This is a genomic window from Bacillus sp. FSL L8-0099 (genome assembly GCF_038006385.1).
GTDB lineage: Bacteria > Bacillota > Bacilli > Bacillales > Bacillaceae_G > Bacillus_A > Bacillus_A toyonensis.
Genome location: NZ_JBBOVC010000001.1, coordinates 302,501 through 417,843, shown reverse-complemented (window position 1 = coordinate 417,843; position 115,343 = coordinate 302,501). Strand labels below are relative to the sequence as shown.

General features: G+C 36.3%; 100 protein-coding genes, 2 rRNA genes, 2 pseudogenes and 5 riboswitches (2 of these 109 running past the window's edge). Of the genes and pseudogenes, 32 read left to right on the top strand and 72 right to left on the bottom strand.

What is annotated here, in order from left to right:
* Window positions 1-579: the 3' portion of an anaerobic C4-dicarboxylate transporter family protein gene (locus MHH42_RS02180; protein WP_016107452.1), read on the top strand. 735 nt of this gene lie to the left of the window's left edge; the window shows 579 of its 1,314 coding nt (coding positions 736-1,314); its start codon lies off the left edge, out of view; its stop codon occupies window positions 577-579.
* A gap of 67 nt (window positions 580-646) precedes the next feature.
* On the opposite strand, the gene ilvA is transcribed toward MHH42_RS02180, so the two are convergent.
* The 3 genes from ilvA to thiM all read right to left on the bottom strand — a co-directional run bounded on the left by ilvA (window position 647) and on the right by thiM (window position 3,447).
* Complete coding sequence (gene ilvA / locus MHH42_RS02175; protein WP_016107451.1) at window positions 647-1,855, bottom strand: threonine ammonia-lyase; 1,209 nt, start codon at window positions 1,853-1,855, stop codon at window positions 647-649.
* Between the two features lie 108 nt (window positions 1,856-1,963).
* Window positions 1,964-2,623, bottom strand: a complete 660-nt coding sequence (thiE, locus tag MHH42_RS02170) for a thiamine phosphate synthase (protein ID WP_016107450.1) — start codon at window positions 2,621-2,623, stop codon at window positions 1,964-1,966.
* Between the two features lie 14 nt (window positions 2,624-2,637).
* Window positions 2,638-3,447 (bottom strand): hydroxyethylthiazole kinase, encoded by an 810-nt coding sequence (gene thiM / locus MHH42_RS02165; protein WP_097854199.1) that lies wholly within the window; start codon window positions 3,445-3,447, stop codon window positions 2,638-2,640.
* A gap of 72 nt (window positions 3,448-3,519) precedes the next feature.
* A riboswitch (TPP riboswitch) is annotated at window positions 3,520-3,629 on the bottom strand.
* Between the two features lie 190 nt (window positions 3,630-3,819).
* Between thiM and topB the strand changes: the two genes are divergently transcribed.
* The gene (topB, locus tag MHH42_RS02160) at window positions 3,820-6,009 is read left to right on the top strand and encodes a DNA topoisomerase III (protein ID WP_000047306.1); all 2,190 of its coding nucleotides are present in this window, start codon (window positions 3,820-3,822) and stop codon (window positions 6,007-6,009) included.
* Window positions 6,010-6,049: 40 nt separating this feature from the next.
* On the opposite strand, the gene MHH42_RS02155 is transcribed toward topB, so the two are convergent.
* The 4 genes from MHH42_RS02155 to MHH42_RS02140 form a co-directional block, all read right to left on the bottom strand.
* Window positions 6,050-8,965, bottom strand: a complete 2,916-nt coding sequence (locus MHH42_RS02155) for a YhgE/Pip domain-containing protein (RefSeq protein WP_340892842.1) — start codon at window positions 8,963-8,965, stop codon at window positions 6,050-6,052.
* 305 nt (window positions 8,966-9,270) lie between these two features.
* Window positions 9,271-10,062, bottom strand: a complete 792-nt coding sequence (locus MHH42_RS02150) for an endonuclease/exonuclease/phosphatase family protein (protein ID WP_340892840.1) — start codon at window positions 10,060-10,062, stop codon at window positions 9,271-9,273.
* A gap of 4 nt (window positions 10,063-10,066) precedes the next feature.
* A complete protein-coding gene (locus MHH42_RS02145; RefSeq protein ID WP_000705554.1) occupies window positions 10,067-11,704 on the bottom strand; it encodes a PTS transporter subunit IIBC in 1,638 nt (545 codons plus the stop codon).
* A gap of 205 nt (window positions 11,705-11,909) precedes the next feature.
* Window positions 11,910-13,574: a glycoside hydrolase family 13 protein gene (locus tag MHH42_RS02140; RefSeq protein WP_001044720.1), complete on the bottom strand. Its 1,665-nt coding sequence runs from the start codon at window positions 13,572-13,574 to the stop codon at window positions 11,910-11,912.
* Window positions 13,575-13,973: 399 nt separating this feature from the next.
* On the opposite strand from MHH42_RS02140, the gene MHH42_RS02135 reads away from it, so the two are divergent.
* Window positions 13,974-15,308, top strand: a complete 1,335-nt coding sequence (locus tag MHH42_RS02135; protein ID WP_340892836.1) for an FAD-binding oxidoreductase — start codon at window positions 13,974-13,976, stop codon at window positions 15,306-15,308.
* A 122-nt stretch (window positions 15,309-15,430) separates the two neighbouring features.
* Here MHH42_RS02135 and MHH42_RS02130 read toward each other — a convergent pair whose 3' ends face one another.
* The 9 genes and pseudogenes from MHH42_RS02130 to MHH42_RS32355 form a co-directional block, all read right to left on the bottom strand.
* The gene (locus MHH42_RS02130; protein WP_070174078.1) at window positions 15,431-16,111 is read right to left on the bottom strand and encodes an ABC transporter permease; all 681 of its coding nucleotides are present in this window, start codon (window positions 16,109-16,111) and stop codon (window positions 15,431-15,433) included.
* A gap of 157 nt (window positions 16,112-16,268) precedes the next feature.
* A complete protein-coding gene (locus tag MHH42_RS02125; protein ID WP_340892834.1) occupies window positions 16,269-16,958 on the bottom strand; it encodes a Crp/Fnr family transcriptional regulator in 690 nt (229 codons plus the stop codon).
* Between the two features lie 200 nt (window positions 16,959-17,158).
* A complete protein-coding gene (gene arcC, locus MHH42_RS02120; protein ID WP_340892831.1) occupies window positions 17,159-18,121 on the bottom strand; it encodes a carbamate kinase in 963 nt (320 codons plus the stop codon).
* Between the two features lie 37 nt (window positions 18,122-18,158).
* Complete coding sequence (arcD, locus tag MHH42_RS02115; protein WP_340892828.1) at window positions 18,159-19,574, bottom strand: arginine-ornithine antiporter; 1,416 nt, start codon at window positions 19,572-19,574, stop codon at window positions 18,159-18,161.
* 99 nt (window positions 19,575-19,673) lie between these two features.
* On the bottom strand, window positions 19,674-20,672 hold the full coding sequence (gene argF / locus MHH42_RS02110; protein ID WP_000930304.1) for an ornithine carbamoyltransferase: 999 nt from the start codon (window positions 20,670-20,672) through the stop codon (window positions 19,674-19,676).
* Window positions 20,673-20,702: 30 nt separating this feature from the next.
* The gene (arcA, locus tag MHH42_RS02105; RefSeq protein WP_000682324.1) at window positions 20,703-21,935 is read right to left on the bottom strand and encodes an arginine deiminase; all 1,233 of its coding nucleotides are present in this window, start codon (window positions 21,933-21,935) and stop codon (window positions 20,703-20,705) included.
* Between the two features lie 269 nt (window positions 21,936-22,204).
* On the bottom strand, window positions 22,205-22,654 hold the full coding sequence (gene argR, locus MHH42_RS02100; RefSeq protein WP_000711836.1) for an arginine repressor: 450 nt from the start codon (window positions 22,652-22,654) through the stop codon (window positions 22,205-22,207).
* Between the two features lie 146 nt (window positions 22,655-22,800).
* Window positions 22,801-23,727 carry a methyl-accepting chemotaxis protein gene (locus MHH42_RS02095; RefSeq protein WP_445286055.1) on the bottom strand — a complete coding sequence of 309 codons (927 nt, stop codon included), beginning with the start codon at window positions 23,725-23,727 and terminating at the stop codon, window positions 22,801-22,803.
* Window positions 23,728-23,742: 15 nt separating this feature from the next.
* Window positions 23,743-23,928: pseudogene (locus MHH42_RS32355) on the bottom strand (HAMP domain-containing protein); the annotation flags it as partial.
* Between the two features lie 375 nt (window positions 23,929-24,303).
* Between MHH42_RS32355 and MHH42_RS02090 the strand changes: the two are divergent.
* From MHH42_RS02090 to MHH42_RS02080, 3 genes are all read left to right on the top strand, one after another.
* Window positions 24,304-25,026, top strand: coding sequence for an amino acid ABC transporter ATP-binding protein (locus tag MHH42_RS02090; protein WP_000616929.1), 723 nt, complete (start codon window positions 24,304-24,306; stop codon window positions 25,024-25,026).
* 121 nt (window positions 25,027-25,147) lie between these two features.
* On the top strand, window positions 25,148-25,942 hold the full coding sequence (locus MHH42_RS02085) for an ABC transporter substrate-binding protein (protein ID WP_000823745.1): 795 nt from the start codon (window positions 25,148-25,150) through the stop codon (window positions 25,940-25,942).
* Window positions 25,943-26,035: 93 nt separating this feature from the next.
* A complete protein-coding gene (locus MHH42_RS02080; RefSeq protein ID WP_000461553.1) occupies window positions 26,036-26,728 on the top strand; it encodes an amino acid ABC transporter permease in 693 nt (230 codons plus the stop codon).
* A 52-nt stretch (window positions 26,729-26,780) separates the two neighbouring features.
* Here the strand turns inward: MHH42_RS02080 and MHH42_RS02075 are convergent, their stop codons facing one another.
* Window positions 26,781-27,866, bottom strand: a complete 1,086-nt coding sequence (locus MHH42_RS02075; protein WP_000661208.1) for a fatty acid desaturase family protein — start codon at window positions 27,864-27,866, stop codon at window positions 26,781-26,783.
* A gap of 581 nt (window positions 27,867-28,447) precedes the next feature.
* On the opposite strand from MHH42_RS02075, the gene MHH42_RS02070 reads away from it, so the two are divergent.
* Together MHH42_RS02070 and MHH42_RS02065 are read left to right on the top strand one after the other, a co-directional pair.
* Window positions 28,448-29,974 (top strand): FAD-dependent oxidoreductase, encoded by a 1,527-nt coding sequence (locus MHH42_RS02070; RefSeq protein WP_340892821.1) that lies wholly within the window; start codon window positions 28,448-28,450, stop codon window positions 29,972-29,974.
* 142 nt (window positions 29,975-30,116) lie between these two features.
* The gene (locus tag MHH42_RS02065) at window positions 30,117-31,418 is read left to right on the top strand and encodes an MFS transporter (protein WP_001183101.1); all 1,302 of its coding nucleotides are present in this window, start codon (window positions 30,117-30,119) and stop codon (window positions 31,416-31,418) included.
* A 116-nt stretch (window positions 31,419-31,534) separates the two neighbouring features.
* Here MHH42_RS02065 and MHH42_RS02060 read toward each other — a convergent pair whose 3' ends face one another.
* Both MHH42_RS02060 and MHH42_RS02055 read right to left on the bottom strand, forming a co-directional pair.
* Complete coding sequence (locus tag MHH42_RS02060) at window positions 31,535-32,317, bottom strand: nucleotidyltransferase domain-containing protein (protein WP_097872768.1); 783 nt, start codon at window positions 32,315-32,317, stop codon at window positions 31,535-31,537.
* A 111-nt stretch (window positions 32,318-32,428) separates the two neighbouring features.
* Window positions 32,429-33,538 carry a PRK06851 family protein gene (locus MHH42_RS02055; RefSeq protein WP_000147480.1) on the bottom strand — a complete coding sequence of 370 codons (1,110 nt, stop codon included), beginning with the start codon at window positions 33,536-33,538 and terminating at the stop codon, window positions 32,429-32,431.
* A 150-nt stretch (window positions 33,539-33,688) separates the two neighbouring features.
* A riboswitch (SAM riboswitch) is annotated at window positions 33,689-33,801 on the top strand.
* Window positions 33,802-33,886: 85 nt separating this feature from the next.
* Here MHH42_RS02055 and MHH42_RS02050 point away from each other — a divergent pair.
* Window positions 33,887-34,519 (top strand): cyclase family protein, encoded by a 633-nt coding sequence (locus MHH42_RS02050; RefSeq protein ID WP_000862992.1) that lies wholly within the window; start codon window positions 33,887-33,889, stop codon window positions 34,517-34,519.
* A 28-nt stretch (window positions 34,520-34,547) separates the two neighbouring features.
* On the opposite strand, the gene MHH42_RS02045 is transcribed toward MHH42_RS02050, so the two are convergent.
* The 7 genes from MHH42_RS02045 to MHH42_RS02015 form a co-directional block, all read right to left on the bottom strand.
* Window positions 34,548-34,928, bottom strand: coding sequence for a hypothetical protein (locus MHH42_RS02045; RefSeq protein WP_000424106.1), 381 nt, complete (start codon window positions 34,926-34,928; stop codon window positions 34,548-34,550).
* A 230-nt stretch (window positions 34,929-35,158) separates the two neighbouring features.
* Entirely contained in the window at window positions 35,159-36,385 is a 1,227-nt protein-coding gene (locus MHH42_RS02040) for an ATP-binding protein (RefSeq protein ID WP_098637757.1), read from the bottom strand.
* Window positions 36,386-36,527: 142 nt separating this feature from the next.
* Window positions 36,528-37,793 carry a hypothetical protein gene (locus MHH42_RS02035; RefSeq protein WP_000433167.1) on the bottom strand — a complete coding sequence of 422 codons (1,266 nt, stop codon included), beginning with the start codon at window positions 37,791-37,793 and terminating at the stop codon, window positions 36,528-36,530.
* Between the two features lie 238 nt (window positions 37,794-38,031).
* On the bottom strand, window positions 38,032-38,700 hold the full coding sequence (locus MHH42_RS02030; RefSeq protein ID WP_001003899.1) for a hypothetical protein: 669 nt from the start codon (window positions 38,698-38,700) through the stop codon (window positions 38,032-38,034).
* A 178-nt stretch (window positions 38,701-38,878) separates the two neighbouring features.
* Window positions 38,879-39,322: a hypothetical protein gene (locus MHH42_RS02025; protein ID WP_016107436.1), complete on the bottom strand. Its 444-nt coding sequence runs from the start codon at window positions 39,320-39,322 to the stop codon at window positions 38,879-38,881.
* Between the two features lie 21 nt (window positions 39,323-39,343).
* The gene (locus MHH42_RS02020; RefSeq protein WP_000051643.1) at window positions 39,344-39,877 is read right to left on the bottom strand and encodes a hypothetical protein; all 534 of its coding nucleotides are present in this window, start codon (window positions 39,875-39,877) and stop codon (window positions 39,344-39,346) included.
* 236 nt (window positions 39,878-40,113) lie between these two features.
* Window positions 40,114-40,353: a helix-turn-helix domain-containing protein gene (locus MHH42_RS02015; protein ID WP_002037874.1), complete on the bottom strand. Its 240-nt coding sequence runs from the start codon at window positions 40,351-40,353 to the stop codon at window positions 40,114-40,116.
* 180 nt (window positions 40,354-40,533) lie between these two features.
* Between MHH42_RS02015 and MHH42_RS02010 the strand changes: the two genes are divergently transcribed.
* On the top strand, window positions 40,534-40,902 hold the full coding sequence (locus MHH42_RS02010; protein WP_000235486.1) for a hypothetical protein: 369 nt from the start codon (window positions 40,534-40,536) through the stop codon (window positions 40,900-40,902).
* A 263-nt stretch (window positions 40,903-41,165) separates the two neighbouring features.
* On the opposite strand, the gene MHH42_RS02005 is transcribed toward MHH42_RS02010, so the two are convergent.
* On the bottom strand, window positions 41,166-42,215 hold the full coding sequence (locus MHH42_RS02005; RefSeq protein WP_340892810.1) for an NAD(P)/FAD-dependent oxidoreductase: 1,050 nt from the start codon (window positions 42,213-42,215) through the stop codon (window positions 41,166-41,168).
* Between the two features lie 331 nt (window positions 42,216-42,546).
* Here MHH42_RS02005 and MHH42_RS02000 point away from each other — a divergent pair, with 331 nt between their 5' ends.
* The 3 genes from MHH42_RS02000 to MHH42_RS01990 are packed head-to-tail and all read left to right on the top strand — an operon-like array spanning window position 42,547 to window position 45,557.
* Window positions 42,547-43,464, top strand: a complete 918-nt coding sequence (locus MHH42_RS02000; RefSeq protein WP_340892808.1) for an iron-hydroxamate ABC transporter substrate-binding protein — start codon at window positions 42,547-42,549, stop codon at window positions 43,462-43,464.
* Window positions 43,465-43,512: 48 nt separating this feature from the next.
* Complete coding sequence (locus tag MHH42_RS01995) at window positions 43,513-44,553, top strand: FecCD family ABC transporter permease (RefSeq protein WP_142331312.1); 1,041 nt, start codon at window positions 43,513-43,515, stop codon at window positions 44,551-44,553.
* Window positions 44,550-45,557 (top strand): FecCD family ABC transporter permease, encoded by a 1,008-nt coding sequence (locus tag MHH42_RS01990; protein ID WP_000982878.1) that lies wholly within the window; start codon window positions 44,550-44,552, stop codon window positions 45,555-45,557. Before MHH42_RS01995 ends, MHH42_RS01990 begins: the two co-directional genes overlap by 4 nt.
* A 45-nt stretch (window positions 45,558-45,602) precedes the next feature.
* Here the strand turns inward: MHH42_RS01990 and MHH42_RS01985 are convergent, their stop codons facing one another.
* Genes MHH42_RS01985 through mtnK form a run of 3 tightly spaced genes read right to left on the bottom strand, consistent with a single transcriptional unit; the run spans window position 45,603 to window position 48,578 of the window.
* The gene (locus MHH42_RS01985; RefSeq protein ID WP_000926573.1) at window positions 45,603-46,244 is read right to left on the bottom strand and encodes an L-fuculose-phosphate aldolase; all 642 of its coding nucleotides are present in this window, start codon (window positions 46,242-46,244) and stop codon (window positions 45,603-45,605) included.
* 51 nt (window positions 46,245-46,295) lie between these two features.
* Window positions 46,296-47,339 carry an S-methyl-5-thioribose-1-phosphate isomerase gene (gene mtnA, locus MHH42_RS01980; RefSeq protein ID WP_098624022.1) on the bottom strand — a complete coding sequence of 348 codons (1,044 nt, stop codon included), beginning with the start codon at window positions 47,337-47,339 and terminating at the stop codon, window positions 46,296-46,298.
* Between the two features lie 9 nt (window positions 47,340-47,348).
* Window positions 47,349-48,578 carry an S-methyl-5-thioribose kinase gene (gene mtnK, locus MHH42_RS01975; protein WP_016107434.1) on the bottom strand — a complete coding sequence of 410 codons (1,230 nt, stop codon included), beginning with the start codon at window positions 48,576-48,578 and terminating at the stop codon, window positions 47,349-47,351.
* 593 nt (window positions 48,579-49,171) lie between these two features.
* Between mtnK and ahpC the strand changes: the two genes are divergently transcribed.
* Together ahpC and ahpF are read left to right on the top strand one after the other, a co-directional pair.
* Entirely contained in the window at window positions 49,172-49,735 is a 564-nt protein-coding gene (gene ahpC / locus MHH42_RS01970) for an alkyl hydroperoxide reductase subunit C (protein WP_000924420.1), read from the top strand.
* 14 nt (window positions 49,736-49,749) lie between these two features.
* Window positions 49,750-51,276 carry an alkyl hydroperoxide reductase subunit F gene (ahpF, locus tag MHH42_RS01965; protein ID WP_340892800.1) on the top strand — a complete coding sequence of 509 codons (1,527 nt, stop codon included), beginning with the start codon at window positions 49,750-49,752 and terminating at the stop codon, window positions 51,274-51,276.
* 35 nt (window positions 51,277-51,311) lie between these two features.
* On the opposite strand, the gene MHH42_RS01960 is transcribed toward ahpF, so the two are convergent.
* Both MHH42_RS01960 and MHH42_RS01955 read right to left on the bottom strand, forming a co-directional pair.
* Window positions 51,312-51,917, bottom strand: a complete 606-nt coding sequence (locus tag MHH42_RS01960; protein WP_001005626.1) for an SAM-dependent methyltransferase — start codon at window positions 51,915-51,917, stop codon at window positions 51,312-51,314.
* Window positions 51,918-52,151: 234 nt separating this feature from the next.
* Entirely contained in the window at window positions 52,152-53,267 is a 1,116-nt protein-coding gene (locus tag MHH42_RS01955) for a M20 peptidase aminoacylase family protein (protein WP_000853539.1), read from the bottom strand.
* A 293-nt stretch (window positions 53,268-53,560) separates the two neighbouring features.
* Here MHH42_RS01955 and nhaC point away from each other — a divergent pair, with 293 nt between their 5' ends.
* Window positions 53,561-54,982 (top strand): Na+/H+ antiporter NhaC, encoded by a 1,422-nt coding sequence (nhaC, locus tag MHH42_RS01950; protein WP_000711508.1) that lies wholly within the window; start codon window positions 53,561-53,563, stop codon window positions 54,980-54,982.
* Here the strand turns inward: nhaC and MHH42_RS01945 are convergent.
* Window positions 54,971-56,242 carry a transcriptional regulator gene (locus MHH42_RS01945; RefSeq protein WP_340892797.1) on the bottom strand — a complete coding sequence of 424 codons (1,272 nt, stop codon included), beginning with the start codon at window positions 56,240-56,242 and terminating at the stop codon, window positions 54,971-54,973. The two genes, nhaC and MHH42_RS01945, sit on opposite strands and share 12 nt — an antisense overlap.
* A 93-nt stretch (window positions 56,243-56,335) precedes the next feature.
* Between MHH42_RS01945 and MHH42_RS01940 the strand changes: the two genes are divergently transcribed.
* Together MHH42_RS01940 and MHH42_RS01935 are read left to right on the top strand one after the other, a co-directional pair.
* Window positions 56,336-57,445, top strand: coding sequence for a mandelate racemase/muconate lactonizing enzyme family protein (locus MHH42_RS01940; RefSeq protein WP_340892795.1), 1,110 nt, complete (start codon window positions 56,336-56,338; stop codon window positions 57,443-57,445).
* 14 nt (window positions 57,446-57,459) lie between these two features.
* On the top strand, window positions 57,460-58,155 hold the full coding sequence (locus MHH42_RS01935; protein WP_016107430.1) for a hypothetical protein: 696 nt from the start codon (window positions 57,460-57,462) through the stop codon (window positions 58,153-58,155).
* Between the two features lie 280 nt (window positions 58,156-58,435).
* Here the strand turns inward: MHH42_RS01935 and MHH42_RS01930 are convergent, their stop codons facing one another.
* Window positions 58,436-59,143: a M48 family metallopeptidase gene (locus MHH42_RS01930; RefSeq protein WP_098637766.1), complete on the bottom strand. Its 708-nt coding sequence runs from the start codon at window positions 59,141-59,143 to the stop codon at window positions 58,436-58,438.
* Between the two features lie 95 nt (window positions 59,144-59,238).
* The gene (locus tag MHH42_RS01925; protein WP_340892788.1) at window positions 59,239-59,757 is read right to left on the bottom strand and encodes a YehS family protein; all 519 of its coding nucleotides are present in this window, start codon (window positions 59,755-59,757) and stop codon (window positions 59,239-59,241) included.
* Between the two features lie 114 nt (window positions 59,758-59,871).
* Between MHH42_RS01925 and MHH42_RS01920 the strand changes: the two genes are divergently transcribed.
* On the top strand, window positions 59,872-60,111 hold the full coding sequence (locus tag MHH42_RS01920) for a hypothetical protein (RefSeq protein ID WP_229181195.1): 240 nt from the start codon (window positions 59,872-59,874) through the stop codon (window positions 60,109-60,111).
* Between the two features lie 154 nt (window positions 60,112-60,265).
* Here MHH42_RS01920 and MHH42_RS01915 read toward each other — a convergent pair whose 3' ends face one another.
* The 3 genes from MHH42_RS01915 to rlmD form a co-directional block, all read right to left on the bottom strand.
* Complete coding sequence (locus tag MHH42_RS01915) at window positions 60,266-62,284, bottom strand: GAF domain-containing sensor histidine kinase (RefSeq protein WP_340892784.1); 2,019 nt, start codon at window positions 62,282-62,284, stop codon at window positions 60,266-60,268.
* A gap of 213 nt (window positions 62,285-62,497) precedes the next feature.
* Window positions 62,498-63,487, bottom strand: a complete 990-nt coding sequence (locus tag MHH42_RS01910) for a tRNA dihydrouridine synthase (protein WP_000566715.1) — start codon at window positions 63,485-63,487, stop codon at window positions 62,498-62,500.
* 161 nt (window positions 63,488-63,648) lie between these two features.
* Window positions 63,649-65,025, bottom strand: a complete 1,377-nt coding sequence (gene rlmD, locus MHH42_RS01905; protein WP_000105007.1) for a 23S rRNA (uracil(1939)-C(5))-methyltransferase RlmD — start codon at window positions 65,023-65,025, stop codon at window positions 63,649-63,651.
* Between the two features lie 121 nt (window positions 65,026-65,146).
* Window positions 65,147-65,248: riboswitch (purine riboswitch) on the top strand.
* A 203-nt stretch (window positions 65,249-65,451) separates the two neighbouring features.
* On the opposite strand from rlmD, the gene MHH42_RS01900 reads away from it, so the two are divergent.
* The 4 genes from MHH42_RS01900 (at window position 65,452) to MHH42_RS01885 (ending at window position 70,564) form a co-directional block, all read left to right on the top strand.
* Window positions 65,452-66,648 carry a NupC/NupG family nucleoside CNT transporter gene (locus MHH42_RS01900; protein WP_001200495.1) on the top strand — a complete coding sequence of 399 codons (1,197 nt, stop codon included), beginning with the start codon at window positions 65,452-65,454 and terminating at the stop codon, window positions 66,646-66,648.
* Between the two features lie 202 nt (window positions 66,649-66,850).
* Entirely contained in the window at window positions 66,851-67,960 is a 1,110-nt protein-coding gene (locus MHH42_RS01895; protein WP_000760985.1) for a polysaccharide deacetylase family protein, read from the top strand.
* Between the two features lie 175 nt (window positions 67,961-68,135).
* Window positions 68,136-69,218 carry a polysaccharide deacetylase family protein gene (locus MHH42_RS01890; RefSeq protein WP_001233762.1) on the top strand — a complete coding sequence of 361 codons (1,083 nt, stop codon included), beginning with the start codon at window positions 68,136-68,138 and terminating at the stop codon, window positions 69,216-69,218.
* A gap of 116 nt (window positions 69,219-69,334) precedes the next feature.
* Window positions 69,335-70,564: an aminopeptidase gene (locus MHH42_RS01885; RefSeq protein ID WP_000007354.1), complete on the top strand. Its 1,230-nt coding sequence runs from the start codon at window positions 69,335-69,337 to the stop codon at window positions 70,562-70,564.
* A 41-nt stretch (window positions 70,565-70,605) separates the two neighbouring features.
* On the opposite strand, the gene MHH42_RS01880 is transcribed toward MHH42_RS01885, so the two are convergent.
* The 11 genes and pseudogenes from MHH42_RS01880 to MHH42_RS01830 form a co-directional block, all read right to left on the bottom strand.
* Window positions 70,606-71,094, bottom strand: coding sequence for a DUF4352 domain-containing protein (locus MHH42_RS01880; RefSeq protein WP_000915101.1), 489 nt, complete (start codon window positions 71,092-71,094; stop codon window positions 70,606-70,608).
* 132 nt (window positions 71,095-71,226) lie between these two features.
* A pseudogene (locus MHH42_RS01875) lies at window positions 71,227-71,539 on the bottom strand (DMT family transporter).
* A 47-nt stretch (window positions 71,540-71,586) separates the two neighbouring features.
* On the bottom strand, window positions 71,587-73,038 hold the full coding sequence (gabD, locus tag MHH42_RS01870) for an NADP-dependent succinate-semialdehyde dehydrogenase (RefSeq protein WP_000358974.1): 1,452 nt from the start codon (window positions 73,036-73,038) through the stop codon (window positions 71,587-71,589).
* The gene (locus MHH42_RS01865) at window positions 73,031-74,398 is read right to left on the bottom strand and encodes a sigma-54 interaction domain-containing protein (protein ID WP_000225130.1); all 1,368 of its coding nucleotides are present in this window, start codon (window positions 74,396-74,398) and stop codon (window positions 73,031-73,033) included. The genes gabD and MHH42_RS01865 overlap by 8 nt, the downstream gene beginning before the upstream one ends.
* 115 nt (window positions 74,399-74,513) lie before the next feature.
* Entirely contained in the window at window positions 74,514-75,878 is a 1,365-nt protein-coding gene (gene gabT / locus MHH42_RS01860; protein WP_340892778.1) for a 4-aminobutyrate--2-oxoglutarate transaminase, read from the bottom strand.
* A gap of 145 nt (window positions 75,879-76,023) precedes the next feature.
* Complete coding sequence (locus MHH42_RS01855) at window positions 76,024-76,779, bottom strand: HAD family hydrolase (protein WP_000416652.1); 756 nt, start codon at window positions 76,777-76,779, stop codon at window positions 76,024-76,026.
* A gap of 131 nt (window positions 76,780-76,910) precedes the next feature.
* Complete coding sequence (locus MHH42_RS01850; protein WP_000977668.1) at window positions 76,911-77,816, bottom strand: diacylglycerol kinase; 906 nt, start codon at window positions 77,814-77,816, stop codon at window positions 76,911-76,913.
* A 507-nt stretch (window positions 77,817-78,323) separates the two neighbouring features.
* Window positions 78,324-79,751: an Asp-tRNA(Asn)/Glu-tRNA(Gln) amidotransferase subunit GatB gene (gene gatB / locus MHH42_RS01845; protein WP_001047676.1), complete on the bottom strand. Its 1,428-nt coding sequence runs from the start codon at window positions 79,749-79,751 to the stop codon at window positions 78,324-78,326.
* Window positions 79,752-79,765: 14 nt separating this feature from the next.
* Window positions 79,766-81,223, bottom strand: a complete 1,458-nt coding sequence (gatA, locus tag MHH42_RS01840; RefSeq protein WP_340892774.1) for an Asp-tRNA(Asn)/Glu-tRNA(Gln) amidotransferase subunit GatA — start codon at window positions 81,221-81,223, stop codon at window positions 79,766-79,768.
* Between the two features lie 15 nt (window positions 81,224-81,238).
* Complete coding sequence (gene gatC / locus MHH42_RS01835) at window positions 81,239-81,529, bottom strand: Asp-tRNA(Asn)/Glu-tRNA(Gln) amidotransferase subunit GatC (protein ID WP_000086999.1); 291 nt, start codon at window positions 81,527-81,529, stop codon at window positions 81,239-81,241.
* A 141-nt stretch (window positions 81,530-81,670) separates the two neighbouring features.
* On the bottom strand, window positions 81,671-81,907 hold the full coding sequence (locus tag MHH42_RS01830; RefSeq protein ID WP_001254393.1) for a YiaA/YiaB family inner membrane protein: 237 nt from the start codon (window positions 81,905-81,907) through the stop codon (window positions 81,671-81,673).
* Window positions 81,908-82,137: 230 nt separating this feature from the next.
* Here MHH42_RS01830 and MHH42_RS01825 point away from each other — a divergent pair, with 230 nt between their 5' ends.
* The 4 genes from MHH42_RS01825 (at window position 82,138) to MHH42_RS01810 (ending at window position 84,696) form a co-directional block, all read left to right on the top strand.
* The gene (locus MHH42_RS01825) at window positions 82,138-82,620 is read left to right on the top strand and encodes a MarR family winged helix-turn-helix transcriptional regulator (protein ID WP_000942483.1); all 483 of its coding nucleotides are present in this window, start codon (window positions 82,138-82,140) and stop codon (window positions 82,618-82,620) included.
* Between the two features lie 185 nt (window positions 82,621-82,805).
* Window positions 82,806-83,987: an ArsA family ATPase gene (locus tag MHH42_RS01820; protein WP_097872778.1), complete on the top strand. Its 1,182-nt coding sequence runs from the start codon at window positions 82,806-82,808 to the stop codon at window positions 83,985-83,987.
* Window positions 83,980-84,171, top strand: coding sequence for a DUF3926 domain-containing protein (locus tag MHH42_RS01815; RefSeq protein WP_000544097.1), 192 nt, complete (start codon window positions 83,980-83,982; stop codon window positions 84,169-84,171). Before MHH42_RS01820 ends, MHH42_RS01815 begins: the two co-directional genes overlap by 8 nt.
* A gap of 57 nt (window positions 84,172-84,228) precedes the next feature.
* Window positions 84,229-84,696, top strand: a complete 468-nt coding sequence (locus tag MHH42_RS01810; RefSeq protein ID WP_097872779.1) for an HXXEE domain-containing protein — start codon at window positions 84,229-84,231, stop codon at window positions 84,694-84,696.
* A gap of 171 nt (window positions 84,697-84,867) precedes the next feature.
* Here the strand turns inward: MHH42_RS01810 and MHH42_RS01805 are convergent, their stop codons facing one another.
* From MHH42_RS01805 to MHH42_RS01795, 3 genes are read right to left on the bottom strand one after another with little or no spacing between them, the layout of a single operon-like run.
* Window positions 84,868-85,722, bottom strand: coding sequence for a MetQ/NlpA family ABC transporter substrate-binding protein (locus tag MHH42_RS01805; protein WP_000721581.1), 855 nt, complete (start codon window positions 85,720-85,722; stop codon window positions 84,868-84,870).
* 21 nt (window positions 85,723-85,743) lie between these two features.
* Window positions 85,744-86,409, bottom strand: coding sequence for a methionine ABC transporter permease (locus tag MHH42_RS01800; protein ID WP_001261855.1), 666 nt, complete (start codon window positions 86,407-86,409; stop codon window positions 85,744-85,746).
* The gene (locus MHH42_RS01795) at window positions 86,399-87,418 is read right to left on the bottom strand and encodes a methionine ABC transporter ATP-binding protein (protein WP_000622985.1); all 1,020 of its coding nucleotides are present in this window, start codon (window positions 87,416-87,418) and stop codon (window positions 86,399-86,401) included. Before MHH42_RS01795 ends, MHH42_RS01800 begins: the two co-directional genes overlap by 11 nt.
* 124 nt (window positions 87,419-87,542) lie before the next feature.
* Window positions 87,543-87,647, bottom strand: a riboswitch (SAM riboswitch).
* 241 nt (window positions 87,648-87,888) lie between these two features.
* Here MHH42_RS01795 and MHH42_RS01790 point away from each other — a divergent pair.
* The gene (locus MHH42_RS01790; protein WP_340892762.1) at window positions 87,889-88,452 is read left to right on the top strand and encodes a cysteine hydrolase family protein; all 564 of its coding nucleotides are present in this window, start codon (window positions 87,889-87,891) and stop codon (window positions 88,450-88,452) included.
* A gap of 249 nt (window positions 88,453-88,701) precedes the next feature.
* Here the strand turns inward: MHH42_RS01790 and pruA are convergent, their stop codons facing one another.
* The 6 genes from pruA to MHH42_RS01760 all read right to left on the bottom strand — a co-directional run bounded on the left by pruA (window position 88,702) and on the right by MHH42_RS01760 (window position 97,447).
* The gene (gene pruA / locus MHH42_RS01785; RefSeq protein ID WP_000259542.1) at window positions 88,702-90,249 is read right to left on the bottom strand and encodes an L-glutamate gamma-semialdehyde dehydrogenase; all 1,548 of its coding nucleotides are present in this window, start codon (window positions 90,247-90,249) and stop codon (window positions 88,702-88,704) included.
* Between the two features lie 154 nt (window positions 90,250-90,403).
* Window positions 90,404-91,174, bottom strand: coding sequence for a TSUP family transporter (locus tag MHH42_RS01780; RefSeq protein ID WP_000343983.1), 771 nt, complete (start codon window positions 91,172-91,174; stop codon window positions 90,404-90,406).
* Window positions 91,175-91,269: 95 nt separating this feature from the next.
* Complete coding sequence (locus MHH42_RS01775; protein WP_000717024.1) at window positions 91,270-92,466, bottom strand: CamS family sex pheromone protein; 1,197 nt, start codon at window positions 92,464-92,466, stop codon at window positions 91,270-91,272.
* Window positions 92,467-92,482: 16 nt separating this feature from the next.
* The gene (gene ligA, locus MHH42_RS01770; protein ID WP_000031436.1) at window positions 92,483-94,492 is read right to left on the bottom strand and encodes an NAD-dependent DNA ligase LigA; all 2,010 of its coding nucleotides are present in this window, start codon (window positions 94,490-94,492) and stop codon (window positions 92,483-92,485) included.
* Between the two features lie 15 nt (window positions 94,493-94,507).
* Window positions 94,508-96,757: a DNA helicase PcrA gene (pcrA, locus tag MHH42_RS01765; RefSeq protein WP_001149617.1), complete on the bottom strand. Its 2,250-nt coding sequence runs from the start codon at window positions 96,755-96,757 to the stop codon at window positions 94,508-94,510.
* On the bottom strand, window positions 96,758-97,447 hold the full coding sequence (locus MHH42_RS01760) for a heptaprenylglyceryl phosphate synthase (protein ID WP_000272082.1): 690 nt from the start codon (window positions 97,445-97,447) through the stop codon (window positions 96,758-96,760).
* Window positions 97,448-97,741: 294 nt separating this feature from the next.
* Between MHH42_RS01760 and MHH42_RS01755 the strand changes: the two genes are divergently transcribed.
* The 3 genes from MHH42_RS01755 (at window position 97,742) to MHH42_RS01745 (ending at window position 99,363) form a co-directional block, all read left to right on the top strand.
* Window positions 97,742-98,119: a YgaP family membrane protein gene (locus MHH42_RS01755; RefSeq protein WP_000812355.1), complete on the top strand. Its 378-nt coding sequence runs from the start codon at window positions 97,742-97,744 to the stop codon at window positions 98,117-98,119.
* A 217-nt stretch (window positions 98,120-98,336) separates the two neighbouring features.
* Window positions 98,337-99,182, top strand: coding sequence for an SPFH domain-containing protein (locus MHH42_RS01750; protein WP_000660692.1), 846 nt, complete (start codon window positions 98,337-98,339; stop codon window positions 99,180-99,182).
* Window positions 99,183-99,198: 16 nt separating this feature from the next.
* Window positions 99,199-99,363: a toxin-antitoxin system HicB family antitoxin gene (locus MHH42_RS01745; protein WP_001085171.1), complete on the top strand. Its 165-nt coding sequence runs from the start codon at window positions 99,199-99,201 to the stop codon at window positions 99,361-99,363.
* A 36-nt stretch (window positions 99,364-99,399) separates the two neighbouring features.
* Here the strand turns inward: MHH42_RS01745 and purD are convergent, their stop codons facing one another.
* From purD to purE, 12 genes are all read right to left on the bottom strand, one after another.
* Window positions 99,400-100,671: a phosphoribosylamine--glycine ligase gene (purD, locus tag MHH42_RS01740; protein WP_001101935.1), complete on the bottom strand. Its 1,272-nt coding sequence runs from the start codon at window positions 100,669-100,671 to the stop codon at window positions 99,400-99,402.
* A 223-nt stretch (window positions 100,672-100,894) separates the two neighbouring features.
* Entirely contained in the window at window positions 100,895-102,430 is a 1,536-nt protein-coding gene (purH, locus tag MHH42_RS01735; RefSeq protein ID WP_000745414.1) for a bifunctional phosphoribosylaminoimidazolecarboxamide formyltransferase/IMP cyclohydrolase, read from the bottom strand.
* Window positions 102,431-102,454: 24 nt separating this feature from the next.
* Window positions 102,455-103,042, bottom strand: coding sequence for a phosphoribosylglycinamide formyltransferase (purN, locus tag MHH42_RS01730; RefSeq protein WP_000088570.1), 588 nt, complete (start codon window positions 103,040-103,042; stop codon window positions 102,455-102,457).
* Window positions 103,039-104,079, bottom strand: coding sequence for a phosphoribosylformylglycinamidine cyclo-ligase (gene purM, locus MHH42_RS01725; protein WP_001262428.1), 1,041 nt, complete (start codon window positions 104,077-104,079; stop codon window positions 103,039-103,041). Before purM ends, purN begins: the two co-directional genes overlap by 4 nt.
* A 104-nt stretch (window positions 104,080-104,183) precedes the next feature.
* A complete protein-coding gene (gene purF / locus MHH42_RS01720) occupies window positions 104,184-105,599 on the bottom strand; it encodes an amidophosphoribosyltransferase (protein ID WP_000879031.1) in 1,416 nt (471 codons plus the stop codon).
* Window positions 105,584-107,803, bottom strand: a complete 2,220-nt coding sequence (purL, locus tag MHH42_RS01715; protein WP_000055552.1) for a phosphoribosylformylglycinamidine synthase II — start codon at window positions 107,801-107,803, stop codon at window positions 105,584-105,586. The genes purF and purL overlap by 16 nt, the downstream gene beginning before the upstream one ends.
* Complete coding sequence (gene purQ, locus MHH42_RS01710) at window positions 107,787-108,470, bottom strand: phosphoribosylformylglycinamidine synthase subunit PurQ (RefSeq protein ID WP_000666769.1); 684 nt, start codon at window positions 108,468-108,470, stop codon at window positions 107,787-107,789. Before purQ ends, purL begins: the two co-directional genes overlap by 17 nt.
* Window positions 108,467-108,721, bottom strand: a complete 255-nt coding sequence (purS, locus tag MHH42_RS01705; RefSeq protein WP_000278820.1) for a phosphoribosylformylglycinamidine synthase subunit PurS — start codon at window positions 108,719-108,721, stop codon at window positions 108,467-108,469. Before purS ends, purQ begins: the two co-directional genes overlap by 4 nt.
* Window positions 108,714-109,433, bottom strand: a complete 720-nt coding sequence (gene purC, locus MHH42_RS01700; protein ID WP_001170546.1) for a phosphoribosylaminoimidazolesuccinocarboxamide synthase — start codon at window positions 109,431-109,433, stop codon at window positions 108,714-108,716. The genes purS and purC overlap by 8 nt, the downstream gene beginning before the upstream one ends.
* Window positions 109,434-109,521: 88 nt before the next feature.
* Window positions 109,522-110,829: an adenylosuccinate lyase gene (gene purB, locus MHH42_RS01695; RefSeq protein WP_000610752.1), complete on the bottom strand. Its 1,308-nt coding sequence runs from the start codon at window positions 110,827-110,829 to the stop codon at window positions 109,522-109,524.
* Window positions 110,826-111,977, bottom strand: coding sequence for a 5-(carboxyamino)imidazole ribonucleotide synthase (gene purK, locus MHH42_RS01690; RefSeq protein WP_000196786.1), 1,152 nt, complete (start codon window positions 111,975-111,977; stop codon window positions 110,826-110,828). The genes purB and purK overlap by 4 nt, the downstream gene beginning before the upstream one ends.
* Entirely contained in the window at window positions 111,974-112,459 is a 486-nt protein-coding gene (gene purE / locus MHH42_RS01685; protein WP_000839361.1) for a 5-(carboxyamino)imidazole ribonucleotide mutase, read from the bottom strand. Before purE ends, purK begins: the two co-directional genes overlap by 4 nt.
* A 110-nt stretch (window positions 112,460-112,569) precedes the next feature.
* Window positions 112,570-112,671: riboswitch (purine riboswitch) on the bottom strand.
* 299 nt (window positions 112,672-112,970) lie between these two features.
* Here purE and MHH42_RS01680 point away from each other — a divergent pair.
* Window positions 112,971-113,237, top strand: a complete 267-nt coding sequence (locus tag MHH42_RS01680) for a hypothetical protein (RefSeq protein WP_033668261.1) — start codon at window positions 112,971-112,973, stop codon at window positions 113,235-113,237.
* A 45-nt stretch (window positions 113,238-113,282) separates the two neighbouring features.
* Here the strand turns inward: MHH42_RS01680 and rrf are convergent.
* Together rrf and MHH42_RS01670 are read right to left on the bottom strand one after the other, a co-directional pair.
* Window positions 113,283-113,398: ribosomal RNA gene (gene rrf / locus MHH42_RS01675) — 5S ribosomal RNA — on the bottom strand.
* A 49-nt stretch (window positions 113,399-113,447) separates the two neighbouring features.
* Window positions 113,448-115,343 (bottom strand): 23S ribosomal RNA (locus tag MHH42_RS01670); it runs 1,026 nt beyond the window's last position.

Here is a 115,343-nt window from a genome sequence, read left to right as displayed (position 1 = left end):
GCACTTCGTCCGGGATGGATGGTTGACGGGAAGTTAATTCGTCTTTCCATGCCAAACACAATTGAAATGGTTATGTTAACCATCGCAGCTCTTATTATTATTTTCTGTAAACCAAATGTAGAAAGCATTGTGTCTGGTAACGTCTTTAAAGCTGGAGCAACAGCAGTTGTTGCTATTTTCGGTATCGCTTGGATGGGAGATACTTTCTTTAACGGAAACTTAAATATGATTCAAGGATCAATTCAGCACTTAGTTACAAGTGCACCATGGCTATTTGCTATCGCATTATTCATTCTATCTATTTTACTGTACAGCCAAGCAGCAACAGTTCGTGCTTTAATGCCACTTGGACTATCTCTTGGTATTCCGCCAGCATTACTGATTGCTATGTTCCCTGCAGTAAACGGATACTTCTTCATTCCAAACTATGGAACAATCGTTGCTGCCATTAACTTCGACCGCACTGGTACAACAGGTATCGGTAAATACGTTTTAAATCATAGCTTCATGATTCCCGGCCTAATCGCAACCTTTACTTCTATCGGAATTGGAATGCTCTTAATTTCAATTATGTTTTAAATAAAAAGCACAAACCTATAATTTTAAAAGGTTTGTGCTTTTTTATTTAAACGTTTGTTTAATTTTTTCAATCAATAACTTCTACAACATACCCTTTCTTTTTTAAACCACTCAATATTTCTTCAATATGATTTCTATCTTTCGTTTCTAATGACAAGTGCAATTGCGCATATCCTGGAAATACCTTTGTACCAATCCGTTCTAAATGTATATTTAATACATTTGCTTCAAAATTTGTTACAATCTCGAGCAAATGGTGCAAATAGCCTGGCTTATCTTTAATCATTGTCGCGATGTGAATGAAGCGTCCTGCTTCAACCATTCCATGCTCAATAATACGCGAAATAAAGTTTACATCGACATTTCCACCACTTAGTACGGATACGACTTTCTTTTCTCTTATTGGGATTTTGTGATAAAGCAAAGAAGCTAATGAGCTCGCACCAGACCCTTCAACCAACAATTTATTCCGTTCAAGAAGCATTAACATCGTTCGTGCAATTTCCATTTCATCTACACAAAACACATCGTCCACATAACGTTGTACAAGTTCAAATGTCAAATCACCTGGCCTCTTAACCGCGATTCCATCCGCCATAGTTGGCGTCGACTCTACTGTTATTACCTTCTTTTCCTCAAGTGACTGTTTCATTCCCGGACAAGCAAGTGTCTGCACCCCGTATATTTTTACTGATGGCTTTTGTTCTTTAATTGCCATCGCAACTCCTGCAATTAATCCTCCACCTCCAATAGGACAAATAACAGCCTCTACATCTTCCAACTGTTGTAATATTTCCAGACCGACTGTACCTTGACCAGCAATTACTGCTTCATCATCAAATGGATGTACAAATTTCGCTCCTGTCTTCTCTTTTAAATCTAGTGCATAAGCTAATGCATCATCAAATACAGCACCTTGTAATTCTACATGTGCACCGTACCTTTTTGTCGCAAGCACCTTACTTAACGGAGCACCTTTTGGCATCACAATCGTACAAGGAATACTAAGCATATTACTAGAATAAGCGACTCCTTGCGCATGATTTCCAGCAGATGCCGCAACAACACCATTTTCTAAATCACCTTTCTCAAGAGAAACCATTTTATTATAAGAACCACGTACTTTAAAAGAGCCTGTCTTTTGTAAATTCTCCAGCTTTAAATACACTTCATTCTGTGATAACTCACTAAATGTACTTGAATAATCTAATGGCGTCATATGTACAATGCCCTTCATTTTCTCATAAGCAGCTATAATATCCTGAAATACAATCATGCCTTCGCCTCCGAAACAATATATGTTTATACATACTAGTTTAGGCGGCATATTTTGTTTTATACGACAAAAGACCACGCAGTATTTTCATACTACATGGTCTTTTATCTACAAACACTTATTTACTTCCTCAGCTAATCGCTTCGTACTTTCATATGCAGAATCCGCTAAACTAATTGCAGAAATAACTGAAACACCATCCGCACCCGCTTCTATAACGGTAGCAGTATTTTCAATTGTAATCCCACCGATACCAACGATCGGCACTGTAATTCCTTGTTCTCTAAAATGAGCTAAACCTTTCGTTCCTTGAACAGCTTTCGTATCTTTTTTCGTACTCGTTGGGAAAATAGGACCAACGCCTAAATAATCAGCTCCGTTTTCAATCGCCCATTTTGCTTCTTCAATTGTATGTGTAGATACACCGATAATTTTATTTCCCATCTTTTCACGAACAGATGTAATCCCTTCATCATCTTGTCCCACATGAACACCATCTGCATCTAATTCAATGGCCAATTCTACATCATCATTTACAATGAAAGGAACACCATATTCCTTGCAAAGCGCCTGCAATTTCTTTGCAAAACGCACTCTATCCTCTCCAGTTAAAGCCCCTTCTCCCTTTTCACGAAATTGAAAAAGTGTTACTCCACCGTCTAATGCTTCTTTCAATATAGCTAACGGATCCTTCGTGCAATTATTGCTTCCCATAATAAAATACACTTGTAATAAGTTAGACATTTTCTTGGTTTCAATGCGCATCATGTGTTTCATCCCCCTTACTCTAACTCCTCAATCTTCCCATACTTCTCAATATCATCTGAAGTTGTATTTGCTAATTGATTTAAAAATTCAATTTGGAAACTACCAGGCCCTTTCTCTACCGTCTTAGCAGCTGCTAGTTCCGCAGCTACACCATAAAATGTTAATGCTGCTACTGCTGCCTTTACATAATCTTTTTCTACCGCAACAAATGCTCCTATTACAGAAGTTAGTAAACAACCCGTTCCAGTAACCTTTGTTAAAATAGAGTGACCGTTTCGAATAAGAATCGTTCGCTCTCCATCTGTAACGACATCTTCTTTTCCAGTAATGACCGCAACTGTATTCAATCCCTCTGCTGCCTGTTTTGCAATATTTACAACATTGCCATTGCCAGTACCAGCGTCTACCCCTTTAATTTCCCATCTCTCATTAATAACGTTAGCTACTTCAGCTGCATTCCCACGAATTATCGCTAGATCTATTTCAGCTGGAATATGTCTCGCAACTTCTGTTCGGTACGATGTTGCTCCTGCACCAACTGGATCAAACAGTACCGGTACATTGTTCACACTTGCTGATTTACCAGCAAGTAACATCGCTTCTACTTCTTCAGAACGAAGTGTACCCATATTTAATACTAACGCTCCCGCAATACTAGCCATTTCTGCTACTTCTTCTTTTGCATACGCCATTACAGGCGATGCCCCTAATGCTAACAAACCGTTCGCCGTAAAATTTGTCACAACAACATTTGTAATATTATGAACGAGGGGATTAGATTCCCTCACTAAATCCACTACTTTACTAATTTCTTTCCTATTCATCCTTTTCATCTCCTAACTATAATGATGGGAGATACACAAAAAGGCACTTTGCGCGTATGCAAAGTGCCTGAACATGTGCTTTTACACTCTCCCTACGCTGGCATTATCCAACAGGTTCAAATGGTCAATGACGGATTAGTCATACTCTCAGTTTGCATCCACAAACTCCCATGTGTTTGTTATTCATCTACTTCAAAGTCTACTCTTATTCTAGTAAAATAACAAGTTCTTTACTTTTCCGTATAAAGTGAAACATTAATCAGTGGGGGTTTTGTTCATTCCACTAAAACAGCTCAAACCTCGAGCGAAACTGAATCTCAAGAAAATGTATGCTATATTTAACTTATGGAAATTTGAAAGGATGTTTTTAATATGTCAAAAAGCGTTGTAATCGCTGAAAAACCTTCCGTTGCGCGAGATATTGCTCGTGTACTGAAGTGTGATAAAAAAGGAAACGGCTATCTTGAAGGTAGTAAATATATTGTAACTTGGGCTTTAGGTCACCTCGTTACATTAGCAGATCCAGAAAGCTATGATGTGAAATATAAAAAGTGGAATTTAGAAGATTTACCGATGCTACCTGAGCGTTTGAAATTAACGGTTATTAAACAAACTGGTAAACAGTTTAATGCTGTGAAAAGCCAGCTACTTAGAAAAGATGTAAATGAAATTATTGTCGCTACAGACGCAGGGCGTGAAGGCGAATTAGTCGCACGCTGGATTATCGATAAAGTTAAGCTAAATAAACCAATTAAACGTTTATGGATTTCATCTGTTACTGATAAAGCAATTAAAGATGGTTTTGCAAATTTAAAACCAGGTAAGGCATATGACAATTTATACGCTTCAGCAGTTGCGCGTTCAGAAGCTGACTGGTATATCGGTCTTAACGCGACTCGTGCTTTAACAACTCGCTTTAATGCTCAACTAAATTGTGGTCGTGTACAAACACCTACTGTCGCTATGATCGCTAGTCGTGAAGATGAAATAAAGAACTTTAAGGCTCAAACTTACTATGGTATCGAAGCTCAAACAACTGATAAGTTAAAACTAACTTGGCAAGATGCAAACGGTAATAGCCGTAGTTTTAATAAAGAAAAAATTGATGGTATTGTAAAAAATCTAGATAAACAAAATGCCACTGTTGTAGAAATTGATAAAAAACAGAAGAAGTCATTCTCTCCTGGCCTTTACGATTTAACTGAATTACAACGTGATGCAAATAAAAAGTTTGGTTACTCTGCTAAAGAAACATTAAACATTATGCAGAAATTATATGAACAACATAAAGTGTTAACGTATCCTCGTACAGATTCACGCTACATTTCATCTGATATCGTTGGAACACTTCCAGAACGTCTAAAAGCGTGCGGTGTCGGGGAATATCGTCCGTTAGCACATAAAGTACTACAAAAGCCAATTAAGCCTAATAAATCATTTGTTGATGATAGTAAAGTAAGCGATCATCACGCAATTATTCCAACAGAAGGATACGTTAACTTCTCATCCTTTACAGATAAAGAGCGTAAAATTTATGATTTAGTTGTGAAACGTTTCTTAGCTGTTTTATTCCCTGCATTCGAATACGAGCAACTAACGTTACGCACAAAAGTTGGTAATGAAACGTTCATTGCACGCGGAAAAACGGTTTTACACGCTGGTTGGAAAGAAGTATACGAAAATCGCTTTGAAGACGATGATGTAACTGATGACGTAAAAGAGCAGCTTCTACCTCACATTGAAAAAGGTGATACATTAGCTGTAAAGTTAATTATGCAAACATCAGGTCAAACAAAGCCTCCTGCACGATTTAATGAAGCGACTTTACTTTCAGCAATGGAGAATCCTACAAAATATATGGATACGCAAAATAAACAACTTGCTGATACGTTAAAATCGACTGGTGGATTAGGCACTGTAGCGACACGTGCAGATATTATCGACAAACTCTTCAATTCATTTTTACTTGAAAAGCGTGGTAAAGATATTCACATTACATCAAAAGGCCGTCAGTTACTTGATTTAGTACCAGAAGAGTTAAAATCTCCTACACTAACTGGTGAATGGGAACAAAAACTTGAGGCTATCGCAAAGGGTAAACTGAAAAAAGAAGTCTTCATTTCTGAAATGAAGAACTATACGAAAGAAATTGTTTCTGAAATTAAATCAAGTGATAAAAAATATAAACATGACAACATTTCAACGAAGTCTTGTCCAGACTGTGGTAAACCAATGCTAGAAGTAAACGGCAAAAAAGGAAAAATGCTCGTTTGCCAAGACCGTGAATGTGGTCATCGTAAAAATGTATCTCGTACAACAAACGCTCGTTGTCCACAATGTAAGAAGAAACTAGAACTACGTGGTGAAGGTGAAGGTCAAATCTTTGCATGTAAATGTGGCTATCGCGAAAAATTATCGACATTCCAGGAGAGACGTAAAAAAGAATCTGGAAACAAAGCTGATAAGCGTGACGTTCAAAAATATTTGAAACAACAGAACAAAGAAGAAGAACCATTAAATAACCCGTTCGCAGAAGCATTAAAAAAATTAAAATTTGATTAAACAAAAAGGTTCCTACCTCTATTGGTAGGAACCTTTTATTTTAGTGAATGATTTTACTTCCTTTTGCATTCTCAACGAATTTTTCACTTGATTTATTAATTGGTGTTTTCAGTAATAATGCAGCAACAATCATAACTACTACGAAAACACTTAGTACAAGTAAATCTCTTGTTACGATATCCCAAAGCATTCCACCCACTGTTTCACGAATTGCACTAATTGCGTATGTGAATGGTAAGAACGGATAAAGTGCTTGGAAGAACGCCGGTGTCATTTGAATTGGGAATGTTCCGCCCGATCCTGCTACTTGCAGTACAAGTAAAATGATCGCCATCGATTTCCCAACGTTTCCGAAAATAGAAACGAGTGAGTATACGATACAAACGAAGACTCCACCAATAAATAAACTAAATAACACAAACCAGAATTTATCGACTACGTACGTACCGAGTAAGAATATATCTCCCATTGATACGATAAACGCTTGTGAAAGACCTATCGTTAAGAATGTTAATAAACGTCCGAAGTAAACTTCATGGCTCTTATAATTTGCGCCCTCTTCATGTACTTCTACTGTTAATAATGAAACCATTAATAATGCGCCTACCCATAATGCAAGCACTGTATAGAATGGTGACATCGCTGAACCGTAGTTCGGCATCGCAAATAATTTATTCTCTTTTAAATTTACTGGATTCGCAAAGTAATCACTTTGCTTTTCAACATCGTTTTTCAATAAGCGTATGATGTCTTTTAAATCTTCTTCAGATTCAAAATCACGAATTTTATCTGCTAATTCTTTAATCTTTTTCTCAGTTTCCGGCATGTCAGCTTTAATGTCTGCTAATTTCTTTCTACCGTCTACTAAGCCTTTTGATGAATCTTCTAGTAATTTTTTAACATCTGGAAGCTTTTTGTCTGCTTCGCTTAAAATTTGAGTTGTGTTTTTAGACATCTCTTTTGTACGAGCAATTGCTGCATTGAAATTCGGAGTAATTTCTGAATCATATTTAGCCAAAATATCGCCTAATTGTGCTGAAACATTTTTAGACACTTCATTAATACTCTCAATAACATCTGCTGCTGGTTTTTGACCTTTATTAATAGCGTCAATTCCTTTATCAGTTAAATCCATTCCTTTTTGCAAACCATCTTTTGCTTTATTTAACTTAGAAATTGTACCATTAAGGTTTTTATCACTATTCACATCCGCTAAAACTTTATTTGTACTTTCCAGAACTGGAATCATGTCATTAGCTAAATTCCAACTTGCTTTAAACTGCCCATTTAATTCATTTAAGGCTACTTTTGTAGAATCTAATCCATTAACACCTTTGTTACTTAAGTCTTCTCTTGCTTTTTCAAGCTCTGTTTTTAATCTGCTGTAATTATTTACAGCCTGATCATAGCCTTCTCTACCATTGTCTAATATCTCGTTAACTTTTTTTATTTCTTGATTTAAATTCTGTTGCGCATTTCCAGCTTTATCTTTTAATTGTTCAGCCGTACTTACCGCTTTTTCAAAATCTGCTACAAACGTTGCATTATAATCTGCCTCCGCTTGGTTTACCAAATTATTTATTGAATCTAACTTCTTATTAGTAGCATCTCTTACATCTTGTTTCACTTCTTGCCCTGTACCAATAATATTAGCGACATCTTTAACGCCGCCGTTTGCATTTTCTATAGCTGATTTAAGATTCGTTAATTTATCTATTCGTTTTTGGAAGAAGTCTTTTCCAGAATCAGTTGGTGCAGATTCTTTAAATTTAGTAAAGACATCAATTAAATATGAAACACTATCCACACGACCTTGAAGATTCTCAGAAACCTTATTAAGATCTTGTTTCGCTTTTTCTGGGTCAAAATTACCATTTTGTAACCCATTTATAACTCCTTGTGCATAAGTTGTTCCAACACGTATTGAGCCGAATACATTATTTACAGTTTGATCAATATTTTTAGCAATATCTTTATACAATTGACCATTCACCTGCGGTAGTTCTGGTATCTGCGGAATAGTTATATTAGGTAACACTGGGAATTTAGATGGATCTGGAAGTGCCAGATTGAAATCCAATGATGGATTCTTTAAGAAATCTGTAATCGCCGCCGCACCATCTAAACCTTTTTGCATTACAATTAAATTATTCTTAATAGTTCCTGGAGCACGTTGTAATGTTTCATCATTTCTCGCAAAGAACTTATCTAAATTCCCTAACGCTTCTTGCCCATCATTAATAACACTTTCTACAACCGGTAACTCTTTTTGTGCTACTTTCACAACATCTTCTGCTCGAGTCGCATCATCTAACGCCTTATCCATAAGTGTATTCATTTCTGGGAACTGCGCTTCTAACTTAAATACAAGATCTTTTACTTTCTCGATGCTTGGTAAGTTTGTTTCTAAATCGATTCCAAGGTCATTGAAAATTTTAAAAATCTCACCGTTTGCTGTTTTAACAAAGTTTTTACTAATTTCTTCTGTAATACCTGATGCACCTTTTGCTGTAATTTTCGGTGCAATCGCATTTACTTTTTCATTCACATAGTAATCCAGTTCTGGTTTCTTTGGATTTTCATCCAGAACAGTTGCAATTTTTTCAGAGAAGTCTTTCGGAATCGTAATGCTCGCATAATAATCCCCACGCTCAACTCCGTAAATTGCTTGTTTTTCATCTACAAATTTCCAGCCAAGATTTTTGTTTTTCTTAAGAGAATCTACAATCTCGTCCCCGATATTGATATCTTTCCCTCTTAAATTAGAGCCTGCATCTTGGTTAGAAACTGCAATGGGAACTTCTTTTGTATTTCCATATGGATCCCAAGAAGCTTTAATGTTAAACCATGCATATAACGATGGTAAAATCATTAACCCTAAAACAATAACAATTGCAGCCCAATGTTTAGCTACATTCCGTAAATCTGTCTTATAAATACGCCAAATTTGTTTCATAGAAGTTATCACCTAATTATATATTTTTCCTTCTTTAGAAAATGATACATACATTTTGCAATTATATCACTTTCTACATCGTGGATTAAACGAAAACACACTATTTTTTCCATTAAATATTTCACTTACTTCATTATATAACGAAGTAAAAAAAGTATGCATACAAAATGACCAAATTAGTTTTACATTCAATAATAACAAATATATAGGAAATGTCATAAAAAATACAAGTATTTTCTCTTGGAAATACTTGTATTCCTAAAAAAAATCCTCACAGCTTTTATTACCTGTGAGGATTTCTTCTATTATATATCTAATTGAACCTCTACACCGAAATGATCTGAAATTACATTTCGGTTTGTACCATTAAAAATAACTTTTGAAGAACGAACTCTTTTACTTTGGTTACACAATATTAAATCGATTCGCAAATTATGTTTATTTTCATCCCAACCAGCAATTTCGCCTTGGACAGTTGTTCCTTCATCCTTCTCAATCGCTAGTTCGTATGTGTCGTACAAACCTTTTTGCATCAAATATTCATAACCCTCCCCTTGCAAACGGGCGTTATTATTAAAATCACCCATTAAGAAGGAAAGTTCATTGCTATCTACACGCTCCATCAAACAATCCACTTGATCTTTAAATGATTCTTCTTCGTCATTCCACCAACCGAGGTGGCAAGAGTAAAACGTGATGTTCTTACCATTATAAGCAATTGTTGCACTTACAATTTTGCGTGTTTTCCAATACGTTGTATCCTTATTTTCTGATACAAAAAACATATCTTCTTTTATAACATTATGTTTCGTTATAATCGCTAATCCTTCTTCATACACATCATAACCAATATGAGAGAAATCCCAAGTAATATTGTAATCTTTTACATGCAACGCTTTTAACTCGTCTAATAGTAAAAGTCCAAAATTATCTTCTTTCTTGTTACCGCATACATTTTCAGCTTGTATAGACTGACTTACTTCTTGCAATGCGATAACATCGTACTCTTCTTCTTGAATGACTTTAGCAAGATATTTTATCTTTTCCATTTGATTCTCTTCTTGCCAAGAGTGACAGTTTAAAGTTAGCAATTTCATATTATTACGCACCTAACATGTCTTGAATGTCTGACTTTAATACGTCAGCTTTCGGACCATATACTGCTTGTACACCTTTATCTTTTACGATCAGTCCTAAAGCACCATTTTGTTTCCACTGCGCTTCTGGTGCAACAACATCTAAATCTTTTACTGTTACACGTAAACGCGTCATACAAGCATCTACGTCAGCAATATTTTCTTTTCCACCTAATAAATCAATAACTTTTGTTGCTAATGAACCATCTTGTACATTTCCTGTTCCTTCTGATGACTCATCTTCATTATCAATATAGTTACCTGCACGTCCTGGTGTTGGTAAATTGAACTTTTTAATTAAGAAATTGAATAATGTAAAGTTAAGACCGAAGAATACTAATGAAACGATAACGAAATTGATTAAATCTCTTGTTAGTCCTGCATTAACCATCATCGGTGTACGAGTAATTAACTCAATAAATCCAAATGCGTGAACACGTAAGTTGATTAAATCTGCTAATGCAAATGCAAGTCCTGTTGTAATAGCATATACAACATATAGTACTGGTGCAATAAACATGAACATGAATTCAATTGGTTCTGTTACACCTGTTAAAAATACTGCTAATGCTGCTGATAAGAACATTGGTTTATATTTTGCACGTTTTTCTTTATCAACATTACGGAACATCGCAAAAGCAATCCCCATTAACGCTGCTGTTGAGCCGATAACTTGTCCAGCTTTGAAACGAGCTGGTACAACGTTATTTAATAAATCGTTATATGCTTTCGTATCTCCACTTGCTAATAAATTATTTAAGTCTGTAATCCATGCAAGCCATAATGGATCTTGTCCTGCTACAATTTGCCCAACTTTTGAGCCAGTTAACATCGTATATGTTCCGCCTAGCTCTGTGTAATTCATCGGAATCGTTAACATATGATGTAATCCGAATGGTAATAATAAACGTTCTAACGTTCCATATACAAATGGCGCAACAACTGGCGCACTATCTTTAGATGCTGCAATCCAGCGACCAAATTCATTTAATCCACTTTGGATAAATGGCCATAAAAGTGATAATACAATCGCAGTGACTGTAGACCAAACAATTACAACGAATGGTACGAATCGTTTTCCATTAAAGAATGCTAATGCCTGTGGCAGTTTATTATAGTTATAGTATTTGTTATATAAAGTAGCTCCTAAGAAACCTGTGATAATCCCTACGAAAACTCCCATGTTTAATGCTGGTGCACCAAGTACAGAAGTAAAGTAATCTTTTACAACTAAATCTCCTGCTAATACTGAAGAAACTGTCGCTTTTGAATCCGCTAACATTTGAGCGTTTACGCCAAATATTGCTCCTGTAATTCGATTTGTTAAGACGAATGCTAATAGTGCTGCAAATGCACCACCTGCGCGATCCTTCGCCCAAGATCCCCCAATTGCTACTGCAAATAAGATGTGTAAATTTGTAATAATTGCCCAACCGATGTCTTCCATTACACGAGCAATAGTATGAACTGCGTTAATATCCCCAGCAGACATTCCAATTAGCTTACCGATGGAAATCATTAAACCAGCTGCTGGCATTACAGCTACAACAACTAATAATGCTTTCCCGAACTTTTGCCAAAAATCAAAAGACGTAATTTTCATCTGTTCTTCCTCCCCTTTATTTATAACAACATAATGATTTAAATTATAATTTCTGTTTCTATTATGAAAACGATTCCTTATGTTACTTTATTTTTATCTTTACGCAACCGTTTTCATAAATCTATTTTAATAAAAGCGTTTTCACATTGCAATAGAAATTTATTTTTTTTCATAAAAAAAGATGCTCAAGGAGCATCCTTTTTTATTATGAAATGCGATAAACCCTTGTTTCATAAGGTTTTAACGTGATTGTAGTTAATTGTTCATGTTCCGCAACTTCATAGTTATTTAAAAGCAAACGTTTGCGTTCTAGTGCAAATAAAGGCTCATTATACACAGCTTCCTCTTTTGAGATATTACTAATTACAATGACTTTTTCATCCTGTAACGTACGTGTATATGCATAAATTTGTGGATCGTCCTCTAAAAGTAAATCGTACGTACCATAATTCAATACATCGTGCTCTTTTTTCAAGGCAATCATTGTCTTATAGAAATTGAAAATAGACTTTTCGTCATTTTTTTGCTTTTCAACATTAATTTCTTTGTAATTTGGATTCATGCCAAACCAAGGTGCACTTGTTGTGAAACCAGCATTCATCTCATCGTTCCACTGCATAGGTGTACGTGAATTATCACGGCAAGAAGCCCATATAATTTCCATCATATCTTGATGTGATACGCCTTCTGCAATTTTCTCTCGATATAAATTTTTAATTGCTACATCATCGTAATCTTCAATATTTGGTAACTGAACATTTGTCATACCAATTTCTTGTCCTTGATAAATAAACGGTGTACCGTGCATAAAGAAATACATCGCTCCTAGAGCTGTTGCACTTTCACGCCAATATTGTTTATCATCTCCCCACGTTGAAACGATACGTGGCTTATCGTGATTCTCGATATATAAAGCATTCCATCCTTTATTCTCTAATCCTTTTTGCCATTTCGTTAATACCTTTTTCAATCCTACAACATCAAGATCTTTCTTCTTTTCTGCATCCCATAAGCTTAAATGTTCAAACTGGAATACCATATTGAATTTACCTTGCTCTTCTCCAACCCAAAGCTCAGCATCTTCAATCTTAACGCCATTCGCTTCACCAACAGTCATAATATCGTACTTAGAAAATGTATTTTCTTTTAACTCTTCTAATAAAGGTTGAATACCATCCACATTCATATGTTTATCAAAAGATGGTACATACTTTAATTCTTTTGGATTTGGCATATCGTTGAAGCCATCTTCTTTTTTAATATGGCTAATTGCATCAACACGGAAACCATCAATTCCCTTATCAAGCCACCAATTAACTGTATTGTATAACACTTCACGAACTTCTTTATTCTCCCAGTTTAAATCTGGTTGTTTACGTGAGAATAAATGTAAATAATATTGTTCTGTTACTTCATCATATTCCCATGCCGAACCATTAAAAATACTTTCCCAGTTGTTTGGTTCCGCACCATCTTTACCATCATGCCAAATGTACCAATCACGCTTCGGATTGTCTTTAGATGAACGAGATTCAATAAACCATGGATGTTCATCACTCGTATGATTAATAACTAAATCAATAATAAGCTTCATGTCACGCTTATGAACTTCATCTAATAAAGCATCAAAATCCGCCATTGTACCAAACTCATCCATAATATCTTGATAATCACTAATATCATAACCATTATCATCATTGGGAGACTTATACATTGGACAAATCCAAATTACATCTATACCTAAATCTTTTAAATAATCCAGCTTTGCAATAATACCTTGTAAATCTCCAATACCATCACCATTTGAATCCATAAAGCTTCGTGGATAAATTTGATAAGCAACTGCTTCTTTCCACCATGTCTTATTCATAGTCATTCTCTCCTTTTGCATCCCATCGGAAATTTTATGCAAACGTTTTCGTAACACTATCATAACAAAATATGAATAGTTTGCAACTGTTTTCATTGAACTCTATGTAGATTCCTTATTCTTATGCTTTATCCCGCTATTGGCCAGGCAGTAAGAACCCCACCTCAAAATTTAGCGAAAGCAAAGAAGTTCGATGGGGATCGGGCTGCCCGTTAAATTCCGATTGGTGAAGGCTAATAATCAGTGGGGGAGGAACAAAATCCCCACTGATTAAAGTTTCACTTTATTTATTTCTCACAAAGGTAAATCTCATTCCTTACCTGCTCTTGTCCACGCACGTTACATACGCTTTTCATATATTAATAAAAAGCACTGCTTATTTTAGAAAGGAGTGATAAATTGAAACAAACAAAATTAACAGGTCGTATCGTTGTTCCCTCAGATCCTGACTATGACGTAGCCCGAATGAATTTAAATTTAAGTATTCCAAAACTCCCTTGTATTATTGTTTTTTGCCAAAATAAAAATGATGTGTGTAATGCCTTAAAATGGGCACGTGAACGTCATATACCATTTCGCTTAAGAAGCGGACGTCATAGCTATGAAAATTTTTCTCTTTTAAATAGAGGACTTATTATTGATGTGAGTGAAATGCATCGCATTACTGTTAATACAAATAAATTAACAGCAACAATTGAAGCTGGTGCAAATCTTGGCACGGTTTATAAAGAGCTTTGGGATTATGGTGTTACAATACCGGCTGGTACAAGTGCAAGTGTTGGAATTGTTGGATTAACACTTGGTGGTGGTATCGGTATGCTTTCACGCTTATTTGGATTAACATGTGATCAATTAGTAGAAGTTGAAATGGTACAAGCATGCGGTAAATTGGGCGCAAAAATCATTCGTGCAAACAAACAAGAAAACTCTAACTTGTTTTGGGCGTGCCGCGGCGGTGGTGGTGGAAACTTTGGAATTGTGACTTCTTTAACTTTTCGAGTACATCCTATAAAAAATGTATCAATCTTCTCAATTACATGGGGATGGGAAGATTTTATCGCTGCATTTCAAGCTTGGCAAAACTGGGCGCCTTATATAGACGAACGTCTCACTTCATCAATTGAATTATTCGCAAAGCAACAAAATAAAATTGAGGCACAAGGTGAGTTTGTCGGCTCTCCCTCTGAACTCCATTCCTTATTATCACCGCTTCTTGAAACTGGTACCCCCTCTCTCTTTATAGATGAAGTTCCTTATATAAAGGCTGTTGAATTTTTTAACAGTGGCAACATCCCTGAAAACTTCAAGCGGTCCGGTTCCTACGTATATAAACCTATCCCTCTTAAAGGCATTCAGATTATGCAATATTTTCTTTCTCATGCACCAAATAAAGATGCGAGTATTTGGCACCAATCGCTCGTAGGTGCTGTGGAAAATATTTCGCCTACTGAAACAGCTTATTTCCATCGCAAAGCAATTATTGCGCAAGAATACATTACTTCTTGGAAATGCGATGATGAAGAAAATCGAAATATACGCTGGGTTAAAGATTTAAGAGAAAACTTAGATCCTTATACGCTAGGTGATTATGTCAATTGGCCCGATATCGACATTAAAAATTGGCAAACTAGTTATTATGGCTCTAACTTTCAAAGATTACGTAAAGTGAAAACCATATATGATCCTTGCAATGTTTTTCATTTTCAACAAAGTATCCCACCCTTTCATACGTAAAAAAGGGGATAAAATAAAAAATCATCCAATATGCCGTTACCTCGCAGCATGTTGGATGATTCAAGTTGATTTTCTATATCGTTTCAAATTATTGCTCCTACTCATAACCTTTCAATTACGGATTAATTGTATTTCTCATCATTTTTATGCAATGAATGTAATTTTATATTTGGTACTTTATCTTTCTCAATACCGCTATTATAAGCAACAGGAATTTGAAATTCGAATTGCTTTGTCTCATGTTTTTGTAAATAGACTGGTTTCGGTACTGGATAACTTTTGGAAGTCTCTGTTGCATTATCATATAAAACAATTTTTAATGCTTGTGAATGATTACGATAATTTTTTAAAGTAACAATGCACTTTTGTTCAATATCCCCCCCATTTTTCTCCATTCTACATTGACTATCTTCTTTTTTATATTCTATCGCCTCTACCCCTGTTTTTCCTGCGTAGTACCATGTTTTATTCAATGTCTGGAGGATGTTATTTAGCATAAACGGCATCATTAAAATCAAAATACTAATGCCTACTACTTTTATCTTATTCATTGGTCTAAATGTACTTTTCTTTTTTACTAACCATTTTACAAATAATATAAATGCGATTACATGTAGTATGAAAGAAACGATTACTATATTTGAGACTTTATAATCCATATAAATATATGTATATGCCGGAACATTATAGAAATTGAATAGTTTTTCCCCAATTAATTCATTATCGTTTGGAATTTTTAATAGTAACAAAACCCCTATACTGTAACAAATAGCTACTAATCGATCATACTCAATTCGGACCATTCTTTCTCTCCTTCCCCTTACTTTTTTATTATCGATTTTAGCTATTATTACCATGCTATACAATCTTTTTATAGAGGATAACGTAAAAAAGCTCCTTATAAATATATAAAGAACTTTATTAATATACAGTATGAATTAGAAAATCCATATGCAATTTTCACATAGAGACTTCCTCAAAATATGTTGGATTATGTATTGTAATTTTCTTATCCAGAATCGTAACAATACTATCGTTTTTTAATTGTTTTAATACGCCGCTAACCGTCTCTCGAGACGTACCAGATATTTTCGATATTTCAATTGTTGTAAGTGGGCATGAAATTACAATCGTTTCGCCACTCTGTTCTCCTAAATCTTGCATTAAATAATTTAATGTTTGAATGACTCGATCTTGTGCATTAGGAATTGTAATGTTTTGCACTCGATTTTCGTTTAGTTTTAATATTGATGATAATTGCTGAACAACGTACATTAATTGCGTCCTACTAGATTTCACCATATCTTCAAAAATTACTGTCGGAATATAATATACCTCTACATCTGTCATCGCTTCTGCCGTATAGTTATATCCTTTGTCTGTAAACATACCACCATAAGGAAAAATAGAATACCGCTTTACATAGTCATCATATAATAAATTTCCACTTTGATTTACCCGCTCTAACTTTACAAAACCATCTAACATGAAGTAAATTCTTTCTCTTGAATCCCCTTCTAAAAATAAAAATTGACCCTTTTTATAAGTTCGCCAATAGACAAACTCCGTCAAACCTTTCAATTTCTTTTCTGTTAAATGAGCAAATAATTCAAATTGCTTTAAATCTTTAACTACGTTCCGTCTATTCATAAAATTCCCTCTCTCTTGCTGTATGTTGGAGCGAAAAATCAAGAAAGCGTATTCAAATTAAATTTTATCATAACTAACTTGTATATTCAGATTTCATCATGAAAACTTTATGAACAATGATTACAAAAAATATTAATACATAAAAAGAATGAAGTTACTAACTCCATTCTTTTTTACTAATAAATAGCGTACATAATTATTTAAACATACATGCATACATTCTGTTTAGAAATAATAGTACCAGCTTTTTCTTCTAGTGCTTCATATACTTTTTCTAAAGACGTAATAATTGTTTTTCTTTTTGGATTTGTATTAACAAAATTAATAGCAGCTTCAATTTTTGGAAGCATACTTCCCGCAGCAAATTGTTGTTCTTCCATGTATTCTTCTAATTGATTCACTGTGACATGCTCTAATTTCTTTTGATTCAGTTGATTATAATTTACATACACATGATCAACTGCAGTTAAAATTACGAGCGTATCGGCATCTACTAATTCAGCTAATTTCTGCGCAGCGAAATCTTTATCGATAACCGCTTCAGTTCCTTTTAACCCTTCTTCAGAATCAATTACTGGAATTCCACCACCACCAACAGCTATCACTATATTTCCATCCTCAACTAAAGAATTAATTACTTTATGTTCATGAATACTTACAGGCTTCGGTGATGGAACAACACGTCTCCACCCTCTGCCAGCATCTTCTTTAAACACTGCTTTTGTTTCTTCCATTAATCTTCTGGCCTCTTCTTCTGTATAAAAAGGACCAATTGGTTTAGTTGGATTTTTAAATGCCTCATCTTTTTCATCCACGACAACGCGTGTTATAACCGTTGCTACATCTTTTTTTATATTCCTTTTTTTCAATGCCTTTTCAATCGCATTTTCCATCCAATATCCAATCATCCCTTGGCTCATTGCACCACAAGTATCTAATGGCATTGCAGGTGTCTTTTCCGTTTCTGCAGCTTTTTGCTGTAATAAAATATTTCCCACTTGTGGACCATTTCCATGCGCAATTACTATATCTACATCATTTTCCATTATTTTCACAAGTCGTTCCGCTGTTTTTTCTAACGCTTCTTGCTGTGCTCCCGCAGTAGCTTTTCCAGACTGTATCGCATTTCCCCCTAATGCAACTACAATTTTTCTTCGTGCCATATTTCAGCCCTCCAGTTGATTTCGATTTCACAACGCTTTATAAAGTAATACTGCCTGTAATTAATCCATAAATCGCAAAGAATGCTAAAGCACCAATTGCTACCGATGATGCTAATTCCACTCGAGTAAATATTTGCTTCGAACTCTTTTGCCTTTGAACATTGTAAAAAATAAAAATACCTGGCGCATATAAAGTCATTGTTAATAATAAATACTCTAAACCAGCTGCATAAACTAACCACACACCGTACATACTTGCTATCAAACCAATTATTATATTTTTATTTCGATCCGCTTCTTCAGACTTTAAGCTATGCTTCAGTTGATAAAATGCTGAAAAAGCATATGGGATTAAAATAGCTGAAGATGCTAATGAGAATGCAAAGTTATACGCCTGATCGGAAACGACGAATGTTAATAAGAACATTTGAATTAAGCCATTTGTTATCCATAATGAATTTATTGGAGCTTTATTTTTATTTTCTTTTGCAAACCATTTTGGAAATACTCCATCTTTAGCCGCCAAATACGGAATTTCAGATGCGAGTAAAGTCCAACCTAACCAAGCACCTAATACAGAGATAACTAAACCTAAATTAATAAAGATAGCACCCCATTTTCCAACAACACTTTCAAATAAATAAGCCATAGACGGATTTTTTAAATTAGCAATATCTGCTTGCTGCATAAGTCCAAGAGACAGTAATGTAATTAAAATGTAAATGATGAGTGTACCAATTAAGCCAATAACCGTTGCTTTCCCTACATCACTTCTATTTTTTGCTCGACTTGATAAAACAACAGCCCCTTCTACCCCAATGAACACCCATAAAGTTACAAGCATTGTACTTTTAACTTGGCTGCCAACTGCTCCCCATGAAAAAGAACCAGTTTGTCCCCAAAATCCATCTAGGAACGTATCAATATGAAACGCGAAGATTCCTATAACAATAAATACAAATACAGGTACTAATTTTGCGATTGTAGTTACTAAATTCACAAGTGCTGCTGATTGAACTCCACGTAAAATTAACATGTGAACACACCATAATAATACGCTTGCACCAATAATGGATGCTACATTTTGACCGCCCTCAAAGATTGGGAAGAAATACCCTAATGAAGAAAACAATAATGTGCCGTAAGCTACATTACCAAGCCAGGCAGATAGCCAATATCCCCACGCACTATTAAATCCCATAAAATTCCCAAATCCTGCTTTTGCATAACTAAAAATACCACCATCTAAATCTGGCCGTTTTACAGTTAGATTTTGAAAAGATAATCCAAGCGCAATCATCCCAATTCCTGTTATAACCCAACCAATAATAATGGCTCCAGCACCAGCACCTTTTGCCATATCACTTGCTAAATTAAATGCTCCACCGCCAATCATAGACCCCACTACAAGCGCCGTTAATGTAAACAACCCTAATTTCTTATCTTCATCCATTCCACTCACCTCTCTTTAATTGCAATAACAATACGAAAGCAATAGTGAATGATAGTGTCTAAAGGAGGAGAAAGAAGAAAGGAAGACTCCCTTTCTTCTTTACTCCATGTTTCCTAAAGTAGCTGCCATAACCGCTTTAATTGTATGCATTCTATTTTCAGCCTGATCAAATACTTTTGAATGTTTACTGCGGAATACTTCGTCAGTTACCTCCATTTCTCTCAGCCCATATTTCTCATAAACTTCCTCACCATACATCGTTTCAACATCATGGAATGCGGGTAAACAATGTAAGAAAATCACGTTTTCATTCCCTGTTTCTTTAATCATTTTCATATTTACTTGATAAGGTTTCAATAACTCGACACGTTCAGCAAATTTTTCTTCTTCTCCCATAGACACCCATACATCTGTATAAATTACATCTGCATTTGCAACAGCTTCTTCCACATTACTTGTTATCATTACCTGTTCATTATATTTTTTTGCTAAATCAATTACTTCTTGCTCTGGCCATAAAGATTCCGGTGTACAAATACGTACATCCATTCCAACAATCGCTCCACCAACTAGTAAACTATTAGCAACATTATTTCGTCCATCTCCAACGTAAACAAGCTTCACATTTTTTAATTTCCCTACATGTTCTCTAATTGTTAATAAATCTGCAAGTGTTTGTGTTGGATGCCACATATCTGTTAATCCATTCCAAACCGGTACACCAGAATTTTGTGCTAAAGATTCTACAGTTTCATGATTAAATCCACGAAACTCAATTCCGTCAAACATACGTCCTAACACTTTTGCTGTATCCTCAACGGATTCTTTTTTTCCAAGCTGAATATCACCTTTCCCTAAATATTCAGGGTTCGCACCTAAATCTGTACATGCTACTGTAAATGCACATCGCGTACGAGTAGAGGTTTTTTCAAATAATAGCGCTACATTTTTACCTTCTAAATAATGATGTGGGACACCGTTTTTCTTTTTCTCTTTTAATTCTGCTGCTAAATCTAGAAAATATAGCAATTCTTCTTGTGTAAAATCTTTTTCAGCTAGAAAACTTCTTCCTTTTAAATTTGGTCTAGTCATTAACATACTTCATCCCTACTTTCTCCGTTATTTATACTAAATATCTTTACGAACAATTGGCATACTCATGCAACGTGGACCCCCACGCCCACGAGATAATTCCGAACTTAGCACCTCAATGACTTCTATACCATGTTCCCGCAATAACGTATTGGATACATAGTTGCGATCATATGTAACAACTACACCTGGCGCAATTGCTAATGTATTAGAACCATCATTCCATTGTTCACGAGCGGAAGCAATTGCATCTCCTCCTCCACAAGGAATAAGAACTAATTCACTTAAACCTAATACCTCTTTTAATGCTTCCATTAAAGAAGTGCGATGTGTAATTTTAAGAGTTTCCACATCTGGACCTTTTTCTAAAATATAAATATTCATATTTCCTTTTGGCCCTTGAATGGCTGGGTGAATTGTAAACTTGTCATAATCAACCATTGTAAACACTGTATCTAAATGCATAAATGCTCGGCATTTTGGAATTTCTATTGCTAACACTTTCTTAATTTTATTTTGTCGACTAAAAAGATTTTTAGCTAAACGTTCAATTGCTTTAGCTGACGTACGGGCAGATACTCCAATTGCAATTGTTTCTTCATTTAAAATTAGCTCATCGCCACCTTCAATTGGAAACTTATAATCACGATCTAGCCAAATTGGTACATTGTGATTTGCAAATCTTGGATGATATTTAATGATGTACTCCATGAATAATGATTCACGTCTACGCGCCGGTTCTCTCATCTTATTTATCGTTAAGCCATCGCCCACGCTAGCTGCTGGATCACGAGTAAAATATAAATTAGGCATTGGGTCTAAGTAAAACGGATAATGATCTTCCATTAATTCATATAAATGTGTCTTCTTACTTGTTTCAATCTCGTTTTTCCGTACACCACCCATAATTTTTTGAATTAATTCTTCATTTGAAAAGGAAAGTAAATATTCTTTTAAAGTTTGATGTGCAACATTTACGTCAGCCTGTCCTTCTTCTAAAATACGATCAACAAATTCTTCTCGAAGTTTTTTATCTACTAATGCCTCAGCAGCTAGTTTTTCTAAATAAAGAACTTCAACACCCCGATTGCGTAATGTTTGTGCAAAATAATCATGCTCTTTTTGAATAATTGGTAAGTATGGAATATCGTCAAATAATAATTGTTGCAAATAATCTGGCGTTAAGTTTTCCACTTCTTTACCAGGTCGTTTTAATAAAACTGTTTGTAATTCCCCAATCTCTGAAGTAACATGTATCGGATGCTTCATTTGTTGTACCTCCTTTTAAATATGTTTGATGTCTTACAAGTACATAATAAATGCTACGCGCCTTCATCTTTGTGAAAGCATCCACATTATCATTGTGAAATATTAAACAAGTTATTTTTTTAAAATCATATGAATTTGTATTTTTATAACACTTCATCCCGATTTTTCAATAAAAAAACACATATATTACGCATATATGTTGAATATTTAACTTCCGTATTTAAACAAAAATCCTGTTTTTAATTTTTATTAAAAACAGGATTTTGCATCTAAATAATTAAATTTAACCTTTCTTCTAAAATCTCCCTATCTGATTTTGACTGAGAAATGATAAGGCATGTATCATTTCCACATACACATCCTATTTTTTCTTTCCAATCTAGCTCATCAAACAAAACACCAATAACATGTGCATTACCGGGTAATGTTTTAATAACCATTAATTGATCTACACAATCAATTTTTACAACAACCTCTCGTAATTTTTTCTTTAACTTTATATCAGTTTGTAAATGCTCTTCTGAGAAAAATTTATATATCATTAATCCTTCTTGAGAAGGTACCTTCGTTAAATTTAACTCACGAATATCTCGAGAAACTGTAGCTTGTGTTACTAATACATCTTTTTTTGCTAACAATTCTACTAATCTTTCTTGCTTCTCTATTTCATACTCCTTTACAAATTGTTTAATTAATCGTTGTCTTTTTTCTTTTTTCATAAAAGACACCCCTTTTAATATTATAGCTCGCTATAATTTTCATCCGAAAGGGACAGAAAAGAATGTTGCGGAAACGTTCATAGTTTAACTGTAAATATTAAATCAAACTAAATAAAAAAGAGAAGAACAGCATTCTGTTCTTCCTTTTACATTGAAAACCGTTCAATTGTTTGTTTTAAATCCGCTGATTGCTTCTCTAAGTCTTTTAATAATTGATCGATTGCTACCATATTTTTAGACTGCTGCAACGTCACACGTGCCACTTCTTGTGAACCAGCTGACGTTTCTTCCGCAATTGCTGCTACAGCCTTTGTTTGTGCTCCTGTTTGATGAATGTGATTCACTTGTTCATTCATATAACTACTAATTTGCTTAGTTGCATCGGCTACTTCCATAACACTTGATGACATTTCTTTTAAAATTAATTCTGTAGCTTCTCCGCGTTTTGCCTCTTCTTTAGCTGTCTTCACCTGCTCTGTCATTTTCAATGCGACTTGCTGTACTTCATCTTGCATATTCCGTAATAACTGCGATATGTTTCTTGCGGAATGATCACTTTCATCAGCAAGTTTACGTACTTCTTCTGCTACAACCGCAAAGCCCCTTCCATGCTCCCCTGCACGAGCTGCCTCAATAGAAGCGTTGAGTGCTAATAAATTTGTTTGGCTAGCAATCTCACTCACAACAGAAACAATGTGTTCAACTTGTTTCATTCGCTCTTCTAATTTCTGTACATTTTCCATCGAATCTTCATTTTCTCTCGCCAATGTTTGAATACCTTGAATTAAAGAAGTAAAGACACGTGTACTTTGTCCTAAAGCTTGAACCATTTCTGAAGACAACTCGTCAGACTGTTTTGCTTTTCCTTCTACTTCATTTGCAATAGAAGTCGTTGTATCAACAGTAGAAACGATCGCTTGAATCGATGCTGCTGATTGCTCGGCACCGGAAGAAATCTCCGCAAGGGTTTCAGACACACCTTGTGCTTGCTTTGTCGCTTCACCTGTTTGTTTTCTAATTTGCTGAACTTGATTATTTGTATACGAAAATGTAGTATCGATATTTTTTACCATGCCCCTTAAGTTCCCTAGCATCATATTAAATGCAACACTTAAAGATTTTATCTCATCATCGGTCTTTGGCAATGGGACATCTTCACGAATATCACCTTCAGCCGCTTTCCTTGCTGCTTCTTCCAACTTTCGAAGTGGTTTAATTAAAAATATTGCTGCCCCATACGCTAAAATTCCAGACCATACTACACCTAATAACATAACGATAATATTATAAACAGTTTGACTTACATAACTTTGAAAATAATCATATATAACGTAAATGAAAATTAAACTTGTTGAATATGTAATGAAAGCTAGAATTGTAGTAAATAACATAAGCTGTATACGCAAGCCAAAGGAAAATGTTTTTCTTTCTTTTCCCATCTCTTCTTTCCCCCTTCTTATAAGCAATATAAGTACTACCTATATATTATTATCCATATTTTCGTTATAGAAAGATATAGTGATTTTAAAAATCATTATTTCTTTGAATATTAAATCCCCTGAAAAAAATAAAGGATTCTGACAATTTATGACTAATAACAGAAATAAGGGGCAACATTTGTAAAATATATTTTTGACTGGGGGTTTTGTATGATTCAAGTTCGAAATCTAGTAAAATCATTTGGCTCACTTGATGTTTTAAAAGGAATTGATTTAGAAGTAAAAGAAAAAGAAGTTGTTGTTTTAATCGGTGCCAGTGGTTCCGGCAAAAGTACATTACTTCGTTGTCTTAACTTTTTAGAAATGTACGATGAAGGTGAAATTCACTTACAAGGTGAACGAATTGATCCAAAGCATTCAAATTTAAACAAAGTCCGTGAAAATGTCGGTATGGTTTTTCAACACTTTAACCTCTTTCCTCATATGACCTCACTAGAAAACATCATAGAAGCACCTATTCACGTAAAAAAATTGGAAACAGCAGACGCGAAGGACGTTGGGAATCAACTCCTACAAAAAGTCGGCCTACAAGATAAGGCGGATGTAACTCCTCACCTACTTTCAGGTGGTCAAAAACAACGCGTTGCGATTGCACGAGCTCTTGCTATGAATCCTAAAATTATGCTATTTGATGAACCTACCTCAGCCTTAGACCCTGAACTCGTTGGAGAAGTATTGCAAGTTATGAAAGAACTTGCTGAAGAAGGAATGACAATGGTGATTGTTACTCATGAAATGAATTTCGCAAGAGATGTAGCTGATCGCGTCATCTTTATGGATGACGGAAAAATTGTAGAGGATGCTCCGCCAGCGCAATTCTTTTCAGCTCCATCACATGAACGAGCAAAACAGTTTTTACGTAACGTTTTATAATGTAACTTCTATTTCAAACGTAAAGAAATACATTCATACGGTGCACAACTAATTGTCCAAATAAAATATCTCGATAACATACTTAAAACCATCCGTATGATCAATATATAGGAGGGGTCTTATGAAAAGAAAACTATTAACCATTGTTGCGAGCATTACACTATGTACATCATTCATACTGGGAGCCTGTAGTAAGGAAAGCTCGACTACTTCATCAAATGGTGAAAAGGAATTTCGTTATGCGATGAGTGGATTATACAAACCTTTTAACTATAAAGAAAATGACGGAAAACTTGCCGGATTTGATGTAGAAATAGGTGAGGCGCTCGCGAAAAAGATGGGAATGAAACCCGCTCCTATTACAAATCCGTGGGAAACGCTAATTCAAGGTCTACAATCAAAAAAATATGATGCGATATTAGGAAGTATGGCCATTACAGAAGAACGATTAAAAGCTGTTAGTTTCTCAAACCCATATTATCGCTCTGGTGCCCAGATTTTCGTAGCTAAAAAGAATACGTCTATCTCTTCTCCAGAAGATTTGAAAGGAAAGAAAATTGGTGTTGTAAAAGCTAGTACCTTTAAAACTCTTGTTTCAAAACATACAGATCAAATTACAGAATACGATAGTGATATTACCGCTCTTATGGACTTAGAGCCTGGGCGTGTGGACGCAGTAATCACTGATCAAATGGTTGGTCTTCGAATGATTAAAGAAGGTAAATCAAATATAAAAGAAGCTGGAAAACCATTAAATCTTGATGAAATGGGAATTGCTATTCGCAAAGATGATAAAGAAATGGTTAAAAAAGTAAATAAAGCTTTAGATGAAATCATTAAAGATGGTACGTACGAAAAGATTAGTAAAAAATGGTTTGGTCGTAATATTCTTGGAGAAGAGGCAAAAACGAAGTAAGTTAACTATTCAAAGATTCCATAAATCATGCCCCACTTTTTATGTGGGGTATTTCATTCCCTACTAAAATCTATACACTATGAGGTGAAACGCATGTTTGAAATTTTTATCTCTACCTACCCCACACTCTTAAAAGCTACTATTGTCACATTACAATTAACATTAACTTCCCTAGTACTCGGCTCATTAATTGGATTACTATTCGCTTTCTTTCGAATCTCTAACAATAAAGTTCTAAATAGTATCGCTCATGTCTACATCGCCATTATTCGTGGTACACCTTTAATTGTTCAAATCGCAATTCTCTATTTTGGTATTACATCTGTTGTTGTGTTCACCCCTTTTTGGGCAGGAGCAATTGCTTTAGCAATTCATAACGGTGCATATATTACCGAAATTTTCCGTGGATCCATTCAATCCGTTGACCGTGGACAATTAGAAGCTGCTCGCTCTTTAGGCATGCCTTACCCTTTGGCGATGCGCCGAATTATATTACCACAAGCATTTCGTCTATCTCTTCCTCCTCTAGGTAATCAATTTATTATTGGATTGAAAGATTCCTCACTTGTTGCTTACGTAGGACTGTCCGAATTATGGGGATCGGGTTTATCAATTGCCGCAAGTAACTTCCAACAATTAGATACATATGTAATCGTTGGTTTATATTATCTCGTACTCGTTCTCCTATTTACTTATTTTGTTAACCTTTTAGAAAAACGATTACAGCGCAAAGAGACAAACTCTATCCAAGTCCATACAAAGAATAAAAAAGAAGTTTCTTTATAAAAAAAAGCAAGCCTGAGATGGCTTGCTTTTTCACTGCAAAATATATCAACTTTTACTGATTTACTTTTTTAATACTCTCTTTTTCTTCTATATGTTCCTCACGATATGAAATATTATGAGGGTCTAATCCATTTCCTAAAGAACCGTAGAAATGTTCTCTATGCGGATCAACTAATTCACTTCCGTGATAATACACACGTGGTGTATTCCAAAGTGCTGCCAATGCTTTTGTCATCGGCATTTCGTGATAGCGTTCCGGCCACATTTCTTTAATCTTCTCTTTTACTAACGGATAGTATTTAGAGCTCATAGCAGGGAACAGATGATGTTCTGTATGATACGAGAAATTGAAATGTAAAACGTCTACCCAGCGCGGCACTGTTACTGATAAACAGTTTGCTAACGGATCATTTACTGGAACAATTGGATTTAAGCGGTGATTTGTTGCGATATATGCCATTACAATAAAGTTAGCAATTAACAACGGAATCACATATGCAAATAACCATTTTCCAGGTCCCATAATAAATAATAAACTAATCCAAACTGTCCAAGGCAAAAGAAGTTGAAGCCATACAGATTTTTGATTCGATGACTTAAATTCTTTTATAAAATGAAAGAACATTCGAGTTGAATGCAATGTAAATTGAATTGTTAGTGACAGGAAACTAAAGAATGAACGTACATGAAGAGGCATACGATATACCCAACTTAAAAACTTACTTTTTTTAAGCTTCTCAAGTGTCGGCCATGCATCTGGATCATTCTCTTCATGCTGTGTATGAACATGATGAGTTGCATTATGCCACTTTCTCCAAAGTTTTGGTCCTGTTGATAATGGCATAAATGCAATCGCGCCTAAGAAATCACGAAGCCATGCCTTTCTTACAACTGTCCCATGTAAAATTTCATGCCCTAAAAACCCAAGTGAAGCAAAACATAGTCCGAGAACAATCGCAATTCCTAGATTTGCCCACACATTCAATTCAAATACACCAATCGCTATTAACCCCGCTAATGCCACAAGTAAATAAGCCAGTCCACCAAATAAACGAGTAGGAACTGGTTTAAATGCTTTTTTTGGCAAATGTGGTGATACACGTGCTGCATACCACCCAAACGTATGAAGCTCCTTCATCCTTTTGCCCCTTTCTTATGCCGCGCCCTGCGCAACTTGCATATATTAATTCTTGCTTCCAGATTGATTTTACTAGGTGATCCAAAAAGCATTTATTATAAGGAAAATATACTCACTCTATCGTCACTTATTTTTCGCTTTTATTATCAATGAAAAACATTTCTCTTTTTACTCTCTATCAACCTTTCCACATGATGAATCATAACAATAGAATTTCTATATTGTCAACAACTTTTATGACCTAGTAATAAAAGTTGGTTATATTTTTATAATCATACTTTATTTCACTAAAAAAAAAGTATAGATTTCATACGGATTTATCCACTATATATATACATATACTTAAATACCATGGACTCTATCTCATTCAAGAATCCTCTATGTAATCAATAAATGGAATCACTTAAATTTAGTTTTATATACATGCTACTTCTTCATAATGCCCTATCAAATTAATTATATTAAAATAATTTAATCCCTCTTTTAATAAAAATAGACTCCTTCTAAAATAACGCACATGAATTTCATATAATATGGAAATATTAAAAGGAAAATTGTTCTAAAATTAGGAGGTTTCCACAATGACAAGTGATACATTTCCACAACTGCCCTTATCTTATTGGATTGAATCTACTCCGTTCCCTACTTTTCCTCGTTTATCCGAAAATATAAAGACGAAAGTTGCTGTTATCGGTGCTGGTATTACGGGTATTACTACTGCCTATTTACTTGCAAAAGAAGGCATCGACGTTGTTTTAATTGATTCTGGTCTTATTTTAAATGGAACAACTGGGCATACAACAGCAAAAGTAACAGCACAACATGATCTTATTTACGACGAATTAATAAATCATTTCGGTGTGGAAAAAGCCAGGCTTTACTATGAATCAAATAATCATGCTCTACAATTCATAAATGACACTGTGCAAACATATAAAATCGACTGTAATTTTTCAAATGAAGATTCATACTTGTATACAACTACTGATAACGGTTTAAGAAATTTATCGAAAGAATATGAAGCTTATCAAAAATTAAATATACCTTGTGACTATGTTCAATCTCTATCGATTCCTATTCCAGTACAATCTGCACTTGTAATGAAAAATCAAGCGCAATTCCACCCCCTCCTTTATTTGAAAACACTTTTAGAAAAGTTTGTGGAGATGGGAGGAAAGGTCTATGAACAAACAACAGCTATGGATGTGGAAAAAGGAGATTATCCACAAGTAATTACAAAAGAGGGGCATCGCATCACTTGTGAATATGTCGTCTCTTGTTCTCACTTTCCTTTTTATGATGCGAATAGCTTTTTCTTTACGCGAATGTACGCAGAACGCTCCTATGCTCTTGCAATAAAAGCAAAAACAGATTATCCAGGTGGCATGTATTTAAGTATTGATGATCCAAAACGCTCCTTACGCTATATAACAAACAATGGAGAAAAGTTGATTTTGATTGGCGGAGAGAGCCATAAAACGGGACAGGGAATAAATACGATGCTTCATTATGAAGCACTCTATTCTTTTGCTGAAGCAACTTTTGGAGTAGATGAAATTCCCTATAGATGGTCAGCGCAAGATTTGATTACGCTAGACAAGCTCCCTTATATCGGACATATTAACGAAAGCAATCCAAATATATTTGTTGCAACTGGATATCGCAAATGGGGAATGACAACAGGAACTGCTGCAGCTCATTTACTGAAGGATTCCATTCTAAAAGTCCACAGCCCATATAAAGAGCTGTTTGCACCATCACGCTTTCATGCAAATCCAGATATAAAAACATTCCTTTCTCAAAACATTGATGTTGCTAAACATTTAATTGAAGGGAAACTTGAAACTGCATTACGTAAACCAGAGGATCTTGAAGTTGGCGAAGGATCCGTTGTACATGTCAACGGTAAACGAGCAGGTGCTTATAAAGATAAAGAAGGAAAACTACATATCGTCGATACGACTTGTACACACCTCGGCTGTGAAGTTGAATGGAATAACGGTGATTGTACTTGGGATTGTCCTTGCCACGGTTCTCGTTTTTCAATTGATGGCGATGTTATGGAAGGGCCAGCAGATCAACCATTAAAACGAGTTGATAACGAATAAAAAAACAAAGAAGTTCAACAAGAATCCTGTTGAACTTCTTTGTTTTTCATGACACCTTTTCATATAAATTTCGACATAAGAAGGGGAATATTAACAGTAAATAAAATAATATATTCATCTACAAATAAAAGGGGTGAATACTATGCAACCTTCTGCTCCACCTCATCTAGAATCTACAGAAACTATCTTTTCAAGCTCTATTACAAAACTTGTTGTTTTTATTTGTTGGCTCGCCATTCTAGCTGACGGATATGATTTAGGTATTTACGGTGCCGTTCTGCCAAAGCTTTTAGAAGACAACAGCTGGGCACTATCACCAGCTCAAGCTGGAACAATTGCCAGCTATGCTCTATTTGGGATGTTTATTGGCGCTATTCTAATCGGAACCATTACAGATTTAATTGGACGAAAGTGGACACTTATATGCTGTTTAGCTCTTTTTTCTATCACAATGGGCTTAGCTGCAATTGCTCCTTCTCCTGAATTATTTGGGCTATCTCGATTTATCGGAGGAATCGGATTAGGCGGTGTTATCCCAACGGCTTCCGCACTTACTGTTGAATATTCATCAAAAAAACGGCAATCTTTTATTTATGCTCTTATGTTTACCGGCTATCCTTTAGGTATCGTGTTAGGTGCTATTTTATCCATGTTTATGTTAGAAGATTTCGGATGGAGAATTATGTTTGGCATCGGAATGATTCCGCTACTCCTCATTCCTTTCATTATTCTTTATTTACCTGAGTCCATTCAATTTTTATTATCGCGGAATCGACAAGAAGAAGTGAACAAAATTCTTAATCGCTTTCAAATTGAATTCCATGTAAAAGATGAAATTTCTGAAGCACCATCTAATATACAAAAGAAAAATGGATTTCTTACGTTATTCTCAAAAGAATACATAAAAGCAACGCTACTTTTTTGGATCACTTATATAATGGGAATGTTTTTAATATACGGTTTAAATACTTGGTTACCACAGATGATGCGTCAGGCAGGATATCCTCTTGGATCTAGTTTATCATTTCTACTTATGCTAAATATTACTGCAGCTATCGGCGCATTATTTGCCGGGGCGATTGCCGATCGTATAGGAGCAAAAATTGTTATTAGCATCTCCTATCTTATGGCAGCCATATGTATTGGACTACTAACAATTAAACCATCTGTTACAATCATTTATCTTTTAATTGGTCTTGCTGGAATTGGATCAGTCGGTATTACTCAAATATTAAATGCTTATGTAACACAATACTTCCCATCACATATACGAGCTACCTCCTTAGGCTGGGGACTTGGACTTGGCCGAGTTGGTGCAATTGCTGGACCTATTCTTGTCGGTATTATTATGACAATGCAATATGACTTAGCATGGAATTTTTACTTATTCTCTTTTGCAGGTCTTATCGCAGCTATATCTGTTTTCTTTATTCCTACAAAATAAAGTGAAACTTTAATCAGTGTTGAGGTGCATCCCCAGCTGATTATTAGTCCACACCAATCAGGCGTTTACGGGCAGTAAGGCTCCCACAAATAGCGGGATAAAAAAAGAGCACAAATTTACTTGTGCTCTTTTTTATTTACTTCAAACAACATATTTCTAAATAGTGTATTCAAACTCTCAATATCAATCCCTAATCCCTTTTCAATCCCTTTCACGTATTGCTGATAATAATCAATTTGTTCTTCTAAAAATTGATTTAACACTTGAATTTTCACTCCAACATCTAATTCCGTACCCGCTTTTTTCTTTATTAACAACTTCTCAATCTCATTCAATACACTACGTTCTATAGATAGTTCTGTAATCAATCGATTAAATTCTACTGGAGGCAATGTCCCTTTCTCTTCTAGCCACTGACAAGTTAAAATAGGACGTAATACATAAAAGTACTTTTTCAACTTTACATTCTCGCCTTGCAAAAATTCACGATAATTTTTTGAAGCCATATGTAAGTAATGATATATCGTTGCTTTTGAATCAAAATTCTTTTCACTCATTTGCTGAAGCTGCTCTGGAAAGTTAGAGTTTTTCGAATAAAAAATTGGTGATCGAATCCACTCAAGTAAAGCTGGATTTGACTTCGCAAACAGTTGTAATGCCTTTTTAATATCCCAGCCACTTATATCTAAGTCATCACTAATTGGATATTCAATTACATCACGTTTATCATGAATTGATAAATACCATTCTACCGGATGTATATAAACAAACCTAACATCATAATCGCTATCTTTCGATGGAAATCCCCAAGCACGACTCCCCGATTCCACTGCAAATAAAATTTTCACATCATTCTCTTCTTCAATTCTTTCTAACTCTAATTCAATTTTTTCTCTCATTTCATACCATCCCCATTTTTTGATTATTTCCTTGGAAATTCGACAAATATACTATTAATTTTACTACACACTAAAATAACTGCCAGAATTTTTCTGACAGTTTAACAAAGACTATTTTTTCTTTTCAATTACAGTAGCGGTAATTCGTTCAAACTCTTTTTGAATTTCCTCTTTATATGCATCCACTTTTGAAAAATCCATAGCAGCAATATAAATTCGTTCTAATTTATCACGAACTGATTTTGCTTTTGCTAAGAAAGACATCGCCTCATTCATTTTTGCTTTATATTGAATGGAAACGTCACGAATTTCTGTAGCATACTTCTCATCCGTCCCCGGTTTAACAATAAGAGCATACATATCTATAATCTCATCACCCACGCGACTTGGAAAATATTCATGTGGTGCGGTACTATCAAAAATTGCAAATCCTAATTCTCTTACAATAACCATATCAAGACTATTCGGGTCAAATCCGCAATGATATACTTCAACGTCAAAACCTTTTTCTTCTGCTGCCTTCGATAACTTTTTGAGCATTGTTGATTTTCCAGAGCCCGGGCGTCCTTTTATAAAATAACGATGTGGCAATCCTTCTGTTAAATTAGGAACAAAATCAACTGCTCCTTTCGGTGTAGCAGCTCCTAAAAAACGATGTTTCACAATCGATTGTTGCCCCTTTTTATCTGCAAATAATTTCTGAATTAGCTGATCTGTTAGTTCATTTGCTTTATTAAAATCAATGTTATTAATATATATTTTCTCCCACTCATCATGTATAACTAATGCCTCTTTAAAACATCCGTAAGCAGATTTGAAAGCCTTGCTCGCTTCTGATACAAACCGTTCAATTTCTACCTTCTGCTTTCTTAATTTACCTGAGTCCCAAGCAACTCCTAAATTTATATACTCTTCAATAACTCCTGGCATTTTCGGCTCAATAACATGCGGTGATGTTCCATCAACAATTCCTACTTTTAATTTCGGAATAATCACCCCATCAACCGACTTATTATCAGAAGAACAATGCAAAAGCTCAATATCATATCCTTTTTCAACCCATTCTCGACCTATTGCCTTAATTAAAGAAGATTTTCCCGTTCCTGGACCACCCTTTAAAATAAACAACCTATCTAGCCCTTTTAAATTCTCTTCGTATAAATTATGAAATCCTCTAGCTGTATTACCACCAGCATAATAATTTAACACATTCCCTGTCACTGCACTCACTCCTTCGCAACAGTCTACTTACATAAGCTACAATATGCGAGCAACTTTATTTGGGTGAACACCTAATTTGTATTGCGTGAAAAAAGGAAATGAATTACAATTTAAATATCGTGAATATTTCGAATTCCGAAACTGAATAAACCTTTATCAAGAGAGGCAGAGGGACCGGCCCTTTGAAGCCCAGCAACCTCAGTTTATAAGAACTGAATAGGTGCTAATTCCTGCAAAATGCATTGCATTTTGGAAGATAAAACGCAACTAGTATGTAAAGCCCATCTTTCTTGATCATGAAAGATGGGCTTTTTATTATTTGAAAAACATATATTGGAGGTATTTAAAATGAAAGTAATTGATCTATCACAAACGTTTGAAAATAATATGTCTCAATTTCCCGGAACACCAACAATCCAACTAGAAACCATTACAAGCGTTGAAGAAACGGGATATCAAGTTACAGATTTCCATTCGGTCGTTCATGTCGGTACACATTGCGACGCTCCCGCGCATTTTATTTCTGGTGCAACAACGATTGATCAATTGCCCCTTGATCAGTTTGTAGGTGAAGCAGTTCTCATCGATGTCACTCATGTTCAAGAGAGAAAACTCCCTAAAGAAGTATTGCATAATGCCGACATAAAAAAAGACGATATTGTCATTTTCCATTCTAATCTATCTAATAAATGGAATACAGAAGCTTATGAGAAAGAAGCATTTTATCTTTCCGAAGAATTAGCTGAAGAACTAGTTGAATTAAAAGTAAAATCAGTCGGTTTAGATTTTATTTCTCCCGATGAGGTAACGACAGAAACATCACCCATTCATCACATACTGTTAGGCAATAATATTTTCTTAATTGAAAACTTAACAAATCTAGATGCTATTAAAGCGAAACGTTTCTTTTTCTCAGCAGCACCTTTAAAAATTAAAAATAGTGACGGTGCTTTCGCAAGGGCATTCGCTGTTATTTTTTAAAATATGGACTACAAAAAAGCAAAGATCATCACTGACCTTTGCTTCTATATTTTTTATTTACATTAAGGAAAAATTGTTCCAACCGGGGACGTACCCAAGCTAAATAATCTTTCTCTTTCTTCTTTGTACAAGCTATCTCTTCCCCATCTACCATTCCAACAAGTTCTAGCTCTAACAGTTGCCTCGTGAATGCTAGTATATTTACTTCTTCTGCTGGATACTCTTCTTTTAATTTCTCCTCAATTTCTCCCAATAAAAAACCGTCACGCATCATTGCCAATGCATCAATCCAAAGTGGCGGCATTTCATATTTTTCTCCTGTAATTGTATCTTTTACAATATAATTCTTTTGCTCTTTTCGAAATTGAATCGTGTGTAAGCATACAGTCGAATTTAATGTTAATTCCATCAATACCACCTCTTTCATCATATCTGCATAGAAAAAAGGATGCGCGGGCACCCCTTCTTTTCTTTTCATAACACTACCGAACCGTTACATGAGTAACCAATCTCATGTCGATATTTTCCTCCATTATAAACGAAGTATTTTATAAAAAAAACCCTTCTTGAAACATTTTATTAAATGTTTATATTTACACAAGAAGAACACTTTTCTGAAAAATATTTTCTTCTACTTCGCTACATCGTCGGTAAATAAATTTCCACTTTCGTTCCCACACCCATACTACTTTGAATCGTGATACTCCCTTGATGTTCTTTAATAATTTTATATGTAATCATTAAACCAAGCCCTGTACCATTCTCCTTCGTTGTGTAAAAAGCCTTTCCAATCTTCTCTAATTTTCCTGCCTCTATACCAAATCCTTGATCCTCGACAGCAATACACAAATACCCATTAGTTTTTTCATATGCCCGAATATGAATATCCCCACCTTCTGGCATTGATTCTATTCCGTTTTTAATAATATTTAACAACACTTGTTTTAATTGTTTATCATCACCGTTTATAACGGGTAAGTTTCCATCTATTTGCAAATAAACTTTCACTTTATATTGACTCGCATAACTTTCCATTAACTGCACAACATATAAAAGGATTTCCCGTATGTTACACCATTCATAATTTGTTGGTTTCGGTTTTCCTAATAACATCAATTCGCTAACAAATCCGTTAATTCTCTCAATTTCTTGTAACATTATTTCATAGCTCATCATATCTTCAGGGTTTCTTTCTTTTTGCATTTGCGTAAACCCCTTCAAAGCCGTTAATGGATTTCGGATTTCATGCGCAATTGTTGTAGACATAGTCCCAATTACAGCTAAATTTTCCGTCTCTTTCATATTGTTCATCATTTCAACAACCGTTCTTACATAAGATTGAAATCGTTTCAACAAAGAATGTGAAATAATGAAATAGAATACACATAAGACAAGCGGAATCACAACTTTTAGATCTTGTAGTATCAATGTAAAAAGTACGTACTTTCCAATTACACTAAAGGAAACTAAATAAAAATATTTTCTGTTCACGAAAACCGGTGCAAATAAAATTAATAACATTTCTACCATACTACCATGTTCAAAAGCTCTATCCGTTCGCAAATAAATCATTAAATTATTTATAAGATTGATAAACATGTAGCCAAATAAAAATAAATATTTTATAGAATATACATAACCTCTTTTTTGAAGATACATTGAAATAGGGAATAATGCTATTACAAATATATATACGCCTATCCCAAGGCTTCCTTCTGGCCATCCTACCGTTGTTCCATTAATATTCATAGCAGGATATACAAAATAATATATAGCGTCATATGAAAAAAATATAATATAGAATAATAATATAAATACCTTTAAAGCTTTTCTTTCTTCATAAATCAAGCTCTTGTATTTGTTCATATAAAAACTCCCCTTGATCGATACGAAAAAAAATCCCCACCGTTATCTCCTTAAATTATAAGTATGAAATTGCTTTCAGGGCAATACGTAACCTTATAATACTAAAAAGGAAGGAGACTTCTCCTTCCTTTCTAGTCACAACTTATATCCATCTGACCCTATCATGTAGCAGTCCATCCGTAAAATCATTATGCCCTATTACAAAATCCTTCATATATAAATTTAAATATTCACCGTACTTACTTTCTGTATTTAATAATAATTCCTCGACATAATAAGCACCTTGTCCAAAGTGATCTAAAAGTAAACTACACAAACCTGCATAAATTCCGCACCCTACTTGGAAGTAAGTTGCATTCGTTTTATATTTATGAAAAACTTGGCTACTATTCATTACGTTATACATATACGTCTCGCCATTTTCATAAACGAGTAATACACCTACTAGATCCTCTCCTGCAACCTCTTCTTCCGCTGGATTGAATACTTTACGATTCCAGTTCCATAAATCTTCTACCTTATCTAAGTTCTGTCTAATTACATTTGTTGTATACTCATTAATTCGGTAAAGAAAACCAACTTCCATGTTGAAATTTTTCCCTAAAATTAAAACTTCCTCATGTGGCATTAAGCAACCATAAAACTCTCTTTTTCCTAACTTCACTTTATACTCTGAAGCATATACATCCTCATAAAAATAAAGAGGACGATGATGACTCATATACATCGGATAACTCCATATCGCTTCGTCTAGAAATCGCTCTACTGCCCATGACGTATAAAGTGTATACGGCTTTATAAGTGCCGTATCATTCAAAAACGACGTATCATGTTCTACAATATAGCATGCTTGTGGCTGTTCATTCGGCCGTTCTTTCATAAGTTCAACAACCATCCATTGAACAACACCTGGATTCATACCTGAACCTATAATCGCTTTTGTATTTGTAAATTTTTCTTTCTCTTTCTCAAACCTCGTATATCGTTCCGTAAGCTGAAATCCAAGTAAACTATCGTCCTGATCTACTGCCTCATTTTCCAAAGCTGAATTAATATAAAAGATTCCAAGTTCATTACAACAGCTCAGTACCCTGATCGTATCTGCACCCGAAACATCAATAACAACACTCGTACTTTTTTCTGTTAAATGCTGTTTAAATTTCACTACATCTTGAAGGTCTATTTCATATAATGACAAATGACCTTTCAAATTTGGAAACAACTCATCATAATAAGCCCTATCTTTTTGTTTTATATCAACCAAATGAAATGTAACATTCTTTATCACTTCATAAATTGGATCTTTTTCATTTGCTATCGCTTGATTTAAAATTGCTAAAACTGCCTTCGCTGCTCCACCAGCACTACCAAGTAATGTAATCGATAACGAATTTGGAAACGGCTCCACAAATAAAACCCCTTTAGTAAATTAGTTGAGCAGTTCTTCCTCAAAAAATAAATTGAATACATCAAAAGGTGGCTCGTACATATTTTTTATAATTTAGCACAAGATTGCCTCTTCAAAAATCATACTAACATAATTTATATTCAATTCATTTTTCCCCCTCATATCCAAATCGAACTAAACAAACAGGCCCGACCTTTCCTTCTGCATATAAAAGAAAAAGCCAGCCCTTTCAACTAGCCTACGGACAATGGACAGATTTTACATGTTGAATATTCACATACATTTTTGCATCACGCGCTTTTAATATTTCAATATGTCCTTCATCGATCTTCGCCATTTTTCCAATTTTATTGGATTCCTCACCTAAATCGAACACCATAATCTTTCCATACATTTTAATAAGTTGCTCCTCAAACGTTCGAGCTAACGTAATATTTAATGGATTTACGGGGAGTTCATTTTTATTGAGGGAATAAGGCACTTGGTTTTCTTTATACGGAATTAACCATTTTAAGTGCTTTAAAGATATATATACAGTTTTATAGACTGGACTATAAAAAACAATATAATCGTTCATTACACTTGTAACATATCCATGTATTGGAGCATTACCTGCTACATAAATTTCTGTGAAAATCCCTTTAGATGTGCTTAATACTTTCCTCAAAGAAATTGAAGGAGATTCCCTTTTAATTACAGAATCTACATCAGGTTTTAATATTTCTTCATCATATGGTCTTAAAAACTTATAATATTGGATATGATATAAAGATATATATACGTAGTCTTGTCCATTGTAAAGAACAACAATATCATTTCCTACATCGATTAATACGCCTTTAAATCTCTTTTCACCAATTAATTTAACATATATATTTTCTCCAATACTTTTGTGTAACTCATTCATCTATATCCTCCTTCCTATGAAATTACAATTTCCCTTTCTTTTATTCTAAAAATAATCAGGGGCAATGTTCTGTTTTTTAATAGTAAGAAACCCTTTTTCATATATCCAAAAATAATTACAGAGAAATATGAAATCATTCTTCATTTTCAATCATAATGCCCCTTTTATTTATTAAACATTATTCTTCTTCATTCTTTTTGTTTTTAACTATTTGACTCACACTCTTAATATGGGAATTAATCACATAAATGACCTCATCACCATTAACTAGTGTAATATTTCCATCATGTATATCACTTAATAAACCTTCCACACACTCTGGTCCACCACGATTAATCTTTATCCATTTATACTTCAAGTCATTTAATGCATCTAAAAAAGTATCTTCTTCCGCATAAAAACATGAACCATATTCTCCTTGTGCCTCTTTCACTTTTCTGACTAGACTCTTCACATGTTTCAGTTGATAATACACTAATTCTCCATGAGGTAATTGTAGTGTAAGGTAATCTTTTCCTAACAATGACAGTACACCTACTCGACTTTCCGGTCCACGAAGATTTACTTTTACATTCTCACCAACTAAACCTTTGATTTGATCACAGCATAATACATCCTCCAAATTCATACCCTCCTTTCTGTTTTATCTTCCTCTACTTGATTGTCTTAGTGCGCGAGCTCGATTTGAATTATTGCTGTTTTCATTACTTTTCTCATTACTACTCTCATCACTACTCTCATCACTCTGTCCACTTACAGATGCATTATAATTAACACTCTTAATATGAGATAGTGCAATTAATACAACTTCTTCTTTAATAATCAATGTTACATAACCGCCAGAAACATCTTGTAAAATACCTTCAATTTTCTCTGGTCCACCACGGTTAATTTTCACCCAGCGGTATTTGAAGCTTTGAAGTAGCGTTTCAAAGTCTTCTGCAATGTCTTCTTCCACCCATTCTAAATCACCTACTCCACCATCTTTCGTATTTTGGGTAATGCTTTTCAGATGGCGAAGCTGGTAGTAATGGCTCTCTCCTTTTTCATTCTCTAATCCGAAGTAGTCCGCACCTAATGATACTATTGTTCCTTTTTGAGATTCTGGTCCACCTCTGTTCACTCTTACATAAGATCCAATTAAGTCTTTCAAAAAATCCCAATGAAATAAACTCACGAGAAAACCCCTTCCATTAATTTATAAGCTTTTGCACTGATAGTATATGTATCTGTACAGGTTACGTTCTCTATGTTTGTCCTAGCTCGAAAAAAATATGCTTTTAACATGGTAGACTACTACCTATCAAAATTCTAAGAAATCCTGAGGGCTCCTTAGGATTTTGATGTCTTTAGATAAAAAAATCCCGTATGAAGATACATTTCTGCATATCTTCATACGGGATTTCCTAAAGTTTAGTCTTCGTCTTTAACGTCCATATCTTCTGGAATTGGTTCGTTTAATATTTCTTCCACTAATTGTTTATATTTCTCCATTTGTTCTAAATGCGTGTTGAATTGTTCTTTATTTAATAAATATTGCTCTCCATCGAATAGCGCACGAACTTTCTTTTGCTGAATTAGCTCTTCAATATACGATTTTGGTAAATTCAAATACTCCGCAGCTTCTTCTATTGTTATATACAATGCGTTCATTCCTTTATTGTTTTTTCATATATACTGTATCTTACTTTATTTTTGTAAACAAATAAAAAAGATTTTGTAAATGCAGTTTAAAAAGCAGGTAGAACCATTCCATATATTGTATAATAATATAGTAAGTATTTTTTTAAATATAGAATGGTATCACCCATTTACACAAAGGAGAGTTAACATATGGCTACTCGTCACATCATTACAATGTTAGAAAAAACATTACAAGTTGAAACAGAAAATACAACTTCTCATTTAACTACATCTTTATCTGATCGTATTCTTTCTCAAGGCGTAGCAATACACGAAAACAATTGTTATCATACAATTGGTGAATGGTACAAAAATCATTTCTTATTCCAACAAGATGATTTTCTATGGGCTAAATATGCTTTCTACGACGCATATTGTGAAGCGATAAAAAAACAAGGGCATCTTACAAAACGCGTTCGTCAAATATTAGAATCATTGGCTCGAAAACATGGAAAACAATACATTGCTTCTATACTAAATATGCCATTTCCTAATGAACGAGCAAAAGGAACAGCGTAAACAAAACATAGATTCATTGTTTTCTAGACTGATTTACAAATAAAATGTTCATGTCATATGAACTGATGAAACCGGTGTCATAATAATGATTGAAAATATAGTAAACAGGAAAACCCCCATTTACATCTCTCGTCTATTTGAATAGAGAAGTAAATGGGGGTATACTTGTACCTTTATCCGGCTATTTGTGGGTAGTAAAAGCCCGATTGGTGAAGGTTAATAATCAGTGCAGGATAGCCCCCACTGATTAAAGTTTCACTTTATTATTTCATCATTTGCTTTATCAATTCTCGATTTCGTTTTTTAAATACTTCATTATGCGAAGAAACCATTCCGTACTCACTTGCATCTGGCTGAATAAATTGTTTCGCTTTATTCACAGCATTTCCAGCATCTTGGAATGCTCCCGCAATTAAATGCAATTTCCCATCATGTTTCAAAATATCTCCCGCAGCATATAATCCATCTACAGAAGACTCACTATTTGCATTACCTGCAATATAAAAATCATCTATAATCGCAACGTCCAACTCACTATTTTCTAATAATGTAATGTCACGTTCATATCCATGATTAATAATAACTTCATCAATAGGTAAATGAGAAACTTCACCTGTCTCATGATTCGTTAATTCTACATATTCAATCGCTTCATGATTATCACCAGCAATTAATTTTGTAATCGATGTATTCAGAAAACACTTCGCTGAGCTGTTCATTAGCTGTTTTACTTGTGCTTCATGACCAGATAATTCTTCTTTTCTATATGTTACATACACTTTTTTCGCGATTGGTTCTAATTCGTTCGCCCAATCAACGGCAGAATTTCCTCCACCAGAAATAATGATCGTTTTATCTTTGAAACGCATTAAAGATTTAACTGTATAATTTAAATTCGATACTTCAAATCGCTCCGCACCTTCAATCGATAACTTTTGCGGTTTCAATATACCGCTTCCAGTTGCGACGATAATTGTTTTTGAAAAATGTTCTTCGCCAGTACTTGTTTTTAACGTAAAAGTTCCATCTTCATTACGAATAATTGATTCTACTTTTGTATTTAATACAACTTCCGGCTTAAATGTTAGCCCTTGCTGTACAAGTTGTTCAATTAATTTATCACCTGTAACTGGCAATAGCCCTCCTACATCCCAAATCATCTTCTCCGGATAAACATGTATTTTTCCACCTAACTGTGGTTGAAATTCTATTATTTTCGTTTTCATCTCTCTAAGTCCACTATAAAAAGCTGAATAAAGCCCTGCAGGTCCTCCGCCTATTACAGTTACATCAAACAATTCTTCTCGATTCATTCGTGCTCACTCCTCAGCTACTAATCATTGATTATCATTCTCAATAAAATATAACCTGTTTCCGCAAAATTTACAATCAAAATTACTATTGACAATACACCTATATAAAATTATATTATTTAAAGAATCAATAGTGATAATCATTATCAACTTGTTAATAATTAGCAAATTTGGGATTACATCTTCTTTCATTAATATGGTTAATACTATATTGTAAAATCTCACCTTCAAGATTTTTAATAAATATTTTGCATTACCACTACTCTTTCAAAAAGATTGCAGTTAAACAAATTATTGTATACACATACATCTATGTTAAAGGAGAAAGACGATGAAAAAGTTATTTATTTCACTAACAGTTCTTTTCGTTCTTGTTATGAGTGCTTGTAGCAACGGCTCTACAGACAAAAAGAACGATGCAAAAGGTAGTAAATCAGAAACAATTACATACCAATCTGAAAATGGTAAAGTAGAAGTTCCTGCAAATCCAAAACGCGTTGTTGTTTTATCAGCATTCGCTGGTAACGTAATGTCATTAGGAGTAAATGTTGTTGGGGTAGATTCATGGTCTAAACAAAACCCACGTTTTGATAGTAAACTTAAAGATGCTGCTGAAGTATCAGATGAAAATGTTGAAAAAATCGCTGAACTAAACCCTGATTTAATCATTGGTTTATCAAATATTAAAAATGTCGATAAGTTAAAGAAAATTGCTCCTACTGTAACATACACTTACGGAAAAGTTGATTACTTAACACAACATTTAGAAATCGGTAAGTTATTAAACAAAGAAAAAGAAGCAAAAACTTGGATTGATGATTTCAAGAAACGTGCACAAGAAGCTGGTAAAGAAATTAAAGCAAAAATTGGTGAAGATGCAACAGTATCTGTTGTTGAAAACTTCAATAAACAGCTTTATGTATACGGCGAGAACTGGGGCCGCGGAACAGAAATTCTGTACCAAGAAATGAAATTAAAAATGCCTGAAAAAGTAAAAGAAAAAGCTTTAAAAGAAGGTTACTACGCATTATCTACTGAGGTATTACCTGAGTTTGCTGGTGATTACTTAATCGTAAGTAAAAACAAAGATACTGATAACTCCTTCCAAGAGGCAGAATCATACAAAAACATTCCAGCAGTAAAAAATAATCGCGTATACGAAGCAAACATGATGGAATTCTATTTCAATGATCCACTTACATTAGATTTCCAACTAGACTTCTTCAAGAAAAGCTTTCTTGGTAAATAATACAAACATGAGGAATTCTTAATTTAAGAATTCCTCTTCCTTTATTCTATGAACAGAAAAGATGTGAAACGAATGACAAAAGATCATGACAATCCACGTTCTATAGCTTTTACATACAAACTAATTTTGAGCATAATTGCATTCTTTCTACTTTTTATGGTTGCAATGGTATTAGGGGCTGCAGATACTTCTATAAAAGACGTATGGTTAGCACTCACTTCCTCGGCTCAAGGAGACAAAATATCTATTATTCGTGAAATACGTTTACCACGTGAAGTTGCTGCTATTTTTGTAGGGGCTGGACTAGCCGTTTCTGGGGCAATTATGCAAGGATTAACACGAAACCCCCTTGCAGACCCTGGCTTACTTGGGCTAACGGGTGGCGCAAATGCTGCACTTGCACTAACACTTGCTTTCAACCCTTCCATAAGCTATCTGTACTTAACATTAGCTTGCTTTATCGGGGCTGCGGTAGGGGCAATTATGGTATTTGGAATTGGTATGGTGAAAAAAGGCGGACTTTCTCCTCTTCGAATTGTATTAGCAGGTGCTGCAGTTTCAGCATTTCTACTCGCAATTTCAGAAGGAGTCGGCATTTACTTCAAAATTTCACAAGATGTATCACTTTGGACTGCTGGAGGGGTGATTGGAACTACTTGGAGTCAATTGAAAATTATTATTCCAGTCATTTCAATAAGTATCTTTATCGCTATCTTATTTGCAAGAAAATTGACAGTCCTTAGTTTCAGTGAAGAAGTTGCTGTTGGACTCGGTCAAAAAATCATTGTTATTAAAACAATTTTGTTTATCATTATTATCTTACTTGCTGGTGCTTCTGTGGCGCTTGTCGGAAATATGGCATTTATCGGTTTAATGATACCTCATATGGTGCGTCCTATTGTTGGTCCAGATTACCGATTTATTATTCCGATGTCAGCAATTGCTGGTGCTTCCTTTATGTTACTTGCAGACACAATCGGACGTACAATTAATGCTCCGTATGAAACACCCGTTGCTGCTATCGTCGCAATTGTAGGATTACCATTCTTCCTATTCATTGTTCGTAAAGGAGGAAAAACATTCTCATGATGCCATCTATTTTAAGAAAACAACGTCTTATTATACTCGCATTACTTATACTAACTATTACAACCATTGTAATTGGAATGGGACTCGGTTCAGCATCTTTATCTTATGATCGACTACTCCCAACGCTAATGGGACAAGGTTCATTTAAAGAAGAATTCGTTTTATATTCTTTAAGACTACCTAGAATTATCATTACAGTATTAGCTGGTATGGCACTCGCTTTATCAGGTGCTATCCTTCAAGGCATTACACGTAACGATTTAGCTGAACCTGGTATTCTCGGGATTAACTCTGGTGCTGGTGTTGCTGTTTCTATTTTCTTTTTATACTTTCCAATAGATGTAGGTTCATTTCTTTATTTACTACCAGTCGTTGGATTTATCGGGGCTTTTCTTACAGCTGTTTTAATTTACGTATTTTCATATAGTCAATCAACAGGGCTTCAGCCAATACGATTAACATTAACCGGTATCGGTTTTTCATTTGCACTATCTGGAGCAATGATTGTCCTTATTTCATCTGCTGATCGTATGAAAGTCGACTTTATCGCCAAATGGATTGCCGGAAACATTTGGGGAGATGATTGGATCTTCATTTTCGCAATGCTCCCATGGTTAATCGTATTAATTCCATTTGTTTTCTATAAAGCAAATCGATTAAACATTTTAGCATTAAACGAACCAGTCGCAATCGGCGTTGGAATTGAAATTGAAAAAGAACGCAGATACTTATTAATTGCAGCCGTTGCACTTGCAGCTGCAGCAGTTTCCGTAACAGGAGGAATTAGCTTTATCGGGCTGATGGCTCCTCATATCGCAAAATCTTTAGTAGGCCCAAGACATCAAATCTTCATGCCTATCGCCCTTTTAATCGGCGGATGGCTATTACTATTAGCAGACACAATCGGACGAAACATCGTTGAACCTAACGGTATTCCGGCAGGTATTGTCGTTGCTTTAATTGGTGCTCCTTACTTTATGTATTTATTGCTTAAGAAAGCATAAAAAACACCCTCAAGAGTGCAATCTTGAGGGTGTTTTCGTTTCATTCTACCGCTGCCCATATCCTTCAAACTTCTTCGCTAAATTCTCCATCTCATCTTCTGGCAATAACTTCGGTTCTCCGACGCTTTTCGTTTGATAATAAATTTGCGCACAAAATTCAATTTCTTCCGCAACAGTAAATGCCATTTTTATATTATTTGCACCTGCAATTAAACCGTGGTTCGCAAGTAATACTGCACGGCGATTAATCATGCCTTCAAAAGCAGCCTCTGCTAATTGCTTCGTACCAAATGTTTCATACGGTGCACAGCGTACATTCGGGCCTGCGAAAGCAATTAAATATGAAACAGCAGGAAGCTCCCACCCTAATGATGCAATCGTCTTCGCATAAGGTGAATGTGTATGCACGAGCGCATTTATATCTTCACGATTCCTATAATAAATAAGATGCATATCTAGTTCACTTGACGGTTTTCTCTCACCTTCTACTACTTCACCATCTAAGTTTAATATAACTACATCCACGGGCGTTGTTTCATAATAATCTAAACCACTTGGGCTAATTGCAACTAGGCCTTGTTCACGATTGAAAATACTAATATTTCCGCCGGTCCCCTTTGTTAAACCGCTAGAAATCATTTTCCTTCCGTACGCTACAATTTCTTCTCTTTCTTTTTGTAATAACATATACATCCCCCTAAGTATGAAGCTTATGATGACTGACTATATACCTATTTACTAAAATAGATTTTTTAAATTCTCCGTAAACGGTGCCTTTACAATCCCTTTTTCCGTAATAATTGCTGTTATATTTGCATGTGGCGTAACATCAAATGCTGGATTGTATACTTTACTTCCTTTCGGAGCTGAATATTGTCCGAAACGATTGATTATTTCAGAAGCATCTCTTTCTTCGATCGGAATTTCGTTTCCTGTCGGTGTGTTTAAATCAATTGTCGGTGTTGGTGCTGCTACATAAAACGGAATGTTATAGTATTTAGCTAAAATAGATACGCCTAATGTTCCAATTTTATTTGCTACATCACCATTTGCTGCTACTCGGTCACAGCCGACGATTACCGCATCAATCTTCCCTTGTGACATGACCATAGCTGCCATATTATCGGTAATGACTGTTACATCAATTCCCGCTCGCTGTAGTTCTAATGCTGTTAACGTTGAACCTTGTAATCTAGGTCGTGTTTCATCAGAGTAGATTTTAAGGTCCCATCCTTTTTCTTTCGCTAAATACATTGGAGCTGTCGCAGTACCATACTTAGTCGTTGCTAACGCACCTGCATTACAATGAGTTAATAATCCCATGCCATCATGGAATAATGTTAATGCATGTTCTCCAATTTGACGGTTAATTTCTTCATCTTCTCTATGAATCTCTTTTGCCTCTTCTAACAATCTATCTTTCAACGGTGCAATCGATAAGTGAACATTATCTATCGCTACACTTTCCATTCTTTCCAGCGCCCAAAATAAATTTACTGCCGTCGGTCTTGATGTTGCTAAATATGCACATACCCTTTTTACTTCTTCAATACATCCTTCTACCGTACTTTCAGCAAATTCCTTTACCCCTAAATACACACCATACGCTGCTGAAACCCCAATCGCTGGTGCACCTCGCACTTTCATGACTTGAATTGCATCCCACACACTTTCAGCTGTTTTGAAAGATTCATAGACAACTTCGTTCGGTAATAACGTTTGATCTAATAAAACTAAAGCATCATCTTTCCATTGAATTGGTATTAATTGCTCTTTCATCATTTTCTCTCCTTACTTCGCGCTATGAATGGACTGTTTTTTTAACGTTTCTACAAAACTCGTACCTGTTTTATATTGATTCGCTCGTAAAATAAACTTCTTCGCTACTTGAAGACAAATTCGCTCCGCTCTAGCACGTGCTTCATCATTCTCAATACAAGTAATATCCTTTACTTTTGCTAATCCAACAATACGACGAATTAACTCAAGACCCGTCACTGCAGCTGTATCCTCTAACACAGATTGTAAATATACGCCATTAAAGCCTTCTTCCTTCGCCATGATTTCTGTCACATGAATATCCCAAGCAACTAAAAACTTCTTCTTAAATAAATCAATTACCTCTACCATCGTCGTTTTTAGCCAATCCATATACGTATCTTTCTCAGCTCCAGGTAGCATCGTTGCATCTGCATTCACCCAAGCAAATATTAAATTCGCCATTACATTCCCAATGTCATATCCCATAGGTCCATAAAAAGCAAACTCAGGATCAATAACTTTTGTAGAATCACTTTTTACGAAAACAGAACCAGTATGTAAATCACCGTGAAGCAACGCCTGCGCATTCGTCATAAAAGAAAACTTAAGTTTCGCTACTTCCATACGAAGCTCTTTATCACTATAAATATGCTCTCTAATCCATCCTTCATTTAATTGAAATAACTCATTACGTTTATTATGATTTGTAAATGGTTCAGAGTATACGAGGTCCTCTGTAATCTCACATAACTCTGGATTTATATAATTCTTCACAAGTTCCTTCTTCTCTTTATGATTCATTACAACATCTGATGTTAATAGAAGAGTATTTACCATAAAAGTAGTTAAATCTTCAGCAAGCCTCGGAAATATTTGATGATTTATAAGTGCTGTACGTAATATTGTGTGATCTGATAAGTCCTCCATCACGCAACAATTCATCACACTATCAAACAAATATACTTTTGGAACAAGCCCAGGTGCTAACTCCTCCTCTAACTGCAAAACATCTGATTCTATACGAATACGATTCGTCGACAACTTAAACTCATCTGAAATACGTGCTGTATTCCCGGCCTGCTTTACGATGACAGACATGGTCTTTTTTTCATCCCAAACGCGGAACACATAATTTAAATTACCATCACCTATTTCTTTACACTGTAACCCCTTTGCATGTTCAAACTTAGATAATTTCTCTTTCACATATGCAATCACATCTTTATCTTCCATTAAAAAATACTTTGTGAACTTAGACATGGTTTCCCCTCCCACACTAATTGTAAGCGTTTTCTAAAGGCTATAAAAAAATAATAGGTTGAATGTTTTTCATCCTATATTATATATTCTTCTTTTTGAAAGATATATCTAGATTTTATTATATCTTGTTAGCACTTTGAGTCAATGTTTCTAATTATCATTGCAATATACTTCCTAATTATATATTTGAGCGGACAAAAATTGTTCAAAAAGATTCCGATTCATTTTATTTTATTTATCGCACAATTCTTTGTAAAATAGAAATAAGCAGTTCCTTTTCAAATCTACAACTTCTAAGAAATCTCTCCTTCCTAAGAATTTATACTTACACCATGTCTCTAACATACACACTACTCTTTCAAACACTCATTGAAAATTTATGACATGAAAATTACCTTTTCATTCCCTAATAACCTTAATTGAGAATAAATATTAATTAAATTGGTATAAAGTTGGTTTATTCTCTTGACAAAATAACCACTTCTATATGATAATTAATATCGAATTAGAATTATTATAGTTAATTAAAAAATATATTTTATGAGCAAACTATTTTTTGATGCTCAAAACCAACATTTAGGAGGAAATTTAATATGTTATTAATCGGCACAGAAGTAAAACCGTTTAAAGCTAATGCTTACCATAATGGAGAATTTATCCAAGTTACTGACGAAAGTTTAAAAGGAAAATGGAGTGTAGTTTGTTTCTACCCAGCTGACTTCACATTCGTTTGCCCAACTGAACTTGAAGACTTACAAAACCAATATGCAACTCTAAAAGACTTAGGCGTTGAAGTATACTCTGTATCTACAGACACTCACTTCACTCACAAAGCATGGCATGATAGCTCAGAAACTATCGGCAAAATCGAATACATTATGATTGGTGACCCAACTCGCACAATCACTACAAACTTCAACGTTTTAATGGAAGAAGAAGGTCTTGCTGCTCGTGGTACATTCATCATCGATCCAGACGGCGTTATCCAATCTATGGAAATCAACGCTGACGGTATCGGCCGTGATGCAAGCATTCTTGTTAACAAAATTAAAGCAGCTCAATACGTACGTAACAACCCAGGTGAAGTTTGCCCAGCTAAATGGCAAGAGGGTTCTGCAACACTTAAACCAAGCCTTGACCTTGTAGGCAAAATCTAAGGAGTTCGATCAAAATGATACTAGATGCAGATATAAAAACACAACTATCCCAATACCTTCAGTTAATGGAGAACGATATTTTACTTAAAGTTAGCTCAGGAGACGATAATGTATCTAAAGATATGTTATCTCTAGTAGATGAATTAGCTACTATGTCATCAAAGATTACAGTAGAAAAAGTTGAACTAGAGAGAACACCAAGCTTTAGTGTAAATCGCCCTGATGAAGACACTGGTGTAGTATTCGCTGGTATTCCATTAGGACACGAATTTACTTCATTAGTGTTAGCTTTACTACAAGTTAGTGGACGTGCTCCAAAAGTTGAACAAAAATTAATCGATCAAATTAAAAACATTCAAGGCGAATATCATTTTGAATCTTATATCAGCCTAAGTTGTCATAACTGTCCTGATGTTGTACAAGCTCTTAACGTAATGAGCGTTCTTAACTCTGGTATTACACATACTATGATTGATGGCGCTGCATTCAAAGAGGAAGTAGAAAGCAAAGACATCATGGCAGTACCAACAGTTTTCCTAAATGGCGAATCTTTCGGAAGCGGTCGTATGACACTTGAAGAAATTTTAGCTAAAATGGGTAACGGTCCAGATGCATCAGAGCTTTCTGATAAAGATCCATACGATGTTCTTGTTGTTGGTGGCGGCCCAGCTGGTGCAAGTGCAGCAATTTATGCAGCACGTAAAGGCATCCGCACTGGTATCGTTGCTGAGCGCTTCGGTGGTCAAGTAATGGATACTATGGGTATTGAGAACTTCATCAGCGTAAAACGCACTGAAGGTCCTAAGCTAGTAGCAAGCCTTGAAGAGCACGTAAAAGAATACGACATCGATGTAATGAATCTACAACGTGCGAAACGTTTAGAGAAAAAAGAACTTATTGAAGTGGAACTTGAAAACGGCGCTATTCTGAAAAGTAAGAGCGTAATCGTTTCTACAGGTGCTCGCTGGCGTAATGTTGGCGTACCAGGTGAAGCTGAGTTCAAAAATAAAGGTGTAGCATACTGCCCACACTGTGACGGTCCATTATTCATCGGAAAAGATGTAGCAGTTATTGGCGGAGGTAACTCTGGTATTGAAGCAGCTATCGACTTAGCAGGTATTGTTAAGCACGTAACTGTTCTTGAATTCATGCCAGAATTAAAAGCTGATGCTGTATTACAAGAGCGTCTTAACAGCTTACCAAACGTAACTGTTCTGAAAAACGTTCAAACGAAAGAAATCACTGGTACTGACAAAGTAAACGGTATTTCTTACATCGATCGTGAAACTGAAGAAGTTCATCACGTTGAATTACAAGGTGTATTCGTTCAAATCGGTCTTGTGCCAAACACAGACTGGTTAGGCGAAACAGTTGAACGCGCTCGCGGTGAAATCGTAACAGACAAGCACGGCGCTACAAACGTGCCAGGATTGTTTGCTGCAGGTGACTGTACAAATAATCCGTACAAACAAATCATCATCTCTATGGGTTCAGGTGCAAACGCTGCTTTAGGCGCATTTGATTACTTAATCCGTAACTAATAAAAAAAGCAGGTGCCTTAGCATCTGCTTTTTTATTATCCTAACGTATACACTAAAAACCTCTCATTCCCATTCTTCTCATAAGCACCTGGCAATCTAACTTCTTTCTTTAGCTCAAACGCAGTCTGATTTTCTAAGAAGAAAATATAGTCCTCAGAAGGATAATATAAAATAATATCCACTTCTCTCCCCGTTTCTTCTACTGAAAGCAAAATGTTATTGACTACATTCATAAACACTTGCACAGAAAACGGATTAAAGAAATAAAACCTATTATCATGTGGATCAATCTCATATTCCTGCGCTAAACAACATTGGAATTGAATTTTCCCCTTACTGTTTCGTGCCTTTCGTGCATAACGATCTCTATTATCCATCGCTTCTTTATAAAACTCTTCATTCATTTCAATTCCAACTGCTGAAGCACCACATTTATGATGCATATAAAAGTTTAATCGCCCTTTTCCGCACCCAAAGTCTACAATTCGGTCGCTACTTCGTATTTCATATTGATTCAATAACTCATCTAACCCGCTATACGGCGTCGGTTCATAGCGGTGATAATGCATAGACTTGTTAAACCCTTTTTGCTCACCGACTGTTTTTATATGTAAAACTGCATCGTAATATTGTTCGTTCATTCGTTTTCTCCTATTAAAAAATGGTACTTATTATTATACACCATGTACTGGAGGTTCATTTTTCATCAAATTAATAGGTCCGTGAAATTATATCAACGATTTTCTCAATATATCTATCGTAACTTCAAATATATCAACGATTTTCTCAATATATCTATCATAACTCAAAATATATCAACGGTTTTTCAAATATATCGATTTACCGACAATTCACGATAAAAAAACAGGAGCTCTCTAGCCCCTGTCTTCTAACACTTTCAATACAGTTTGCTTCAATATTTCTACCCCATCCATAATACAACTATGATCAAACCTCATATACGGATGGTGTAATCCAGGTTGTAGATCTGCTCCTAGTCCAAGCATGACAGCTTTTAAATGTGGTCTCTTCACTGTGTAGTAATGGAAGTCATCGCTTCCTGTCGTATAAAGCGGCCCTGTGCATTGCTCTTCTCCATACACTTCGAGAATGCCTTTACGCATGTAACGCTCCGCTTCTTCTGACACCTCTGCTCCTGGAGCAAGATCAATCCATTCGTATGAAGTTTTCGATCCCATTGATGCGGCTGATTCTATTACATGCTCTATCTTTTTCTTTAATTCTTCTAATAATGTATTATTCTCCGCTCTTACATCTAAGCTAAAATGGCCGTTACCTGGAATGATATTTAGATTATCTCCACCAGCTTGGCACCGCGTCATCTTCACTGAATATGAACTTTGTGGCGGCAACCATATATTTTTCAAACCGATATTAATCATGGAAATGACATCAATTGCATTCACACCTTGGTGTGGTCTTGCCCCATGTGCATCCTCCCCATGAATCATACCCTCTAGAAATCTTGCTGCTCCGTGACGAATAGATGGGGCTGCTTGTTTCAAAGATAATTCTTCGATTGGTCGTAAATGGACACCGAATAAGAAATCAGCATCATCTACAGCACCTTTCTCTACCATCTTTAAAGCACCATTTCCCTTCTCTTCTGCCGGTTGAAAAATAAATCTAACCGTTCCACTATCCCATCTCATATTTTTCAATTGTAAAATAAGCCCCATTACAATCGTCATATGAGCATCATGACCACACGAATGATTCGCTTTAAATTCTCCATCTACTTCTTGCCAAAGTGCATCCATATCAGCACGAATCGCAATAACCGGGTTCCCATTCCCAATCTCAGCGATTACGCCTGGGCAATCATCAAATGTTTTATATGAAATTCCTTCTTCTTTTAAAAAGTTAGTAATATAAGCTGTCGTTTCATACTCTTTCCAACTTACTTCAGGGTTTTCATGTAAATGCTGAAAAATTTCCGTTAAACGCTCTTGTAGTTCTAATGTTTTCAAAGCTCCATTCTCCTTCCCAAATTACAAACCATTCAGGTTAATTATACTTATGAAAAACAGATGTTTTTATGAACATATTGAATTTTAAGAAAAAAGTCAATTGTTTATTTTTAAACTTTTTAAAAGCTTACTCTGTATCTATATTACAAACTGAATAAACAACTAGAACATTCCTTATTTTCTGTTTTTTTGTTGACGCTTACATATATTTTTAGTTATCATAACCTAATAACCGTCTATTTTACGACAATTCTAAAAAATACAAACAAACATACGTAACAAGGAGGAAATTTATGAAAAAAGAAATACCTTTTGGAATAGCGATTATCCCTATTATCATTACCGTTGCAGTTATGATGGTTACAATTGTTGTATTAAAACAAAGCCCTCACGTTCCACTTATTATCGGTACGACCGTTGCTTCTATCGTCGCTTGGCGTTACGGTTACAAATGGAATGATCTTGAAGAAGCAATGTATAAAGGGATTCGTCTTGCATTACCCGCTATCGTCATTATTATTCTTGTTGGCTTAACAATCGGTGCTTGGATTGGCGGTGGAATCGTCGCAACAATGATTTATTACGGTTTAAAACTTTTAACTCCATCACTATTTTTAGTATCCATTACCATTATCTGTTCTATCGTTGCATTAGCGATTGGTAGCTCTTGGTCTACAATGGGAACAATTGGTGTTGCCGGAATGGGCATTGGTCTAAGTATGGGTATTCCAGCTCCAATGGTTGCTGGTGCCATTATTTCAGGCTCTTATTTTGGCGATAAAATGTCACCGCTTTCAGACACAACAAACTTAGCCGCAGGATTAACAAATACAGATTTATTCGCACATATTCGTCATATGTTATTTACTACAATTCCAGGTTTAATTATTACTCTTATCGTCTATGCTTTCTTAGGAAGAAGCTTCGGTGATAACAATATTGATGCGCAAAGCATCGATCAAACATTACAAGTCTTACAACAAAACTTTGTTATTTCACCTTTCCTATTAATCATACCCGTAGCCGTTATGGTATTGGTCGCTAAAAAGGTTCCTGCCATACCAGCCATTCTCGTCGGTATTATTTTAGGATTCTTATCACAAGTCTTTATTCAAGGTGGTTCTGTCTCAGCATCTGTCGGTGCACTCCAAGCTGGATTTGTTATAGACACTGGAAACAAGCTAGTAGACGAACTATTTAACCGCGGTGGCTTAGATTCGATGATGAATACAGTCTCTATGACAATTGTCGCTATGACTTTCGGAGGAGTATTAGAACATACAGGTATTCTTCGCTCAATTGTAAATCAAATTTTAAAGTTAGCAAAATCAGCAAAAGGGCTTATCGCTTCTACTATCGCATCTTGTTTTGCAACAAACCTTACTTGCTCTGAACAATATATTTCAATTGTTGTTCCTTCAAGAATGTACGCAAATGCATACACAGAAAAAGGACTACATTCAAAAAATTTATCCAGAGCATTAGAAGATGGCGGAACATTAACTTCTGTCTTCGTTCCTTGGAATACGTGCGGTGTATTTATTCTCGCTACACTTGGCGTAGGTGCATTTGAATATGCCCCTTATGCTATTTTGAATTTCATCGTACCTATTATCTCAATCATTTATGGTATAACAGGCTTCACAATTGTAAAACTATCAGACATTGAAAAAGCAGAACTACTAAAGAAACAAAAAGCGCAACTAGAAGCTTAAAAATAGCGGTAAATTCAGTTCATATAGTGCGCGAGGTCGCCCTTGTTGATAGGGCATTTCCTCGCCGCAAATATGAGCATACCCGTAATCAACTAATTTTTTTAACAATCTTTCTGTCGATCGCCGGGTCACTTGTAAGTACTCAGAAAGGTCAGCTGCTGTAAACTTCAATGACGGATGCGATTGACTAAATTGAATGATTTTTGACAAGTTGGCCGGACTAAGCTTCGTTTCCTTCGCTATTTTCATTAGTTCCGGATTATCATTTTTCAAACTTTGTACTCTCTGTTCTTTCGGGAACGGACCAAATAAATCTTTATCACTTGTTAGTATATAAAAACAACGATCTATTGGATTATTCTTTGCAAAACTTTGAGCAATTTTTGCATTTTGCTCCGCCTCTTTCACGGTTTTTCCATAACCAAATCCAATAGCTATCGTTCCTTCTACGCTCGCAAACAAGTTATGTATCGCATTTGTTTTAATAATCGATTCGATATCACCACGAGTTGTATACAAAATGCATGTCATTTCATCCACTTGTTTAAATGAACCACGTAGTTCTTTTGAAATGACATCTAGTTTTTCAAGCACACTCGTTCGTAATTCTAAGGAAGAAATAATACAAGCACCAACAGTAGCTGAATAGCTTTTTGCTAACTCAGCTTTTATTTTTGCATCTTTTAGCCCATGTATAATGGACTGTGTTGGATCAATCATACGCTCTGAAGGAACACCTATTTTTTGAAGCTCATCGTAAACAGCGTGAATACTAGTTAAAGCTAAATGAGCCTCTACGGATTGATATTTAGCTACATGAAAATCAATGACTCTATTTATTTCCTCTTTACTCCACAACATATTTTCATAATCCAACACTTGTGGCTTTTCTTTTATACCGATATCGCGGCATACATTTGTAATAAACGAACGGTCTACTAAATCGATTGAAATTTTATGCGGTTGAATACCTTGATGATACATGACAGAAAGAAGTGAAGATGCAACCGTTGTCTCATCTTGCTGTAAGTACGTACTTGGAATTCGTAATTGTTCTCTTATTTCTTTTGCCATATAATAAGGTAAGGCACCTGAGAAAAAGATAACATCACAAGGCTTTAAACGCTTTAATAGTTCAGAAGATTCTGCCGGGTGAAGGTAAACATATGGATCAATTTCTATTTCTTCTAATTTATGAGCAATAGGGAAAAGGTTCTCCATAAACTCCTTTGAACCGACAACTGCAATTTTTATTATCATTTTCTCTAACTCCTTATTATTAATTAACGACTATTTAACGTCAACTATATCAAATGTATAAAACTATTGTAAACAGGAAGGGGTTTCTATTCAATGAAAATCACAGCTATTCACCTTTACGCAATTCGTTTACCACTTCGCAATCCGTTTGTTATTAGTTATGGTTCTTATTCTGATATGCCTTCTATTATCGTCAAAATGGAAACAGACGAAGACATTATCGGTTACGGTGAAGGCGTTGCTGATGATCACGTCACAGGTGAATCATGGGAAAGTACTTTCCATACTTTAAAACATACGCTAGCTCCTGTTCTAATCGGGAAAAATCCAATGAATATTGAAAGAATACACGATATAATGGACAATACCATTTACGGTGTGCCGACAGCAAAAGCTGCGATTGATATTGCTTGCTTTGATATAATGGGCAAAAAACTAAAACAACCTGTATATCAATTAATTGGCGGGCGCTACCATGAAGAATTTCCTATCACTCACGTTTTAAGCATTGCTCCTCCAGAAGATATGGCGAAAGAAGCTGTTTCCATGATTCAGAAAGGTTATCAATCTTTCAAAATGAAAGTCGGTACGAATGTAAAAGAAGATGTAAAAAGAATTGAAGCTGTGCGTGAACGTGTAGGAAATGACATCGCCATTCGTGTTGATGTGAACCAAGGCTGGAAAAATAGCGCAAATACATTAACTGCACTTCGTTCATTAGGACATTTAAATATCGACTGGATTGAACAACCTGTTGTAGCGGATGATATTGACGCAATGGCTCATATTCGTTCGAAAACAGACCTTCCGCTTATGATTGATGAGGGATTAAAAAGTTCTCGTGAAATGCGCCAAATTATTAAATTAGACGCAGCTGATAAAGTAAATATAAAACTAATGAAATGCGGCGGCATATATCCCGCAGTAAAGCTCGCTCATCAAGCAGAAATGGCCGGCATTGAATGCCAAGTGGGATCAATGGTCGAATCATCCGTTGCCTCTTCCGCAGGATTCCACGTCGCTTTCTCAAAAAAAATCATTACAAGTGTTGAACTTACAGGTCCGTTAAAATTCACGAAAGATATCGGAAACCTACATTACGACGTACCATTCATTCGCTTAAAAGAAAAGCCGGGACTAGGCATTGAAATAAACGAAGATACATTACAAGAACTAACCGTCTTTCAAGACGTTGTACGCTAAAGGAGGACTAACGCATGACTGTTCTATATGAAGGAACATTAAAACAAAACGAACAACCATTTCACGTTACATTACTATCAAGAAAGCACATCGAACAAATTTTATCATTACAAAACATTATAGTTGAAGCGTTGGAAGATAAAAGTCGTTTACAACCACTCTCACAAGAAGAATTTCAATATATTCTAGAAGGAAACGGCATGATGATCGGTGCTTTTATTAAAAACAAACTCATTGCATTTCGCGCTCTACTCGTCCCTCCTATCGACGATGAACATTTAGGGCTTGATATTGGTTTGCCAGAAAGTGAACTACACCGCGTCATCTATCAAGAAATCTCAAACGTTCATCCGAACTGTCGAGGAAATGGGATGCAAAAAATATTAGCAAACGTCATCATGGACGAATTACAAAAAGAAGATAGCAAATATGATTATGTATGCTGCACTGTTGCTCCTTTTAACATTCCGAGCTTGAAGGATAAGTTTGCGCAAGGGATGGAGATTGCTGCGCTGAAGGAGAAGTATGGTGGTAGTCTGCGGTATGTTTTTGTGAAGAAATTGCGCGGAGATAAAGAAAGAGATTGGACAGATGTTCAAAGTATTCTAATGAGTGATGCTAATGGACAGCAGGCTTTGCTTTCGGAGGGGTATCGTGGGTATGAAATGGAGAAAATGGATGGGGATTTTGTTGTGATGTTTGGACGCTAATCTATATACTCGAAAAGAGGAGATGTCTGCTGTGACATCTCCTTTTACTTTCTCTTCATTGAACATATCGATTGCAACTCCAAATATATCAGCGATTTTCAAAATATATCGGCGCAACTCTAAATATATCAGCGATTTTCAAAATATATCGGCGCAACTCTAAATATATCAGCGATTTTCGAAATATATCGGCGCAACTCTAAATATATCAGCGATTTTCGAAATATATCGACTTACCGACAAAGATTGACAATAATTGCAACCTATACAAAGCGCAACATTAGACCGTCATTTTCCAACTAGATAAGGCTAACCAATTCTCCATTTCTTTATAATCAGGCATTATCTTCCCGACAAGACGCCAAAAAGAGCGATCATGATTTAAATGAACCATATGACACATTTCATGAATGACTACATAGTCAATTACTCGCTGTGGTGCCATTGCTAGCTTCCAATTGAATGTTAGTTGTAAATTCGAATCACAAGTACCCCAAGTACGACTACTATCTGTAATACGAATAGAACGTGGTTTTGTCTTAAAGTTACTTTGATGCACTTTAATGCTCTTCTCTACTAAAGTTTTACACTGCTTATAATAAAATCGTTTTAAAGCTTGCTGTATTTTCTCATCCTTTAGCTCTTTTACATAAATATGTAACTTATCCCCTTCAAAAATCGCATTGTCTTGCTCAATGCTTGCATCTTGGGAAATCTGTATCGGATACGTATTCCCTAGATACAAAAAGCCTTCTCCTTGATCGTAATCCTTTTCCTGTGGTCCACGCGCTCGCTCCGCCATTTCCTTACGAGTTGTCTGAATCCAATTCCACTTTTCCTCTAGCAACTGGACTAAGTATTCAACAGGTGTCCCTTTCGGAGCCTGCACTTCCACATTTCCGTACGAATCCACAAAAAGACGCACGGACTTTTTCTTCTTATAAGTTATATGAAAATTAATTGTCTCACCTAAATATGTATGTACCATTTCATCACCTAGCATAGTATTTTTACAAATAAAAAAGAGTAGGATACGAACGTCCTACTCTACCTATTATATCATTTACTGCTTTAACGAACTCATTATCCTCTATACTTTACACCTAATCCCTTAATGAAATTCCTTGCGTATCTATCGCCGCACTCTTTGTAATTTTTATGACCTTTTTTTCTTAATAGAGCGCCTAACTCTCCTTTTGTTACCGTAACGCCCACGCTATCTAATATATCAATTACATCCTCAGTCGTTAAAGATAGTGCGATTTTCATTTTCTTTAGAAGAAGGTTATTGGCACTCTCCTTGCTCTGTACAGGTGCCGGTTGTTCAGGTTTCGGGTCTTGCTTTCCTCTTTTTAAAGTAATAAATCCATTTAAAAATGACTCTAACATCATCATGTCGCATGTTTTTACGTACTCATCTTCGATTACATCAGCATCTTCAGGTTCATGTTGAGGAGCTCTTTTTATTTTTGTAAGCATATCAACTACGTCTTCTTTCGTTACTTCCATCCCGCCAAGTTTAAAGATTTCCACCATATCTATATCTCTTATATCTAAAGCATATCTTACTCTCTTTAATATATCGTTGTTGCTCATTGCCATTGTTTTGCCTCCTGAAATGTTGATTATAGTAATGCTTTTAGCATGTATAAATGAATGTCGTCAAGTTACTACTTTAACATTTTAGGGGGAGGTTTTGTAGTCTTAGGTGGATTAATGCTTTTGGGGATGATTTTAAAACAGCAACATATGTTGTTTAGGTACTTGATATTATCCATTTATACCCAATTAAATTATTTAATTGGGTATAAAAATGCTGAACGAAATTTCGGACATGAGGACCCAATGCTAACAGAATATACATATGGAGAGTCAGGAGCTAATACCGAAAAGCTCCTAAAAGTACAGAAGGGAGATTCACTATTAATTAACACACTTGAAAATGGACTAACCTAATATCGGTTAGTCCATTTCTTTTTATGCAACTCTAATTTAGTGGGCAACTCAAACATGAATGTTACGCAAAATTCAGGTGAAATATATTGATTATGTTTACTTAGGCTTTACTTTTTATTTGCGGTACGGTTCACCGTAACTAATCTACACGAGGTTATTGTTTATTATTTGCATAATTAAATTTAACAAAAAAAGTCGTGCCTTCCGATCCTGTTTGAATTTCTATTTTTGCATTATGACGGGCAGCAATGGCATAACATATACCTAGCCCCAATCCAGTTCCATTATCTTTGGTCGTGTAAAATGGAGTACCCAGTTTCTCTAATACTTCAGGTCTGATACCTTTTCCTTGATCACGCACTGCAAGCACCACACAATTTTGACCTTCCTTGTAGGTACTGATGGTTAGAACTTGCCCTGTGCTCATCGCTTCTAAGCCATTACGGTATAGGTTTATTAATAATTGCCGTATCTCATTACGATTTAAAAGTAATTCCGGAATGTCATTTGTATCGACTTGAATATATTTATTTTGATTATGCGTATCAATCTTTATTAAAGGAATCGTATCATGAATAATTAAATTTAAATCTAACATCTGCAAATCCGATTTCTTTGTATTACCCATTGAGAGAAATTCAGTAATAATAGAATTGGAGCGGTCAAGTTCTTCTATCATTAAATTAAAGTACTTATTATGTTTCTCATAGATGTTCTCTTCTTTTAATAACTGCAAAAATCCTCGTACTGTTGTCATTGGATTTCTAATCTCATGGCTAATACCTACTGCCATTTGCCCTATTAAATCTATGTTTGATAACCTTTTCAATTCCTGCTCATATTGCTTTTTTTCCGTTATGTTTTTAAAAATACAACAAATACCATCATCATACGGGTATGCACTAACTTCGTACCAATATTCATCAGATATAGAAAGAAATTCGAAATGAACTGTAGTTCGCTCTGACATTGCACTATGAAATTCCTTATACATAACTGTGTCGACGCTACTCGGGAAAACCTCCCGTATATTCTTGCCTAATACATCTTTTGCTGTTTTTCTTTGTGGAAAATATTGATGCTTATTTACGTACGTAAATTCCCATTTATTATTCAAAGTAAAGAATCCATCCGTAATACTTTCGATCACACTTGTAACTTTTTCATTAGCAGCAGCTAGTTCTCTCGTTCGCTCTTCCACCATGCTTTCAAGTTGATCCATATATAACAAGTTTGAAAACGTAGGAGCTGTGGCATCAACGATAGATTTTGCCAATTGAATTTGGGAATTATCGTAATTATAAAATTTTCCCTCTTTACCAACAACAATTACCCCTAATACTTCTCCCATTGAAACCAATGGGATCATCAAAAGACCCTTACTATCTATATTTTTTGTTTGAATAACCTCTTGGATCTTGGCGTCATAGCTTTTTTCCATCCAATCCACTTCTGTCCAATTACAGTCCTTACTTAACTTCGTTGTTTTAATCGTTTTTTTGTCTAACGGGTCTAAAAGGTGGGCAGCCACGTTTTTACTCTCTAAAATCTGTCCTAAGTAAAAAAAACATTTATCAAAACTCTCCTGTATCGAGGAACACATTGATAAATCACGGGTAACATTTAGTAACAACTGCTTCTCGGCAATAAGGTTTTCCTTTTGTGTTAAATTATTTGCGTTTTGAATTGCGACCGCAGCCATATTTACATAAGCTTCAACACTTTGAATTTCTGAATCTGTTAAGTTCATTGGAGTTCCATAATCAAATAAAAAAACCAGACCAAATAACTCTTGCCCGAATGAGATAGGCAAGGCTAATAAGGACTTAATTTTGAACGCATCAACTGGTCTAGGATCCGGCCGATGATCCTTTGAGGTATCAGGAATATAGATCGTTTTTTTGGTTTCAATAACTTCTTTTGCCAGTAAGTCTATTTCAGGATCAATTACTTGCGTATCGAGCGTTACACCATTTATGGTCTCTGGTTTTCCTGCAAACCCTCTAAATGTTCCATCTTCCTGGGGTAAATAAATTCCAACAGCATTGCACCTAACAATCTCCTCTGATATCGCCATTGTTACACGCTGCAATACTTCACGTAGTTCTAATTTTGTATTTATTATTTTTGTTATATTCGCGAGCCTAGAATATCTCGCCTGATCACTTAACATTCATATGGCCTCCAATTATAGGCATAATAAAATAAACATGATAATATCAGTGAAAATCAAGATCAACCGGCCATTTCCGATTTTCTCCTGTATTCTTTTCTTCCCCCTGTTTTACATAGAATACCTCACTTACTTATGATACAGCTCACCTTAATTAAACTGAAACAAACGCTCATAAAATCGATACACCCCATCAGCTCTAACTTTCAAAAGTTACACTGTTTCACTATCTCCAGCCGTGTTAACACTTGCCTCAAACTTATCAAGCAACGCACGCACCTCATCAGTCGATTTCGTGCTCATCAATTGATTTCTTAGTTCAGCAGCTCCAGGGAATCCTTTTACATAAATTTTGAAAAAGCGATGAAGCCCTGTGATTGAACGTGGTAGTACTTCCGCATATTGATCTTGAAGATCAAGCTGTAGTCTTAGAAGATCAAGGTGTTCTTTACTGCTATGTTCTCTCGGCTCTTTTTCAAAAGCAAATGGATTTTTAAAGATTCCTCGTCCAATCATAACGCCATCAATACCGTATTTTTCAGCAAGTTCCATTCCAGTTTGACGATCAGGAATGTCTCCATTGATTGTTATTAACGTATTTGGTGCAATGCGGTCACGTAATTTTTTAATTTCCGGAATTAGTTCCCAGTGCGCATCTACTTGGCTCATTTCTTCTCTTGTACGTAAATGAATAGAAAGGTTTGCAATATCTTGTTTAAAAATATGCGTTAACCAATCTTCCCACTCACTTAACTCTTTAAAGCCAAGTCGCGTTTTTACGCTGACAGGTAATCCGCCCGCTTTTGCTGCTTGAATTAATTCTGCTGCAACGTCTGGACGTAGAATAAGGCCGCTACCTTTTCCTCTCGATGCTACATTCGGTACTGGGCATCCCATATTAATATCGATACCTTTAAATCCTAACTCTGCCATACCTATACTCATTTGACGAAAATATTCAGGATTATCTCCCCAAATATGTGCTACCATTGGTTGTTCATCTTCTGTAAAAATTAAACGGCCACGTACACTTTTCATACCTTCTGGATGGCAATAGCTATCCGAGTTTGTAAACTCTGTGAAGAATACATCCGGTCGGCCAGCTTCACTTACTACGTGACGGAAAACGACGTCTGTCACATCTTCCATTGGTGCAAGTACGAAAAATGGTCGTGGTAATTCACGCCAAAAATTATCTATCATTTCAAATTCAAATCCTCTCATTATGAATGCAATTTCAAACTCTCAATTTATAATTTGTGAAAATCAGCAATATTTATTTTAACTAAAATCGCTTATGAATGGTATTTTTGTAAACCAAAAAGCAGATGGTATAGATTTTTCCTATATCAACTGCTTTTCTATTATACCAACTTAAGCCAAGCCACACACTCCACATGAGTCGTATGCGGGAACATATCAACAGGCTGTACTTCCTGTGTTTTATATCCGCCTTCTTCTAGTACTTTTAAGTCGCGTGCTAATGTTGCTGGGTTACATGATACGTATACGACGCGCTTTGGTTTCATGTCGATGATTGTGTTTAATAGCGCTTCGTCACAACCTTTACGCGGTGGGTCTACGACCATTGTGTCGGCGATTACGCCTTCTTTGTACCATTTTGGAATGACTACTTCTGCTTCTCCTACGCCAAATTCAGCGTTTGTCATGTTGTTTAGTGCTGCGTTACGGTTTGCGTCTTCGATTGCTTCTGGGACGATTTCAACGCCGTACACTTTTTTCGCTTTTTGCGCTAGGAATAAAGAGATTGATCCGATTCCGCAATATGCATCAATTACTGTTTCGTTACCATCTAACTTTGCGTATTCTAGCGTTTTATCGTATAGCACTTTCGTTTGTTCTGGGTTTACTTGATAAAATGAACGTGCTGAAATCGCGAATTTAATGTCACCGATAAAGTCATAAATATATTCTGATCCGTACAGTACTGTCGTTGTATCACCGAAAATAACGTTTGTACGTTTCGTATTTACGTTTTGAACGATTGATTTTACTTCTGGGAATTTCGCTGCAATTTCTTCAATGATTGCTTTTTTGTTTGGTAATTCTGCTGTACGTGTAATGAAGACAAGCATAATTTCCCCTGTTACTTGTCCGTAGCGAGCCATTACGTGGCGTAGTGTTCCTTTGTTACGCTCTTCATTGTATGCCGAGATACCATGTTTCTCACAAATACGTTTCACTTCTTGAATCAATGCATCGTTTTCTTCTGCCTGAATTAAGCATGATTCCATATTAATGATGTCATGCGTTCCTTGACGATAGAAGCCAGCTACAAGTCCGCCTTCACGTTCCCCAATCGGTACTTGTGCTTTATTACGGTATACCCATGGGTTTTTCATGCCTAGTACAGGATGAACAGGGACATCGCTTAACCCGCCGATACGCTGCATAACGTCACGTACTTGTTTTTCTTTCGCTTGTAATTGTCCTTCATATGTTAAGTGCTGAAGCTGACAACCGCCGCACTGGTTGTATACTGGGCATTCTGCATCTTTACGATACGGGCTCTCTGTATGAAGTTTTATCAAACGACCAAACGCAAAGTTTTTCTTCACTTTAATAATTTTAATTTGTGCTTCTTCACCTGGTAGTCCGTTTTTAACGAAAATAGGATAACCCTTTATTTTCGCAACACCGGCACCATCGTGTGTTAAATCTTCAAATACTACATCTATAAACTCGTTTTTTTCAACTGGTGGCGTCATTTTTGTACTCATTTTCCGACCTCTCTTTTTCATAACACTGCGTTACATTTTATCATACTTATATGGTCTATTTCTATTGGAAGAAAAAAAGCTATTGACGATAGTTCTCTAGTAATGTTACGCTACTACTAATTTAATACGGACGATGTTACCTCATATATACTCGATAATATGGATCGAGAGTTTCTACCCGGCAACCTTAAATTGCTGGACTATGGGGAAAACTAATGAATATTAGCCTATGCGCAAAAAAGGACTCATATTGATTAGCTTTCTCTCATAGATGAAAGTGAATCCATATGGGTCTTTTTTTTATTTTTACTTTTCTAAAAGGTCAGACATCTTACGTATGACATAAAACCTCTTTGTTTTATTTTTAGTAATATAACGAGCGTTTTATGTACAAACTTTATACGAACTTCTGAAAGGGGCAACTACATGCAATATGTAATGAGCATTATCGGTATTCTTGTCGTTTTAGGTTTATGTTTTGCTTTGTCAAACAACAAAAGTAAAATCAACTTCCGCGCAATTGCAATTATGATTGGTTTCCAAATTTTAATCGGTTGGTTTATGTTTGCTACAAAGGTTGGTCAACAAATCATTATTTTCATTAGTAAAGTTTTCAACAAACTAATTAAACTTGGTACGACAGGTGTCGATTTTCTCTTTAATGGGATTCAAAGAGATTTTGTCTTTTTCTTAAATGTATTATTAATTATCGTATTTTTCTCAGCACTACTTTCGATCTTTAGTTATTTAGGTGTTTTACCATTTATTGTTCGCGTTGTCGGCGGTGCAATTTCAAAAATTACTGGTTTACCACGCGTTGAATCATTCCACGCAGTAAACTCTGTATTCTTCGGTTCAAGTGAAGCGTTAATCGTTATTAAAAATGATTTACAGCATTTTAACAAAAACCGTATGTTTATTATTTGTTGTTCTGCGATGAGCTCCGTTTCTGCTTCTGTTACAGCATCATACGTAATGATGTTAGATGCGAAATATGTACTAGCTGCTCTTCCGCTAAACTTATTCTCAAGCTTAATCGTTTGTTCGTTATTAACACCAGTTGATACGAAAAAAGAAGACGAAGTGATTCAAAAATTTGATAGAACTCTATTTGGAGACAGTTTTATTGGCGCAATGATTAACGGTGCGCTTGACGGGTTAAAAGTAGCTGGGATCGTTGCTGCATTAATGATTGCTTTCATCGGTGTTATGGAAGTTGTAAACTACGTAATTAGCGCAGCTTCAGGTGCAATGGGACATGCTATTACGTTACAACAAATCTTCGGTTATATACTTGCTCCATTCGCATTCTTAATGGGTATTCCAACTCAAGATATTATCCCAGCTGGTGGTATTATGGGTACGAAGATTGTATTAAACGAGTTTGTAGCAATCCTTGATTTAAAAGAAACAGTTACAACATTAGCTCCACGTACAGTTGGAATCGTTACAGTATTCTTAATTAGCTTCGCAAGTATTAGCCAAATTGGTGCGATTGTTGGTACAATCCGTGCCCTTTCTGAAAAACAAGGAAGCGTCGTATCTAAATTTGGTTGGAAAATGCTATTCGCGTCAACACTTGCTTCTATTTTATCTGCGACAATCGCTGGATTATTTATCTAATAAAAAACTCCACCTTACTTCTATTTTTCTAAATGAAGTTTGAGTGGAGTTTTTTACTATCTTCTATATATAAACTACTCCAAAAAAACGTAAGACCTCTTTCCGAATTATTCCAAAAATGTATTCCCCTATATATTCTATGATGATATGATGGACAAGGGTATAAGTGACTATAATTAAAACACAATAGAAGGATGATAGGATGAAGAAATATACATATATCGCTTTACTTTCCTCTGCTATTCTCGTAGGTTGTAACACTAGTAATGCTAGTGATAAACAAATAAAAGAAACAACAGCGGAACAAGCAGTTGAACCAAAAAAAGCACAAGCAAAAACAGTAGAAATCCCTTTAACGCAAGGGGCTATCACATGGGATTCGTATGAATATAACGCACAAAACACCACGCTTTATACAAAAAACTTAAGAGATTCATTTAAACAAGTACGTTACAATATTTGGCGTACTGCCGATGGACCTGAAAGCAAACAAACTTTTACTTCACAAGAAAAAGATCGTGATTTTGCCCTCCCACTTCATTTAAAAACATTTCATTTAAAACGTGGAGAATTTCAAATTGAAACAGTAGGGATTAAAGAAGATAATACGGAAACAAATCTAGTAACATCTAAAATTACATTCCAGCAACATGTACCATTTTTGATGTATCATGCGATTGAAAAATACCCTGGACCAGGTGATGGTGATTACGGCTTATACGTACCGCCTGAACAATTCGAAAAACATATGCAGTATTTAAAAGATAACGGTTATACGATGCTCACATTTGAACGTTGGAATGATATAAACCGTGTTAATAAACCTATTTTTATAACAATGGATGATGGTCGAAAAAATAATATGAATGCTCTTCATGTTTTACAAAAATTAAAAGATGATACATTCCAACCTGCAGCAACTGAATTTCTTACTTCAAATGAGATAGACAAACCGAACCGTCTATCAACAGATGATATAAAACAAATGATAGATTCAGGTATTTTTTCTATTCAATCTCATACTGCAAATCATACAATGATGGCTCATTCAGGTAATTATGATGAGGAATTACGCGGTTCTAAAGAAAAAATTGAAACTCTTACCGGTAAAAAGGTCATCGCTCTCGCCTATCCAGTCGGCTCTTATAATGACCCAGCTGTCGAAGAAACAAAAAAACATTATGAGTTCGCAGTAACTACCGATCACGGCAATCATATTACAAAAGGCACCCCAAACGAGCAACTCTTAATTAAACGCCATTTTGTAGGACCTGATATGTCAATGGAGAAATTCGCATCTCTTATAAAGTAAACCATAAGATATTTTAAATCTTACTAAAAAATGAAAGAAGAGATCTGTTTACAGTCACTAACCTATCCCCCATCTAAAAATGATACGATAAACAAGGGTAAGTCCCCACCGCTCATACAGCGGTGGGGATTTTAAATATAAGTATGCAACATACTAAACAATAGAAGGTGATTTTATGAGAAAATACGCAACAATTGCTTTATGTACGTCTGCTATTCTAGCAGGATGTAATACTAGCACTATAAGTCCAGAACCTAAAAAAGAGAAAAAGGTTCAAGAAGTTAAAAAACAAGAGGAGACTGTGCAAGAACAAGGTAAAATTTCTTATAATCCGATTACACACGATTCTACAAACACAAGTATCCATATTACAGAAATAAAAGATTCTCTAACCGAAGTACAATATAAAATTTGGCGCACTGCGGATGGAAAGGAACATGCTAAATCTTTTTCTTCTAAAGAAAAGGAGAAACAATTTACACTTCCATTTGACATAAAAGAATTTGAAGGAAAACGCGGTGAGTTCCAAATTGAAGCAACAGGAGTCAAGGAAGATGGAAAAATCATCTCACTCACAAAATCTGCTATTACTTTCGAGCAAAAGGTTCCCGTTCTTATGTACCATGCAATCGATGATTATCATGGACAAGGCATTAAAGACTTATTCGTATCACCTGCTAACTTTGAAGGCCAAATGAAATATTTAAAAGATAACGGTTATACATTATTAACGTTTGAACGCTGGGGCGATATTAATAAAGTCAACAAACCAATTTTTGTTACATTTGACGATGGTATGAAAAATAATATGACTGCATTTCATATTTTGCAAAAACTAAAAGACGATACTTTCAAGCCGACAGCAACAGAATATATGATTGTTGATAATGTCGATGTTGAAAGTTCTCTCTCTACAAATGAAATAAAGGAAATGGTTGATTCCGGTATTTTCTCAGTGCAGTCTCATACAGCAACACATGCTGATTTACCGAAGATTACAAACTACGAAGAAGAATTAAAAGGATCGAAAGAAAAGCTAGAAAAAATAACAGGTAAGCCCGTTATCGCAATTGCTTATCCATTCGGCCATGTAGATGATAAAGTCATTACAGAAACGAAGAAATATTATCAATTTGCGACGACAACAAAGCCTGGAAAGTTCATTACGAAAGGTGAACCAGATGAGTTGCTAAAAATGAAACGTGTTCGTATACACCATACAACTACAGTTGAACAGTTCGCTTCTTCCATTAAATAAATGTGAGAGCTCAATACATTTTGAGCTCTCTTTTTACTTTATATTTATATATATTTTTAGAATTTTCTTGTATTATATATAGTAAGAAATCTTTCAAACTAAAGGAGATTATACATATGTCATTTGAACAAACGTTAGAGAAGTATGCTGCCCTTGCAGTTAATGTTGGTGTTAATATTCAACCCGGACAAACTTTATCAATTAGCGCACCTCTTGAAGCTGTACAATTCGTACGCCTCGTTACAGAAAAAGCATATAAATCTGGTGCAAAACACGTATATGTTGATTGGAATGATGAGACGTTAACACGCTTAAAGTTCGATCTAGCTCCTGAAGAAGCATTTGCTGAATTCCCTTCTTGGAAAGCACATGCTCGTGAAGAATTAGCAAAAGAAGGCGCTGCATTTATGTCTATTTATGCAGAAAACCCTGATTTATTAAAAGGGGTAGAAGCAACACGTATCGCAACAGCTCATAAAGTAGCTGGAGAAGCGATGAAAGTATACCGTGATTACGTACAAGCCGATAAAGTAAGTTGGTGTGTAATTTCTGTTCCTACGAAAGAATGGGCTGCGAAAGTATTCCCTAACGTAGCACCAGAAGAACAAGAAGCAAAACTATGGGATGCTATTTTCAAAGCTACTCGCGCTGATTTAGAAAACCCTGTAGAAGCATGGAAAGAACATGATGAAACATTACATACAAAAGTAGATTACTTAAACGAAAAGCATTATAAAGCTCTTCACTATACAGGTCCTGGAACAGATTTAACAATTGAACTTCCGGAGAAACATGTATGGGCTGGTGCCGGTAGCTTAAATGAAAAGAACGTACCATTTATGGCTAATATTCCAACTGAAGAAGTATTTACAATGCCACTTAAAACGGGTGTAAACGGCCAAGTTTCTAGCACAAAACCGTTAGTATTTGCAGGTAACATTATCGATAATTTCACGTTAACATTTGAAAACGGGCGTATCGTAGACTATAAAGCTGAATCTGGTGAGGAAGCTTTAAAACATTTAGTAGAAACAGATGAAGGTTCTCACTTCTTAGGAGAAGTCGCTTTAGTGCCTCATGACTCACCAATTTCAAACACAAATATTTTATTCTACAATACACTATTTGACGAAAATGCATCTTGCCACCTTGCGATTGGAAATGCTTACGCATTTAACTTAGTTGGTGGAAAAACAATGTCTAAAGAAGAACTTGCTGAAAACGGCGCAAACGCTAGTATCACACACAACGACTTCATGATCGGATCAGCTGAGCTTGATATCGACGGTATTACAGCTGATGGAAGACATGAGCCGATTTTCCGTAAAGGTAACTGGGCATTTTAAATTAACCAAAATAAAAACACATTGGATGATCCAATGTGTTTTTATTTGTTCGGCTTCAATTCAAATTTTATCGTTCTATTCTCACGTGTAAACTCCGGCCTGTATGTGGCGATATATGTATTTTCTTTATCTACATCAAATCGCATGATGTCTTGGATTTTTTCATCTGGTGCTACCTTTTTACTAATGAAGCTATCATATTTATATTCTTTAAACTTTGTACCTTTCTTATTTGTAATCTCAAATTCGTAAAATGCAAAAGGTATTTCTTTTTTACTATTATTTTTCACCGTGAAAACAATCCCTAAAATATCATCTTTCTTTTTATCTATGGTGTAATCTGGATACCCTAATTGGACTGAATCGAGAGTTACTTGCAAACCATCTACATCTACTGTCTCACCTATTTTATAAATTTTTTCTTGAACGTTCTCTTGTTTACTTTCATTACTATTTTCAGTCTCGGTACAAGCACTTAAACTAAAAACTATGCCACAAATTAAAACAATTTGACTCACCTTTTTTAACATACTTTTTCCTCCACATAAGACAACATTTCATATGTATCATAACAAAACCCTTTACACTTTCTTGTCATATTTTGTCGTATTAATTGCTAACTTCACAAATAGAAAAAAGCTATCTTCTACACAAGATAGCTCTCATGATGCCGATGATACTTTAAGTCCAATTACACCTAAAAATACAACACGCTTGGAATAAGTTAATATGCTCTTTAAAGAAGTATATACTAATAATCGTAATAAGTAGTGTCCCTAGGCCAGACCAGATCGCATAAGCAATACTTAAGTGAATCTTTTTAACGACGATAGCAAAGATACTGAAACAAATACCATAACAAACGAAAATAAGTACACTTGGAACAAGCTTTGTTAAGCCATTCGATAATTTCATCGCAATCGTTCCAGCTACTTCAAAAATAATTGTAACAAGTAATAATAGCCAATATATCATACTGGAATCTCCTTCTCTGTTACCTTATAGAGATTCTAGTGTACTACTTATAATCCTAATGAAATGTATTTGATTTCTAAATATTCCTCGATGCCGAAATGACCGCCTTCACGCCCGATACCACTTTCTTTAAATCCACCGAACGGCGCTTGTGCAACTGACGGAAGACCATCATTTAAACCGATAATACCGTACTCTAGCGCTTCACTAATTTGGAACGCTTGGCTAATATCCTTCGTAAAAATATACGCAGCTAAACCGTATGGTGTATTATTTGCACGTTCAATTACTTCTTCAACTGTTTTAAATTTCGCAACTGGTGCAACTGGTCCAAATGTTTCTTCAGTCATACAAAGCATTGTATCATTTGCCAATCCAATTACAGTCGGCTGAATGAAATGTCCATCTAGCTCTGTAACCTGTTGGCCTCCATATAAAAGTTCTCCACCTTTTTGAACTGCATCTTCAATATGTTCTTGTACTTTTGAAACTGCATTCTCATCAATAAGTGGTCCTACAGTAGTTCCCGCACCGAATCCTTCTCCGACTTTAAGTTGCCCTACTGCCTTTTGGAACTTCTCTACAAATACTTCGTATACTTCTTCTTGAACGAATACTCGGTTTGTACATATACACGTTTGTCCTGCATTACGGAATTTCGAACCAATAACGGCTTCTACCGCTTTATCTAAATCTGCATCATTCATTACGATAAATGGAGCGTGACCACCTAATTCTAATGAAACTTTTTTCATCGTTTGCGCAGCGCTAGCCATTAACTCTTTCCCAATTTCCGTTGATCCTGTAAAGGACACTTTTCGAACGCGCTCATCTTCCATCCACGTATCAGCAATTGCTTTTGCACTACCTGTTACAATGTTTATTACACCTTTTGGAATTTCCGCTTCGTGTGCTAATTCAGCTAACTTCAATGCAGTTAACGGTGTTTGACTTGCAGGCTTTACAACTGCTGTACAACCTGCTGCAAGCGCTGGAGCTACCTTTCTCGTAATCATAGCCGCTGGGAAGTTCCACGGTGTAATAGCTGCCATAACCCCAACTGGTTGCTTCATAACTAAAATACGTTTGTTCGGATGAGAAGCAGGAATCATTTCACCGTATACGCGCTTCCCTTCTTCTGCATACCATTCAACAAAGCTATTTGCATAATTCACTTCACCAAGCGCTTCTGCAAACGGCTTTCCTTGCTCCTTCGTCATAATCGCTGCGATTTCTTCTTTATTTTCATCAATAAGTGTGAACCACTTTTTTAATTTCGTTGCACGATCCGCGGCTGTTAATTTTGACCATGTTTTAAAAGCCTCATGCGCCGCATCAACGGCTTGCTTTGCCTCTGTTATCCCGCCCTTTGGTACAGTTGCAAATATTTCTTTCGTTGCTGGATTGTTTACTTCGATTTGCTCTTGCAGTGTAATCCACTCACCATTTATATACATCGCTTTTTTCTCTACATTTACAAACGTCGATTTTTTATCCAATGTTTTCTTCCTCCTCTATGAACTTCTTAATCTTCCTAGTGGCAGCAGATTGACTTATTTTTAAAAACTCTGCTACTTTATAGCTTGATCCACATGTTTTATACGCTTTTAAAATAATATTTCGTTCCACTTCTTCCAACATTTTATAGAGACTTTGACCTGACTGTTCAACTGTTGATTCCTGCATTGCTATTGGTAAATCCTCTATCGTAACGACATCGTCAGCAGTAATAACAATTCTTTCAATTACATTCTCTATTTCTCTATTGTTTCCTTCCCACGGGTATCCAACAAACATTTGTAACGTACTAGGTGCTAACTTTACATCACGTCCGTACTTTTTATTAAAGTGCTGTAAATAATGATAAACGAGTGGTAAAATGTCTTCTGTTCTTTCCCGAAGTGGTGGAATTGAAATCGGAATGACATTCAGACGATAATATAAATCTTTCCGAAATGTTCCTCGTTTCACCATCTCACTTAAATCTCTATTTGTTGCCGCTACAATTCGAACGTCCACCTTTTTTAATTCTCTTCCGCCTATAGGACGAAATGTTTTTTCTTGCAATACTTGCAGAAGCTTCGCTTGAATTTCAAGCGGCATTTCACCAATTTCATCTAAAAATAGAGTCCCTTTATGTGCTGACTCTAATAATCCCTTTTTCCCTTCACGATTTGCACCTGTAAAAGACCCACCTGAATATCCAAAAAGCTCCGATTCAATTAAATTTGTTGGCAAAGCCGCACAATTAATTTCATAGAAACTTTCATTCTTCCGGTGACTTACTTCATGTAGATGACGTACTAAGCGGCTTTTTCCCACGCCTGTCTCACCTAAAACGAGAACAGTACTATCTACCACAGATACTTTTTTAATCGTTTCTATTATTTTTTGCATAGCAATGCTTTTAAAAATAAGTCCTTCATGTTCATATGTTTCTCTTAATTCTTTTTTGTATGTTTTTAACTGATTATCCATTTCCTCTACCTTTTGTCGTAATTGATAGAGTTCAGTAAGATCTCGAGAATAACTAATCACTCTTCTTAAATTTCCCTCATCATCAAAAACTGGCCTCGTCCGAACATGTAAATACTCTCCCGATTTCGTCGTTTGAACGAGTTCAATCGGTCTCTTTTTTTCAATTACTTCTAATGTTGCAGATGGATAAAAGATTCCATCCTTTTGTAGTTCCTTTACATGTTTACCTACTAACTCTTCAGCAGCTAGTTGATAGTGCCTTTCGCATGTACTATTTACACGTACAACGATTCCCTGCTCATCTGTAACAAAAATTTCGTCAAACGCATATTCAAATACATCTTTTAAATCCATTAACACTCGTTCCTTTTCTGCAACCATCCTAGCCACCCCTAACTTCAAATCCATCGATTCACTTCACTACCTTTATTATAAAGTGAATTTTCTGCATTTTATATAGAGTCAGCTAGAATGTTTGCGATTTATCATTCAGTTTTTATACACGGGCGATATTTGCTTGCTCATAACAAGCTTGTAATGATTCTTCAATAATCGTTAAACCTTCCTCAAGTTGCTCACCTGTAATAACCAATGGCATTAATACACGGACAACATTTCCATATGTCCCCGCAGATAACAAAAGTAATCCTCGTTTATTTGCTTCCGCACACAAATTAGCTGTTAATATTTTGTCAGGCACTTTCGTCTTACGATCTTGAACGATCTCAAATGCACACATTGCCCCTAATCCGCGCACATCACCGATGCAATTATATTTATTTTTCATCTCTTGGAATCGGTCCATTACGACTTTTCCTAATTCTATCGCTCTATCATTTAATTTTTCTTTTTCTATTACATCCAGAACCGCTAATGCAGCCGCACATCCTAATGGACTTCCTGCATACGTTCCACCAAGCTCTCCAGGTGCAGACTCATTCATAATTTCTTTACGTCCAATAACACCGCTTATCGGTACACCAGCTCCTAATGACTTAGACACTGTAATTAAATCTGGAACGACATCATAATGATCAATTGCAAAGTATTTTCCTGTACGGCTAAATCCAGTTTGAATTTCATCCGCTACAAATAAGATGCCATGTTCTGAACAAATATTGCGTACTTCTTGAACAAATTTCTTACTTGGGACGATAAATCCGCCTTCCCCTTGAACCGGCTCCATAACAACAGCTGCAATTGTTTCTGGTGCTACTTCTGATATAAAGAAGTTCTTAAACTCTTCAATGATAAAATCATCGTACTGCTCTTCCGTTAACCCCTCTGGACGACGGTATTCATATGGGAATGGCGCTTTATATACTTCTGGAGCAAATGGACCGAATCCAAATTTATATGGCTTTACTTTACTTGTCATCGTCATTGTCATCAATGTACGCCCGTGGAAACCTTTAGAAAACGCAATAATACCTGATCTTTTCGTATATTTACGGGCGATTTTCACTGCATTCTCTACCGCTTCAGCACCACTGTTTAAAAATAGTACTTGTTTATCAAAACTTCCTGGCGCTAATGCAGCAAGCTTTTCCGCTAATTCAATATATGGCTCATACATCATGACATTAAATCCCGTATGAATGTATTGATCTACTTGTTTATGAAGTGCTTCTTTAACAGCCGGATGACAATGCCCTACATTAATTGTCCCTATTGCCCCAGCAAAATCAATATACTGATTACTATCAACATCTGTTACAAGAGCTCCATTTGCAGATTGTACAAACGTTGATATGCCGTTACTTACTCCTTTTGGTACTATATTTTGGCGGCGCTCTAATAAAGTTGCTGCTTTTGGTCCTGGAATTTGTTCATTTACTTTAGCAAATTTTTTTGTGTTCATTGCGTACCCCATCCTTTTCTTTACATTGTTTTCTCTTTTTATTGCAAAATACATGCCAACTTTCCGTTCTAGTATTCATCCTATACTCTTTGTATCCAGGCATAAAAAATAAGTCTATAAAGACTCATCAAGAGTCTTTATAGACTTATTTCCCTTGCATACTAGACTTTCCTTGTTCCCAAATAAACTCACCTGAATGAGAAATAAACTCACCAACAGATTCTACGACTAAGTCCGCAAGTGGTTCTAAAGTTTTACGGTCCCCCGTACCAGATAGTACTCCAATAGCATAACAATCACCACCGTTTTTAGCTAAATATAGATCGGTTGGCGTATCTCCAACGACTGCCACCTCACATGCCTCTAAATGAAACCTTTCACAAAAGGATTCTATAATTCTTTTATCAGGTTTCTGTGCCGGAAACGTATCAGAAGCTACAATATAATCAAAAAAGGATTCTAATTGATATTGTTTTAAAAATAATTCTGTCGGCGCAAAATCATCAGCTGTAACAACACCTAAAATAAATCCTTTATCTTTTAAACTTTGTAAAATTCTTGGTAGATCTGCCGTCATTTTCATATAGGAACGATGCTCGTACATAAGCGAAAATAATTTTTCACTTACCCATTCATGCATCTCCTCTTCCTTAGATGACTTAATATACTTACAAAGCCCCTTTGCTACATCGAGGCTTGTTCCAGCCGCTAGTGCGCTACTTGGATGAACAAATACCCCATCCACACCAATCTCTTTTAATAAAGCTTGCTGCATTGACTCTGGTAATTGATATAAATTTATACATTCCGCTACAAGCTCTTCCGCTACTTTTATCCAAATTGAGTGAAAATCCATTAATGTCCCATCTTTATCAAATAGTATTGCTTTTACCTTCTCCATAGCACCCTACCTCTCATTTCTTATCCTCTTCAGTGTATCAATAAAATATGGATATAAAATAAATGAATTGTAAAAATACCATAAAAATCAAACTAACTTCCAATTTACAATTCTAATAAAAAAAGATGCCCTTACAGGGCATCCTCTTGATGTTCAGGAACAAATAATTCCAGACAATGATATATGTTTTCGAATTCCATCGGGGCATCCCCACCGTACTCACCATCTAAATTAATCATTAGTTTATCTGGTGAATGCACTTTAATTCGATTTGCTTGTGTGTATAGTACTTTCGGATTGTTAATATGTTCCCCACGCTGCGCTTGTGTTGCTGCTTTAATTAAATCAGCGATAGAACCTTTTTTCAGCACTAATAAGTCAAATAATCCATCGTTAATCGATGCATACGGTGCTACTTTTTCAAATCCACCAACTGAACGAGTATTTGTAATTAAAAACATCGTAATTTCTTCTTGTAATAACTTCCCATCATACTCGATTTCAACATATGTTGGATGTAATGATGGTAACATTTCTATTCCTTTTAAATAGTAAGCAAGTTGGCCTAATACTGTCTTTAGCTTGCTTGGTACTTCATATGTTAATTCTGTAATACGGCCGCCACCAGCAATATTAATGAAATATGTATCATTCGCTCTACCAAGATCTAAAGGAACTGTTTTCCCTTCACAAATAATATCGGCTGCCTCTTCTATAGCGCGAGGTACACCGATCGCACGTGCGAAGTCATTTGTCGTTCCAACTGGAATAATTCCAAACTTCGGACGATGCTCATGTCCTACTAAACCATTTACCACTTCGTTTAACGTACCGTCACCACCAGCGGCGATAACAACATCAAACTTACGATCCGCAGCTTGTCTCGCCGCTACAGTTGCATCTCCAGGACCAGTCGTCGCATGACAAGACGCTTCATATCCAGCTTGTTCTAATTTTTGTAATACTTCTGGTAAGCTCTTCTTAAATAGCTCACGCCCAGAAGTAGGGTTATAAATAATCCTTGCTCGTTTCATCATTTATTAGCACAGGAAATTCCTTATTCATTGAAAAAAAGAATACACCGAATTCTTATTCAGTATCCCTATGCCTACCTCCTCTCATCTTCCTATCCTTCTTTTATCCCGCTCAAACAGGCAGTAAGAACCCGATTGGTGAAGGCTAATAATCAACGGGGGATGAACACCCCCACTACTGATTAAAGTTTCACTTTATGTCTATCCATTCTTCCATAAAAATTTACATATAACGAATAATAATTATCTATTATTTCATGAGATGAAAAAAAACCTCTATGTCTAGATTTATCATTATTCCCACCTTTTTGCAACTATCATACCATAGTTGCTATACAAACATTTTTTCACTTTTGACAGTTAATCAAACGTTTATTTAAATTATTTTTCACCATTTAAACAAACGTTTGATTAACTCAGAAAAAACACCCAAATAAGGGTGTTTTTTCTGTTTAATCTTTAAGAATCTATACTATTTTAGCATTCAAAAATAAGAATCTCTCTCTTATTTTATCGCTTATTAATCTCTTCAAGTAAGATTTTGTTAACAAGCGGTGGGTTTGCTTGTCCTTTTGTCGCTTTCATAATTTGACCAACTAAGAAGCCAATTGCACGGTCTTTACCGTTTTTGAAGTCTTCAATAGATTGTTCATTATTATCAAGGATTTCTGTTACGACTTTACGAAGTGTACCTTCGTCAGAAATTTGAACAAGACCTTTCGCTTTAACGATTTCTTCTGGATCTCCACCTTTTTCAATTAACTCGTTAAATACTTTCTTCGCGATTTTAGAAGAAATTGTACCTTTTTCAATTAATTGAACCATTTTAGATAAACCAGCAGGCGTTAATGCAACATCTTTTAATTCTTTTTGTTGTTTGTTTAAGTATGCAAGTACTTCACCCATTAACCAGTTTGATGTTAATTTCGCATCTGCTCCATCTGTAATTGTTGCTTCAAAGAAATCAGACATCTCTTTCGTTAATGTTAATACGTGTGCATCATAAGCTGGTAATCCAATTTCAGCAACATAGCGAGCTTTACGTGCATCTGGAAGTTCTGGAATAGAAGCACGCACTTCTTCTTTCCACGCATCATCGATATAAAGTTCAACTAAATCTGGCTCTGGGAAGTAACGGTAATCGTCAGATCCTTCTTTTATACGCATTAAGATTGTTTTCTTCGTTGCTTCATCATAACGACGTGTTTCTTGTTGGATGATACCACCAGATAACAATTCTTTTTCTTGACGCACTTGTTCGTGCTCAAGACCTTTTTGTACGTAAGTGAATGAGTTTAAGTTTTTCAGTTCTGCTTTTGTACCGAATTTCTCTTGTCCAACTGGACGAAGGGAAATATTCGCATCACAACGTAGAGAACCTTCTTCCATCTTACAATCAGATACGCCAGTGTATTGAATGATTGATTTTAACTTCTCTAAGTATGCGTATGCTTCTTCTGGCGTACGCATATCTGGCTCAGACACGATTTCGATTAAAGGCATACCTTGACGGTTATAGTCTACTAATGACCCGTCAGCTGTATGCGTTGATTTACCAGCATCTTCTTCTAAATGAAGACGTGTAATACCGATACGTTTCTTTTTGCCATCTACTTCGATTTCAATCCAACCATTTTCTCCAATTGGCTTATCAAACTGAGAGATTTGGTAAGCTTTCGGATTATCTGGATAGAAATAGTTTTTACGGTCGAACTTCGTTTCCGTTGCGATTTCACAGTTTAATGCCATTGCAGCTTTCATTGCAAAGTTAACTGCTTCTTTATTTAAAGTTGGAAGTACCCCTGGGTATCCTAAGTCAATTACACTCGTTTGTGTATTTGGCTCTGCTCCGAATTCTGTTGGACTCGCAGAGAAAATTTTCGAATTTGTTTTTAACTCAACGTGAACCTCTAAACCAATAATTGTTTCTAAATTCATCTATGCTCGCCTCCTTACAGACTTGCTTTTTTTGTATGATAGTCTGTTGCTTGCTCAAACGCATGTGCAACGCGGTAAATTGTCGCTTCATCGAAGTGTTTACCAATGATTTGTAATCCAAGTGGCATACTATTAGCACCGAATCCACATGGAACAGAAATCGCTGGAACACCTGCTAAGTTTACTGGGATTGTTAAAATGTCGTTTGCATACATTGTCATTGGATCATCCGCTTTTTCGCCCACTTTAAATGCTGGAGTTGGCGTTGTTGGTCCAATAATAACATCGTAGTTAGCAAATACATTTTCAAAGTCGTTTTTAATTAATGTACGTACTTGTTGTGCTTTTTTGTAATATGCATCATAGTAACCAGAGCTAAGTGCAAATGTACCAAGCATAATACGGCGTTTTACTTCGTCACCGAAACCTTCGCTACGTGTGTTTTTGTAAAGATCTAATAAGTTATTTACATTATCAGAACGAACACCGTAACGTACGCCATCAAAGCGTGAAAGGTTAGCAGATGCTTCAGAAGAAGATAATAAGTAATACGTTGCTAGAGCGTATTTAGAGTGTGGAAGAGATACTTCCTCCCAAGTTGCGCCCATACCTTCTAATACTTTTAAAGCAGCTAGTACTGACTCACGAGCTTCTTCGCCAACACCTTCGCCTAAGTATTCTTTCGGTACAGCAATGCGTAAACCTTTAACATCGCCTGTTAAACCAGCTAAGTAGTTTCCAACTTCAACATTTGCAGAAGTTGCATCCATGCGGTCAATACCTGAAATAGCTTGTAATAAGTATGCATTGTCTTCTACTGTACGTGTAATCGGTCCGATTTGGTCAAGTGAAGATGCGAATGCTACTAATCCGTAACGAGATACGCGTCCGTAAGTTGGTTTTAAACCTACAACACCGCAATATGCAGCTGGCTGACGAATAGAACCACCCGTATCAGAACCTAGAGAGAATAATACTTCTCCTGCTGCTACAGCTGCTGCAGAACCACCACTAGATCCGCCTGGAACGTAATCTAAGTTCCATGGATTTTTTGTAGCGTAGAAACCTGAGTTTTCATTTGAAGAACCCATTGCGAACTCGTCCATATTTAATTTACCGATTGTAACTGTGTCAGCAGCTTTTAACTTTTGCACAACTGTCGCATCGTAAATTGGATCAAAGTTTGCTAACATTTTGCTCGCACAAGTAGTACGAAGACCGTTAGTTACAATGTTATCTTTTACACCGATTGGCATACCGAATAATAAACCATTATCTTCAGCGCCGATCTTAGCATCTAATTCTTTCGCTTTCGCGCGTGCATTTTCTTCATCTAATGTAAGAAAAGCTTTTACGTTATCTTCAACATCCGCAATACGTTTGTAAGATTCTTCTACTAAATCCGTAACGGAAATTTCTTTGTTGTTTAACTTCTTATGTAACTCTGATACAGAATGATCAAATAATGACATCGAAATTCCCCTCCTCTATTCTAATACTGCTGGAACACGGATTTGATTATCTTTGTGATCCGGTGCATTTTTTAATACTTCTTCTACTGGTAAACCTTTTTCTGGCACATCTTCACGCATAACATTTTTCATAGTTAATACATGAGTTGTTGGTTTTACATCTGTTGTATCTAATTCATTTAACTGTTCTGCAAATGTAACTATTGCATCTAGTTGTTTTTGAAATTTTTCTGCTTCTTGATCAGTAATTGCAAGACGTGCTAAATGTGCTACGTGCTTTACATTCTCAACGGAAATTCTTGACACGGCTAGGCCACCTCCATAATATATCGTTCAATCTACAATACTATTGATGATACCAAATTTTCAGTACTTCAAGCAAGTCAACACATGGCACTTACGGCATTTTTACATAAAAAAAGAAAGGCAAACGCCTTTCTTTACAATTTACTCTTTATCTAACGGTTTATTTTTTGGAAATCTCTCGTTATCTTCTTCATTATCACGAATTGTTTTTTGTAATACAAAACAAGACATCGTTAAAAATAACGTTCCAATTAAATAGTACCCTTTTACACTAAGCGTTTCATCTAACGTGTAAATCCCAATTAGCATCCCTGAAAGCGCACAAACAAATGAAGTCCATGCTAAAAACGTGAACGCTTGCGTATTTCTTCTTCTCATCATTATCCCCCTTGTTAGATGCACATCCATTATAGATAAATATATTTACCGTTATGGATTTTTATGTAAAATTCTTTTTCTATTTATTAATCTATCATAAAAAAATGCCCTTTTAAAGATTGTTTTCTGTCTAATCTGAAAAATAAATTAAAAATATTGACATTTATTTCTATTCTACATAAAATAAAAACAAATATTACGAACCTCGAAATATACGGGAGTGGAATTAATTGTTGCAATATGAACACTTTTTAGACTTACTGCTAGATAACGCCAAGAAACTTTTCTATCCTGAAGAATGGGTAAGCCTTGATTTAACACTTTCCAAGACAGAAGTATTTTGTTTACTTTGGATGGAGCGAAATACAGATATTACAATGACAAAAATTGCTGACCTTCTTGATATACCGATGAGTACAACGACAGGTGTTGTAAATCGCCTTGTAAAAAAGGGGTATATTGAACGGTACCGTGATGAAAACGATCGACGCATTGTATTAATTCGTTTAACAGAAAACGGCGTAATGCTCGTTCAAGAAGTAAAACAAAATGCAGCCCATTACTTTAGCCTAGTGACAGAAGCATTGTCAGAAGAAGAAAAAGCATTCTTACTACAAATCTTCCAAAAAATTATGAATCACATTGCTACGTCACAGCAAAAAACAGAAGAAAAGGTTTCTACACCTAGAATGAAAAACATTCCGATTGAATAAAGTGAAACTTTAATCAATCGGGCATTTACGGGCAGTTGACCTCCCACCTAATTTCTTTGCTCCAGCCGAATTTTTGGAAGGAAGTCTTACTGCCCGTTAATGCGGGATAAAGCCCTAACTGGGTTTTTATTCAATTAAATACTTCGATGTTCATAATATTCGATAACCGAAATAAAGGGGATAGAATGATGAGAATTATTTTGTATACAGGTAAAGGCGGCGTAGGAAAAACTAGCATTTCAGCAGCAACAGCACTTCAAAGCGCAAAACAAGGATTAAAAACATTAGTAATGAGTACAGATCCTGCTCATAGTTTAGGAGATTCATTTGGTATAAAGCTATCTTCTGAGCCATTAGAAATTCGCGAAAACTTGTGGGCACAAGAGATTAATACGATTTATGAAATGGAAAAAGGCTGGGGAAAGTTACAGAAATACATTACCTTGTTATTCACTTCCAAAGCAGCTGATGATATTACAACAGAAGAATTAACGATGTTTCCTGGTATGGAAGATTTAATTAGCTTACTTCGCGTGCTCGATTATTATAAAAAAAACACATACGACGTTATCATCATTGATTGCGCTCCAACAGGAGAAACATTAGCAATGCTTAGTTTTCCAGACATGCTCGGCTGGTGGATGGAAAAATTATTTCCTATTAAAAGAAAAGTTTTAAAAGTCGTTCGTCCTGTAGCTCAACCACTTCTTGGTGTCCCCCTTCCAACCGATGATATTATGGACGAATTAACAAATACACTTGAACAGCTTGGAGAAATGAGAGATATTTTATCGAACCGAGAAATAACAAGTATCCGCATCGTTGTAAATCCCGAAAAAATGGTCATTAAAGAAGCTCAGCGTAGTTTTACTTATTTAAATTTATACGATTATAACGTAGATGCCATCATGATTAACCGTGTCATCCCTAACACTGTCACCGATCCTTATTTTCAAGCATGGAAAGATACGCAAAAGAAATATAAAACATTAATTCAAGATAGTTTTCAGCCACTTCCTATTTACGAAGCTCCCATGTTCGAACAAGAAGTTGTTGGTTTACCTATGTTAGAGCGTGTAGGCAATGCTTTATTTAAATCCGATTCCTCTCCTACTGAAGTGAAATTCAATGGTCGCACACAATATGTGAAAAAAGATGGCGATGAATATATTTTCGTTCTATCCATCCCCTTCTCAAACAAAAGTGAACTTTCATTAAATCAAAAAGGTGATGAGCTTATTATTCGAGCCGGCTCTGTTAAACGGAACATCACATTACCAAAAACATTAACACACCTTTCTATTCAAGGAGCCAAGTTTGAAGAGGATGTACTAAACATTCGATTTGGAGGTGTGGTGCATGCATGAGGAATTACTACGAAAAGTAATTCGGACAAAAGTAAGAGTCGGTATGCGTATATTAGAAGAGCTACCTACTCCAATCCAGCAATCAGCTAAGCAAATGCTAAGTATTTTGCAAGAGGAGCTAGCTGCTTATCCGAAAGAACGAGAGCATCATGAAGATAATTTAAAAAGTATCATAATTGAATAATCATCTCTGTATAGAGGGCCTTTTTAGGCTTTCTATACTTTATTGGAGTGATATAAGTTGCTAAAAAAACATTCCACTATTACGCTTTGGATCATTCCTTTATTATTTTTCATTCATAACCTTGAAGAAGCTTTCCAAATGCCACAATATCTTGCTAATCAATTTTCAATTCATCTTATAACTAGCCAACAATTTTTCATTGCCATTTCCATATTAACAATCTTCGTCGTACTTATCGTCTTTCTATATCAACTAAACTTCTTGTCTTCTATACACTGGATTATTTTTATACAAGGAGCCATTTTTTTTAACACTGTGCAACATATTATTTTGTTTTTGATTTATCGCTCCTATAATCCTGGCGTAATATCCTCAGTTTTCATTGTTATCTTTTCTATTTTCTTTTTTTCATCCAAAAAACAATTAATTCATAAAAAGCAATTCGTAATTACACTCATTTTCAGCTTACTTTCTTATCCCATTATAATTTGGATTACCTTACTATTCGCTAACTGCTTTCAGTAATAAAAAAAGACCAGGAAAACTCCCGGTCCATCACTCTACTTAACAAACATTGGATTCTACGTTATACAAAATTGGAAGGTACAAAATTAGGGTTTTGTTTGTTAAGTAGATTATATGTTGAACGAACTAACAGCGGAGGGGTTCCTTCTATTAGTTCATTAAACCCAATGATTATTTTACGATTTTTTCAAGCTCCTCAAATGAAAGATCTACTGAAATTGAACCATCCTTTGTTTCTTTCTTAACTGCATCTGTTACTTCTTTTGAATGATATAATTCAATTACTTTTTTCAGTGTTGGATCGTCTTTATCTTTCGTACGAGCTGCGAAAATATTAATATAAGGCTTCGCATTTTCATTCTTTGGATCTTCTAAGAAAATAGGATCCTTCGCTGGATCTAATCCAGCTTGACCAGCCACACCGTTATTAATAACTGAAGCAGCTACATCTTTTAATACACGAGGTGTTTGCTGTGCAATAACCGGTGTAATTTTTAACTTCTTCGGATTTTCAGCGATACCACTTGGATCCCCAAATAGACCAAAATCTTTTTTAAGTTTCAATAACCCCGCTGCATCAAGAAGTTTTAATGCACGTGCTTGGTTCGTTGGATCATTTGGAATAGCAATTTCTGAACCATCTGGGATTTCATTTGCTTTCTTATATTTTTCAGAGAATAAGCCCATTGGTGCAATTTGTGTTGTACCGACAGCTGTAATATCTAACTTATGCTCCTTTTTAAATTGCTCTAAGAAAGCAATATGCTGGAATGAGTTTAATTCAATATCTCCATCAGCTAACGCTTTATTTGGCGTTGTATAATCAGAGAACTCAACCAGTTTAATTTTAATTCCTTCTTTTTCAGCTTTTTTCTTCAAAATTTCCCAAACGTCTCCATCCGTTCCAGTTACACCGACGCGAACTACTTTCTCTTTTGCTCCTGCACCTGTGTCTCCACCCGAGCAGCCGCTTAGTGCTGAAATTCCTACAATCGCTGATAATGCAAATGCTAAAATTTTCTTCATTTTCTTTTCCCCTCTTCCTTTTTATGATCTGCGTAAAAACACTTTCGCAAAGTAGTTTCCTAAATTTTGAGCTATCTGTACGAGAATAATAAGTAAAACGACCGTTACGAACATAACTGATGTATCAAAACGTTGATAACCATATGTCATTGCTAAGTCACCAAGACCACCACCACCGACAAGCCCAGCAACTGCAGAAAATTCAATTAAACCAACTGTCATAAACGTAACACCTAAGATCAATGGTGCTAACGCTTCTGGCACGAGAATTTCAAAAACAATTCTAAGTGGTGAAGCGCCCATCGCTTGTGCAGCTTCAATTACTCCTTTCGGAACTGAGACAAGATTTGTTTCAACCATTCTAGCAATACCAATAGATGCCACTAACGTCATTGGGAAGATTGCTGCCGCTGTTCCAATCGTCGTTCCGATCACGCTTCTTGTTAGTGGGCTTAAAGCTACTAAAAAGATAATGAATGGAACTGGACGAATTGTATTAATGATGACGTTAAGAATAGAAAAAACCCATTTATTTTCTAAAAAATTACCTTTTCTCGTTACATATAAAAGTAAACCTAGAGGTATACCAAGAATTATAGCGAATATAAGGGTTACAATTACCATTAAGAGGGTGTCCCCCGTCGCATCTAATATGCGAGGCCAAAATATACTCCAATCAACTCGCATGAGCTTCTACCTCCTTCAGCTTCACTTGCAGTCTTAGATGTTGTAATGCTTTTTGAATTTCCTTCTGTTCACCTTGCAATTCTACAAGAAGATTTCCAAATAGTACATTTTGAAGTTCAATAATATTTCCGTACAGTACATTTACATCGACGTTATAGTTTTTTGCGATATATGATAGTACCGGCTGTCCTGTCTCCTCACCAGTAAAAGTTAAGCGATAAATCTGACCACCATTTTGAATTTTCGCTAGAACACTTTCTGGCAAGTGGTCATTAATAACAGAACGTACAAAGTTTTGAGTTGTCTTTGTTTTTGGTTGTGTGAAAACATCAAACAGTTTTCCTTCTTCAATAACTTTTCCCTTCTCCATTACAGCTACACGGTGACAAATTTCTTTCACAACATGCATTTCGTGTGTAATAAGAAGAATTGTTAAATTATATTCACGATTGATTTTCTTTAATAAGTTTAAAATCTCTGTCGTTGTTTCTGGATCTAAGGCTGATGTTGCCTCATCACATATAAGTATATCTGGTGATGTTGCAAGTGCCCTAGCAATCCCAACACGTTGCTTTTGTCCGCCTGATAACTGCTCCGGATAATAGTTTGCTTTATCTTCTAGCCCTACAAACTTCAGCAGTTCATTGACTCTTTCTTTTATTTCATTCTTTGGTACTTTCGCTAACTTTAATGGATAAGCAATATTCCCAAACACTGTTCTTGAATTAAATAAATTAAAACTTTGAAAAATCATCCCAATTCTTTGTCTAAGTTTCCGTAATTCTTTCGTTGATAAGGATGTAATATCTTTATCATCTATTGAGATCGTTCCTGCAGTCGGTCTCTCTAACATGTTTACTAGGCGTAATAACGTACTCTTTCCAGCACCACTAAATCCGATAATGCCAAAAATTTCGCCCTTCTCAACTGATAATGTTACATCCTCCACAGCATGAACAGATTGCCCACCTGATTCATATACTTTACTTACGTTATTAAAAGAAATCATTTTCTTCCCTCCTATATGCTGTAAAAACTAGAAGTAGAGCTTTCGAGGTAAAATAAAAAGTGCTCTCCTTCTTATCAGTAATAAAAGATAAGAAGGAGAGCACTTATATGTACTCGTTCACATCTTCTCATCTTCCAAGCCTATAAAGACTTGCTGGAGTTAGCACGGTATTAAAAAACCCGTTGCTGAGGTATCGTAGGGCCAGTCCCTCCACCTCTCTGGATAAGAATGTATCGATTTAATTGTCGTTTAATTAATTCTCATTATAGAACTCAGAATAGTGAGAGTCAATACATTTTTTAGAAAAATATTAATTATTTCTTTATTAAAATTTTCAAATAAAAATTCATAATAAAATAGTAATCTTGAAGGTTATGTAAAATTCTTCTCCCTCATATTTTTTAAAAGGATTATTTTTTCTATGAATTGAATACTATTATTTGAATATGAAATCAGAGGAAGGTGAATATATGAAAACAGCTCTATTACTCGTTGATATCCAAAATGATTATTTTCCAAATGGAAAGATGGAATTGCGCAATCCGGTAGAAGCAAGTGAGTATGCCAGTGAGCTACTAAAACACTTTAGAATGAACGGCGGATCTATTTTTCATATCCAGCATGTAGCAATAAAAAATGATGCTACTTTTTTCCTACCTAATACAGAAGGTGTCCATATTCACGAGAATGTCCGTCCGCTTAGAGAAGAAACTGTTATACTCAAACATTATCCAAATAGCTTCCGAGAAACTAATCTTTTAGAACAATTACAACGTTTAGACATTGAACACATCGTCATATGCGGGATGATGACTCATATGTGTATTGATGCTACCGTAAGAGCTGCTTTTGATTTCGGCTTTCATTGTACCGTTATACACGATGCTTGTGCTACAAAAGATCTTTCTTTTAAGAATGCTACTATACCAGCTGTTTATATTCACAATACAATTTTGGCCAGTTTAAATGGAGTATATGCAAATGCAATGAGTACAGAGGAATTTTTGGTTACAAAAAAACACTCCATTCAGTGAGCAAAACCGAAAAGAGTGTTTCTTGTCAAACCATAGATTTTCTTTCAAATTGTATTATACAGGAAATTCTTAAAATGAATACTAAAAAATGTGACTAATAAATCAACTTTTCCCGTCACTTTATTTCTATTTACATGTTTATCCCGCTATTAATAGGGTTTAGCTCGTCCTCTTCGAATAATAGTAATATATGGGATTCTAATTTAAAAGGAGCTCTTCACATTCTGTGAAAAGCTCCTCTACTATTTCTTATAAAGTTTCAGAAGTAGTTTTTGCTTGCATGTGAAGTGCTAAGTAATCTGGGCCACCAGCTTTAGAGTCTGTACCAGACATGTTAAAGCCACCGAATGGTTGGTAACCTACGATTGCACCAGTACATCCACGGTTGAAGTATAAGTTACCTACGTGGAAGTCTTCACGTGCTTTTTCAATATGGTCGCGGTTATTAGAAACAACTGCTCCTGTTAAACCGTATTCTGTATTGTTTGCAATTGCAAGTGCATGATCGAAGTCTTTTGCTTTACAGAATGCTACTACTGGTCCGAAGATTTCTTCTTTCATTAAGCGAGCATCTTCTGCAACATCAGCAACGATTGTTGGTTGGATGAACCAGCCTTTAGAATCGTCTCCTTCGCCACCTGCTAGGATTCTACCTTCTTCTTTACCAATTGCAACATAGCTCATTACTTTATCGAATGCAGCTTGGTCATTAACAGGACCCATATTTGTACCTAATACAGCTGGGTTATCAACTGTTAATTCTTTTGTTAATTCAACAGCACGATTTAATACGTGATCATATACATCTTCGTGGATTACAGCACGAGAACATGCAGAACATTTTTGTCCTGAGAATCCGAATGCTGATGCAACGATAGATTTAGCTGCTAATTCAAGATCTGCTTCTTTATCAACAACGATTGTATCTTTACCGCCCATTTCAGCGATAACACGTTTTAACCAGATTTGACCTGGATTTACTTTCGCTGCACGCTCATAAATGCGGATACCTACATCACGAGATCCAGTGAAGCTTACGAAACGTGTACGAGGATGATCTACTAAGTAGTCACCAACTTCAGAACCATTACCTGGCACGAAGTTTACTACGCCAGCTGGTAAGCCAGCTTCTTCTAATACTTCCATGAATTTCGCAGCTACTACAGGAGTTGTACTAGCTGGTTTTAGTAATACTGTGTTACCAGAAACTAAAGCAGCTGTTGTCATACCTGCCATAATTGCGAATGGGAAGTTCCAAGGAGAAATGATAACACCTACTCCTAATGGAATGTAAGAGAAACGATTATATTCAATTGGACGGCTTTCTACTGGAATACCGTCTTTCAATTTCAACATTTGACGAGCATAATATTCCATAAAGTCGATTGCTTCCGCTGTATCAGCATCTGCCTCATTCCATGGTTTACCTGCTTCTTTTACAAGGATAGCAGAGAACTCATGTTTTCTACGACGAACAATTGCTGCAGCACGGAATAAAATGTCTGCACGCATTTCTGGTTTTGACTTTCTCCAAGTTTGGAATGTTGCATCCGCTACTTGCATTGCTTTTTCAGCTAATTCACGGCTTGCTTTTGAAACACGACCAACAAGTTCCTCTTTATTTGCAGGGTTTACAGAAACAATTTTATCTTCTGTAGTGATTTTTTCTCCCCCAATAATTAATGGATAGTCTTGTCCAAGATAAGATTCTACTTTCTTTAAACCTTCTTCAAACGCTAATTTGTTAGCCTCTACTGAAAAATCTGTAAATGGCTCATGTTTGTATGCTACTACCATTCTTTTTAGCCTCCCCTTAGAAAAACGTTTACATTTTACAACATTATTCTACACGATAATTTAGATTTATTCAAATATTCCTAGACTTATATTTTAAAAATTAATAAATTTTTAAAATATAATAAAAAAAAGAGATTCATACATGCGTATGAATCTACAAAATATGAGTATATTCCAAAACATTTTTTCCGATCAATAATATAGTAACTAATAAAAATAAAGTCCTTACATATCCAACGCCTTTTTGAACTGCAAACTTCGATCCAAAATAAGCACCTAAAATCATTGATAATCCCATAATAATACCGTATTCAAAATGAATTATATCTAAAAATAAAAAAGTAATTAAAGATACGATATTACTAACAAAGTTCAAAAGTTTTCCAGATGCCGCTGCTTGAATAAAATCCAAACCTATTAATAAAAATGCAAAAATTAAAAAGGATCCTGTCCCTGGTCCAAAAAAACCATCATAAAACCCTATCATTAAAATAACAAAGAAAAATATTAATGTTTTCCTTTTCGTCATCTTCTTATAGGTAGATACGCTTCCCCAATCCTTTTTTGCAATAATATAAATGGCAATAAACACCAACATTACAAGTACTAATGGACGTAAAATATCCGGTGGAATAAATTTTACCACTAAAGCACCTGCGACCGCTCCAATAATAGTTAATGGGATTAACTTTCCTACAATTTTAAAATCGACTTTTCCTGATCGAATAAAATAAATTGCACTCGTAAACGTCCCCATCGTTGCAGCTAATTTATTCGTTGCAATTGCCGAAGCTGGTGACAAACCGACAAACATTAGTGCAGGAAGCGAAATTAATCCTCCACCTCCAACAACTGAATCAATAAAAGCTGCTAAAAATCCGAATGCAATTAATAAAATAATGACTTGAAGACTTAGTTCGTCCATGACCTTTACCCCTTATCCCCTTATTTATAACATTTAAAATTATAACAAAATTCCTCAAGAAAAAAAGCTGTTCCTTTGTGGAACAGCTTTTATCTTTAATCTAAAATTTTTACGAGTGGCTCATCTTGCTTCGCTTCACGTATAATAATCGCTTCTGGACGTTCTACAGATTTAATCGTTACTTGTACTCTCATATAATTTGGGAAGTATTCCATAACAAGCCCTGCTACATATTGTGTAAAACCAATTATTTCCGCTTTTCCATTAAACTGGACAGGAATATCCAGCTTCATTTCTTTTAATTCCTCGTCTCTATACATACCAGTACCGATAACAGCGGAATAATCGCCTTGGAAATAATCGCTTAGTTTTGCTTTGAAGTTAGATACCCTTGCAAGATCTTCACGCTTATTGTCTGTTTTTGCTTGTTCAGACGGGAACAAATAGTATTTCTCGTTAATTTGTTTCCAATCTTCAACCGTTTCACTACCTTTTTCCACATTAGCATAAGAAACAAAGTTTCCTGGCACAAGTGCAGACTTTGGAGATTGACGATAAATCGCAAATGTAATCGGAACGTTTTTTATGTCGGGCTTTTTTTGGTGCATAACTTTCAAGATTTCTTGCGCCATTTTTTTCCCTTCAGCTAACATTTTTTCGTCCTCGATTTTAGCCTCACGCGGATAACCATGCTCTTCATTAAAATATTGAACAGAATTCATTGCTAAACCAACTACAATACCACCAAGTTCAACATCTTTATCGCCTTTTTTCACATAATAATTATGCTCTAAAATATTTGAAATATATATTGGATTTTTTTTATTTTTCACTTCTAGTGATTCTGATCCTTCGCCTAACGCTGGATTGAGCCCTATATTCGGAAATTTAACTGCATCTTTTTTTAATTTGCTCTCTAGTTCCTTTTGTTCGGCATCTGTACGCTTTCTTTTTACAAGCATTTTTACGGTTTGATCATCTAGAGTACTTCCACCTTTAAAGAAATAATCTTTCGTATTAAATGATTCTTTTGCAATACGCATTAATCCTGTTTCAAATTCATCTATATCAAGACGATTATTTAATCCCTGCACAACTAATCCACGTGCAGATCCTGCATCAAATGGAACAGTCGTCTTATAATATTCATCCGAAATAGCATACTTCGGAACGACTGCTTGCTCTTTTGCTTTCCCTGATTTCTCAGCCACTTTTTCATCTTTGTCGGCACCTGCGCTACAACCACTTACAAGTAGGCCAAGACTTAATACCGCTAATGCTATTTTTTTCATGGTAAGTTTGCACCTCTTACTTATTTAGCTCTTGTAAGAACCTCTCTTCATTCCAAACTTCAACATTGTGCTTCTCTGCTTGCGCTAATTTTGAGCCAGCAGCTTCACCAGCAACAACTAAATCCGTACTTTTACTAACACTTCCTGTTACTTTTCCACCTAATGCCTCAATCTTCTTCTTCGCTTCACTGCGTCCCATCACTTCTAATTTCCCAGTTAAGACGACAGTTTTCCCTGCAAAGTAAGATTCAACATTTTGTAAATCTGCACTTTTTATGCCTTTGTATGTCATGTTCACGCCATACTCTTTAAACTGTTGTAATAGCTCTAATACATCTTCATTATCAAAATATGTCACAACGGATTGCGCCATTTTTTCTCCAATTTCATTAATTGATTTTAGCTCTTCTTCCGTCGCTTTCACAAGTGCATCCATCGTTTCAAAATGCTCTGCAAATGTACGTGCTGCTTTCGCCCCGACATGGCGAATTCCAAGGCCAAATAATAATCGCTCTAACGAGTTTTCCTTCGAATTCTCAATTGCTTGTATTAAATTTGTTGCTGATTTTTCACCAAAACGCTCTAGCTGTAGTAATTGTTCTTTCGTCAATGCATATAAATCTGCAAACGTACGAATATAATCTGCATCAAAGAGCTGTGTGATGACACGCTCGCCAAGTCCGTCAATATTCATTGCATTTCTTGAAACGAAATGAATTAATCCCTCGCGAATTTGGGCAGGACAAGTTGGATTTATACAACGAAGTGCAACCTCTTCTTCTAAACGAACTAGTTCACTCTCACATGCCGGACAATGCGTTGGCATGCGGTATTCTTCTTCCTCACCAGTACGCTTATCAAAAATAACGTTCACAACCTCAGGAATAATATCTCCAGCCTTTTTCACAACAACGTAGTCACCAATTCGAATGTCTTTTTCACGAATTAAATCCTCGTTATGTAAGGAAGCACGACGAACGATCGTACCAGCCACTCGTACTGGTTCTAACTCTGCAGTCGGTGTTACAACCCCTGTACGGCCAACACTTAATTCAATGCCCGTTAATCTCGTTACAACTTCTTCAGCCGGGAATTTATAAGCAATCGCCCATCTTGGACTCTTTGCAGTAGTTCCTAGGCTTTCTTGAAGAGCAACATCGTCTACTTTTATAACGATCCCATCAATCTCATAATCAAGATTCGGACGTTTTTCCTGCCATTCTTCTACATAAGCTATAACCTCTTCAATTGTTTCACATGTACGGCGATTTGGATTTGTCTTAAACCCCAGTTCACCTAAGAAATCAAGTGATTCGCTATGCGATGAAATTGTTTTTTCTTCTACATTTGCAAGACCATATACAAACATGGATAGGTTACGCTTTGCTGCAATTTTCGTATCAAGTTGACGTATTGAACCTGCTGCCGCATTACGCGGATTCGCAAATACATCTTCACCGTTTTGCTCTTTTTCTTCATTTAGTTTAACGAATGAACGCTTCGGCATATAAGCCTCGCCTCGCGCTTCTAACGTTACCTCTTCATTTAATCGAAGTGGAATTGCTTTAATCGTTTTCAAGTTTTGGGTAATATCTTCACCTGTTATACCATCACCACGTGTTGCACCTTGAATAAAGCGTCCTTTTTCATAATGAAGTGAAACAGCAAGTCCGTCAATTTTTAATTCGCATATATATCTTACATTCGCATCATCAATTCCTTGACGTACTCTTCGGTCAAAATCACGCAAATCTCCTTCGTTAAATGCATTTCCTAAACTTAACATCGGTGACTTATGCGTTACTTTTTCAAATATATCAAGAACAGTTCCCCCAACGCGCACGGAGGGAGAGTCTTCACTCATGAACTCTGGATTCTCTGCTTCTAATTTTATAAGCTCCTGCATATTACGGTCATACTCCGCATCAGAAACAGAAGGATTGTCTAATACGTGATATTGATAGTTAAATGTATTTAACAAATCACGTAGTTCTTCTATACGTTTTTTTGCTATCTCTTTTGACATATCCTCATTCCTTTCCTATTGTTTCGTCACAGGTGCAAATTTTGCTAATAAACGTTTAACACCAATCGGGCTTGGGAACGCGATATCTAATTCTTTTGAATCACCTTCGCCTTTTACACTTACAACTGTACCGACTCCCCATTTTTGGTGGGAAGCTTTATCGCCTACTGCCCAGCCAATTTGCTCGCCGCCTGTTGTCTTAACAGCCGGACGTACGAAAGCTGAACGAGAGCGTGTTGTTGTTGCCGCAGCTCCTGTCGTTCTTCCTTTTGCACTAAACGAAGTTTCACGCTTCGGCGCTGTTTCATTTAATGGTTCCACCAGCTCTGCCGGGATTTCTGTAATAAATCGAGATGCTGCATTCATACTTGTCCTACCAAATAAAGTACGCATTTGCGCATTCGATAAGTATAATTCTTCTTCTGCACGAGTAATACCTACATAAGCAAGACGACGCTCTTCTTGCATTTCATCTTCTTCCATAAGAGAACGCGTATGCGGGAATATTCCTTCCTCTAAACCAACGATAAAGACTACAGGGAACTCTAGCCCTTTTGCTGAGTGCATCGTCATTAAAATAACTTCTTCACCAGCAGTTGGATCTTCATCTACACGATCAATATCCGCGACAAGAGCTAAGTCTGTTAGGAATGCAACAAGGCTCTTATCTTCACTTTGAGATTCGAACGTTTGCGTAACAGATAAAAACTCATCTAAGTTTTCTAAACGGCCTTCTGCTTCTAAAGAACGCTCATTTTTCAACATCTCGCGATATCCTGTTTTTTCAATGACTTCTTCTACTAATTCTGTAACAGATAAGTACTCTTGCATATTTACCCAGTTGTGTAGTAAACTTGCGAATTCTTTTACTGCCTTTGTAATTTTTGCACTTACACCAACATGCTCAATTTCATCAAATACAGCCGTTAATGAAATTCCGTTTTGCACACCGTAATTAATAATTTTATCGATAGAAGTCGCACCAATCCCGCGCTTCGGCATGTTAATAATACGTGCGAAACTAATCTCATCATCAGGATTCCCAATTAAACGTAAGTACGCCAAAATGTCTTTAATTTCTTTACGGTCGTAGAACTTCGTACCGCCGACAATTTTATAAGGGATATTAGATTTCAGGAAAATCTCCTCAACCATACGAGACTGAGCATTCGTACGATATAATACTGCAAAGTCAGTATATTTTCGGTTCCCCATTTGAATATCATCACGAATTTTTTTCGCAACAAAATACGCTTCGTCCTTTTCAGTTGCAGCACGATAATACGAAATTTTGCTCCCAACTTGGTTGTCTGTCCATAATTTTTTCGGTTTACGATTCGTATTTTTTTCAATAACAGCATTGGCTGCATTTAAAATATTTTGTGACGAACGATAGTTTTGTTCTAACAGAATAACTTGCGCATTCTCATAGTCTTTTTCGAATGACAAAATGTTAGAAATATCCGCACCACGCCAGCGATAAATAGACTGATCTGAGTCACCCACAACACAAAGGTTTTTAAAACGTGCTGCTAAATGTTTAACAAGAAGGTACTGCGCTTTGTTCGTATCTTGATACTCATCCACGTGAATATATTGGAACTTACGCTGATAAAACTCTAGTACTTCTGGAACACGTTCAAATAGCTGAATCGTTGTCATAATTAAATCATCAAAGTCTAATGAGTTATTTTTCAAAAGACGTTTTTGATATTCTGTATATACATCGCTCGTTAATTTTTCATATGGATCAGCGATTGTAATTTTTTTTGCATATTTATCTGCAGATAACAGTTCATTTTTCGCATTACTAATACCGGCTAAAATAGAGCGCGGCTCAAATTTCTTCGGATCAATATTACGCTCTTTCATAATTTTTTTGACTACAGTTAACTGATCGCCTGAATCTAAGATTGTAAAGTTACGATTAATACCAATACGATCGATATCACGTCGTAAAATACGTACACACATAGAGTGGAACGTAGAAATCCAAATATCTTCTGCTTCTGGTCCGACAAGTGTATCAATACGCTCGCGCATTTCACGAGCAGCCTTATTTGTAAAGGTAATAGCTAGTACATTCCATGGCGCTACACCTTTTTCACCAAGTAAATATGCAATACGATGTGTTAACACACGTGTTTTACCACTACCCGCTCCCGCCATTAATAGCAGCGGTCCATTCGTTGTTTGCACTGCTTTTTGTTGCTGTGGATTTAAACCATTTAATAACTTATCCGTCATACTCATATACGCCTGCACCTACTCTCCTTTTACTGCTTTAACTGTTTTTAACGCCGATTTTATATCATCATAAATAACATTTCCAACAACTACTGTATCGGCATACTGCGCTACTTCTTTCGCTTGTTCTGCATTAGAAATGCCACCGCCATAATATAACTTAGCTTGTTTCAATTCTGCTTTTACATTTTTAACAAGTTCAATATCTCCATACGTACCGCTATATTCTAAATAGAATATCGGTAAATGTAATAGCTTGTCTGCTAAACGCGCGTATGCAATAACGTCATCTTCTGTTAAATCACATTTTGCATCTGTAAGCTGGGCTACTTTCGCTTCAGGATTTAAAACACAATACCCTTCCATGAAAATTTCGTCCCAGTCCATAATATCCCCAAATTCTTTCAATGCCTCGTGATGAACACCTGTTACCCATTCTACTTTTCGGCTATTTAATACGCTTGGGATGTAATAAAAATCAAAGCCTGGTGTGATTGCTTCCACATCAGAAACCTCTAACACGCAAGGAACTGCATATCTACGAATGCTAACTAGCATGTGTAATACGTTATCAATTGTAACTCCATCACTTCCGCCTACAATAACAGCATCGGTTCCAGACTCACAAATCATTTCTAAATGTTCATCGCTTAACTCCTTATTTGGATCAAGCTTAAATACATGTTTCCATCCGGAAATATCGTACATGAAAACACCCTTTCTTTTCTCTAGTTATATCTATAGTTCTGTTTAAAATAACAGTTAGTTTTCATCTTGTTTTTTTTAAATAGCTATTAAATATTTTTCAAAAAGAAGGATTTCATTTTACCTTCTTTTTATGCATTCTTTCATTATAACAAAAAAAGCTACTGACACACACGCCCATTCCAACATCTTTTTCAACGTCAAATGTTGGATTACATATCCCCAAAATCACACGGAATACTAATAAGAGAAGTAGTATTTACTATTTCAATTTTCATAAAAAGGAGTGTTTTTCTAATGAAGCAAAACATCGGGACAATAAACGCTCTAATTCGAATTACACTTGGGCTTGTCCTCTTTGGATGTAGTGCAACTAAACTTGTACGCAATCCGTGGTGCACTTGGTCTAACATTTTTCTATGGATTGGTGCAATGAAAGTTGCAGAGGGAATTGTTCGCTTCTGCCCTATTGTTGAAGCATGGAAATTTGGAAAATACATGAATATGGGCGCATTTAAAATGCCTGGCATGAATTTTACTGAAAAAGGACATGCTAAAGAAGAAGTGAATCAAACTTCCGCTCATGACAAGCCAAAGTCAAAGGGAAGTTATGATGCTTCTGACAAAGAGATTGAGTCAGCGATTGAAGAAATAATCCTGGCAAAACCGCTTTGAATCATTTGTCACGATGCAAGATGCTCTCAAAGGGACTTAGCTGCTGCAGTGGGCGGTTAAGTCCTCTTTATTTTACCACAAAACAGAACGTACATTCCTTTTCATCCCTAACACGTACATAAAAAATACCAAATAAAAAAATTCAGAAGATTAGGTATGAATCCCTTGCTTAAAATGATATAAAAGTGATATCATTTTTATATCAGGAGGCGATCATATGAAAGAAAAACAAGTATTTTATGTAAATGGATTTCTGGGTGTTATTGGAATTTTAGTTTTAGCCGCTATCGGTGTATTTTGCCTTGTACAAGAAATGTTTGTAATAGCTATTTTAGCTCTTATATTAGCATCTGTTTTGGCTACAGGCATCGGTATCGTTCAACCGAATCAAGCGAAAGTTATTACGTTCTTCGGTAATTATTTAGGAACAATTCGTCAAAACGGTTTATTTTTAACAATTCCATTTGCATTCCGTCAAACTGTATCTTTACGTGTTGAAAACTTTAATAGTAAGAAATTAAAAGTAAATGATGTCGAAGGAAATCCAATTGAAATTGCAGCTGTTATCGTATATAAGGTGGTTGATTCTGCAAAAGCAATGTTTGGTGTTGAGCATTACGATCGATTCGTAGAAATCCAAAGTGAAACAGCAATCCGCCACGTGGCAACAAAATATCCTTATGATAATTTCCAGGATGAAACTTGTATTACGTTACGTGGAAATACTGAGGAAATTTCAGAAGAGCTAAAACGCGAATTAGAAGCGCGTCTTGAAATTGCTGGTGTAGAAGTATTAGAAACTCGTTTAACGCATTTAGCTTACGCAACAGAAATTGCCCATGCAATGCTACAACGTCAACAAGCAAAAGCAGTGTTAGCTGCTAGAAAAGAGATTGTTGAAGGTGCTGTGAAAATGGCCAAAGATTCAATCCATATGTTGGATGAAGAAGGCGTGCTGGAACTCGATGACGAGCGTAAAGCAAATATGGTAAACAACTTATTGGTTGCCATCGTTTCAGATAAAGGTGCGCAACCAGTTATTAATACAGGAAGCCTATACTAATAGGTTGTAAATAATTATGGCTAAAAAGAAAAGCTTTCCATTACGTATTGATCCTGAATTACACGCAGTCATCGAAAAATGGGCGAATGATGAGTTTCGTAGCGTCAATGCACACATCGAGTATTTACTTCGAGAAATGGCAAAGCAAAAAGGAAAATTGAAGAAAGATAAAGATGCATAAAAATCCCGCTGAGAAATCAGCGGGATTTTTTATACATTAGCTTCTCGTCATCTCATGCCCAATTGCACGATATCCTATATCACTTCGATAAAATAGACCATCACTCTCAATTTTACCGATTTCTTTATATACTTTATCTTTTGCTTCTTGTAAACTATTCGCCTTGCAAGCAACAAATAATACACGGCCACCATTTGTTACAAAATCACCGTGTTTCATTACTGTCCCCGCATGGAAAACAATCACATCTTGCAATGTATCTAATCCGTTAATAACTTCACCTTTTTTATACGCTTCTGGATATCCTTTAGAAGCAAGTACAACACCGATAACAGCATCTTCTGACCATTGTAAAGTTAGTTCACTTTCATCTAACACAGCGTTGCATACATCAACTAAATCATTCTCTAAGCGAGGTAATACAACTTCCGTTTCAGGATCACCAAAGCGAGCATTAAATTCAATTACCTTTGGACCATCATTTGTTAAAATAAGCCCTGCATATAAAATACCTGTAAACGAACGATTTTCTTGGATCATCGCTTTAGCAGTTGGGTGTAATACTGTTTCAATCGCCTCTTGAACTGCTGATTCTGGAATTTGTGGTACTGGAGAATATGCGCCCATTCCACCTGTATTAGGACCCTTATCGCCATCAAAAGCTCGTTTATGGTCTTGAGCAATTACCATCGGATGTACAGTTGTTCCATTTACAAATGCCATCAATGAAAATTCTTGTCCATCTAAAAACTCTTCAATAACGACCTTCTTACTTGCCACGCCGAATTTCACATCTTGTAGCATTTCTTTCACAGCTTGTAATGCCTCCTCAAGCGTCATTGCTACCGTTACACCTTTACCAGCAGCTAATCCATCAGCTTTAACAACAATTGGCGCACCAACTTTTTGAATGTACTTTACTGCTTCATCATAGTCTGTAAAAGTTTCGTATGCAGCAGTTGGTATATTATACTTTTTCATCAACTCTTTCGTAAAAGCTTTACTGCCTTCAATAACAGCAGCCGCTTTATTCGGACCAAATACGCGAAGTCCTTCTTCTTTAAAACGATCAACAATTCCATTCATAAGCGGAATTTCTGGCCCAACGAAAGTTAATTCAACATTATTCTCTTTGGCAAATAAAACTAATGCATCAAAATCATTTTCATCAATATCAACTGGTATTGCAACATCTCGCATACCTTCATTACCTGGTGCTACATACACCTTCTCCACCTTTTCAGATTGTGCAAACTTCCAAGCTAAAGCATGCTCACGCCCACCGCGGCCAATTACTAAAACATTCATATTTCATCCCCCAATAATTAAATAGGTACAAACTAGAAGCTATGCTCCTAGTTTGCTTTTTCATATCAATAGAAGTTTAAAAGGGAGGATCGAGAGAACCGAGCAGGTCGAGGCGTATTTTCCAAGAGGATACGGAGTATAGTTTTCCTACATGAGTACCGCACTGGCATTGCAACGACGACATGCGAAGATTATCTCGACCGGACCTTTTAGACATCCTCTATTAGTGTTTGAAATGACGTACGCCAGTGAACACCATCGTAATCCCATACTTATCTGCCACTTTAATAGAATCCTCATCACGAATTGATCCACCTGGTTGGATAATTGCTGTAATACCAGCTTTTGCTGCTTCTTCTACTGTATCTGGCATTGGGAAGAAAGCATCAGATGCAAGTGCGCTACCTTGTGCTTTTTCGCCAGCTTGTGTAATTGCAATTTTTGCAGAGCCTACACGGTTCATCTGTCCCGCGCCTACACCAACCGTCATGTTATCATTCGCTAAAACAATTGCATTTGATTTCACATGTTTTACAACTTTCCAAGCTAGTTTTAAATCTTTCCACTCTTGCTCTGATGGTTCACGTTTCGTTGGAATTGAAATTGTGTTCTCATCTAATGATAACGTATCTTCCTCTTGAACAAGAAGACCACCTTGTACAGAAGTTAGTTTTTTGCTTGCACTTGTCGCTTTTTCAATATTTACAGTTAGTAAGCGTAAGTTCTTCTTGCTTTGCAACACTTCTAAAGCTTCTTGCGAGAACGAAGGAGCGATAACAATTTCTAAGAAAATTTCGTGTAACTTTTCTGCTGTAGCTTTATCAATTTCACGATTTGCTGCAATAATACCGCCGAAGATTGATACTGGATCCGCTTCATAAGCACGAGTATATGCCTCGTGAATATCAGTTCCTACTCCAACGCCACATGGATTCATATGTTTTACCGCTACTACTGCTGGTTCTGTAAATTCTTTTACGATGCTAAGCGCTGCGTCTGCATCATTAATATTGTTATAAGATAATTCCTTACCATGTAATTGTTCTGCATATGCAACAGAAGAAGTTGCAGCAAATGGTGCTTTATAGAAAGTAGCCTTTTGATGTGGGTTCTCTCCATAACGTAAGTCTTGCTTTTTCTCAAACGTCACAGTTAACGTTTCTGGACTTTCTTCACCCATTTGTTCTGTTAAGTAGTTAGAAATTAACGCATCATATGCCGCTGTATGACGGAATACTTTCGCTGCTAATTTACGTTTCGTCTCTTCTTTTACTTCGCCGTTCTCTTTCAGTTCTGCTAATACAACATCATAATCTACTGGATCTACGATTACCGATACAAATTTATGATTTTTCGCAGCAGAGCGAATCATTGTTGGGCCACCGATATCAATATTTTCAATTGCATCAGCAAATGTTACATCAGGCTTAGCGATTGTTTCTTTAAATGGGTATAAGTTAACAACAACAAAGTCAATTGGTTGAATGCCTAATTCATTCATTTGCGCTACATGTGTTTCATTATCACGAACTGCTAATAGACCACCATGAATATTTGGATGTAATGTTTTTACACGGCCATCCATAATTTCTGGGAAACCAGTTACTTCAGAAATACCGATTACTTGTAAACCATTTTCTTCTAGTAATTTTTTCGTACCACCTGTTGAAATAACTTCAATCCCTTGTTCTAGTAAACCTTTAACAAATTCTACTACTCCTGTTTTATCTGAAACACTTACTAATGCACGCTTTTTCATTTATCCTTCACCCCTGGTTGTATGTTAGTTAACAGTTGGTTCTTTCACAGACTGAACAATTTGATTCACTGTATTTACGTATAATTTATGTTCAACTTGTTGAATTTTCTTTTGTAAGCTTTCTCTCGTATCACCTTCAGAAACAACTACTGCTTCTTGCGCAATAATTGGACCTGTATCCATACCTGCATCTACATAATGAATTGTTACTCCAGTTACTTTCACACCTGCTTCTAACGCTTGACCGACAGCATCTTTCCCTGGGAAACTCGGTAGTAGTGATGGATGAATGTTAATAATCTTCCCGCCATATGCTTCTAGTAAAGTTGGCCCAATTAAACGCATATATCCAGCTAAAATAACATAATCAATTTCATACTCTTCTAGCTTCTTTAATATTTCTTTTTCAAATGCTTCTTTTGACTCATATGCTTTCGCTGAAAAAGCGAAACATGGGATATGATGATAATGTGCCCGTCCAATAACGCGTGCTTCTGGTTTATCACATACTAATAAACTAATATCTGCATCCAATCTCTTTTCTTCTACCGCATTAACGAGAGATTGAAAGTTAGATCCGCTTCCAGAAGCAAAAACTGCTAATCTACTCATAGTGCTGTGCCCCCATTGAAGGTAACGCCATCCCCTTGTACAGTACGACCAATAATACGAGCTGTTTCTCCTTGCTCTTCAAGAAGACGAACAATATCTTTTGCATCTTCTTCCCTTACCGCTACTACCATACCAATACCCATGTTAAAAATATTGAACATTTCTTTCTCTTCTAGTTTCCCAACTTCTTGAAGCAAATTGAAAATCGGCTGAATTTCCCAAGATCCAAGTTCAATCTCAGCACCAATTCCTTCTGGCAACATACGTGGAATATTTTCAATGAATCCACCACCTGTAATATGAGCCATACCGTACACTTCATGTTTTTTCAATAGTTCTAAAATAGGTTTGACATAAATTTTCGTTGGTTTTAATAACTCCTCACCAAGAGGTAGTTCTAAGCGTCCATAAATGCGATCTAAAGATAGTTCTCCATCTTCTAGTAACACTTTTCGTACTAAAGAGTAACCATTACTATGAATACCGCTAGATGCTAAGCCAATTAATACGTGACCAGCTTCAATCTTTTCACCTGTTACAATTTTCTTTTTATCAACAATCCCAACTGTAAAACCAGCTAAATCGTATTCTTCCGTAGAATACATTCCTGGCATTTCAGCTGTTTCCCCACCAATTAATGCACAACCAGCTTGGCGACAGCCCTCTGATATACCTTTGACGATGTTTTCAATTTTACTAGGTTCAGCTTTACCACAAGCAATATAATCAAGGAAGAAAAGCGGCTCTGCCCCTTGGACAACAATATCATTTACACACATCGCTACTGCATCAATACCAATTGTGTCATGTTTATCTGCCATAAAAGCGAGCATCAATTTTGTTCCCACGCCATCTGTTCCAGATACTAATACAGGTTCTTCTAATGCAAATTTTGATAGATCAAACATACCTCCAAAACCGCCTAAACCGCCTAGTACTTCTTTTCTCATTGTTGTTTGTACGTGTTTTTTCATGCGAGATACCGCTTCATATCCAGCTTCAATATCTACTCCTGCTTGCTTATATGCATTCGCCATCGTTATTTACACCTCGTCTTTTAATTTCTCCCCATCCAGGGCGGCCGTTTTTAAGAAAGAAGCTAGCTTCTACATCAAAAGAAGTAGAAGCTTTTTTCACTTTCTTATTTCATACTTTCTAAAAGCTCTTGCTCATAATCATAAAGAGCTGTTGGATAGTCTCCATTGAAGTAAGCCATACATAGGCCACCATATTTCCCTTCATATGGACGTCCAATTGCATCTACTAATCCATCTTCACTTAAAAATGTTAAAGAATCCGCTCCGATCATTTCACGGATTTCTTCTACTGTATTATTTGCTGCAATTAATTCTTTTCTCGTTTGAATATCAATACCATAGAAACATGGATATTTTAGAGGCGGTGAAGCAATTCTTACATGAACCTCTGTCGCTCCAGCTTCACGAAGCATACGAACAATTCGTTTGCTTGTCGTTCCTCTTACGATAGAGTCGTCAATCATAACAACTCGTTTCCCCTCAACTACACCTCTTACTGCGGAAAGCTTCATCTTTACCCCTTGCTCTCGCAGTTCTTGAGAAGGTTGAATAAACGTACGTCCAACGTAACGATTTTTAATTAATCCTAACTCATATGGAATGCCTGTCGCCTCAGCATAACCGATCGCAGCTGAAATACTAGAATCTGGTACACCAGTAACAACATCAGCTTCAATAGGAGCTTCTGCCGCTAAACGTTTCCCCATGTTTTTACGTGCTGCGTGGACATTAATACCAGCGATATTAGAATCCGGACGCGCAAAGTAAATGTACTCCATACTACAAATTGCATGATCTACTTCATTTGTAAAACGATCTACGTGAATTCCTTCATCATTGATGATAAGTAATTCACCCGGTTCTACATCACGAATGTATGTTGCACCTACTACATCGAAAGCACATGTTTCTGATGCTACAACGTAAGCATCACCCATCTTTCCAATTGAAAGAGGACGGAACCCATTCGGATCTAGCGCAACAATCATTTCATTCCCAGTTAGTAAAAGGTATGCAAACGCACCTTTCACTTTATTTAGTGCCTCTTTTACACTTTCAATTAAAGAATCTTTCGTACTACGCTTAATAAGATGTAAAAGTACTTCTGTATCTGAACTCGTTTGAAAAATACTTCCCTCTGCCTCTAATTCGCGGCGAAGCATTTTTGCATTAATTAAATTTCCGTTATGAGCTAATGCCATACTATGATCAGAAAAACGGAATAATAATGGTTGAACGTTAGCTACTTCACTTCCACCAGCCGTCGCGTATCGTACGTGTCCGATTGCTGATTTTCCGTTCAATCCTTCTAGCTCACCTCTTGAGAACACTTCCGATATTAAACCTAATCCCTTGTGACCGACGATTTTTTCCCCATTATTTACAACAATGCCTGCGCCCTCTTGCCCACGGTGCTGCAAACTGTGCAATCCGTAGTACGAAACTTGTGCCGCATTTTCATGCCCCCAAATTCCAAAGACGCCACATTCTTCATTTAACCCCTTTATTTCAGCAAGCATGGGATTGCCCCTTTCCAAGCCTGTCTCATTTCATCTACATTTGCTGTAAGTAATACTTCATTTTCTTCATTATGAATTGTTACCTCATTTGTATCTGTCACTGCTCCAACTTGAATTGCTTCGACGACTTTCTCGAACGCTTCTTTGTTTTCACGTTTTACAGTTAGAACGAAGCGAGATTGTGATTCCGCAAATAATACCGCCGTTGCTTCACCGTCTAATTTCACAGTAGCACCTAAACCGTTAGCACCAATTGCACTTTCAGAAATTGCAACTGCTAAACCACCTTCAGCAACATCATGTGCCGATTGAACAAGGCCAGCTTGAATTGCTTCTAATACTTGTTTTTGGCGTTTTAATTCTACATCTAGATCGATACTTGGTGATTGGCCGAAAATTTTGCCGTGGACCATTTTCTGTAATTCACTTCCACCAAATTCAGCTTTCGTCTCTCCAATTACGTACACTAAATCGCCAGCTTGCTTAAATTCTTGTGTTGTTACATGTTTTAAATCATGGACAAGACCAACCATCCCAACAGTCGGTGTTGGATATACCGCTTCACCACTACGCTCGTTATACATCGATACGTTTCCGCCAATAACTGGCGTTTGTAATGTGCGACAAGCTTCACTCATACCATCTACCGATTTCTCAATTTGCCAGAAGATTTCCGGTTTTTCTGGGTTACCAAAGTTTAAGCAATCTGTAATTGCAAGTGGCTCTCCACCAGAACATACGATATTACGCGCTGCCTCTGCTACTGCAATTTTACCGCCCGTTTCTGGATCTAAGTAAATATAGCGAGAGTTACAATCTGTCGTCATTGCTAATCCTTTTTCTGTACCGCGTACACGTACAACCGCTGCATCTGAACCTGGTGTAACAACTGTGCTTGTGCGTACTTGATAATCATATTGATCATATACCCACTCTTTACTTGCAATTGTCGGTTGTTGTAGTAAAGCGAATAACGTTTCTTTATAATCTTCTACTTGCGGTGTTTCCACTTTCATCTGCTGGAACTCAGCAAAGTATGCTGCTTCTTTTGATGGTTTATGATAAATTGGCGCTTCTTCTGCAAGAGCATCTGCTGGTACTTCAGCTACCATTTCACCTTTATGGAATAAGCGAAGCATTTTGTCTTCCGTTACTTTCCCCATCGTAACTGCTGCAAGACCATACTTCTCAAATAAATCTACTATTTCTTGCTCTCTACCTTTTTTGATAACAATTAACATACGCTCTTGTGATTCAGATAGCATCATTTCATATGGTGTCATTCCCGTTTCACGCTGTGGTACATCATCTAAGTACATTTCAATACCCATACCTGCTTTACTTGCCATTTCTGCAGAAGATGAAGTTAAACCAGCAGCTCCCATATCTTGAATTCCAACAAGTGCATCAGACTGAATAAGTTCTAAACATGCTTCGATAAGAAGTTTCTCCATAAATGGATCTCCTACTTGAACTGCCGGACGTTTCGCTTCTGAGCTTTCAGATAGTTCTTCAGATGCGAATGTTGCACCGTGAATACCGTCACGACCAGTTGATGCTCCTACGTACATTACTGTATTGCCAGCACCGTGTGCTTGCCCTTTTTTAATATCCTCGTGGTTAATTAAACCTACGCACATTGCATTTACAAGTGGATTTCCTTCGTAACATGGATCGAATTGTACTTCGCCACCAACAGTAGGAATACCGATGCAGTTACCGTATCCTGCGATTCCTGCTACTACTTCTTCGAATAAATATTTCACACGTGGTGATTGTAGTTCACCGAAGCGAAGTGAGTTTAATAGAGCTACTGGACGTGCTCCCATAGAGAATACGTCACGGATAATACCACCAACGCCTGTTGCTGCTCCTTGATATGGTTCAATAGCAGAAGGATGGTTATGGCTTTCCATTTTAAATACAACCGCTTGATTATCACCGATATCTACAATTCCAGCGCCTTCTCCAGGGCCTTGCAGGACACGCTCACCTGTTGTTGGGAACTTGCGAAGAACTGGTTTTGAATTTTTATAACTACAATGTTCAGACCACATTACAGAGAATAAACCTGTTTCTGTATAATTCGGCAAACGGCCTAGAATCTTTTCAACCATGGCAAACTCTTCGTCTGTTAGCCCCATTTCCGCATATATACGCTCTTCTTTAATTTGTGTTGGATTTGGTTCAAGCATTAACGACATATGTTTCCCTCCACTGTTTTAAGATAGATTGAAAGACTTTTAACCCTTCAGCACCACCAAGCAATTCATCTACAGCACGCTCTGGGTGTGGCATCATACCAAGTACATTTCCCTTTTCATTTACAATACCAGCAATATCTGAAACGCTACCATTCGGATTTTCTACATAACGGAATGCGATTTGATTATTCTTTTCTAATTGTTTAAGAGTTACTTCATCACAATAGTAATTCCCTTCACCATGTGCAATTGGAATATTGATTACTTCATCTTTTTCATATTGTGATGTAAACATCGTTTCGTTATTTTCAACACGTAACTGAACCGTGCGACACATAAATTTTAAGTTTTCGTTTCTTATTAGTGCTCCTGGTAGTAATCCTGATTCAACAAGAATCTGGAATCCATTACACACTCCTAAAATTGGTTTTCCTTGCTCAGCAGCTTTTTGCACTGCTTTCATTGCGTTAGCAAAGCGAGAAATAGCACCACAACGTAAATAGTCACCGTAAGAGAATCCACCAGGTAGTAAAATTGCATCATATTCATCTAAATTCTCTTTATCGTGCCAAACGTAATCTACTTCTTCACCAAGCTCATCTTTAATTGCATGGAACATATCGACATCACAGTTCGAACCCGGAAATACTATTACGGCAAATTTCACTGTGCGACAACCTCCTCAACTTCATAACGGAAGTCTTCCATTACAACGTTTGCTAATAATTTTTCACACATTTCCTTTACCTTTGCGTCAAGGTCAGATACAGATTTATCAATTGTTAGTTCCATGTACTTTCCGATTCGAACATCCTGTACTTCTGTAAATGAAAGACTATGAAGTGCCCCTTTTACTGCTGTTCCTTGTGGATCTAATACGCTTTCTCTTAACGTTACATATACCTTAACTTTATACATGTGAAATTCCCCCTAAACGTTTTAAAATCTCTTCATAAGCTTCTGTTAAATTTCCAAGATCGCGACGGAATACGTCTTTATCAAACTTTTCATTGCTCGTTTCATCCCATAAACGGCAAGTATCTGGTGAGATCTCATCCGCTAATATGATTTCTCCTTCTTCCGTTACACCAAACTCTAATTTAAAATCTACTAATCTTACACGACAGCTTGCGAAATGCTCAATCAATACTTGATTGATTTGTAGAGCCATATCTCGTAATACGCTTACTTGCTCTGGTGACGCAACATTTAATACACGAATATGATCTTCCGTTACAAGCGGATCTCCTAAATCATCATCTTTGAAGTAAAATTCTACGATTGGTTCTGCAAGTACAGTTCCCTCTTCCATTCCTAATCGCTTTGAAAGGCTTCCTGCAATTACATTTCTTGTGACAACTTCTAAAGGAATAATACTCACTTTTTTTACAAGTTGCTCTGTTTCAGATAACTTCTCAACAAAATGTGTTTTTATTCCTACTTCTTGTAACTTTCTGAACAATAAAGTTGTAATCTCATTGTTCAAACGACCTTTTCCTGTAATCGTCTCTTTTTTCTCCCCATTGAAAGCAGTCGCACTATCTTTGTACTCTACCCAAACCATATCTGCTGATTCTGTACGATAAATTCTTTTTGCCTTACCTTCATACAGCAATTCTAGCTTTTGCATTTCGCAAGCCCCCTGTAGTTTGAAAAATGTGAATAATATTTTTATAAAGAATGGCACAGAATGACTCTATTCTGTGCCATATAAAATTTTACGCTTCGTTTAATCCTAGGCGTTCAAAGATTGTATCAACATGTTGCATATGATGCTCATAGTTGAAGCATTCGTTAATTTCCTCTTGCGTTAATTTGCTCGTAATACGCTCATCAGCTTCTACAAGCTCTTTAAATTGTACTTGTGTTTCCCAAGCTTCCATCGCTTTAGGCTGTACGATATCATAAGCTTCTTCACGTACCATACCTTTGTCGATTAGTGTAAGCATTACGCGCTGAGAGTAAATTAAGCCGTATGTTCTTGTCATATTGCGTTTCATATTCTCCGGGTATACAGTTAAGTTTTTAACGATATTACCAAAGCGATTTAACATGTAATTTAATGCGATTGTAGCATCTGGTAGAATTACGCGTTCTGCTGAAGAGTGAGAAATGTCGCGCTCATGCCATAATGGAACATTCTCGTAAGCCGTCATCATATAACCGCGGATAACACGAGCTAAACCAGTCATATTTTCAGATCCAATTGGATTACGTTTATGTGGCATTGCAGAAGAACCTTTTTGACCTTTTGCGAAAGCCTCTTCAACTTCACGTGTTTCACTCTTTTGTAAACCACGAATCTCAACTGCCATCTTTTCAATAGATGTTGCGATTAGCGCAAGTGTTGACATGTAATGTGCATGCCGATCACGTTGCAATGTTTGTGTTGAAATTGGTGCCGCTTCTAATCCTAAGTTTTCACAAACAAATTTTTCTACGAATGGATCAATGTTCGCGTATGTACCAACTGCACCAGATAATTTACCCACGCGAACTGTATCCGCAGCTTGTTTGAAACGCTCTACGTTACGTTTCATTTCTTCATACCAAAGACCAAGTTTTAAACCAAATGTCGTTGGCTCTGCATGAACACCGTGCGTTCTTCCCATCATAATCGTGTATTTATGCTCTTTCGCTTTGTTAGCTAAAATGCTAACGAAGTTTTCTAAGTCTTTTAACAAGATTTCATTTGCTTGTTTTAAGATGTAAGATAAAGCTGTATCTACTACGTCTGTAGATGTTAAACCGTAATGAACCCATTTGCGTTCTTCACCTAATGTTGGTGTTTCTGATACAGCACGAGTGAAAGCAACTACGTCATGACGTGTTTCTTTTTCAATTTCATAAATACGATCAATATCAAATGATGCATGCTCACGAATTTTTTTAACATCTTCTTTTGGAATATCGCCAAGCTCAGCCCATGCTTCACAAGCTAAAATCTCAACTTCTAACCATGCTTTAAATTTATTCTCTTCCGTCCAAATAGCACCCATTTCAGGGCGTGTATAACGATTAATCATCTTTTTCCCTCCAACAGTTGTTCTTGATGGTCCCAAATATGCAAACTCTTCGCTTTTTCTAGAGCGACTTCAATATTATCATTTAAAATATTAACATGCCCCATTTTTCGCTGCGCTTTTGCTTCTTCTTTTCCATACAAGTGTAAATAGCACCCGGTTAATCTATTCACTTGTCCTAGGACCCCTTCTATATGTTCGCCTAAAATGTTTACCATGACAACTGGTTTTAACAAATTTGTTTCTCCAAGAGGTAAATTACAGATTGCTCGAATATGTTGACCAAATTGACTCGTTTCACATGCATCCTGTGTATAGTGTCCTGAATTGTGAGGTCTTGGTGCTAATTCATTAATGTAAATCTCACCATTAGCTGTAGCAAACATCTCTACCGCTAGTGTTCCCACAAGTTCTAATTCATCCGCAAGTACCTTTGCGTAAGCAATTGCTTTTTGAGAAAGTTCTTCTGTAATGCGAGCTGGAACGATAGATTCATGTAAAATGTTATTCACATGAATATTTTCCGCTACTGGAAACACTTTCGTTTCACCACTTACACTACGAATGACAATAGCTGATACTTCTTTTTCAAAAGGCACCCATTTTTCTAGAATGCATTCTGCTTCATTCGCAAGATTTCGTGCCTTCTCAACATCAGCTTCACTTCTTAAAACAACTTGCCCTTTCCCATCATATCCACCTGTCGTTGTTTTTAAGACGGAAGGATATGATAACTCAGCAATCGCTTTAGTAAGCTGCTCTTGATTTTGAACTAATCTATACGTCGCTACCGGTAACCCGGCTTTTTCAATTGCATTCTTTTCTGTAAAACGATTTTGCGTTTTATTTAACAACTGACTACCTTGTGGTAAGTAAGCATGTTTTTCAAGCCATTGTAAACATCTATAATCAATATTCTCAAATTCATATGTGACAACATCACTTATCTCTGCTAAATGCTGAATTGCTTTTAAATCGTCATATGGTGCAACAATTTCAACATCAGCAACTTGTGCACATGGTGAATGCTTTGTAGGATCTAAAACAGCAATTTTATATCCCATCTCCTTAGCTGCCAATGCCATCATTCTTCCAAGCTGGCCGCCTCCAATAATGCCGATTGTTTTTCCAGGTAAAATGATTCTCGTCATACTAGCTCACTACCTTCACGCACATCTTTTTCAATCGCTTCTCGTCTCAATTCCAATGCATCATGTATATCATCATGGAATGATCCAAGTATTTGTGCAGCAAGTAATCCAGCATTTGTTGAACCAGCTTTACCAATTGCAACAGTTGCAACTGGAACCCCTCCTGGCATTTGGACGATGGATAATAATGAATCTAATCCGTTTAACGCTTTTGATTGAACTGGAACGCCAATTACAGGAAGATTTGTCTTCGCTGCAACCATTCCTGGTAAATGCGCTGCTCCACCAGCTCCAGCAATAATAACTTTCAATCCACGTTCACGAGCCGTCTCTGCATATTCAAACATATAATCCGGAGTCCGATGAGCGGATACAACTTTTTTCTCATACGGTATATTTAATTCATCTAAAATGTCACAAGCAAATTTCATTGTTTCCCAGTCTGACGTACTTCCCATTATGACTCCAACTAGTGATTTCATATTAGAATCCCCCCGATTCAAATAAAAAAAGCCTGAAATAGAACAGTTTCTCTTTTACTATGAGAGAAAGCGCTCTACTCAGGCATACGTATCCCTTGTGAATAGAAAAATACCGAGTGACTTTCCCTCATAGTCTAACGAATAACGGTCGTTAGGTAGAGACTTGCAGGCCATATCCCCGCGATTATATGAGGTCTTATATATTATTGTTTCTATGGCTATATTAACAATATTTTATAAACAATGTCAATAAATAATCGAATGTTTTTTTACTAGTTACCAATAACGTTCGTGTTTTAGTTATATTCAAAAGAAGAATTGCAACTATATGCAAGAAGGAAAGGGAATTAGAATATATATTTCTAGAGATCTATTTTACGTACAATTGTTTATATGGTACTTCAGTACATTTTAATAAAAGTATATAAACTCTTATTCTCTATACATCAATAGAACTTATATTATAGCGATTTAATTTTTAGGGGGAGAATAACCGTGAAAAAAAATAACTATGCTATTATCTTATTTATTTTTCTCTATCGCAGTAATTGCTATAATGATTGGATACTTATTTATATCATCCCATTTTTTCTACTCTCATTTTTTAAAATATATACTTATAATAGAAATAATGTTTCCTGTTCTTAAGTATTATTTTAGGGCAGTCGGAAAATCAGGAACACCAAAAATCATTGCCATTATTTTAAACAGTCTCTATTTCATTCTTTTTTCATTTTTGGCGTTATTAAATTTATGGATTATGACATTTGGTAAATAAAAATAAACACAAAAAAGACGAGTCATTCTGACTCGTCTTAAGCTTGCTTGGCGACGTCCTACTCTCACAGGGACAAGGTCCCAACTACCATCGGCGCTAGAGAGCTTAACTTCCGTGTTCGGTATGGGAACGGGTGTGACCTCTCTGCCATCATCACCAAACTATGAAGGCATATTCCTTCAAAACTAGATAACATTTGCTACATATTATATGGTTAAGTCCTCGATCTATTAGTATTCGTCAGCTCCACATGTCACCATGCTTCCACCTCGAACCTATCAACCTGATCATCTTTCAGGGATCTTACTAGCTTACGCTATGGGAAATCTCATCTTGAGGGGGGCTTCATGCTTAGATGCTTTCAGCACTTATCCCTTCCGCACATAGCTACCCAGCTATGCCCTTGGCAGAACAACTGGTACACCAGCGGTGCGTCCATCCCGGTCCTCTCGTACTAAGGACAGCTCCTCTCAAATTTCCTACGCCCACGACGGATAGGGACCGAACTGTCTCACGACGTTCTGAACCCAGCTCGCGTACCGCTTTAATGGGCGAACAGCCCAACCCTTGGGACCGACTACAGCCCCAGGATGCGATGAGCCGACATCGAGGTGCCAAACCTCCCCGTCGATGTGGACTCTTGGGGGAGATAAGCCTGTTATCCCCGGGGTAGCTTTTATCCGTTGAGCGATGGCCCTTCCATGCGGAACCACCGGATCACTAAGCCCGACTTTCGTCCCTGCTCGACTTGTAGGTCTCGCAGTCAAGCTCCCTTATGCCTTTGCACTCTACGAATGATTTCCAACCATTCTGAGGGAACCTTTGGGCGCCTCCGTTACACTTTAGGAGGCGACCGCCCCAGTCAAACTGCCCACCTGACACTGTCTCCCGGGTCGATAAGACCCGTAGGTTAGAATTTCAATACAGTCAGGGCGGTATCCCACCAGCGCCTCCACCGAAGCTAGCGCTCCGGTTTCAATGGCTCCCGCCTATCCTGTACAAACTGTACCAAAATTCAATATCAGGCTACAGTAAAGCTCCACGGGGTCTTTCCGTCCTGTCGCGGGTAACCTGCATCTTCACAGGTACTATAATTTCACCGAGTCTCTGGTTGAGACAGTGCCCAAATCGTTACACCTTTCGTGCGGGTCGGAACTTACCCGACAAGGAATTTCGCTACCTTAGGACCGTTATAGTTACGGCCGCCGTTTACTGGGGCTTCAGTTCAGAGCTTCGCTTACGCTAACCCCTCTCCTTAACCTTCCAGCACCGGGCAGGTGTCAGCCCCTATACTTCGCCTTACGGCTTCGCAGAGACCTGTGTTTTTGCTAAACAGTCGCTTGGGCCTATTCACTGCGGCTTTCCGTTAAGAAAGCACCCCTTCTCCCGAAGTTACGGGGTCATTTTGCCGAGTTCCTTAACCAGAGTTCTCTCGCACACCTTAGGATTCTCTCCTCGCCTACCTGTGTCGGTTTGCGGTACAGGCACCTTTTATCTCGCTAGAAGCTTTTCTTGGCAGCGGGGAATCAAAGACTTCGCTCCATAAGGAGCTTCCCCATCACAGCTCAGCCTTCACGATAAGCGGATTTGCCTACTTATCAGCCTAACTGCTTGGACGTGCACAACCAATCGCACGCTTCTTCTATCCTTCTGCGTCCCTCCATTGCTCAAACGATAAAGAGGTGGTACAGGAATATCAACCTGTTGTCCATCGCCTACGCCTGTCGGCCTCGGCTTAGGTCCTGACTAACCCTGAGCGGACGAGCCTTCCTCAGGAAACCTTAGGCATTCGGTGGACGGGATTCTCACCCGTCTTTCGCTACTCATACCGGCATTCTCACTTCTAAGCGCTCCACCAGTCCTTCCGGTCTGACTTCACTGCACTTAGAACGCTCCCCTACCACTGATACCATTGGTATCAATTCGCAGCTTCGGTGGTGTATTTAGCCCCGGTACATTTTCGGCGCAGAGTCACTCGACTAGTGAGCTATTACGCACTCTTTAAATGGTGGCTGCTTCTAAGCCAACATCCTAGTTGTCTAAGCAACTCCACATCCTTTTCCACTTAATACACACTTTGGGACCTTAGCTGGCGATCTGGGCTGT

Coding starts and splice junctions, on each gene's coding strand:
- MHH42_RS02150 (WP_340892840.1), bottom strand. CDS start 10,062: ATGAAATTGCTAACTTTAAACTGTCACTCTTGGCAAGAAGAGAATCAA.
- MHH42_RS01880 (WP_000915101.1), bottom strand. CDS start 71,094: ATGTTAAAAAAGGTGAGTCAAATTGTTTTAATTTGTGGCATAGTTTTT.
- MHH42_RS01820 (WP_097872778.1), top strand. CDS start 82,806: ATGATGAGAATTATTTTGTATACAGGTAAAGGCGGCGTAGGAAAAACT.
- MHH42_RS01890 (WP_001233762.1), top strand. CDS start 68,136: ATGAGAAAATACGCAACAATTGCTTTATGTACGTCTGCTATTCTAGCA.
- MHH42_RS02015 (WP_002037874.1), bottom strand. CDS start 40,353: ATGAACGCATTGTATATAACAATAGAAGAAGCTGCGGAGTATTTGAAT.
- MHH42_RS02030 (WP_001003899.1), bottom strand. CDS start 38,700: ATGAATGAGTTACACAAAAGTATTGGAGAAAATATATATGTTAAATTA.
- purE (WP_000839361.1), bottom strand. CDS start 112,459: ATGAAATCACTAGTTGGAGTCATAATGGGAAGTACGTCAGACTGGGAA.
- MHH42_RS01850 (WP_000977668.1), bottom strand. CDS start 77,816: ATGATGAAACGAGCAAGGATTATTTATAACCCTACTTCTGGGCGTGAG.
- ligA (WP_000031436.1), bottom strand. CDS start 94,492: ATGTCAAAAGAGATAGCAAAAAAACGTATAGAAGAACTACGTGATTTG.
- MHH42_RS01990 (WP_000982878.1), top strand. CDS start 44,550: ATGATGCCATCTATTTTAAGAAAACAACGTCTTATTATACTCGCATTA.
- purK (WP_000196786.1), bottom strand. CDS start 111,977: ATGACGAGAATCATTTTACCTGGAAAAACAATCGGCATTATTGGAGGC.
- MHH42_RS02145 (WP_000705554.1), bottom strand. CDS start 11,704: ATGAAAATTACGTCTTTTGATTTTTGGCAAAAGTTCGGGAAAGCATTA.
- MHH42_RS02095 (WP_445286055.1), bottom strand. CDS start 23,727: ATGGTAAAAAATATCGATACTACATTTTCGTATACAAATAATCAAGTT.
- MHH42_RS01995 (WP_142331312.1), top strand. CDS start 43,513: ATGAACAGAAAAGATGTGAAACGAATGACAAAAGATCATGACAATCCA.
- thiM (WP_097854199.1), bottom strand. CDS start 3,447: ATGAATAGGAAAGAAATTAGTAAAGTAGTGGATTTAGTGAGGGAATCT.
- MHH42_RS02045 (WP_000424106.1), bottom strand. CDS start 34,928: ATGGAATTAACATTAAATTCGACTGTATGCTTACACACGATTCAATTT.
- ahpF (WP_340892800.1), top strand. CDS start 49,750: ATGATACTAGATGCAGATATAAAAACACAACTATCCCAATACCTTCAG.
- MHH42_RS01775 (WP_000717024.1), bottom strand. CDS start 92,466: ATGAAAAAAATAGCATTAGCGGTATTAAGTCTTGGCCTACTTGTAAGT.
- MHH42_RS01865 (WP_000225130.1), bottom strand. CDS start 74,398: ATGGTTGCAGAAAAGGAACGAGTGTTAATGGATTTAAAAGATGTATTT.
- gatB (WP_001047676.1), bottom strand. CDS start 79,751: ATGAATTTAGAAACAATTATTGGTTTAGAGGTTCACGTTGAGTTAAAA.
- argF (WP_000930304.1), bottom strand. CDS start 20,672: ATGTTAATGACTAGACCAAATTTAAAAGGAAGAAGTTTTCTAGCTGAA.
- MHH42_RS01855 (WP_000416652.1), bottom strand. CDS start 76,779: ATGGAGAAGGTAAAAGCAATACTATTTGATAAAGATGGGACATTAATG.
- MHH42_RS02005 (WP_340892810.1), bottom strand. CDS start 42,215: ATGAATCGAGAAGAATTGTTTGATGTAACTGTAATAGGCGGAGGACCT.
- MHH42_RS02125 (WP_340892834.1), bottom strand. CDS start 16,958: ATGAATAGACGGAACGTAGTTAAAGATTTAAAGCAATTTGAATTATTT.
- MHH42_RS02155 (WP_340892842.1), bottom strand. CDS start 8,965: ATGAAACAAATTTGGCGTATTTATAAGACAGATTTACGGAATGTAGCT.
- MHH42_RS02010 (WP_000235486.1), top strand. CDS start 40,534: ATGGCTACTCGTCACATCATTACAATGTTAGAAAAAACATTACAAGTT.
- MHH42_RS01925 (WP_340892788.1), bottom strand. CDS start 59,757: ATGGCAATGAGCAACAACGATATATTAAAGAGAGTAAGATATGCTTTA.
- purH (WP_000745414.1), bottom strand. CDS start 102,430: ATGAAAAAGCGTGCATTAGTAAGTGTTTCAGATAAAACAGGAGTAGTA.
- MHH42_RS01900 (WP_001200495.1), top strand. CDS start 65,452: ATGCAATATGTAATGAGCATTATCGGTATTCTTGTCGTTTTAGGTTTA.
- arcA (WP_000682324.1), bottom strand. CDS start 21,935: ATGAAGCATCCGATACATGTTACTTCAGAGATTGGGGAATTACAAACA.
- arcD (WP_340892828.1), bottom strand. CDS start 19,574: ATGGATGAAGATAAGAAATTAGGGTTGTTTACATTAACGGCGCTTGTA.
- purS (WP_000278820.1), bottom strand. CDS start 108,721: ATGTATAAAGTTAAGGTATATGTAACGTTAAGAGAAAGCGTATTAGAT.
- topB (WP_000047306.1), top strand. CDS start 3,820: ATGTCAAAAAGCGTTGTAATCGCTGAAAAACCTTCCGTTGCGCGAGAT.
- MHH42_RS01680 (WP_033668261.1), top strand. CDS start 112,971: ATGCTATTATCTTATTTATTTTTCTCTATCGCAGTAATTGCTATAATG.
- MHH42_RS02075 (WP_000661208.1), bottom strand. CDS start 27,866: ATGAAGGAGCTTCATACGTTTGGGTGGTATGCAGCACGTGTATCACCA.
- purN (WP_000088570.1), bottom strand. CDS start 103,042: ATGAGTAGATTAGCAGTTTTTGCTTCTGGAAGCGGATCTAACTTTCAA.
- ilvA (WP_016107451.1), bottom strand. CDS start 1,855: ATGATTGTATTTCAGGATATTATAGCTGCTTATGAGAAAATGAAGGGC.
- MHH42_RS02060 (WP_097872768.1), bottom strand. CDS start 32,317: ATGAGAGAAAAAATTGAATTAGAGTTAGAAAGAATTGAAGAAGAGAAT.
- arcC (WP_340892831.1), bottom strand. CDS start 18,121: ATGGCACGAAGAAAAATTGTAGTTGCATTAGGGGGAAATGCGATACAG.
- MHH42_RS01755 (WP_000812355.1), top strand. CDS start 97,742: ATGAAGCAAAACATCGGGACAATAAACGCTCTAATTCGAATTACACTT.
- MHH42_RS01920 (WP_229181195.1), top strand. CDS start 59,872: ATGCTTTTGGGGATGATTTTAAAACAGCAACATATGTTGTTTAGGTAC.
- MHH42_RS01800 (WP_001261855.1), bottom strand. CDS start 86,409: ATGCGAGTTGATTGGAGTATATTTTGGCCTCGCATATTAGATGCGACG.
- pruA (WP_000259542.1), bottom strand. CDS start 90,249: ATGGTAGTAGCATACAAACATGAGCCATTTACAGATTTTTCAGTAGAG.
- MHH42_RS01915 (WP_340892784.1), bottom strand. CDS start 62,284: ATGTTAAGTGATCAGGCGAGATATTCTAGGCTCGCGAATATAACAAAA.
- mtnA (WP_098624022.1), bottom strand. CDS start 47,339: ATGATGAAAGAGCAATTAATACCAATTCAATGGAAAGATGATGCTTTA.
- argR (WP_000711836.1), bottom strand. CDS start 22,654: ATGAAAAAAGAAAAAAGACAACGATTAATTAAACAATTTGTAAAGGAG.
- MHH42_RS01960 (WP_001005626.1), bottom strand. CDS start 51,917: ATGAACGAACAATATTACGATGCAGTTTTACATATAAAAACAGTCGGT.
- MHH42_RS01830 (WP_001254393.1), bottom strand. CDS start 81,907: ATGAGAAGAAGAAATACGCAAGCGTTCACGTTTTTAGCATGGACTTCA.
- MHH42_RS02050 (WP_000862992.1), top strand. CDS start 33,887: ATGAAAGTAATTGATCTATCACAAACGTTTGAAAATAATATGTCTCAA.
- purB (WP_000610752.1), bottom strand. CDS start 110,829: ATGATTAATCGTTATACACGCCCTGAAATGGGTGCTATTTGGACGGAA.
- purD (WP_001101935.1), bottom strand. CDS start 100,671: ATGAATGTTTTAGTAATTGGCCGCGGTGGGCGTGAGCATGCTTTAGCT.
- MHH42_RS01760 (WP_000272082.1), bottom strand. CDS start 97,447: ATGTACGATATTTCCGGATGGAAACATGTATTTAAGCTTGATCCAAAT.
- gabT (WP_340892778.1), bottom strand. CDS start 75,878: ATGAACACAAAAAAATTTGCTAAAGTAAATGAACAAATTCCAGGACCA.
- MHH42_RS02040 (WP_098637757.1), bottom strand. CDS start 36,385: ATGAACAAATACAAGAGCTTGATTTATGAAGAAAGAAAAGCTTTAAAG.
- MHH42_RS01805 (WP_000721581.1), bottom strand. CDS start 85,722: ATGAAGAAAATTTTAGCATTTGCATTATCAGCGATTGTAGGAATTTCA.
- rlmD (WP_000105007.1), bottom strand. CDS start 65,025: ATGAGTACAAAAATGACGCCACCAGTTGAAAAAAACGAGTTTATAGAT.
- MHH42_RS01945 (WP_340892797.1), bottom strand. CDS start 56,242: ATGATAATAAAAATTGCAGTTGTCGGTTCAAAGGAGTTTATGGAGAAC.
- MHH42_RS01910 (WP_000566715.1), bottom strand. CDS start 63,487: ATGATAGATAATTTTTGGCGTGAATTACCACGACCATTTTTCGTACTT.
- purC (WP_001170546.1), bottom strand. CDS start 109,433: ATGCAAAAGCTAGAATTGCTGTATGAAGGTAAGGCAAAAAGAATTTAT.
- MHH42_RS02130 (WP_070174078.1), bottom strand. CDS start 16,111: ATGGTCCGAATTGAGTATGATCGATTAGTAGCTATTTGTTACAGTATA.
- purF (WP_000879031.1), bottom strand. CDS start 105,599: ATGCTTGCTGAAATAAAGGGGTTAAATGAAGAATGTGGCGTCTTTGGA.
- nhaC (WP_000711508.1), top strand. CDS start 53,561: ATGAAAAAAGAAATACCTTTTGGAATAGCGATTATCCCTATTATCATT.
- MHH42_RS02065 (WP_001183101.1), top strand. CDS start 30,117: ATGCAACCTTCTGCTCCACCTCATCTAGAATCTACAGAAACTATCTTT.
- MHH42_RS01940 (WP_340892795.1), top strand. CDS start 56,336: ATGAAAATCACAGCTATTCACCTTTACGCAATTCGTTTACCACTTCGC.
- MHH42_RS01930 (WP_098637766.1), bottom strand. CDS start 59,143: ATGGTACATACATATTTAGGTGAGACAATTAATTTTCATATAACTTAT.
- MHH42_RS01790 (WP_340892762.1), top strand. CDS start 87,889: ATGAAAACAGCTCTATTACTCGTTGATATCCAAAATGATTATTTTCCA.
- MHH42_RS02085 (WP_000823745.1), top strand. CDS start 25,148: ATGAAAAGAAAACTATTAACCATTGTTGCGAGCATTACACTATGTACA.
- thiE (WP_016107450.1), bottom strand. CDS start 2,623: ATGATGCGCATTGAAACCAAGAAAATGTCTAACTTATTACAAGTGTAT.
- MHH42_RS01885 (WP_000007354.1), top strand. CDS start 69,335: ATGTCATTTGAACAAACGTTAGAGAAGTATGCTGCCCTTGCAGTTAAT.
- MHH42_RS02000 (WP_340892808.1), top strand. CDS start 42,547: ATGAAAAAGTTATTTATTTCACTAACAGTTCTTTTCGTTCTTGTTATG.
- ahpC (WP_000924420.1), top strand. CDS start 49,172: ATGTTATTAATCGGCACAGAAGTAAAACCGTTTAAAGCTAATGCTTAC.
- MHH42_RS02070 (WP_340892821.1), top strand. CDS start 28,448: ATGACAAGTGATACATTTCCACAACTGCCCTTATCTTATTGGATTGAA.
- MHH42_RS01935 (WP_016107430.1), top strand. CDS start 57,460: ATGACTGTTCTATATGAAGGAACATTAAAACAAAACGAACAACCATTT.
- MHH42_RS01745 (WP_001085171.1), top strand. CDS start 99,199: ATGGCTAAAAAGAAAAGCTTTCCATTACGTATTGATCCTGAATTACAC.
- MHH42_RS01750 (WP_000660692.1), top strand. CDS start 98,337: ATGAAAGAAAAACAAGTATTTTATGTAAATGGATTTCTGGGTGTTATT.
- purL (WP_000055552.1), bottom strand. CDS start 107,803: ATGTCGTTAATGCTTGAACCAAATCCAACACAAATTAAAGAAGAGCGT.
- MHH42_RS01780 (WP_000343983.1), bottom strand. CDS start 91,174: ATGGACGAACTAAGTCTTCAAGTCATTATTTTATTAATTGCATTCGGA.
- purM (WP_001262428.1), bottom strand. CDS start 104,079: ATGGCGAATGCATATAAGCAAGCAGGAGTAGATATTGAAGCTGGATAT.
- MHH42_RS01985 (WP_000926573.1), bottom strand. CDS start 46,244: ATGTTATTACAAAAAGAAAGAGAAGAAATTGTAGCGTACGGAAGGAAA.
- mtnK (WP_016107434.1), bottom strand. CDS start 48,578: ATGTCTAAGTTCACAAAGTATTTTTTAATGGAAGATAAAGATGTGATT.
- MHH42_RS02090 (WP_000616929.1), top strand. CDS start 24,304: ATGATTCAAGTTCGAAATCTAGTAAAATCATTTGGCTCACTTGATGTT.
- MHH42_RS01815 (WP_000544097.1), top strand. CDS start 83,980: ATGCATGAGGAATTACTACGAAAAGTAATTCGGACAAAAGTAAGAGTC.
- MHH42_RS01795 (WP_000622985.1), bottom strand. CDS start 87,418: ATGATTTCTTTTAATAACGTAAGTAAAGTATATGAATCAGGTGGGCAA.
- MHH42_RS01895 (WP_000760985.1), top strand. CDS start 66,851: ATGAAGAAATATACATATATCGCTTTACTTTCCTCTGCTATTCTCGTA.
- MHH42_RS02140 (WP_001044720.1), bottom strand. CDS start 13,574: ATGAATAAGACATGGTGGAAAGAAGCAGTTGCTTATCAAATTTATCCA.
- MHH42_RS02080 (WP_000461553.1), top strand. CDS start 26,036: ATGTTTGAAATTTTTATCTCTACCTACCCCACACTCTTAAAAGCTACT.
- gatA (WP_340892774.1), bottom strand. CDS start 81,223: ATGTCATTATTTGATCATTCTGTATCAGAGTTACATAAGAAGTTAAAC.